Here is a 112,893-nt window from a genome sequence, read left to right on the forward strand (position 1 = left end):
GCGTTGACCGTTTCTTTCGAATGCCCATCGCAACCTCCTCATCGAGTGTTGCGACGACCAATTGAATCCACCTCCCGACCTTCCCTGCGCGATGGTCTTAACAGCTGCTTCGCGCTCTCCCTGGGGACCGGCTGTGTTGCCCCCATCGTCGGCGTGATGCGCTTCCGCACCATCATCCGGCTTGACCTCAGCATCGGGAGGCCAGGACCACGCGACTTGACTGTCCGCAACGGATCGTTCGTCGGCGCGACACCGCGCTGCGACCCGCTACGGCCACCGCATCCCTGCCTCGCGTCTCGTGACGACCGCGCGTACGCCCCTCATCGATGAGGCAGGATGGACGCAGTAGAGCATACTTTCTGGAAAAACGAAAGCGAAATTTTTGTCGGTCGTCCGGGCCGTCTAATCCGCCCGGTATCACGACCACCGTCATTCCGGGGCAAGGCCGAGAGGCCTTGCCCCGAAATGACGGAGAATGGCGACGGCCCAACCTTCTCATGATGCGGTCAAGCTCACGGAAACCTTGTGTTTCGCGTCAGCCACTTGCAATCCGGCTACGCCCCTTCCAGCTGACGAGCAGAGGCCGTATGACGGCCCGACGCAACGGAATGAGACATGAGCACAGCAATCGAATTCGGCCTGGACACGTTCGGCGACGTCACCCGCAACGCGGAGGGCGCGATGGCCGCCCATGCCCAGGTGATCCGCGACGTCGTCGAGGAGGCGGTGCTGGCCGACCAGCTCGGGCTCGATTTCATCGGGCTCGGCGAGCACCATCGCGGCGATTTCGCGATCTCGGCGCCGGAAGTGGCGTTGGCGGCGATCGCCGCGCGCACCACGAAGATCAAGCTCGGCTCGGCGGTGACGGTGCTGAGCTCGGATGACCCGATCCGCGTGTTCCAGCGGTTCTCGACGCTGGGCGCGGTGTCGAACGGCCGCGCCGAGGTCATCCTCGGCCGCGGCTCGTTCACCGAGTCCTTCCCGCTGTTCGGCTTCGATCTGAAGGACTACGAGGCGCTGTTCGAGGAGAAGCTCGATCTGTTCGTCAGCCTGCTGCCGCAGCAGCCGCTGACCTGGCAGGGCCAGTTGCGCCCGCCGCTGAGGGATCAACTGGTCTATCCGCCGGTCGAACATGGGCGGCTGAGGGCCTGGATCGGCGTCGGCGGCAGTCCCGAGTCCGTGGTGCGCGCCGCGCATTACGAGCTGCCGCTGATGCTCGCGATCATCGGCGGCGACCCGAAACGGTTCGCGCCCTATGTCGAGCTGTACCATCGCGCGCTCAAGCAGTTCGGCCGCGAGACGAAGCCGATCGGCGTGCATTCGCCGGGCTATGTCGCCGACACCGACGAAGTGGCGCGCGAGGAGCTGTGGCCGGACTACAAGACCATGCGTGACCGCATCGGCCGCGAGCGCGGCTGGCCGCCGATGGGCCGCGACGAGTTCGTCCAGGAGGCCGATCACGGCTCGCTCTATGTCGGCTCGCCGGAGACCGTGGCGCAGAAGATCGCCGCGACGATCAAGGCGCTCGGCCTGTCGCGGTTTCAGCTGAAATACTCAGCCGGTCCACTGCCGCATGCGAAACTGATGCGGAGCATCGAGCTGTATGGCAAGGTGGTGGTGCCGAGGGTGAGGGAGTTGCTGGCGGAGCAGTAGGCTGCCTACGCGGTCCGTCACCATGTCCGCAACCGCGCCTGGCTCTTGCATCACGGGACCTGGATCAGAGGCCCGACCAAAACGGCTCGTTCAGGACAATCCAAGCGAGCCGATTAATAGAGCCTTCGTGACACGCATCGTAAGCTCGACGTCGCGCGTGCCTGCTCCGATCAAGGGGGAGCAATCCGATCGGCTGCCCGGAGGCGGACGACAAGCTTGCAAGCCTGGGGACGAACTGATGTTGCTGAAGATCATCGCGGTGGTTTACGGACTCTGGTTCGTTCAGGCCGCCTTGGAGCCCGGCTTCTACGATACGCCGTCTCACATGGTGAGCTCGACGCTCGCGCTCGGCGGATTGATCGCGCTGTTCGATCACGCCTTCAGTATGGGCTGGCTCTCCGCCAACATCTGGCGGATCGTTGCGCTTGTCTACGTCGCCGACGGCCTGGTCCACGTCGTCCCGAGCGCCAAGGCTCTGATCGAGGCGCAACGTTTCGAGGTGCTGGCGGGCGCTGCGGCGATCAGCTTCGTTTTCCAACTCCCGATGCTCTTCAGCTTGTGGCGATTGTCGTTTCCGTCCACGCGCTCGGATCAGACCGGTCTCGCACGCATGGCCATGCGATAAACGTCAGGCCCTGTAAGCCTTCGACGTCGCTCACCGCCTCATACCTGCCCGGGCAACAACGGCCCGCGCTCACCTGCCGCCAGCCGCGCAAGCTCCCCGGCCGTCCGCGCCAGCACACCATCCCAAGCCATCGGCTTCTCCTGCCTGAACAGCCGCATGGTCGGATACCACGGGGTGTCGGCGCGGTCGCGCAGCCAGCGCCAGTCGAGCGCATAGGGCAAGAGCACCCAGACCGGGCGGCCGAGCGCGCCGGCGAGATGCGCCACCGACGTATCGACGGAGATGACGAGATCGAGCGCGGCAACGGCGGCCGCGGTCTCGGCGAAGTCGCTCAGCAGCGGCGCGAGATCGATGACGTCGGTGCCAAGCTCGGCGAGCGCGGGCGCATCGTCCGGCCGCGGCTCCTTCTGCAAGGAATAGAGCTGCACGCCCGGCATCACCAGCCGCGGCAGCACCGCCTGCGCGGTGAGCGAGCGCTGGCGGTCGCCCTTGTGCCTGGGATTGCCGGCCCAGACGACGCCGACTTTCAACGACGGCGCGCGCCCGAGCACGTTGCGCCACGCGGCCACGTTGATCGGATCGGCCGCAAGATAAGGCACCTCGGCCGGAATCGTCTCCAGCGTGGTGCCGAAGATGCGCGGCAGATCCATCAGCGGCGCCTGCAGGTCGAATGGCGGCAGCGGCGCACCGCGCGGCATCACCGTCACGCCCTCCAGACAGCGCAGCAGCGGCGCGATCGCCGGCTGCACCTGCAGCACGATATTGCCGCCCATCGTCTTGACGCGATCCACATAGCGCACGAATTGCAGCGCATCGCCGATGCCGTATTCGGCGAACAGCAGCAACGTGCGTCCCTCGAGCGGCTCACCCTGCCATTCCGGCGCGTCGAAGCGCGGCATGCCCGCGGAGAGGTCCGGACAGTCGCGGCCCCAGCGATGCTCGGCAAAGCCGTTCACGAGGTCGCCGCACATCAGCAGGAAATGCGCGTGATTGTAGCGCGCGAGCGCGTTGTCGGGCGCGAGCGAAATCGCGTGATGCGAGACTGCCAGCGCGGCGTCGATGTCGCCGGCATTACGCAGCGCCACCGCGAGATTGGCGTAGCCCTTGGCATAGGCCGGATCGGCGGCGACGGCGCGGCGATGCGCCGCGACGGCATCATCGATCTCGCCGCGCAGCTCATGGATGATGCCGAGGTTGGTATGCGCCGGGGCGTGATCGGGCTGCAGCGCCAGCGCGTGCTCGCAGGCGGCGATGGCGGCGTCGAGCTGGCCTGTCCCGCACAGGCAGGCGGCGAGGTTGCTGAGCACGACCACATCGGTGGGATCGAGCGCCGCGGCGCGGCGATAGGCCTCTACGGCCTCGGCCGGGCGGCCGGCCTCGTGCAGCGCGTGCCCCAGCAATCGCGCGGCATTGGCATCGCCCGGCGCAAGATCGCCGGCGCGGTGGTAATGGATCGCGGCGTCAGCGTAGGCGCGCTGCTTGTAGAGCACGTCGCCGAGGGCGAGGTGGAGGCCAGCATCGGCGGGCTGCGCCGCCAGCGCATGCAGATAGGCGGGCACGGCCTCGTCGTATCTGGCCTGGTCGGCGAGCACATGGGCCAGCGCCCGCCATGTGCCGGGAAAGGACGGATCGCGCTCGAGCAGCGCGCGATAGGCCGCTTCCGCCTCGGCAAGCCGCCCCTGCCGGTTGAAGGCGAGCGCGAGATTCCAGCGCGCGCGCAACAGCGCCGGATCGAGCGCCAGCGCGTGGCGATAGGCGGCTTCGGCCTCGGAAAAGCGGGCGAGCTCCAGCAGCGCGCTGCCGAGCTTGCTGTGGATGGCGGCATCGTGCGGCCTCAACGCTGCGGCGCGCGCAAAGGCGTCGGCAGCGCCGTCGCGCTCACCTTTCACCGCCAGCGCGTCGCCGAGCGTCACATAGGCCGGCGCATGGTTGGGATCGCGTGCGAACACGCACGCCAGCAGCTCCGCGCCGTCTGCCATGCGGCCATCGGCGAAGGCGAGGATCGCGGACAGATGCAGCGCCGGCAGATGATCCGGCACCGCCTCGAGGATGTCGCTGCACAGTGCCTTGGCCGAACCGGCACGCCCGGCATTGTAGTGATCAGCCGCCTCGATCAGCAGCCGCTCGACGGCAACAGCCCCCATGATGTCCTCAACCTCTCGCACTCGGATGCAGAGTTGAACGTGTGGCAGCGCGATTCCAGGCGAGACTCGGGGCCGAGCCGGCTCAGCCTGCCGCCACCTCCATCCGCATGGCCGCCTCGCGGGCGCGCTCGACGTCGGGCGTGCGATAGGCCGCCTCCGGAATGGCGCCCAGCCGCGACTCGTGAAGGCGCGCGCCCAGGCCATAGAACTGCTGGAAGCTCATGATCAGGGGCCGCCATTTGTCCGGGTCGATGCGGTCACGCGTGCCGTCCATCAGGATGGCCTCGTCGACATGGACCCGCTGCACCCGCACCTCGAAGCACTGGATATGCCCCCTCAGGATCGCGTCGTCGTCGGCGATGCCATGTACCGACTCGATGCGCGCTTCGAGCTGGACCGCGCATTCGGCGACGCGCGGAGCCGCAACGGTCTCCGACGCCGTTGCGGTCAGCCCGGCGGCGGCGAACTTGTCGGACACGTGGCGATAGCCCTTGCGCTGCTTCATCGCCGGCACCGGGTCCGATCCCGTGGTCTGCGCCAGGCGATCGACGGCGGCGACGAGATCGACCGACGGCAGGTTCAGCACGCACTCGCCGGTGCGGCGCATGTTCTGCGGCGTCTTCGATCCGGCGGCGAGGCCCAGCATGCAGCGCCAGCCGAGCCAGAACGCCGACGACATCGGCGCGAGATTGAAGCCGCCGTCCTCATTGACGGTGCTGATGAGGACGACCGGCGTCCCAAAATAAAGGATGCCCGGCTCGATGGTCGTGTGCATGGAAAGCTCTCCAGGGTGATGCATCTCGGCGGCGATTGCGCGCCGCACGGACGGGGCTCAGGCCGCCGTCTCACCCGGAGAAGTTCCTCGATGGCAGCGAAGCGCTCCACCCGATTCCCGAACGGGCCGGATCACGCGTGCGCCGGGTTTGATCTGGAGAGGTCTGCGCGCGCAAAGGCTGCGGCAGTTGGCGATCCCGGCATGACTCGAACATGCGACCTACGGTTTAGGAAACCGCCGCTCTATCCAGCTGAGCTACGGGACCGGAGCCTGCACCGAAGTGCACCTGCTTCGCCGCCTCCATAGCAGACCCGGCCACCGACCGGAAGCCTCTCCGGTCGTCGCCTGAACCGGACGGCCGGCCGTGGCACAACGACGCTCGGGTCCTGTGAGGGGAAGACGGTGGGAACGCGGCCGCGTGATCCCGGTTGAGGCGGGGCGCCTACCGATCACAGGCCCGTAGGGAGGGGTGGTTTGACTATCCGGAAGGCAGCCGATGGTCTAAGAGAACGGCGCCGATCCGGAACCCAGCCTTGGGATCGCCGTATTGGTCGTGCCTGAGCGCGTCACGTGGCCGGGCCAGCCGCCTGCCCATTTCAGCCGAGGGAAACAGACAAGTCGATGCTCATCCGGTCGGTCATTTCAGGCGCGCTCGCAGCTCTCCTCTCCGTCGCCGCCGCAAGCGCGCAGGATACCCGCCATCTGCTGGAGTCCAAGGAGTCGCTCTACAACAACATTTATGTCTATGAGCAGGCGCCCTACCGCAGCATGACCTTCGGTCACAACCGGCGCATCTATACGGAGAGCGTCTACAACACTCGCGACGAGCTCGATCTGCCGGTCGACTATACCCGCTTCATGACCGCGAGCGTGATGTACGCCAAGGACGTCCGCTCGATCCTGGAGATCGGCTTCGGCGGCGGCCGCACCGCCTGGTACCTGCACCGCTCCCTGCCCAAGGTGCAGGTGACCTCGGTCGAGCTCGATCCGACCGTGCTGGAGCTCGCCAAGAAATATTTCGGCATCAAGGAGGAGCCGAACTTCCACGTCGCCAACCGCGACGGACGGCTGTTCGTGCAGGAATCCAAGGAGCGCTACGACATCATCCTGATCGACGCCTATCGTGGGCCGTTCGTGCCGTTCCACCTGCTGACCAAGGAGTTCTACCAGCTCGTCAAGGACCATCTCGCCGAGGGCGGCGTGGTGGCGCAGAACGTCGAGCCATCGACGATGCTGTTCGACGCCGCGGTCAAGACCATTCACAGCGTGTTCCCGCAGGTCGACTTCTACGAGGCCGGCGGCAACATCGTCATGGTCGGCTATCTCGGCGACGAGCGGAAGCCCGAGGATCTCGCCGCCATCGCGCAGGAGCGCGACAAGGAGTTCGGCTTCCGCTACAAGCTTGCCGAGATGCTGGCGCAGCGCAAGCGCATCGACATCGACGGCGGCCAGGTGATCGATGCGAACGCCAAGGTGCTGACGGACGACTTCGCGCCGGTCGAGGCGCTGAAGAGCATCGAGCGCCACAACAGGAAGCTGCCGTGAGCGCGCCGGTGTCACGCTCGGGCCTGCTGGCGATCTATCTCTGCTCGTTCCTGGTCGGCTGCGTGCTGATGGGCTTCGAGATGCTCGGCAGCCGCTATCTCAACCCGTATTTCGGCAGCGGCATCGGCGCCTGGGCCAGCCTGATCTCGACGGTGCTGTGCGCACTCGCGATCGGCTATTTCGCCGGCAGCGCCATCGTCGACCGGCAGCCGACGACGCGCACCATCGGCACCATGATCCTGATCGCCGCCGCCTACATGGCGCTCGTGCCGGCGACGGCCGACATCGTCATGGCCGACATCCTCGACACCGTCGGCGACGGTCCGGCGGCCACGCTGATGGCATCGACCGCGCTGCTGCTGGTGCCGCTGACCCTGCTCGGCACCTTCTCCCCGATCGCCGTCAGCCTGTTGACGCGCTCGGCCGACGAGGCCGGCCGCGTCGCCGGATTGGTCTACGGCGTCTCGACCATCGGCAACGTCGTCGGCACGCTGGTCACGACCTTCGCGCTGATCCCGACCATCGGCTCGCGCGCGATCACCTATTATTTCGCGGTGGCGCTGGCTGGCTGCGCCGGCATCCTGTTCATTCCATTCGGCAAGAAGACGTCCTGATTTTCATTTTGAAGAGCTTCTCGATGACTGAGTTCTGGCCTCGCCTGACCGCTACGGTGGCAATGGCGGCATTGCTGTTTGCATCCCCCGCGGCACGCGCCGCAGAGGCGCAGATCGAGCTCTGGGACGGGCAGCGCGCGATGGCCCATATCGCGGACCTGCTGAAATTCACGCCGCGCTCGATGGGCGAGCCGGGCCATCAGAAGACCATCGACTACATCAAGGCCGCGATGGCCAAGAGCGCGGCGGACGCGGTGCTGACGCAGAGCTTCACCGCCAAGGGCGATGACGGCAAGGCGATCCCGCTGACCAACATCATCGCCCGCTTCCAGGTGCAGAACCCGCGCCGCATCATCGTCGCGACGCATTACGACAGCATCATCAAGGCCTATCGCGATCCGAAATCGCCGGACGCACCGATGCCGGGTGCCAACAACTCCGCCTCGGCGGTCGCGCTGCTGCTGGAGACCGCACGCGTGCTGTCGCTGTCGCCGAAGCCCGAGATCGGCATCGACCTGATCTTCTTCGACGGCGAGGAGGGGCCGAAATCGCTCGGCGCCGGCGATCCGACTTGGCGTCCGCTGGGCTCGCCGCATTTCGCGGCCAATCTGAAGACCTATTATCCGGCGCACAAGCCGGAGAAGGCGGTCGATTTCGACATGGTCTGCGACAAGGAGCTCAAGCTGCAGCCGGAGCCCTCGTCGCTCGGCTCGGCGCTGCCGGAGGTCAAGAAGTTCTGGAGCATCGGCAGCCGTATCGCGCCACAGGCGTTCTCGCCGGAGCCCACGGCGTATCCGATCAGCGACGACCACACGGCGCTGCAGCAGGCCGGGATTCCGAGCTTCCTCGTCATCGACTTCGACTACGAGCCGTATTTCAACACCACGCAGGACACGATCGAGCAGTGCTCGGCGCAGAGTCTCGAGACCGTCGGCCGCACCCTGCTGCGCTACCTCTATACGCCTTGATGCGCCCGAGCTGCGGCAGGCGGCGCGCTCACGCCGCCCGCGCCCGTGCCTTCAGCGGATCCGACGCGACCTCTGATGCGCGCGCCAGCAGGCCGGGCACGAGCGCTTCGGCCGCCTCAGCGCCCGAGATCACCACGGCCTCGACGCCCGCTCCGGCATTGCCGCCGCCGGCGATGACGAGGTTGCGCAACGGAGCCTTGGCGCCCTTGAGGCTTCCCGAGCGGGCCACGCCGTAGATCGCGCCGGCGCTGGCGAGATCGTAGCGCGCATAGGTCACGGGGCTGGCGTCGGTGCGATAGACGATATGCTTGGAAAGGCCGGGAATGATGGTCCCGGCGGCCGCGACCATGGCATCGCCGAGCTGCTGCTTGCGCGCCTCGTAGTCCGGCGAGCGGCGCCACGCCTTCCAATCGTCGCCGCCCTCGCCCGGAAACCAGCCCTTGGCCTGCTCGTGAGGAACGAGGGTGATGATCGTCATCGTCGCATGTCCCTCGGGCGCCGCCGACGGATCGAGCTTGGACATCACCGCGAGGCCGATCCCCATCGGCGAGTCGAGATGCGTGGCGGGCGCGATGTCGGGCACCATGTCGAGGCCGAGATGCACCGAGAAGCACGACGTCGCCGGCGCGAGGCTGCGGGCACGCTCACGAAAGACGGCGGGCAGATCGTCGGGCCTCAGCAGCTCGGTCAAGGTGCGGCCGAGATCGGCATTCGAGACCACCGCCTGCGCGCGGACCGTGCGGCCATTGCCGAGCACGACACCGACGGCGCGACCCTCCTCGACCAGGATGCGCGTGACCTTGGATTTCAGATGCACCTCGCCGCCCCGGGCAGTGACCGCCTCGGCGAGCACGTCCGCGAGGTGGCCGGAGCCGCCGACCGGATAAAAGCCGCCCTTGAAGTAGTAGCCGAAGATCGGGACCATCTGGGCGCAGCTCAGCGTCTCGCTGCCGTCGCCGAGATAGCCCGACAGCGCATTGAGATAGGCGATCAGCTCGGGATCGGAGACATGGGCGGCGACCAGCTCGTCAAACGGGCGGTTCATCCAGCGGTACGCCTGCGGATGCTTGCGCGGGAAGGCCAGCATCTCCTCCAATGTGGCCGGCATGCCGGGAATGCCGCTGCGGCCCTGCCCCGTCGCATACATGCTCTCGAAGATGGCATGGATGGTGTCGAACAGCCGGGTCAGCCCGTCCGCGCTGGCCGGAAACATCTCGCAGAGCAGTCGGACATAGGCGCGCCAGTCCTCGGGCACGTCGATGCGGCGGCCGGCGAGACGGTAGGAGTGGATGACCCGCTTCCAATGGATGCGGTCGGCGACGCCGAGCCGGCGCAGCACGCTGTCGACCGGCCCGCCGGGCCAGACACCGGAGAAATCGTGCGGCCCGGCATCGAAGCGATACAGCACCGGCTTGTTGTCGTGGTGGGCCTTGCGAAGATAAGTGTGGCAGAAGCCGCCGGGCACGACGTGGTGGTCGAACACCTTCACCTTCAGCCCGGACTCCGCGAGCAGGGCTGCCGCCGTCAGCCCGCCGATGCCCGCGCCGATCACCGCGACGTCGCACTCGGTGTCGGCCGCTTGGGTGAAGCTCGGGGCCGGCCATTGGCACTCCTCGCGCGCGGCCCGCATGCGCAGCAAGGCCTGGCGAATCGCGAAGCGCGGGCCGAAGATCGAGATCAGCGCGCCGCCGACGACGATCATCGTCGTGATCCAGGAGGCGACGCCGGCCCAGCGGCACAGGCCGAGCACGAGGAACAGGACGCCCCAGAGCCCGGTCATCATCATGTTGATCAGGTGGAACTGGGGCGTCGCGGCGCTGTCGGCATAGGCCGACCGGGAATAGTCCGCGGTCCAGGGACGGCCGACGGCGAGCGAAGCGAAGCTGATGAGGCCGAGCGCTGCGAAGGACAGCCACAGCGCATTGCCGGCCGTCCAATTCGGCGCGACGTCGTTGGCGATCGCCAGCACGACGAACAGCGCGAGGCTTCCGAGTTCCAGCAGCGCGAGCTGGCCCCGGGAGGCTCGCCACACGTTGGCGGCCAGCGCCAGGCCCAGCGCGGACCACACCGCCCATGCCGGCTGGTGCCAGGCCAGTAGCGCCCAGAACACGACGAACGGCAGCAGCGCCAGCTTGACCGTGAGGAACACTTTCATGGCAGCCTCCTCCGCGCCGGACGCGGCGCAGTTCATCTTTCCATTGTCAAGATATTCATAGGAGCGCTCGCCCGGTTCCGTCAACACTAATCTTTCCATCGTCAAGATTAGTTTCGTCAACTACGGCGGGATGAAAATGGTGGAAAGATGCTGCGTATCGTTCCGGCGCCACAGCAAGGTGCGATTCACGAGCGGCACCGCCGTCAATGCCGACCCGACTGTGGCAACCAGATCACGGAACCACGGCAAATAAAGAAGAAAGTCGCAAATTACGCAGCATTGGAGTCACACCTCGCCGCAAATTGGCGACAATCTCCCGTCATCTGAGGCGGGGAGCCGCTGAGGATTGCCGTTCGTGTACCCACCCCGCCTGCCAGTACTGATCTTTGCAGCGATCACCTGCCTGCCCGCCGTGCAACCTCCACGCGCGCACGCAGAGTGGTGGAGCCGCTCCCCGACGGATTTCGAGGAATGCGCCGACGCCGCCGAGAAGTCGGCCTCCAAGGAGGAGAAGACGGCGGCGCTGGCGCAGTGCAACGCTAAATTTGCCGGGAGACGGAAGCCGGGCGGCGGCTATGTCTATTACGACTTCATGCAGGACCGCAGCTTCGACATCGCCGGGCCCAACCCGACGGCCGAAGAGCAGAAGTTCATCGATCAGCAATATACGCAATACCTCGAGCGGCAGCGCCACGCCAACATGAGCTCGGCGATGATGTCGCGGCCGCAAACGCAGGACCTACAGCAGACCTCGCTCAGGGACATGACGGCGCGGGCCGCGATCGAGCCGCCGAAGCCGGCCATGCCGGCCCCGCCGCCGCAACGGCCGAGCAAGCCCCCGGCCTCGTCCGCGCAAGGCGGATTGCCACCGCCGACGTCGAACGTGGAGGCACGCGCCCGCATCAAGGCGGCGCAATGTGCCAAGGACGGGTGGCGCCGCGATTCGTTCTCGTGCAACTTTCCGGTCCTGTCCGAGAAGCTCGATGAACTGAAGCGGATGTTCACCGGCCCGAGCCAGACCGTGGCCGCGCCGCCCGGGGCCAAGGCGCCGAAACGGGCCGAAGCCAGGAACTGAGCCGCGCGCGACACGTTCCCCTGTGCGACCATTCTGCACGCGGCTTGTAACGCCGCGTGCATGCCCATAGGTTTTGTCGGCGTGGGCGCAGGAGGCAGGGTCATGGGTCTACTCGATATCCTCAACGGCATGCAGAACGGCCCGAACGGGCCGAGTCATCCGACCACGCAGAAGAGCGGCGGCATGTCGCCGATGACGATGGCGATCCTCGCTTTGCTGGCGTGGAAAGCGGTGAAGCATTTCTCGCAGAATGGGCAGCAGCCGAACGCGGCGCCAGCGCCGGTCCCGCCGCCCCAGCCGACCGGGAATCAAGGCGGACCGCTCGGCGGCGGATTGAGTGGCGGCCTCGGCAACATCATCGCCGGCAGCCTGGGCGGCCTGCTTGCGGGCGGCGCGGCCGGCAGCGTGCTGTCGGGCGGGCTCGGCGATCTCCTGCGCCAGTTCCAGGACAAGGGCCATGGCGACACCGCGAACTCCTGGGTCTCCCCCGGCGAGAACAAGCCGATCTCGCCCGGCGATCTCGCCAATGCGCTCGGCGCCGATCAGATCGATCAGCTCACCGCACAGAGCGGGCTGTCGCGCGACGAGCTGTTGAACGGGCTGAGCCAGTACCTGCCGAAGGTGATCGATCAGCTCACGCCGGACGGGCGGCTGCCGACCGAGCACGAGTTGGCGGGCCGGATCTGACGCTCCGCGATCGCTGACGGGAAGGACGACACTCATGCTGCACATTCTGATTGTCGGGCTGGTCGCCGGCTTCCTGGCGCGGCTTCTATCGCCGGGTCCCAACAATCCCTCCGGCTTCATCCTGACCATCGTGCTCGGAATCGTCGGCGCGTTCATCGCCACCGCCATCGGGCAAGCCATCGGCCACTACAGCCCCGACCAGGGCGCGGGCTACGTCACCGCGACCCTCGGCGCGGTCGTGGTGCTGTTCATCTGGAACAGGCTGGTCGCCAGCGGTACGATCCGCGATTTCAATCGGTAACGGCCTCACGCCACGTCATTGCGAGCGACCACAACGGCCGCTCGCCATGACGATTTCACCCCAACAGATGCATCCCCGCATCCATGCGCACGACCTCGCCGGTCATGTGGCCTGATGCCGGACTCGCCAGGAACGCCACGAGCTGCGCGATATCCTCAGCGGATGAAGCCGCGCGCAGCGGCACCCGCGCCACCACGGCATCGCGCACCTGCTTGGCGCCGGCCTCGCCGCGGCCCTTGGTGAACCAGGGCGTATCGATATAGCCGGGGCAGACGGTGTTGACGCGGATCGCAGGCGCCAGGGCGCGGGCCAGCGATAGCGTCATCGTGTTGAGCGCGCCCTTGCTGGCGGCGTAGGCGACCGACGAGCCGACGCCGCTGATGCCGGCCACCGACGAGACGTTGACGACCGCGGACGCACGCGCCGTCGCCTTGGCCGCCGCTTCCAGCAGCGGCCGGGCGGCGCGCACCATCTGGAAGGGGCCGATGGTGTTGACAGCGAAGATGCGTTGGAAATCCTCGGCCGAAAGACCGCCGAGCTGATCGTGCGGTACGTGCTTGGTGGTGCCGGCATTGTTGACGAGCGCATCCAGCCGGCCCCAGGCCGCAGCGGCGGCGACGATCTTGCGGCAATCCTCGTCGCGCGACACGTCGCCTTGGATGACGACGACCTCGGCACCTTCCTTGCGGCAGAGATCGGCGGTCTGCTCGGCCTCACTCTTGCTGTTCGAATAGTTCACGACGATGCGCATGCCGGCCTTCGCCAGCAGCAACGCGGTCGCGGCTCCGAGGCCGGACGCCGACCCCGTCACGACCGCGCACAGACCTTCAGCCATTCCGCACCTCCCTGTTTGCTTTGCTTCTTCTTAGCCAACATCGCTGCATCTGCAAAATCGGCACAATCTCCGCAGCGCGGAAATCGCTCGCCTCCATGCGGCGAGCGGACGGGGCCCTGCAGCGGGCTACGCTTGTCAGGACCGTCGCTTGCGCTCATCATGCCGGCAAAACATCGCCGGAGCGCGCAGGACATGGCGCGCCGAGACCGACGACAACGAGGGCGAGGAGCGCTGTGGCGGAAGCCGAGAACATCGTCGTTGCGACCGCGGAAAGGATCTTCGCCGATCTCGCCGACCCGCAGACGATCAATCACGACAAGGACGGCCGCTGGACGGCGCCGCTGTGGCGGGCGCTGAGCGAGGCCGGCCTGCCGCTCGCCTGGGTGGGCGAGGAGTTCGGCGGCGCCGGCACTGACCTCGCCGACGGCTTTGAGATCATCAATGCCGCCGGCCGTTTTGCGATTGCGGTGCCGCTGGCCGAGACGCTGCTCGCGGGCTGGCTGCTGCAGCAAGGCGGCATTGCCTCGCCCGACGGCCCCATGACGATCGCGCCGGCTCATCCGAGGGACCGGATCACGCTCGACACCGACGGCACATTGTCCGGCCGCGCCCGCGGCGTGCCGTTCGCCAGGACGGCGCAGCATGTTGCCGTGCTCGCCCAACGCGGAGACGGCGTGTCGATCGCGCTGGTCGAGACCGCGCGCCTGCGCATCGAGGCGGGCCTCAACCTCGCCAACGATCCCAGCGACACGGTGACGTTCGACAAGATCACGCCGCTGGCATGCCGGCCGGCACCGGCGGGCTTCGGCGCCACGACCTTGATGCTGATGGGCGGCGTCGCCCGCGGACTGCAGATCGCCGGCGCGCTGGATCGTCTGCTCACGATCAGCGTCAACTATGCGGGTGAGCGCGTCGCCTTCGAGAAGCCGATCGGCAAATTCCAGGCGGTGCAGCACAACCTGGCACGGCTGGCCGGTGAGAGCGCCGCCGCGAGCGCGGCCGCGACATCGGCGGCGGATGCGATCGCGCGGGCCGCCGCGTTTGACGAGGCGGTGTTTCTCGAAGCCGCCGCGGCCAAGATCCGCTGCGCCGAGGCCGCCGAGAAGGGCGCGGCGATCGCGCATCAGGTCCACGGAGCCATCGGCTTCACCACCGAGCACATCCTGCACCGCTTCTCGCTGCGCGCGCTCGCCTGGCGCGACGATTTCGGCTCCGAGAGTCATTGGGCCGTCGAGCTCGGCAAGCGCGTCGCTGCGCGCGGCGCCGATGAGCTGTGGCCGCTGGTCGCCTCGCGCTGACCACGTAGAGGATTGTCGCATGAGCGCACTTCGTTTCGATCCGATCCGGCTGCCGAGGGAATGCGAGGAGCTGCGCAAGGAGGTGCGCGCCTTCCTCGCTGATGAGATCGCGGCCGGCACTTTCAACCCATACCAGCCCAAGCGCGAGGATGCCGACGCGCGCGAGTTTGCAGCCCGCGTCGGCGCGCGCGGCTGGATCGGCATGACCTGGCCGAAGCAATATGGCGGCCACGAGCGCTCGTTCCTGGAGCGCTACGTCGTGACCGAGGAGATGCGGGTTGCCAATGCGCCTGTCAGGCGCTTCTTCGTCGCCGACCGGCAGAGCGGACCGATCCTGCTGCGCTACGCGCCCGAGCATATCAAGATGGACATCCTGCCGCGCATCTGCCGCGGCGAGCTGTGCTTCGCGATCGGCATGAGCGAGCCGAACTCGGGCTCGGACCTGTTCGCCGCCAAGACGCGCGCGACGAAGACCGAGGGTGGCTGGCTGATCAACGGCTCGAAGATCTGGACGACGTCGGCGCACATGGCCGACTACATGATCGCGATCTTCCGCACCTCGCCGTCGACCAAGGAGAACAGGCGTCATGGCTTGACGCAGTTCCTGGTGAACATGAAGTCGCCCGGCATCAAGGTGAATCCGATTGGCCAGATCACCGGGCAGAAGGAATTCAACGAGGTCGTCTTCGCCGACGCCTTCGTGCCGGACGATCATCAGCTCGGCGAGATCGACGGCGCCTGGAAGCAGGCCACCTCCGAGCTCGCCTATGAGCGCTCGGGGCCGGAGCGCTTCCTCGAAACCTATTACGTGCTGACCGAGCTGGTGCGCGCGATCGGTCCCGATCCGGACACGCGCAGCGCCGAGGGCATCGGCCGGCTGGTAGCGCAGCTGCATGCGATGCGGCGGATGTCGGTGTCGGTGGCCGGCATGCTGCAGGCCGGCAAGGAGCCGGTGGTCGAGGCCTCGATCGTCAAGGACGTCGGCACGGTATGGGAGCAGCAGCTGCCGCACCGCGTCCGCGACCTCGCCGCCTTCGTCGAGGAAAATGCAGGAAATCGCGAGACCTTGGAGAACCAGCTGACATTTGCGATGCAGACCGCACCGAAGCTGACGATCCAGGGCGGCACCACCGAGGTGCTGCGCGGCATCATCGCCCGCGGGCTGGGACTGAGGTGAGGCAGACAGCATTCCGGCGGTCGCGAACTGATAGCGCTGGCAATGGCGCCCGGAAAGCAGAATCGGAGACCACAACCATGACCCACTTTCCTGACATCGGCGTCGAGATCCACGGCCATGTCGGCCTGATCGAGATCCGCCGGCCGCCGCTCAACTTCTTCGACATTTCGCTGATCAACCAGATCGCCGACGCGCTCGAAGGCTTCGACCGCGACATCGAGATCCGCGCCTCGGTGCTGGCGGCCCAGGGGAAGGCGTTCTGCGCCGGCGCCAACTTCACCGATCCAGCGCGCCAGGCGCAGGAAGCGGCCGGCGCCAAAGGCGATCCGGCCGACAGCCTCGGGGCGATCAACCATCTCTACATGCAGGCCGTGCGGATTTTCCGCTGCAAGAAACCGGTCGTCGCCGCCGTGCACGGCGCCGCCATCGGTGGCGGGCTCGGCCTCGCCGTCTCGGCCGACTTCCGCGTCACCTGTCCGGAAGCGCGCTTCTCCGCCAATTTCACCAAGCTCGGCTTCCATCCCGGCTTCGGGCTGACGGTGACGCTGCCCGAGCTGATCGGCAAGAACAACGCCGAGCTGATGTTCTACACCAGCCGCCGCGTCACCGGCGAGGAAGCGCTGAAGATGGGGCTCGCCAATGAATGCGTGCCGCAGGACCAGGTGCGGACAGCCGCGATGAAGCTCGCCGCCGAGATCGCCGAATGCTCGCCACTCGGCCTGCTGTCGACCCGCGCGACGATGCGCGCCAGCCTCGCCGACCGTGTGATGGCAGCAACCGAGCACGAGCTCGCCGAACAGACCCGGCTGCGCGCGACCGAGGATTTCAAGGAAGGCGTCAAGGCAACGGAGGAGCGGCGCTTCGCGAACTTCAAGGGCCGGTGACGAGCCTCGAGCTTCGGGCATGACGAGCAACTAACTGGCGACCGCCCCCTGCAACGCGAAGGCAACGCCGCCAATCGTGAAACAACCGCCTGAAACCGCATAGCCACGGGCGCGCGCGGCGTCGGCCACACGTGCAGCATCGGCGACGCGGAACGTCAGGCCGCTCATGAGTTCGCGCTCTCCGGGTTCGATACGGATACGGGCGTTCGGTAATTTCAACCGCTGAACACCATCGCTGCCGGCAGACGGCACGACATCGAGAATGCGCCCCCAATGCGCGGCGAGTGAGGCTGGCTCGGGGCTCCGCAGCACCACCTCGGTCATCGCCGTCGTCACGTCGCTGCGGATCGCGCGCGTCCAGTCCGGTCCGGCGGGCGGATAGGGACCGAGCACATCGTCGCTGCCCTCGGTGTGATTGAGCTCGATGAAGGCGGCGCGGCAGTCACGCGGATGCAGTTGCACGCCGTGATAGGCCGGATGATCGATCACGTTGGCGGTCCGCACACCCATCTCGTTTGCACGGGCGGCGCGGCCATCGGGATCATCGCAGGAAAAGATCGCCATGTAGCCGCCGCGGCCGCCGGTCTTGTCGAGGAAGCGTCCCGCCGCGGTGTCATCGCGGGTCGGCGCAATCACCTCGAGCAGGATCGGCCCGACCGGCAGCAGCGCATTCTCCAGTCCGTATTTGGCGACATGTGGATCGCGATAGCAGACCTCCAGCCCCATGATCGCGGCGATGTCCGAGACCACCGGCTCGAGCCGGGGCGCGACCAGGCAGATCTGACGGAGGTGGAGGTAAGCCATCGCAGCCCTCTTTGAGGATTCACGTGTTCACACAAGCCCGCGGCGTCATTGCGAGCGACGCGAAGCAATCCAGAGCTCAGGCCATGACCCTGGATTGCGTCGCTTCGCTCGCAATGACGGAGAACGCGGAGCTACCGACCCTGAAACACCGGCGCGCGCTTCTCGACGAAGGCTTTCGCCGCCTCCTTGTGATCCTCTGTGTCGCTGCAGCGTGAGTGGTGCATCGCCTCGGCGTCGAAGCAGGCCTCCAGCGTCATCGTCTCGGCATTGTTGATGTTGCGCTTGATGTAGCCGAGCGTCACGCTTGGCCCCTGCGCCAGCGACATCGCCAGCGCGCGCGTGGCTGCTTCGACCTCGGCGTCGGGCACCACCTTGGTGACCATGCCCAGTGCGAGCGCCTCCTGCGCCGTCAGGACCGGCGAGGTCAGATACAGCTCCCGCGCCTTCGCGCTGCCGAGCAGTTGGGTGAGGAAATAGGTGCCGCCGAAATCGCCCGACAGCCCGACCTTGGCGAAGGCCGTCGTGATCTTGGCCGACTCGCCGGCCACCCGCAGATCGCAGGCCAGCGCGATCGACAGGCCGGCGCCGGCGGCCGCGCCGTCGATCTGCGCCACCACCGGTTTCTGCATCTGGTGCAGCAGGCGCGACACCTCCATGCGCTCGCGCAAGGTCGTCACCTTGGTCTCGAACGAGGGCGCGGTCTTGGCTTCGGCCATCGCCTTGACGTCGCCGCCGACGCAGAACGTGCCGCCGGCGCCCTTGAGCAGCACCGCACGCACCTCCGGATCATTGGCCGCGCGATGCGCCGCCTCGACCAGGCCCTTGGTCATGTCGCTGTTGAGCGCGTTGCGTCGCTCCGGACGGTTCATCGTGATCGTGAGCAGGCCGGAGTCGAGATGCTGCAGAACTGTCGTGTTGGTGGTCATGGCCGGCGCTCCTTGTTGTTTCCCGGTGTTATGTCTCCCGTCATTCCGGGGCGACACGGCGGCGTCGAACCCGGAATCCCGAGCTGATGGACTCACATCGAGGTTCCGGGTTCAACGCTGCGCGTTGCCCCGGAACGACGGATGTCGCGGCAGAGTTTGCGCCTTGCTCGGGCGCGCCCCGGAATGCCGTGGCCCCGGCCGTCACTTCTTCACAAGCGGGCAGCGCGACGCCTCGAGCGGCTGGAATGCCTCGTTGCCCGACACGGTCGCGAGCAGCTTGTAGTCGTCGGACTTCCCCTTCGATTCCGACGGCTTCTTGACCTCGAACAGGTACATGTCATGCACCATGCGTCCATCCTCGCGGATGCGGCCGCCCTTGGCGAACATGTCGTTGATCGGTGTCGCCCGCATCACCTTCATGACGGCGTCCGCATCGGTCGTCCCGGCCATCTTCACGGCTTTCAGATAGTGCGTGACGGAGGAATAGACCCCCGCCTGGGCCGAGGTCGGCACGCGCCTGGTGCGCTCCAAGAAGCGTTTGGTGAAGGCGCGGGTGTCGTCGTTGAGATCCCAATAGAACGCTTCCGCGACCAGAAGCCCCTGCGCCGTCTCGAGCCCGACGCTGTCGATGTCGGAGACGAAGGCGAGCAGCGGCGACAGCTTCTGGCCGCCTTTGCTGAGGCCGAACTCCGCCGCCTGCTTGATCGCGTTGATGGTATCGCCGCCGGCATTGGCGAGCCCGATCACCTTGGCCTTGGAGGCCTGGGCCTGCAGCAGGAAGGAGGAGAAGTCCGACGTATTGAGCGGATGACGCACGCTGCCGAGCACCTTGCCGCCCGACTTCACCACCACGGCGGTGGTGTCCTTCTCCAGATCCTGGCCGAAGGCGTAATCCGCGGTCAGGAAGAACCAGCTGTCGAGGCCGGACTTCACCGCCGCCAATCCCGTGACATTGGCCTGCGCGAAGGTGTCGAACACGTAGTGCACGGTGTACGGGCCGCAGGCCTCGTTGGACAGCCTGACAGAGCCGGGACCGTTGAAGATGATGATCTTGTTGCGCGCCTTGGCGATCTCGCCGGCGGCCAGCGCGGTGGCGGAGGCTGCGACATCCCAGATCATCTCGACGCCCTGGTTGTCGAGCATGTCGCGGGCGATGTTGGCGGCGAGATCGGCCTTGTTGAGATGGTCAGCCGCAAGCACCTCGATCTTGCGGCCCAGCACCTCGCCGCCGAAATCCTCGACGGCCATCTTCGCCGCGGTCTCGCTGCCGGGACCGGTGATGTCGGCGTAGAGGCTCGACATGTCCAGGATGCCGCCGATCTTCAGCGGCGGCTTGCTCTGCGCATGCGCCACGCCCGCAGAGAACGTCAGTGCCGACGCCAGCATGAACAGCGACGCCGCCGCGCCGCGGATGGTTCTGGTCATAGATATCCTCCCTGCCGGGCGCATCGCTACATGGCGACGGCCTCTTTGATAGTTCGCATCATGGCGTACGTAGTCGCAGGCGGCAAGCGCTCAGCAAAGGCACCGCTGCTGCTGCTTTCCGCTCAGTGGAATGGAAATTTCGTGCGATGATGCAGCATGGCGAGAGTGCGCAGAATGCAGAGCAGATGGAGGCCGATTGCGCTGGGTGCGAGCGTCGCGATCATCGTGATGATGTCGGCGAGCCACGCCTCGCCGTGCATGTTCGCCGAGCTCGGCGAAGGCCACGTCAGCGAGATCATCGATGCGCGCAGCTTCCGTCTCGACGACGGCCGCGAGGTCAGGCTCGCCGGCATCGAGGCGCCGCCGGACGAGCAGCGCGCGGCAGCGATCGATGCGCTGGGCATGCTGCTGCGCGGCCGCGACGTCGTGCTGCGCGGTGAGGACGACACTCCGGACCGCTACGGCCGGCAGCGCACCTTCGCCTTCGTGGCCGGTGCGGACCAGCCGGTGCAGAGCGAGCTGCTCCGGCAGGGCACCGTGCTGCGCGGGATCGACCTGCCGGACCGGGATTGCGCCCTCAGCCTGGGTGCGGCGGAAGCCGAGGCACGCAGCGCCGGACGCGGTCTCTGGAAGATTGGGACCGTCATAAAAAACACGGAAAGTCCAGACGATATTTTGTCTCGCGTAGGGCAATTTACGGTTGTCGAAGGGAAGGTGTTGTCCGTACGACAGACGGGGACAACAACTTATCTGAACTTCGCTCGTAGCTGGACACGGGGCTTCGCGGTGACTATTCCAAAGCGTATGATGGCGGTATTGGAAGGTGCCGGCATCGACGTCAAATCACTTGCGAATCGACAGGTTCGCGTGCGCGGTTGGATCGAAGCGCATGCGGGTCCAAGACTGGAACTGACGCAGATCGCCCAGATCGAGATTTTGAGCGGGAATTGACCGCTGAGGTACGTGAGTAGCGACGTGAGCCTGTCTGTTCGAAAGTGCATGACGGTGACGAACTGCGGTTCGTGGATCGCACCGGCGTTGCTGTGCCTGGGACTGGCGTTGTCCGGTTGCAGCGACATGGGCAAGTTGCAGCAGGCGACGGCGCCGATGCCGACGCCGCGGCCGAAGCCGGCGATGGTGCAGACGACGCCGGCGAGCGATCGCGAGCACGAACGCATTCTTGCAACTTATGGCGGCGCCTATGAGGATCCCCAGCTCGAGGGCCTGATCAGCAAGATCGTCGACCGGCTGGTGGCCGTGTCCGATCGGCCCGACCAGGGCTACAAGGTCACGATCCTGAACTCCGGTGCGGTCAACGCCTTCGCGCTGCCGACCGGCCAGCTCTACGTGACGCGCGGCCTGATTGCGCTCGCCAACGACACCTCCGAATTGTCGTCGGTGCTGAGCCACGAGATGGCGCATGTGCTGGCGCGCCATGCTGCGATTCGCGAGGACCAGGCGCGGCAGGCCGCGGTGGTGACCCGCGTCGTCTCCGACATGGGCAACGATCCGGACCTGACGGCGCTGGCGCTCGCCAAGACCAAGCTGACGATGGCGAGCTTCTCTCGCACCCAGGAGTTCGAGGCCGACGGCATCGGCGTCGGCATCTCCGCCAAGGCGAAGTTCGATCCCTACGGCGCGGCGCGCTTCCTGAGCTCGATGGAGCGCAACGCCGAGCTGAAGGCCGGCAAGGTGGCGATCGACCCGCGCGCGCAGGACTTCCTGTCGTCGCATCCGGCGACGCCGGAGCGGGTGCAGAACGCGGCCGCCATCGCCAAGCAATACGTCTCCCCCGAGGCCAGGGAGCACGACCGTGAGACCTACTTGGCTGCGGTCGACAACATCGTCTACGGCGAGGACCCGAGCGAGGGCTTCGTGCGCGGACGGCGCTTCCTGCATCCGAAGCTCGGCTTCACCTTCCAGGCGCCGGAGAACTTCACGCTCGACAACACTGCGCAGGCCGTGATCGGCGTGCGCGAAGGCGGCGCCCAGGCGATGCGCTTCGACGTGGTGCGCGTGCCGGCCCAGCAGACGCTCGGCGACTATCTGAATTCCGGCTGGATGGAGAACGTCGACAAGTCGGCGACAGAGGAGCTGACGATCAACGGCTTCCCGGCGGCCTCGACCTCGGCGAGCGGCGATCCCTGGCAGTTCAAGGTCTACGCGCTGCGCGTCGGCAGCGACGTCTACCGCTTCATCTTCGCCTCGCGCCAGAAGACCACCGAGAGCGAGCGCAATGCGCGGGAGACGGTGAACTCGTTCCGCCGGCTCAGCCTGGAGGAGATCCAGTCGGCGCGGCCGCTGCGCATCAAGGTGATCACCGTGCAGCCGGGCGACACGGTCGAGTCGCTCGCGCACCGCATGACCGGCGTCGACCGTCCGGTCGAGCGCTTCCGCGTTCTCAACGGCCTCGACGCCCGCGCCCAGGTCAAGGTCCGCGACCGCGTCAAGATCGTGGTGGAGTGACGGGGAAGCCTCCGAGGGCAACCTGCTCGCGACAGGGAGCGACGTCCGGCAGCGAGATGCGTTGCGACATCGCGCCTGACAAGTGGTGTCGTCCCGCGAACGCGGGGACCCATAGCCACCGCTCTCCACCGTTGATCGCGCTGGGCAGCGGTCCTCCGCAACCACAACGGCCTGTGATTATGGATCCCAGCTCAAGGCCGGGACAGGGCCGCAGAGCGAGGCACTGCGACAGGCCACAAGCAAAAAGCCCGACCTCGCGGCCGGGCTTTCGTAAGCAACTAATTGGAAAACGCGCTAACGGTCGATCAGGCGGCCTCGTCGGCCACGGCGGTGTCGTCGCCGTCGATATCATCGCCCTCGGCGTCGGCATCACCTTCGGCGACCGCATCGGCTTCGGTCTTGGCACCGCGGCGCGGGCTCTTGGCGAGCTGCGTCTCGATCTCCTTGACGGCCTCGGTCTCGGTCGAGTGCTGCACGACGGCGATCTCGCGCGACAGACGGTCGAGCGCCGCTTCGTAGAGCTGGCGTTCGCTGTAGGACTGCTCGGGCTGCGACTCCGAACGGTAGAGATCGCGCACGACCTCCGCGATCGCGACGATGTCGCCCGAATTGATCTTCGCTTCGTATTCCTGGGCGCGACGCGACCACATGGTGCGCTTGACGCGGGCGCGGCCCTTCAGGGTCTCCAGCGCCTTCTTCACCAGCGCCGGGTCGGACAGCTTGCGCATGCCGACATTGGCGACCTTGGCGGTCGGCACGCGCAGCGTCATCTTGTCCTTGATGAAGTTGATGACGAACAGCTCGAGCTTGGCGCCCGCGATCTCCTGCTCCTCGATGGCCAGGATCTGGCCGACGCCGTGAGCCGGATAGACGACGAATTCGTTGGTCTTGAAGCCCTGGCGCTGGGTCGGCAGCTTCTTTTCCTCGACCCGCGGCGCGGCCGCGGCGGGAGCAGCCGGCTTGGCGGCGACAGCGGGCTTGGCAACAGGGGCAGCAGCGGCAGGAACGGCGGTCTTGGTGGCAGCCTTGGGCGCAGCGGCGGCCTTGGCAGGCGCAGCCTTGGCAACAGAGTCCTTTGCAAGAGTGGTCTTCGCGGCGGATGCTTTCGCGGCAGTCTTGGCAGTCTTTTCAGGCATTGCGCTTCTTTTGTTCTTAGTGGACTTGGCAGCCGAGGCCTTCGCGGCAGCCCGAATCTCCTTTACAGGAGCCCGGGCACGGCCCTTGGAAACGCTGCGGCTGGCCGCGGCGGCTTTTTTTGTACTCTTGGAAGCACTCTTTTTACGCGTTTTCTGTGACACAGCCTGCGCGCGGAACTGCCACGCCCCTGTTTGATGTTGCGGGAACCTAAAAGGGCGGCCAAAAAAGGTTACGCATGGCCGGGTTCGGCTCTGAGAATGTGCTATATATAGCACATTTGCCGCAAAAATCAATGATTTAGAGGCCGCAGGGGCGGTATTGTGACGGATCCACGAAGTTAGGGTTAAGTGAAGCGTGCCGGAATAGAACAACTCGTGCAGCGCGTCCCGCTCGCCACAAGAGGTGTTCTAGGCCATTGTTTCCGCGTAACGATTTCGATCGGCGCGACGGTGCCCCGCAGGCCGGGGCGCGCTGGTGAACGCGCAGGTAGCGAGACGACCGTCAGTCTCCGGCGCCGGGCTTCGACGAAAAATATTTCTGGAACTTTCCATCCTCGCCGTCGTGCTCCTTGGCGTCGGCCGGCGGGTCCTTCTTCTGGGTGATGTTGGGCCAGGACTTGGCATATTCGGCGTTCACGCCCAGCCACTTCTCCAGCCCCGGCTCGGTATCCGGCTTGATCGCGTCGGCCGGACATTCCGGCTCGCACACGCCGCAATCGATGCATTCGTCCGGATGAATGACCAGCATGTTGTCACCCTCGTAGAAGCAGTCTACCGGGCAGACCTCAACGCAATCGGTGTATTTGCACTTGATACAGTTTTCGGTGACGACGTAAGTCATCCAAGGCTCCGGAACGGATCGACAATTCGGCTGGCTTGGACTAGCGCAGGACGTGTTGTGCCGCAAGTGAAGCGGGGCGAAGAACTGAACCGGAAATTGCTCTGGCGCAATCGATCTGGCGCAATCGATCAGGATCGTCCGCCATCCAGATCATCGTACAGTCCGCGCACGGAGGCGGCATCGCCGCGGCGCTCGGCAAAGCCGGTCACCTTGAGCACGCGCACGCTGCGGTCGAGCGCGATGGTCAGCACGTCACCGGTCTTCACCCCGTGGCCGGGCGAGGTCTCGCGCACGCCATTGATCCGGACATGGCCCGACGACACCAGCGCCGCGGCGCTGGTGCGCGCCTTCACCAGCCGCGCATGCCACAGCCATTTGTCGAGGCGCTGGCGCTCTGACGGGGTGTCGGACGTCGGCGTTGTCCTTCCAACCTATCTTGCCAACCGATCTTGTCGCTCAATCCTTGCGGTTGTTCGCCGCGAGCTGCTCCTTGAGCGCAGCAAGCTTGGCGAACGGCGAGTTGGGATCGACCGGGCGGTCGCGATCCCGGCCTCCGCCGCCACTCGAGGCATAGGGCCGCAGCGCCGGACCGCTGTCGCGCTTGTCGCGACCGCCCTTGCCGAAGTCGCGGCCGCCGCGTCCCTCACCACCGAACTTGCCGCCCTTGTTGCGATCGCGGTTCTGGTCGCGCCCCTTGGCGTCATGGTCGCGGCGCGGCCCACGATCCTCGCGCGCCGGCGCTGATGCACCCTCGGCTGGAGCCGCACCAGCCTCCGGCGGGCCCTTGCGGAAGTCCTTGCCGAACTCCTTCATCCGGTCGCGTCGGCCCTGGCCGCGATGATGGCGCTCGCGCGCCTCGCCGCCCTCGGCCGGGGCCGTCCCAGCAGCCGCCTGGCCGCCACCGGCAGCCTGCCCGCGCTCATGCTGCGGACGGTTGGGCCGGCCGCGATGATGATGGTCGTGGCGCGGCCTGCGCTCCTCCGAGCGCCCGCCCGGCCGCCAGACCTCGACCAGGACGGGCTCGGCGGCAGCGGCGGCCTCGGCCGGAGAAGCCGCGGTCGCGGTAGATCCCGCAGCAGCTTCAGCCGCGGCAGCTTCAGCCGAAGCATCGCCGATGCTTGCTGCCTCGTGCGCGACGGCCTCAGCGGCTTCTGGCTGCGGCGCATCCGCAGCAACGGCGGTTTCCGCCTCGGCGACGACGCTTTCGGCAACCGTTTCGGCCACGGACGCGTCGTCCGCCGCATCGGGCGTGACGAAATCGACGGTCGGCAGCGATGCCAGGGCCGACACCGACGCGGTTTCCGCCTGCTCCTCGCCGACCGCCGCGGGCACGGCGACAGTCTGCTCGGTCACCGGAGCGACGGCGGCCTCCGCGACGGTGGGAACTTGCTCGTCGGCCGGCTCGCCGGCGATAAGTGCGAGGTCCTCGCCCGGCACGGCCTGCGCTTCTGCCGGCTCAGCCGGAGCGGTCTCCACAGCAGCGGCCTCGGCAGCAGCAGCCTCGACGGGCTTCTCAGCCGGCTTGGGTGGCAGGGGCGGACGCTTCTCCATGCGATAGCCGAGCGCACGCAGGATCGAGGCGAAGTCCTCGCCGGCCGAACCGGTGAGCGAGGTCATCGCCTGCGTCACTACGAAGCCGCGGCCGTCGAAGGCGCCGGCTGGCTTTTCGCCCGGTGCATTGTCGCGCCAGGCCAGGGCGGGACGAATCAGGTCGGCCAGCCGCTCCAGGATGTCGACGCGCACCGCGCGCTCGCCCGCCTGCTTGTAGCCGAGCACGCGATAGGCATCGCGCGGCAGCGCCTTGTCGACCGGGAACGAGGTACGGCCCGAGCTCGCCAGATGCTGCGCGCCGGTCAGCGCGGACATGTCGACATTGCCCTGCTTCTCGGCCCACAGCAGCGCAGCGAGCGCGCGCGCCGCCGGCTTGAGCAGCGCCGGGACGTAGATGTGATAGGCGCCGAAGCGCACGCCATATTTGCGCAGCGTGGCGCGCGACGGCTGGTCGAGATCCTTCATCTCGGCCGCGATCTTGGCGCGCTCGATGACGCCGAGCGCCTCCACCAATTGGAACGCGATGCCGCGGCCGATACCGGTGATGTCCTCGGCCTTGGACAATTCGAACAGCGGGCCGAGCAGCTTCTCGATATGCGTCTTCAGCCAGAGATCGAGCCGCGCCTGCACCTTGTCGCGCGCAGCACCCGTCAGCCGCTCGTCGGCGATGATGCGCAGGCGCGGATGCAGCGCGTCGTCGGCCGCGACCAGCTTGGCGACCGCGTCGCCGGTCCAGCGCACCGTGCCGTCGGCGGTGAGCACGATGTGCTCGTCGGGCGCGCTGGACAGCTTCTCGGCGCGCGCCTCGATCTCGCCGGCCAGCGCCTTCTGGGCAGCAGCCTGCAAGGCCTTGGCCTCCGAGCCGGCTTCGGCGGCGTCGGGCGCGAAGGTGAATCCATCCAGGCGGCCGATCGCGTGCCCTTCAACGATCACTTCGCCGGTCTTGCCGATTTCCGTATTCAAAACACTGTTCTCCCGCAGGCGCCGCATCAATACACTGGTACGACGATCAACGAAACGCTCCGTGAGCCGTTCATGAAGGGCGTCTGACAATTTATTTTCGAGCTCGCGGGTAATCCCCTGCCAATAATCAGGGTCGCGCAGCCAGTCTGGCCGGTTGGCCACGAAGGTCCAGGTACGAATCTGTGCAATCCGCCCCGACAGCGTGTCGATGTCGCCATCGACGCGGTCGGCCTGATCGACCTGTGCGGCGTACCAGGCGTCCGGAATACGCCCCTTCTGCATCAGGAAGCCGAACACGGTGGTCACCAGCTCCGCATGGGCGGCCGGCGACAGCCTGCGATAATCGGGGATCTGGCAGGTTTCCCAGAGACGCTCGACCGCGGCCGCGCCATGCGCCATGTCGCGCACCTCGGCGTCGCGCGCGGCATGATCGAGCACGCGCAGATCCTCCGCGATCGGCGCGCGCGTCAGCGCCTCATGCCCCGGCGCGATCGCCAATGAGACCTGAAGCGCGCTCAAGGACGCGAAATCAAGCCTGGAGTTCCGCCATTGCAGCACCTTCACGGTATCGAAGGTGTGGTTCTGGAGCGCATTGACCAGCTCGGGCTCGAACGGCGCACAACGCCCGGTGGTGCCGAACGTGCCGTTGCGCGTTGCCCGCCCGGCACGGCCCGCGATCTGGGCAAACTCCGACGGCGTGAGCCGGCGGAACTGATAGCCGTCATACTTGCGGTCGGACGCGAAGGCGACGTGGTCGACGTCGAGGTTGAGCCCCATGCCGATCGCGTCGGTGGCGACGAGATAGTCGACGTCGCCGTTCTGGAACATCGCCACCTGCGCGTTGCGGGTTCGCGGCGACAGCGATCCCAGGACCACAGCGGCGCCGCCATGCTGGCGGCGGATCAGCTCGGCGATGGCGTAGACCTCGTCGGCCGAGAAGGCCACGATGGCAGTCCGGCGCGGCTGCCGCGTAATCTTGCGGTCGCCGGCGAATTCGAGCTGCGACAGCCGCGGCCGCGTCACGGTCGATACGCCCGGCAGCAGCCGCTCGATGATGGGGCGCATCGTCGCAGCCCCGAGCAGCAGCGTCTCGTCGCGGCCCCGCCGGTTGAGGATGCGGTCGGTGAAGACGTGGCCGCGCTCGAGATCGGCGGCGATCTGGATCTCGTCGACCGCGAGGAACGACGCGTCGAGATCCCTGGGCATCGCCTCGACGGTCGACACCCAGTAGCGCGGGTTCTTCGGCTTGATCTTCTCCTCGCCGGTGATCAGCGCGACGGCCTCGCTGCCGACGCGATCGGCGATCTTGTTGTAGACCTCGCGCGCGAGCAGCCGCAGCGGCAGTCCGATGATGCCGGAGGAATGCGCGAGCATGCGCTCGATCGCCAGATGCGTCTTGCCGGTGTTGGTGGGGCCGAGCACGGCGGTGACGCCGCTTCCGGGAGCACGGTCGGACGCGCGCTCGAAAGGCGAGGCTGCCGAAGAAGACGAAAAAGCCATTCGTTAAATTGGGTCTCGAGGCCGGCGTTGCAGGCGCGCGGGTCAGGCGCGATGGATGCTGGAATTATCGTCGTTCTGGAAGGCTGCGATCCTCACACCTGTGTCACATTGCTACGCATATAGGGACGCAGCTTAAGCTTCGGAACGCCTTGAGAACGAATCACGCCCGAATCGCTGACTCCGGCGCCTTTCCGGCTTCGTTCACCGCAACATCTCGCGCCGAGCGATCAAGGCAGCACTAGATCAAGTTTTCATGGTCTCGACAAGCAACGCTTTCGCGAGGGAACTGGCGCTGTTTTCGAGCAGACCCGAGTCGAATCAGAATCGGCGAAGAGTCAAACGGATTCACGCGAGCCGTCGTTCAGGCCGCGCGCCGGATCACACATGCTGGCTTTCCGGGCGGCCTCGCAATGACGGCGCCGGCCGGACAACGAGGATTCCGCCGCGCGCTACTGCGTTTTCGCGACGTGCGGCGAGGCCTGGGTGATGAAGGAGGTGGCCTCGAGCATCGCCTTGCCGAAAGAGGTCGGAATCACGACCCGGAACGGCACCAGGATGCGCGTGCCCGCGAGCGGCACGAAGAATATCTCCATGTTGCGGGCCTGGGCGAGATATTTGATCACCGGCCGGTCCGGGATGTAACCCGCGACCGGCGTGAAGTAGACCGCACAGACCAGCGCCGGGCCACGATAGCCTTTGTCCGCCTTGACGTTCTCCATGCGCTTGTAGTCGAGCTTGAGCTCGTAGCGCATGCGGCCGTCGAACACGGGCGCAGCGCCGCGGCACGAGTCCGGCGACAGCAGCTCGCCATTGCCCGGCACCCGCACCAGCGAGGCCGTCATCGGATCGAGCACGCCGCGCTTGTGGGCATCCGTTACCGGAATGCGGTCGGGATCGACCGGCGGCGTCGGCTCGATGGCGAAATCCTTCACGGTGCCGTTCTGCAGATTGATGCGGATCTGCTCGGACTTCTTTCCCGTGGTGGTCGAGGCCTGGTAGCTCTGCCCGACCAGGGCGCCGTTGACGACGCGTCCCTGCACCGACCCGGTGCCCGATCCTTGGGAGAAGCTCTTGAGCAGGCCCGCGGTGCCGCCCTGAGCTGCGGCGCCATACTGATCATCCCCGATTTCGACCGCCCAGGTGCCCTTGCCGACGGGGATGCCAGCCAGCGAAGCCTCATATTGGGCGTCCAGCCGGGCCTGTGCTCGGGCGCCGTGGGGGGCCAGCAGCAGGAGCGCCGCGATGGAGCCGGCCACCGCCAGGCGCCGGAAACGGAAGAAGGCCGTGCTGTTGGTCACGTCGAAATGGTCCTGCCGATCCGCTTGTCGGGCCCCGGCCCCTGTGCCGCGCCACTGCTGTTACTTACGCCAAAACCGCTCCTGAACAACGCGAACCGGTCACATCCTGGCCGATTGTCCAGCGCTTTACGTCCGGCTCCGCTTCCGGCGAAGCCGCATCGGGCGGCCCAACTCCCCGTGAGCCCCTGCAATCAGCCGGGGCTCGACGGGCCGGTTTGACGCGCCATCGCGCGAACGTCCACTCATCACGCCCGAATACGCCCTTTATGTGGTCTCCGGCGATCGGCTATGATGTTGATTGTACGACGTCTTTCGGAGAAAAACGGCCATGCGGACGCCTATGGCCGAACGCCGTGCCGCGGGCGCAAATACCGCCGCCGTGAAGCGAGGCATCCCTGCGATTCGGCGCGTGGCTAAGGTGCTACCGGCCCCATCCCTCAAAACCTTGACGAAAAGCCGCATCCCCCCTATAGGACCGCATCTCCCAGAGACGAGCTGGACGAGTTTTGGACCCCCGCGGCCCGCCGACACAGGCGGACGAAGGGTGCGGGGATGAGAGAGGATTTACTGCCATGTCGCGGCGCTGTGAACTGACGGCCAAGGGCCCCCAGGTTGGCCACAAGGTCAGCCATTCCAACATCAAGACCAAGCGGCGCTTCCTGCCGAACCTGTGCAACGTGACCTTCATCTCGGATGTACTCGGCCGCAACGTGCGCCTGCGCGTCTCGACCAACGCGCTCAAGAGCGTCGACCACAATGGCGGCCTCGACGCCTATCTGCTCAAGGCCAACGCCGCGGCGCTGTCGCCGCGCGCGCTGGAGCTGAAGCGCGCCATCGAGAAGAAAGCGGCGGACGCTGCCCCGGTCGCCAAGGCGAGCTGAGAGAGCAAGCCGAAATTCAAGATTGATGCAGAAGCCGGACGCATCACGGGCGGGGCTTCGAGCAGAATGAGATGTCGAAACGGCCGGGTCGAGAGATCCGGCCGTTTCGCATGCGGATGCCGTGACCAACGGACAACTCTGGACACGGCAGCCGGCTGCGGGGCGGCAGGACACGTCGAGTGACCATCCGTTCGTACAGTGGGCCATTCGGTCACTTCGTGATGTCCGTCGCGCGGCGCGCAACAGCGACCCAGACGAAGTGCCATAGGAACCGACCTCCCCAACACCAGCCGGATGCTCTACACTCGTTGTGGTAGCATTATCGCGGACATTCCTTTGCCATGAAGAATATTGTCATCTGCTGCGACGGCACCGGCAACGAGATCAGCGAAAACATCTCGAACGTACTCAAGCTCTATCGCTGCCTGCGCAAGACCGACAAGACCACGCCGCATCAATCCGTGTTCTACGATCCCGGCGTCGGCACCTTGACCCAGCCCGACAGCTGGCACCGCTTCAAGGCCAATTTCAACATGGTGCTGGGGCTCGCGACCGGCTACGGCCTCGACGACAACGTCATCAACGCCTACTCCTTCCTGGCCACGCATTACCAGGACGGCGACCGCATCTTCCTGTTCGGCTTCTCGCGCGGCGCCTACGCCGTGCGCGTGCTGGCCGGGCTGATCCATAAGGTCGGGCTGATCTCGCCCGGCCAGATCAACCTCGCCGGCCCTGGCGTGATCGCCTACAAGAAGTATTCCTCCGACAATCCGAAGGCCGGACGCGGCATCACCACCGAGGTCGAGAGCACCGAGGAGGACGGGCCGGTCCCGGAGAGCCGCGACGACCAGGCCGCTCAGTTCGCGCGCATCACCTCGGCACGCTGGCCGACGATCCATTTCGTCGGCGTGTGGGACACGGTCGCGAGCGTGATCGTGCCGCGCACCGACCGGCTGTTCGCGCTGCCGAGCCTCGAGGAGCTCGCCTTCACGATCGAGAACCCGAGCGTGAAGATCTTCCGCCAGGCTGCGGCGATCGACGAGCGCCGCTGCATGTTCCGGCTGAAGCAGTGGGGTATGCCGCAGACCTTCACGCCGAACCGCTTCAACAGGGCGCAGGCGCGACCGCAGGACGCCAAACAGGTGTGGTTCGCCGGCGTGCATTCCGACGTCGGCGGCGGTTATCCCGAAGTGCAGTCGGCGGCTTCGAAATATCCGCTGCTGTGGATGATCGACGAGGCGGTCGAGGCCGGGCTGACGGTCAATCCGCGCACGGTGAATCAGCTCGCCTGGGGCGTGCAGCGCAAGAACAGCCCGTTCTCCTATGTGGCGCCGAGCGTCCAGGGCCACCTGCACGATTCGATGACGCCGGCCTGGCGGCTGCTCGAATGGCTGCCGAAGAGCGCGACGTACAAGGAATGGCCGGAGGGCAAGGCCCATTTCGGATTCTACATTCCGAATTGCGAGCCGCGCTTTATTCCCGAGGGCGCGTTCATCCACGAGAGCGTGCTGATGCGGATCGCGGAATCGCAGGACTACCGGCCCGTCAATCTGCCCGCGTCCTATGAGCGCGTACCGCTTCCGGTCAAACAGAAGGCGGAGTAGCAGCAACAGCGCGTTGCGGGTCGAGCAGCGTCTTCGGAGGCTCGCGCGTGGCGGATCGCCTCAGATCATGCGCAGATGGATGACGCCGTCGGTCACCTCGCCACGGGCGAACTGCTCGCGCGCCATCTGCTCGAACGCCGTGCGGTTTCGCTGCAGATAAGCGAACGCCTGATTGCGTGTGCCGAAGCAGGTCTCGAGATGACAGACCTGCCGCGTAGCGCCGATTGCAAGCGCAAATGCGATCGTCTGGCCTCCACGCTGCGTCTCGTCCTTTGCAATGCGAACGTCTGTAGCTGTCAACTTGGCCACGTCAGCCTCCTCGGTACGAAGGTCGGATCTGTACGCGGGACGCGGTTGAGGCGTAATGATCAGGCATGGATCGCCCGTCTGTTCGAGCACCAGCAACGGATCTGAAGTTCCGCTAGTTCCACCGGCGCAGCCGACATCGGAAGGCGAGATGAAGCAGCCCTAGCGAGCGACCTTCTTCCGCCGCTTCGGCGCAGGCGCAGCAACAGGACCCGCTTGCGCAGCTTCCGCTTCCTTGGCGAGCCGCAACACGCGCAGCCGCTCCATGTTCTTGCGGACCGCCATCGCGCGCTGGTCCCATTCGGCGCGCGCCTTTGCTCCGTCCTCGGCGGCGACGCGCTGGCGCTCTGACCGCGCAATGCTTTCGGGGGAGCGTTCTGACATCCTCTTGGTGGCCATCGACTGATCCTTCCGGAGATGCGGGTTACCGTCGAGACGCAGAAAGCCCGCTCAATACAGGATCGAGCGGGCAAACCAGCCATTTCAGTACATCCGTGAAATGGCCCAAGACGTCAGATCAGTACGATCAGACCAGCGCGAGATTTTCTGCGCTGGTTTTACCGCGCATCTTGTCCGTCTTGACCTCAAAACTGACTTTCTGGCCTTCAGCCAGGCCAGCGAGACCAGCGCGTTCAACCGCGCTGATGTGAACGAACACGTCGTTCCCGCCATCCTCCGGCTGAATGAAACCAAAGCCCTTCTGGCCGTTGAACCACTTGACGGTACCCTGCATGTCTATCTCCAAATCATTAATCGCGCGACCATCACGCGATCCTCATTCAACTGAGCAATGACTTTTGGAAATAGCCCACGGGCACATTCAGAAAGGCACAGCGGCTAATCGAACTACCTCAAAGTAGAGATTTTCTGGGGGATTACAAGGCCGCGCGGCAAATATAGTTTGCCGAGGGCTGGGAACGTGAGTCGGCTCACGCTGGCAATATCAGCAAATTGCCCTTATCTTCACTGGACCATCGGTAACGGCCTGGCCATCGATGGCTGAGAGACGCTCGTGCTCCCGCCTTCCGACGAAGGGGATCATCGTGTCTCGCACGTATCGTGGCTCATCACATTGTGAGCAACACGTTTCATTGACGCCGCTCTGCTGAGCGCGCCGCTCGCCCGCCGCAGCGCCGATCGGCTTCGCCAACCCAATTTCATCGATAGAGATGAAGACAAGGAGGACACTTTTGCAGGTTCTTGTTCGTGACAACGACGTCGAGAAGGCGTTGCGCATCCTGAAGCGGAAGATGCAGCGCGAAGGCGTATTCCGCGAGATGAAGCGCCGCAGATCCTACGAGAAGCCATCGGAACGCAAGACGCGCGAGAAATCCGATGCGATCAGGCGCCAACGCAAAGTCGCGCGCAAGCTGGCCATCCGCGAAGGCTTGCTGCCTGCGCCCGTCAAGAAGGTACCTGCGTCGCGGCCGGGCGTGCTGCCCTCCACGACCTCGACGCGCCCCGATCGTGATCGGCCGCGGGATCCACTCACCTCTGCAACACCGCGCAGCTGAGCGAACGACGGCATGTCCGCCGAAAACGACGGACCCGACGGGAAGAGGCTGGCGTTCACGCCAGCTTTTTCGGTTGTTTACCGGCGTTGTCGGCCGCTTCGCGCGCCAGGCGCTCAGCCTTCAGTCGCTCGCGGTTCTGATCGAACGCGGTCTGAGCCTTTTCATAGTCGCTCCTCGGCGGCTCGGCCGGCTTGAAGGCCTTGTGAGCCTCGCGCACGGCAGCCGTTGGCTTGCGCTCCGACATGATGAGAGTCCTCGTTGGGATGGTGAACGCCGCTGCGACATCCTGTCGAGACTGGCATAGCATGGGCACGGTTCAATGACGGCCTCGGGTAGACGGAGCCCGCTGTCTTGGCGCGGACCGGCTTGGACGACCACCCTGCGGCCTCATCGGGGGCCCTTCCTATTATAATCCAAATACGCCGAAGATGTTGCAAGGAATTGAACCCGACCCGGTGCCCCATCGTTCCGACCGGCCGACGGCTTACGCACAATCACGCCATCCCGTGCTTGCGGCCGGGCACGGCAGCGAGCAGCTCGCGCGTATAGGCGTGTTCGGGATTGGCGAACAGCGCCGCGGTCGGCTTCAGCTCGACGATCTCGCCCTTCTGCATGACGGCGATCCGATCGCAGATCTGCGCGGCCACCCGCAGGTCATGCGTGATGAACAGCATCGACAGACCAAGGCGCGCCTTCAAATCTTCCAGGAGCCGCAACACCTGCGCCTGGACGGACACGTCGAGCGCCGACACCGCTTCATCCGCGACGATGATCTCCGGATCGAGCGCGAGCGCGCGCGCAATGCCGATGCGCTGACGCTGGCCGCCGGAGAATTCATGCGGGTAGCGGCCGATGGCGCCGGCGTCGAGCCCGACCATGCCGAGCAGTTCCTGCGCGCGTTTCAGCGCTGCGTCGAGCGCGGTGCCGCGGGCGACCATGCCGTCGGCGATGATGCGGCCGACCTTGCGGCGCGGGTTGAGCGAGGCGAACGGATCCTGGAAGATCATCTGGATGCGATGACGCTGCGCGCGCAATGCGCGGCCGTCCAGCGCCGTGAGATCGACATCGCCGATCCGCACCGTGCCGCGATCGGCCTCGATCAGCCGCATCACCAGACGCGCAACGGATGACTTCCCCGAGCCGGACTCGCCGACGAGTCCGAGCGTCTCGCCCTGGTGGATTGCGAAATTGACCGCATGCGCCGCGCGCGTCTCGCGCTTCGGACGGAACCAGCCGGTCGGCGTCACATATGTCTTGTCGAGGCCGATCACCTCCACCGCCCGAGGCGCATCCTCGCGTGATTGCCGTGGCGGCGGATCGAACGACGGCACGGCGGCGAGCAGCGCCTTGGTGTAGTCATGCTGCGGATGGCCGAGCACGGCGGCGGCCGTGCCCTCCTCCACCACCCTGCCATGACGCAGCACCACGACCTGGTCGGCGATATCGGCGACGACGCCGAAATCATGGGTGATGAACATCACCGCCATGTTGTGGCTGGCCTGCAGGTTGCGGATCAGCTTGAGGATCTGCGCCTGGGTCGTGACGTCGAGCGCGGTGGTCGGCTCGTCCGCGACGAGCACGGCCGGCTCGAGCGCGAGTGCCATCGCGATCATCGCCCGCTGGCGCTGGCCGCCGGAGAGCTGATGCGGATAGGCGCGGATGATGCGCTCGGGATCAGGCAGCCCGACCTCGCGCGCCAGCGCCAGCGCCTTGGCGCGGCGCTCCCGGGGGCTCAGCAGATCATGCGCTTCGAACACCTCCATCAGTTGCTCGCCGATCCGCATCAGCGGATTGAGCGCGGTCATCGGCTCCTGGAACACCATGGCGATGCGGCGGCCGCGCAGATCGCGCCAGCCTTCGGCGTCGACGGCAAGCAGGTCGCGTCCCTCGAAGCGGATCTCGCCGCTTTCGACTCTGACAGTATCCGGCAGCAGGCCGAGCAGCGCATGCGCGCACATCGACTTGCCCGAGCCGGATTCGCCGACCACGCAGACGATTTTGCCGGCGGTGAGATCGAACGAGACGCCGTCGACCGCATGGGCGCGCTCTGCGCCCGTCGGCAAGGCAATGCGGAGGTTCCTGATGGCAACGACGGGTTCGGCCATCTTCTCACCTGCCCTCGCGCGACAGGCGCGGGTTGAGCGCATCGTTCAGCCCCTCGCCGATCAGATTGAGGCCGAGCACCGACAGCAGGATCGCGACGCCAGGAAACACCGTGATCCACCACGCCTGACGAATGACGGTGCGACCGGCGCCGACCATGTAGCCCCAGGAGATCAGGTTGGGATCGCCGAGGCCGAGGAACGACAGCGAGGATTCCAGGAGGATCGCGGTCGCGACCATCAGCGAGGCCAGCACGATCACCGGCGACAGCGCGTTGGGCAGAATCTCGCGCCAGATGATCCAGGCATTGCTCTGGCCGGTGACGACGGCGGCCTGGACATATTCGCGGGTCCGCAAGGACAGCACCTCGCCACGCACCAGCCGCGCCACCGGCGGCCAGCTGACGAGGCCGATGGCGGCGACAATCGAATAGATCGACGGCTGCAGGATCGCGACCAGCACGATGGCGAGCGCGAAGCTCGGGATGGTCTGGAAGAACTCGGTGAAGCGCATCAGCGCATCATCGACGCGGCCGCCGAAATAGCCGGCGATGGCGCCGAGCGGCACGCCGACGATTAGCGCAACGAGTGTCGAGACGAGACCGACCAGCAACGAGACGCGGGCGCCGAAGATCAGGCCGGCGAGCACGTCGCGTCCGAGCGCATCGGTGCCGAGCGGGACCTTCGACAGCGTGAACGGCGGGACGAACGGCCGCTGCACCATGCGCCACGGCGAGTTGGGAAAGCACAACGGCCCGGCCACCGCGATCACGATCGCCAGAGCGAGAATGATCAGCCCGATGATGCCGCTCGGGCTGCGCAGCATGGTGCGCCAGAACTGCCTCATGAGGCGTACTCGATGCGCGGATCGACCAGTCGGTAGACGAGATCGGTGACGAGATTGAAGATCAGCACCATGGCCGAGGAGACCACGAACACGCCAAGCAGCAGGTTGTAGTCGCGCTGGATCAGCGCGTCGTACATCAGCCGTCCGATGCCCGGCCAGGCGAAGACCGTCTCGGTCAGCACCGCGCCGCCAACCAGGGTGCCGGCGTGAACGCCGGCGAGGGTCACCACCGGCAGCAGCGCGTTGCGCAGCACGTGGCGGCGCAGGATGACGCCATCGCGCAGGCCCTTGGCGCGCGCGGTCTTGACGAAGTCGAGCCGCTTGACTTCGAGCATCGAAGCGCGGGTCATGCGGGTGTAGGTCGCCATGAAGAACAGGCCGAGCGTGGCAGCCGGCATGGCGAGATGTGCGGCGACGTCGAGCGCATGGCGGACTCCCGTATAGCCGGCACCGACCGTTTCATAGCCGAAGCTCGGCAACCAATCGACCCAGACCGAGAACAGCAGGATCGCGATCAGGGCGATCCAGAACAGCGGCGTCGCGTAGAAGATCAGCGCGAGCACAGTAATTGCAGTATCGAGGATCGTGCCGGCGAAGCGCGCGGCGAGCGCGCCGAACAGGATGCCGAGACCGAGCGAGATCGCGAACGCGGTGAGCGTCAGCAGCAGGGTCGCCGGCAGCCGCTCGGCGATCAGCCTGGCGACCGGCGCCTGCTGGCGGAACGAGAAGCCGAGGTCGAGGCTGGCGATGCCCTTGACGTAGATGAGGAGCTGTTCCGGCAGCGGACGGTCGAGGCCGAATTTTTCGCGCAGCTGCGCCACGAAGAGCTGGTCGGAGGCGCCGGCTTCGCCGGCCATCACCACGGCCGGATCGCCCGGCGCCAGCCGGATCAGGAAGAAATTCAGCACGATGATGGCGAGAAGGACGATGACGCCCTTCACGACGCGCTGGGCGATGAAGGAGAGCATGAAAGCCCCGTGGAAGTCAGCTCGACGGAACAGCGAAACACCGGAGCGCGGGGATCATCGCCCGCGCCCCGGAACGCTCCGCTATTTGTCGAGCCAGGCATCGCGAAAGCCGTCGTTGACGCCGATGCCGGTGGTGATGAGGTTCTTCACCTTGCACTTGGTGATGGTCGGGAACTGCAGCTCGAGCAGCCAGGCCACGGGCACGTCCTCAGCCAGGATCGTCTGCACCTTGTCATAGGCCTCCTTGCGCTTGGCGTCGGTCGGCGCCGTGGCGCCCTCCGCGAACAGCTTGTCGACCTCCGGGTTGGAGTAGCCCTCGACGTTATTGAACAGCTGGCCCTTGGCGATCGCCGAGGTGATGTAGTTGCGGGAGACGCCGAGCGCGGGATCGCCGTACTGATAGAGATAGGTGAAGGCGATGTCGTAGTCCCACTCCATGATCTTCTGGTTGCCGCCCGGGACGTCGGTCGCGATCGTCTCGATGTTCATGCCGACATCCTGCAGGTTCTGCTTCACCGCCTCGCCCCAGCGCTGCCAGGTCTCGCCATAGGCCAGCGGCAGCATGCGGATCTTCTCGCCCTTGTAGCCGGCCTCCTTGAGCAGCGCCTTCGCCTTGGCCGGGTCATATGGATATTTCGGCACGTCGTCGCTGTAGAACTTGATGGTCGACGCCGACGGGCCGGTGGCCACCTTGCCGAGGCCGTTCCAGATCACGTCCTTGGCGAAGTCGCGGTCGATGGCGTACATGATCGCCTGACGCACCTTCTTGTTGGCCAGGATCGAATGGCGGTTGTTGAGCCACATCCAGGCCAGCGGCGAGAAGAACTCCCAGCCGGCGCCGGTGACGCAGGCGCCGGGCAGCTTGGAGACGCGCGGCACGTCGAAATTCTCGATCGAGCCGCCCGGCAGCACGTCCACCTTGCCGGTCTCGAAGGCGACCGCGCGCGCGGCAGCGTCGGGAATGATCTGCCAGTAGACCTCGTCGAGATAAGGCTTGCCCTTCTCATGGTAGTTCGGATTTTTCACCATCCGGATGAAGGAGCCCTTCTGCCATTCCTTGAACATGAAGGGGCCGGTGCCGACAGGCGCGTTGTTGTTCGGATTGGTCTTGTAGTCGGTGCCCTCATACAGGTGCTTCGGCACCATCGGCATCGAGCCGACCTCGAAGATGCCGATGAAGGGACCGAACGGCTCCTTCAGCGTGAACACCACCGTGAGATCATCCGGCGCCTCGACTTTCTCGACCATCACGAGGTTGTTGCGGGCGCGCGCATGGGTCTGCTTCAGCATCTCGATCGAGAACAGCACGTCGGCCGAGGTGAACGGCTTGCCGTCGTGCCAGGTCACGCCCTTCTTGAGCTTGAAGGTGTAGACCTTGGCGTCCGGGCTGAGGGTCCAGCTCTCGGCGAGGCCGGGCAGCGGTTCGAGCTTGGGGCTGTAGCGCAGCAGGCCTTCGAAGATGTTGCCGGACACCATCTGCGTCGGGCCGTTCTGGACCATCGCGAGCATCAGGCCGGGCGGCTCGGGCTGGATCACCGCATTGACCACACCGCCGACCTTCGGCTCCTCCGCTTGCGCCGCGGACAGTCCGCAGCCAATGACTACACCCAGCAGCACCCGTTTCAACATGATGAACTTCCCAAATGTCATTGCCGGCCGCGATGCATCAAGCGCGCCAACGTGCGCGATATCGCCATGCGGCTTCTGATGTGATGCCTGCTCTGGGCGCATGGACTGTTGGATCGTCCGCGCGCAGCGCCGTAGAACGGGCTCCAATACGACCGCGGGCAACGCTTTGGAAACGTCGCCAGGACCTGTGTCAGTCGCGCAATGCGCCCCCGGACGACGCGGCTCACAGGTCGAGCCCCTTGATGCAAAGGCTCACACGATCGCAATCGCGGCCGCAAGATGAAACTCGCGACAGCGTTAGCCCAAAAATTGAACAGGGAAAATCAGCGCCGCAGACGCGCGATCGCGCCGGAAACGATCTGCATGATCACGCCGATGATCCAGCCGACCATGATCAGCGACGTCCAGACGATGTGCGGATCTTCGCGCAGGATGATGATGGCGACGGCGAAGAACGCCGTCAGGGTCGCAAGAAAGGTCCCGACGGCGCTCAGGAATTCGGCTGTATCAATCTTCGTCTCCGCAGGTGAGTCCTCGTCATGCGGATGAAAAGGGAGTTGCGGCGTGTCGATGCCGAGATAGAAGCCCAGTGCCCCAGATAGCATCATCACGATCAGGAAGCCCTGCGTGGTCAGCAACGGAACGCTGGAGCCGACATGCGCCCCGACGAAGACGCCGCAGGCGGCCCCCGCCAGAGCCAAACCCGAGCGTTCGAGGATATGGGCAAACTTCCTGACGCGAAACCGCATGACCTGCCCCCAAATGTCAGACCCGCCACGCGCATGCAGCGGATTCGACGCCTGGATCCGTCCTAACGGCAAGACCGTCACCCAAACGTCAAATCTGAAGCTGCACTCGCGCGAAAATTTTAGCTACATTTCTTTTGACGCCAGCACTGCCCGAAAGGGAGGGCGAATGCTGGCGCCAATATACTAGGCGGCCCTGGTCAGGTCGGCATTGAGGTGGCTCAACCTCGGCATGACCTCCTGCTTCAAGAGGCGCAGCGAGTTGTGCCAGGCTTCCGGCCTGTGCTTGTAGTCGAAGCCGAACACGCACAGCGTGCCGAAGCCGCCGACCTCATGCCAGATCTTCTCGATCTTCTCGGTCACTGTGGCCGGCGAGCCGACGATCCAGTTGCGCTTGGCGCAATAATCCACCGTCACGTCGGAATCGGGCACATCGGGTGAGTGCTTCAGATAGTCCTTGAAGCCGAAATGACCGAGCAGGGGCAGGAAGTATTCGCCCATCATCCGTCCCATCATGTCGCCGGAGGACAAGCGCCAGGCTTCCTCGTCCGTATCGGCGACGAATACCTCGCGCACCAGCCGCCAATCGCTGCGGCTGGGCTTGCGACCGGACTTGGCGGCGCCGGCCTCGACCGAGTCCCAGTGCGACGACACATAGGCGGGGTTGAGGTTGAGGCTCATCGGGATGAAGCCGCGCTCGCCGGCAAGCTTCAGCGTGTCGGAGTTCTTCGACAGGCCGGCGACGCCGATCGGCGGATGCGGCGTCTGGATCGGCTTGATGTGCGGCTTGAGGAAGTCGAACATCACATCGGGCTTGGTCACCGTCCAGTACTTGCCCTTGTACGTCCATGGCGCGTCCTCGGACCACATCTTCAGGATGATCTCCAGCGCCTCGCGCGTCATCTCGCGGTTCTGGCCGCTCATGCCGTCGACGTTGAACATCGCCCAGTCGCTCGGCAGGCCGGATGCGGCAATGCCGAAATTGAGGCGGCCGTCGGAGAGGTGATCGAGCATCGCGACGCGATTGGCGAGCTCGGCCGGGTGATGATAGGGCAGCAGGAAGCCGCCGGGCCCGAGCCGGATGTTCTTGGTTTCGCGGAAGGCCTGCGCCAGAATCAGGTCGGGCGCCGGATGCGGCTCCCAGGGCGCGGTGTGGTGCTCGCCGATCCAGGCTTCCTGATAGCCGAGCTCGTCGAGCCACCGCAGGACCTGCAGGTCCCACTCCTGCCCCTCCTTCAATCCGCACTCCGGCGGATGCGAGGGCATCGTGAAATATCCGATTTCCATGGCGCTTTCCTCTCGCGTTTATATTGCGGCGCATCTTTGCGATGCGCTCATCGTCACGCGAGACGAAACACGACCAGACGAGTCGGCATCGCCGCACGTGGTCTGCGAAGTCTAGCACTTCATCCGACAGCGACAATCGTCAGCCGTGTCGCGGGCGGAATGATGACCGCAGAATTTTGCAACGCTGATGCGCAACATTGCGGTCATCAATTGCACGTCAGCGTGCGCCGAACGTCGTCCTGCCGAACAGCTCCTTCTGCGTCGACGGCTGCGAGCGCCAATATTGCGGAGGTGCGGCGACTTGTCCGCCGAGCTCCGCTGCGGCATGCCAGCCCCAGCGCGGGTCATAGAGCATGCCGCGGGCCAGTGCGACCATGTCGGCCTTGCCCGAGGCCACGATCTCCTCGGCTTGCTGCGCCTGCGTGATGAGACCGACCGCAATGGTGGGAAGCGCCGTCGCCTGTTTCACGGCCGCGGCGAACGGCACCTGATAGCCGGGTCCGAGCGTGATCTTCTGCAACGGCGACACGCCGCCCGAGGAGACGTCGATCCAATCGGCGCCGCGGCGCTTCAGCTCTTGCGCAAACGTGATGGTCTGATCGAGATCCCAGCCGCCGTCGACCCAATCGGTCGCCGAGACGCGCACGCCGACCGGTCTGTCCGCCGGAAATACCGCACGCACCGCATCGAATACGTCGAGCGGAAACCGCATGCGGTTTTCGAGCGAGCCGCCATAGGCGTCGCTGCGCTGGTTGGCGATCGGCGACAGAAACTGATGCAGCAGATAGCCATGCGCGCCGTGGAGCTCGATCGCGTCGATGCCGAGGCGCGCGGCTCGTTGGGCTGCGGAAACGAACGCATCGCACACCCGCTTCAGTCCGGCTGCATCGAGCTCCTGCGGCGCGAGTTCGCCATCCTTGTGCGGCAGGGCCGAGGGCGCGACCGTCTGCCATCCGCCGTCCGCAAGCGGAATCTGCTGTCCGCCATCCCACGGCTTGTGGCTGGAGCCCTTGCGTCCGGCATGAGCGAGCTGCATCGCGACCGCAGCCTTCGCATGTTTGCGAACCGAGGTCAGGATGGGCTTCAGCGCAGCTTCCGTCGCATCGTCCCACAGCCCGAGGCAGCCGGGGGTGATGCGCCCGATCGGCTCGACATGCGTCGCCTCGATGCAGAACATCGCCGCACCCGACAGCGCCAGCGTGTTGATGTGGGTGAAGTGCCAGTCATTGGCCGCGCCATTCTCGGCCGAGTACTGGCACATCGGCGACACCATGATGCGGTTGGCGAGTTCGAGACTGCGCAGCTTGATCGGAGTGAACAGGGCGCTCATGCTGAGTTCCAGGCTGTAACGGTGGACACGATGATCTGATGGCGGCAAGTGTCGATCATGGACGAGGCGCGGTCAACGCGAGGCGCCGCAGCGGCGCCGCGGCTCACTCCACCAGCGTGAACTGCAGCAGCAGCGTGCGCTGGATCATCGAGAAATTGTCGTCGGACACCAGCGTCAGCACGGTCTCGCCCTCCGGCGTGACATGCGCATCGATGCCCTCGAGATTGTCGATCTCCTGCCCGAGATCGGCGGAGAAGATCGCCGGACCATCGACCAGCGCGCCCGGCGCGATCTGCGCAAGCATCAGCCGGCGGATTCGAATGCCGACCCCGTTGAACAGCGAGAACTTGCGTTCGAGCATCAGCAGATCGCCCGACGGCAGCAGCACGGCATCGCTGACGTCGAACTCGTTGCTGCGGACGATGCTGAACTGTCCCGCCGCGGGTCCGCCGATCAGGAAGGCGAGCAGATTGCCGTTCGGGTCCAGACCGCGCTCGGAGAGCGCGATCAGGGCGCCGGCGAGCGGCAGGCCCTTCGGCACGACTACCAACGCTTCCAGTCCTTTGTTGTGGGGCAGCCGCTTGGCGGCCGGCGGCAGCGGCACGATCTCGCCGCGCGAGCCGGTTCCGCCCTTGGCGAAATCGTAGCGCAGGAGCTGGTTGACGCGCTCGAGGCCGACATAGACGATGTCGCCATCGCGAGCGAGCGACTCGGAATCATACCAGCCGCGATCGGTGATGGGCCGTCCGTCCGGACCGAGCAGCGGCGCCGCTTCGACATCGGCGAGCCCCGCGATTTCGCGGCCGGAATAGGCAATGCGGCCGGTGAACCAGCCGCCCTTGTCGCTGACCGCGAGGAAGCGTTCACCCTTGGCATCGAGCCGGATGCCGGACAGGCCGCCGAAGCCGGGATAGGACGAGGTCAGCGCCACGCCGCTGCGATACTGCAGCATCCCGAAGCGCAGATGGGTCCTATCGCGGAGGTCGAACGCAGGCAGCGGCCGCGCATTGACCTCGATCTTCACCGGCGACGTGACGGAGTGCTCGTCGGAAGCTGCGCGTCTGCGGACAGACGTCGGCGCGAGTTGCGCACGAGCCGTCGTGGACCATGCGAATGCCGACACTCCGCCGATGGTCAGCGCGAGAAAGCGCCTGCGGTCGGCAATCGCCTGCAGCGACATCGTCAGCGGAGCCCCCTCCCCCACCTCCTCCCAGACGGAGGAGGGACGCAGCCGGCCGACGGCCGCTTACGAATGCAGCCTGCGCTTTTGCCCCGGCGCAGGCTGCGGCGCAGCGTGGGTCTCCGTAAACAATTCGGCAAGCTTCTCGGTGATGGCGCCACCGAGCTCCTCGGCGTCGACGATGGTCACCGCGCGACGGTAGTAGCGCGTGACGTCGTGGCCGATGCCGATCGCGATCAGCTCGACCGGCGAGCGAGTCTCGATCTCCTCGATGATGTGGCGCAGATGCCGCTCCAGATAGTTGCCCGGATTGACCGACAGCGTGGAGTCATCGACCGGCGCACCGTCCGAGATCATCATCAGGATCTTGCGCTGCTCGGTACGCCCGAGCAGGCGCTTGTGCGCCCAGTCGAGCGCCTCGCCGTCGATGTTCTCCTTCAGCAGCCCCTCGCGCATCATCAGGCCGAGATTCTTGCGCGCCCGCCGCCACGGCGCATCGGCCGACTTGTAGATGATGTGGCGGAGATCGTTGAGGCGGCCAGGATTGGCCGGCTTGCCGGCGGCGAGCCACGCCTCGCGCGACTGCCCGCCCTTCCAGGCCCGCGTCGTGAAGCCGAGGATCTCGACCTTGACGCCGCAGCGCTCGAGCGTGCGGGCGAGAATGTCGGCGCAGGTCGCGGCCACCGTGATCGGGCGTCCGCGCATCGAGCCGGAATTGTCGAGCAGCAGCGTGACGACCGTATCGCGGAAGGTCGCCTCCTTCTCGCGCATGAACGACAGCGGCTGATAGGGATCGATGACCACGCGCGACAGCCGCGCCGGATCGAGGACGCCTTCCTCGAGATCGAACTCCCAGGCGCGGTTCTGCTGCGCCATCAGCCGGCGCTGCAGCCGGTTGGCGAGCCGCGCCACGATGCCTTGCAGGTGCGCAAGCTGCTTGTCGAGATAGGAGCGCAGGCGCTCCAGCTCGTCGTGGTCGCACAGGTCCTCCGCCGCGATGATCTCATCGAACTTCGGCGCGAAGGCGTGATATTCGGGGCCGCGCGGCTCGTTCGCACCGCCTCGGTTCGGACGCGTCGCCTCACCCGGCGTCTCGTCGTCGCCGAGTTCGCCGTCATCGAGCGTGTCGGACGCCGAGGCCTGGGCCGCCTCCATGGCGCTCTCCGACATCTCGTCCGACGTCGTCTGCGCCTGGTCTGCGCTCATCTCCTGCGCTGCGTCGGATTCGGGCGAGCCCTCGGCGCCTGACTGCTCATTGTCGCCGTCGCGGTTGTCGTCGTTGTCCTCGTCCTCTTCCGAATCGGCGTTGCGCTCATCGCCGAGATCGAGCGCCGACAAGAGATCGTGGACGAGGTCGCCGAACTTGGCCTGATCCTCGGTGAAGCGGCCGAGCTCATCGAGACGCTGGCCGATCCTGTCCTCCAGGAACGGACGCCAGAGATCGACCACCTTGCGCGCCGCATTCGGCGGCGCCATGCCGGTGAGGCGCTCGCGCACCATCATGGCCAGCGCATCCGACAGCGGCGCGTCGGCGCGGTCGGTGATCTCGTCATATTTGCCGCGATGGAAGTGATCATCGAGCATCGCCGTGAGATTCCTGGCGACGCCGGCCATGCGTTTTGCACCGATCGCCTCGACGCGGGCCTGCTCGACCGCCTCGAACACGCCGCGCGCCTGCGGATTGCCCGGGATCAGCTTGCGATGGATTTTCGGATCATGACAGGCGAGCTTCAGCGCGATCGAGTCGGCATGGCCGCGCACCACGGCGGCGTCGCGCTTGGTCATCTTGCGCGCCGGCTCCGGCAGCCGGGCCTTGCCCGGCGCAAGGCCGGGACGCTCGGCCGCGAAGGAGACTTCGAGCTCGGGCGCCCTGGCGATCGCGCGCAGGCACCCCGTCACCGACCTCTTGAAAGGTTCGGTCGGTGCTTCCTTGACGCCAGGACGGGGCTTGTTGCTCGGTGTGGTCATCTGATTCCTGCGGCTATCGTCCCGGCGAACGCCAGGCCCGATAACCACCGGCGTTCGTTTGTTCGCACTCGCTCTCCCGCATCACTCGACGAGAGAGGCCGCGGCGTATGGGTCCCGGCCCGAGGCCAGGACGACGCCGGTGTGTCAGCTCAGCGCCACGTTGATGGAGGATTCCGGCAACTCCGCATTGAAGCAGCGCTGATAGAATTCCGCGACCAGCGGACGCTCGAGCTCGTCGCACTTGTTGAGGAACGTCACACGGAAGGCGAAGCCGATGTCGCCGAAGATCTCGGAGTTCTCGGCCCAGGTGATCACCGTGCGCGGGCTCATCACCGTCGACAGATCGCCATTGGCGAAGGCGTTGCGCGTGAGGTCGGCGAGCCGCACCATCTTGTTGACGGTGTCGCGGCCCTGTGCGTTCTGATAGTGCTTGGCCTTGGCCAGCACGATCTCGACCTCCTCGTCATGGGCGAGGTAGTTGAGCGTGGTGACGATCGACCAGCGGTCCATCTGGCCCTGGTTGATCTGCTGGGTGCCGTGATAGAGGCCCGAAGTGTCGCCGAGCCCGATGGTGTTGGCGGTCGCGAACAGACGGAACGCCGGGTGCGGCTTGATCACCTTGTTCTGGTCGAGCAGGGTCAGCCGGCCCGACACTTCGAGCACGCGCTGGATCACGAACATCACGTCCGGACGGCCGGCATCATATTCGTCGAACACCAGCGCGACGTTGTGCTGCAGCGCCCAGGGCAGGATGCCATCCCGAAACTCGGTGACCTGCTTGCCGTCTCTGACCACGATCGCGTCCTTGCCGACGAGGTCGATACGGCTGATGTGGCTGTCGAGGTTGACACGCACGCAGGGCCAGTTGAGTCGCGCCGCGACCTGCTCGATATGGGTCGACTTGCCGGTGCCGTGGTATCCGGTCACCATCACGCGGCGGTTCTTGGCGAAGCCGGCCAGGATCGCCAGCGTCGTGGCGCGGTCGAAGCGGTAGTCGGCGTCGACCTCGGGGACATGCGGGTCGCTTGCGGAAAAAGCCGGCACCTCAAGGTCGCTGTCGATCCCGAACACCTGCCGCACCGACACCTTCATGTCGGGCACACCGGTCATCTCCTGCGCATTGGTCGTAGCGGCGGTCGTCATTCATCCTCCGAGGTCCCGGGCATTCCCGAAACCAGATTTCATGTTTGGCTGCGGTTGAAGGGCTTCGACGCCAGCCTAGCAGAGAGCACGCGCGGGCAGAAGCCTAAGCCTTGATCAAAGTTCCGTCGTTATATCATCGAGATAGGCATGAGTGGCCGTTTTCGAAAGGCTGCCCTGCGAATCCCGCCACCTTTTCGCCCACCGGCTCTTCCCAGGATCTCGACGTGGCACCCGGGGCCGGGGTTCCTACTTATCGAGGAGCTCCCCGCCCACCCTCTCCACCAACAGGAACCGCGTGGCCCATCTGCTCGATCCCCTCATTGCCTTCGTCTCAGCGCATGCGGGACTGGCCTATCTCACCCTGTTTCTGGCCGCCCTGCTGGAGGCGATTCCGATCGTTGGCTCGGTGGTTCCAGGCACGACCATCATCCTGGCGCTGAGCGCGTTGATTCCGGGCGGCGAGCTGACCCTGCAATGGGTGCTGGCGGCGGCCATCCTGGGCGCGGTGCTGGGGGACGGCGGGGCGTTCTGGGTCGGCCATCGCAGGCAGCGCGAGATCCTGACGAGCTGGCCGTTCTCGAACTATCCGCGCCTGGTGGCGCAGAGCGAGGCCTTCTTCCACCGTTTCGGCACCCTGGCGATCTTCTTCGCCCGCTTTGTCGCGCCGATCCGCGCCGTCGTGCCGATCACGGCCGGCGCGCTCGACATCCCTCCGCCGCGCTTCTACGCCGTGAACATCCCTGCCATCGTGCTGTGGGCCTGCGCCCATGTCCTGCCCGGAGTATTCGCCGTGCAGCTGTTGCACCGCTATGGCGGCATTCCGCATCATAGCCATATCGCCAAGTCGACCTGGATCATCGCGGCTGTCGCGGGCACGATCGTGGTCTGGCTGGTCCTCAGATTGACGCGGAAGCGGCGCGAGACGCAGCTGGCGGCCGGCGCCGCGGATTAGAACGGCTACAGCGAATCCAACATGGCGCCGCGGCCGGGTGCGGGTCCGATATAGCGGGCGCGCGGGCGGATCAGGCGGCCATGCTGCAGCTGCTCGCAGGCATGGGCGAGCCAGCCGACGCAGCGGGCCATCGCGAACAGCGCCAGCTCGCTGCCGGCGGGCAGACGCAGACTATGCACCAGCACCGCAAGCGCGTAGTCGATGTTCACGAACTCGCCGGTCGCCTCTGCGATCCGCTCCGGCACCTCGCGGGTGAATTTGCGCGGCGCGCCAGCGCGCGTCAGCGCCTCCAGCAGCGAGATCGCGCGCGGGTCACCGCGCTTGTAGACGCCGTGGCCGAATCCGGCGAAGCGCTCGCCCAGCGCCACCCGCTCGCGGATCAGCGGCGCGACGTCGCGATCGATCAAGGTCTTCACCAATTGCGACGCCAGCACGCCGGCACCGCCGTGCTGCGGCCCTTTGAGCGCCGCAAGACCCGCGATGACGGCATCGTAGAGGCTGAGGCCCGTCGACGCCGCACAGCGGACGGTGAAGGTCGACGCGTTCAGCTCATGATCGGCCAGCAGCACCAGGGTGCGGCGGATCAGGTCCGGCGCATGTTCATGTCCGGGCGCCCAACTCCGCGCGACCTGAACATGGAGCGGGTCGGCTGACGCTGGCTGGTTCAGCATGGTTGCGACCACAAGCCGAACGATGCGGGCGCCGACCAGCGCCCGACCGTCGGGTGCGCGGTTGAAGGCCGCGGGATCAGCATGTGTCGCCAGCGCCAGCACCGCGATGGCGCGGTCGATCGGCGCCGCGCGCCGCGCGGCATCGGCGATGAGACCCATCTCCTCCGACGCGGCCGGAAGGTTGTCCGGCGCAAACGGATCGAGCGCTGTGACGTCCCACAACAGTGTCGCGGCATGCTCCAGCGTGTCGCGCTCGGCCAGGTCGACGCAATTGACGCCGCGATAGATCGGACCGGCTTCGGTGATCGTCGACACGGCGGAATCGAACACGGGGAGATCCGCATCGAAGCTGCGGAAAGCGCGCGGCTCGGGGGCCGGCGCACGACGCTCCTTCAGGGCGCGGATGTCCTCGGCGCGATAGCGGCTGCTGCGCGAGTTCGGCGACGGCTCGGAGCGGACCAGGCCGCGGCTGACATAGGCGTAAAGGGTGGCCGGCGAGATCGCGAGTTCGGCCGAAGCTTCACGGGCAGATAGGTAAAGACCACTGTCTTTTTTCATATTGATCAGCTTAATCAAGATTGATCAATCTGTCGACAGGGCGGATCTTGCCCGCGTGACCATTCGTGAAGGAGACCCGCCATGACCATCCACCTCGGCAAGACCCCGATCGGCCTCGACGGCATCGCCGCCGCCGAGACCGTGCTCAGCCACGTCGACGGCCAGCAGGGAGAGCTCATCATCGCCGGCGCCCGTGTGGCCGATCTCGCCGCCGCCAGCGGCTTCGAGGGCGTGACCGCCCGGCTATGGAGCGCGGCCACGAAGCGCACCGTCGGCGAGGCCGAGGTCCGCGCCAGCCTTGGTCGTGCCCGCGAGCGTGCCTTTGCCCGGCTGCCCGAGCTGCTCGCCGCGACCTCCGGCCTGTCGATCATCGACGGCTTCCGCGCCGCGGTCGCGGCGCTGCGCCACGAACCCGGGCTCGACGACGAAGCCACGATCGTCGGCGCCTGCCCGGTGATCGCCGGCGCCCTGGTCCAGCGCGCGCAGGAAGCGCAGCCGATTGCCCCCGACCCTGATGCCAGCCACGCCGCCGATACGTTGCGGATGGTGCGTGGCGATAGGCCCGAGAGCGGGGAGGTGGCGGCCTTGGACACCTATCTCGTCACCGTCAGCGATCACGGCATGAACGCCTCGACCTTCGCCGCGCGGGTCGTTGCGTCGACCCAGGCCGACCTGTTCGCGTCGGTGACCGCCGGCTATTGCGCGCTCACCGGCCCCCTGCATGGCGGGGCGCCGGAGCCGGTGCTGGAGATGCTGGACGCGATCGGGACGCGCGACAACATCAAGCCGTGGGTCGACGCGGCGCTCGGCCGCGGCGAGCGGCTGATGGGCTTCGGGCATCGGATCTATCGCGTGCGCGATCCGCGCGCCGACGTGCTCAAGGGCGCGATCGAGCGGCTGGCGGGCAGCGGGGCTGATCTGCCGTTTGCGAGCGAGGTAGAGGCTTACATCCGCCAAGCGCTGCGGCAGAAGAATCCGGAGCGCGTGCTCGACACCAATGTCGAATTCTTCACCGCCATCCTGCTCGATGCGCTGAAGATTCCGCGCCAGGCGTTCACGCCGATCTTCGCCGTGGCGCGTGCGGCAGGCTGGACGGCGCATGCCCGCGAGCAGCAGCGGACGGGGCGGCTGATCCGGCCCAGCTCGGCCTATATCGGGCCGAAGCCCTGAACCGTCGAGCGCGACGCGCGGCAGCCTCGAGCGCTGTCGCGCATCAGCCCTTCACCACCGTCTTCAGATAGTTGTAGGCCTTGATGATCTCGATCAGGCGATCCTCTGTGGAGCGGTCGCCGCCATTGGCGTCGGGATGGTGCTGCTTCACCAGCGCCTTGTACTTGACCTTGACGTCTTCGAGCGTCGCATCGGGACCAAGGCCCATCACCTGCAGCGCCTTGCGCTCGGCGTTGAAGACCTTGCGCGTCTCTGCCTTGGGGGCCGACTGGGGATCCGGACGCCAGCTGCCGCGGCCGTTGATCTCGGCGAAGACGCTGAACGGATCGGCGGCATCGCCGAGATCGCCCTCGGCGCTGCCGGTGCCGCGCTTGGCCGACGTGTTGGCACCCATCTTCCAGGTCGGGCGATGTCCGGTCAGCGCATCCTTCTGATAGCGCGCGACCGCCTCGGCGTTCATCCCCGAGAAGAAATTATAGGACTGGTTGTACTCGCGCACGTGGTCGAGGCAGAAGTGCCAATACTCGCGCACGTTCTCGCGTCCCTTGGGCGCGCGGTGCGAGCCCTTGTTCTTGCAGTCCGGCCACTGACAGGGCTGGGCCTCCTCGCGCACCACCGGCTGCCGCGCAGCCTGCTTCTTGGGCTTGATGCGGATGGAGTCGAAGAATTTGTTTGAATCGATCGCCATGGCGGACTTTGACTACGCAACGCCGAAAGCTTCAAGTCTTGACATTGCGAATACCTCTGGCGGGGACCGCCGATTGACGAAAAATAATTTGATGCGTATTTCCAGAGACCATGCGGACCCGAGATGCTATCATCAAAAAGTTGCGCGAAGCTTTCTCGCCGGAAAGCCTCGATGTTCAGGACGAATCACATCTGCATGAAGGCCATATGGGCCATCAGCCGAGCGGTGAGACCCATTTCCGCGTGTATATTGTGTCGCAGGCCTTCGCCGGCAAGAGCCGTGTCGATCGCCACCGCCTGATCAACGCCGCATTGGCAGCGGAACTTGCCGGCTCGGTGCACGCGCTCGCGCTGCATGCGAAGGCGCCGGGCGAGGCTTGATCCCCAATTAGAACGCCGTGCCTGCACGGCGCGGCCGCGTCTCCTCGGTTTCGCCGCGCGGCACCGGTACGATGCGCAGCGCGGTGATGCGATTGCGCTCCCGGCGCAGCACGCGAAAGCGGAAGCCGTAGAACGTGAAGCTCTGGCCGCGCTCGGGGATCGAGCGCGCCTCGTGAATCACGAGACCTGCGACAGTGGTCGCCTCCTCGTCCGGCAGCGTCCAGTCCATCGCGCGATTGAGATCACGGATCGGCACCGATCCATCGACGACGACGGATCCGTCCGGCTGCACGCGCACGCCGGCGACCTGCACGTCCTGCTCGTCGGAGATGTCGCCGACGATTTCTTCCAGGATGTCCTCGAGCGTGACGATGCCTTCGACCTCGCCATACTCGTCGACCACGAGCGCGAAATGCGTCTTGCGGCGGCGGAACGCTTTCAGCTGTTCCGACACCGAACGCATCTCCGGCACGAACCAGGGCGGCAGCGCCAGCGAGGCGACGTCGATGTGCGACACATCGCCCTCGGCGGCGCGGATCGCACGCAGCAGGTCCTTCGCATGCAGCACGCCGATGATGTTCTCCGGCGTCCCGCGCCATAGCGGGATGCGGGTATACTCGGTGGCGAGCACCTCGCGCACCAGTTCCTCCTGCGGCAGGTCCGCATTCACCATCACCATCTCGGTGCGGTGGACCATCACGTCGGACACCTGCAATTCGCGCAAGTCGAGCAGGCCGCCGAGCATGTCGCGGTCCTGCTTCTCGACCTTGCCTTCATGATGCAGGAGATCGACGGCGCCGCGCAGGCGTTCGGTCGGCGACAGGATCGGCTGATTGGCCCCGACCTTGAAGCCGATCAGCCGCATCAGCCCACGCACGATCGCCTCGATCACGGCGAGCACCGGACCAAGCACGATCACCGTCGCCCGCATTGGTCTGGCAACCGCGAGCGAGACGCGATCCGGCCCATTGATCGCGATCGTCTTCGGCAGCACCTCGGCAAAGATCACGACCAGCGCGGTCATCACGCCGGTCGCGTAGAGCACGCCGACCTCGCCGAACCAGGCGGTGAAGATGCCGGTCGCCAATGCGGAAGCGCCGATATTGGCGATGTTGTTGCCGAGCAGCAGCGCGCCGATCAACCGCTCGCGCATGTCGAACAGGCTCGACACCACATCGGCGTCGCGATTGCCCTGCTTCGACAGCCGCAGCATCGAGGCGCGGGAGGCACCGGTCAGCGCGGTCTCGCTCAGCGCAAAGAAGGCGGAGGCGGCGAGGAGGATGATGACGACGGAGAGTGTGATCCAGTCCATGGCGCCGATGTCGCTCTGTAGGGAGGCCGCCGATGATCCGTTGGCACTGCTCAACACGGCGTAAAGCCCGGGATCAGCTTCTGCTGCGCAATTTGGCCTGCAGGAAGTCGCGAACGCGCGCCGGATCGACGTCCTTCGCGATGACGGCGCGGCCGATGGCTTCCATCAGGATGAAGGTGAGCTTGCCGCGCTTGACCTTCTTGTCCTGCGCCATCAAGGCCAAAAGCCGGTCGGCGTCGCCGATCCCCTCCTGGGCGAAGCCGGCGATATCCTGCAGATGGGTCGGCAGACCGACCGCGGCAAGGTGACGCTCGATCCTGACGACGTCGTCGGGCGGCAGCATGCCGAGCTCGGCCGAGAACTGCGCCGCCAGCACCATGCCGACCGCGACGCCCTCGCCGTGGAACAGCCGGTCGGAGAAGCCGGTCACGGCCTCCAGCGCATGGCCGAACGTGTGGCCGAGATTGAGCAGCGCCCGATCACCGGTCTCGCGCTCGTCGCGGGCGACGATCGCCGCCTTGGCGCGGCAGGAGGTCGCGACCGCGTGCTCGCGGGCCGCTCCGCCCTTGACGATGTCGGCATGGTTGGCTTCCAGCCAGGCGAAGAAGCTGGCATCGCCGAGCAGGCCGTACTTGGCGACCTCGGCATAGCCGGCGCGGAACTGGCGCGGCGACAGCGTGTCGAGCACCGCGGTGTCGGCGATCACCAGCACCGGCTGGTGGAAGGCGCCGAGCAGGTTCTTGCCCTGCGGCGAGTTGATGCCGGTCTTGCCGCCGACCGAGGAATCGACCTGCGCCAGCAGCGAGGTCGGCACCTGCACGAAATCGACCCCGCGGCGCAGGATGGCGGCCGCAAAGCCGGCGAGATCGCCGACCACGCCACCGCCGAGCGCTATGACCAGATCGTTGCGCTCGATCCTGGCCGCGATCAGCGCCTCGCTGACCTTCTCGAGGCCGGAATAGCTCTTGGAGCCCTCGCCCTCCTCGACCACGATCGTGGACGACGGGATTCCCGCCTCCGCCAGGATCGCCTCGGTCGGCTTCAGCCAGTGCGCGGCCACGGTGCGGTCGGTGACGATGGCGGTGCGGACGCCCGGACGCAGCGCCGCGATGCGCTGGCCAAGCGAGGCGAGCACGCCGCGGCCGATGACGATGTCATAGGCGCGTTCGCCGAGCGCGACGTCGACGATGATCGGATCGGAATGCTTCAGTGGTGCCGTCATCGGAGCGCGCCCATCGCCTGCGGAGGATCGGATTGAACTGGATCGGGTTGTGGTCCGGTGGGCCTCGCCGCGGTCTCCGGTGGAGAGAAGAACGCCTGCAGCGCCTCCAGGCAGTCCTCGACGACCCGGTCGTGCGGCACGTCGCGCGAGAAGATCGTGAGGTCGGCGAGCTGGTAGACCGGCTCACGCTCGGTCAGGAGCCGCGCGACCGTGCCTTCGGGATCAGCCGTCTGCAGCAGCGGGCGGTCGGCCCGCCGCCGGACGCGGCGCATGATCACGTCGGCATCGGCCTTCAGCCACACCGAGACCGCCTTCTCCTGGATGCGGCGCCGCGTCTCCTCGCGCATAAAGGCGCCGCCACCGGTTGCCAGCACCGCCGGACCATTTTCGAGCAGGCGGGCGATCACCCTCGCCTCGCCGTTGCGGAAATAGTCCTCGCCGCGCGACTCGAAGATTTCCGGTATGGTCATGCCGGCCGCGGTCTCGATCTCGGTATCCGCATCGACGAACGGCAGCCGGAGCCGCGCCGCGAGCCGCCGGCCCACGGTCGACTTGCCGACCCCCATCATGCCGACCAGCACGATCAGCCGCTTGCCGAGGCCTGCGAGAATCGCGGCCTCCTGGGCGACAGGTCCAGATGCTGGTTGCGTCGGTTCGGTCATTTCTCCGCTTCTAACCCAGCCCCTGCTGCTTTCAAAGGCATCCTGTTCCGCTCCCCGAGCCAAGGCGGGCTGCCCGGTCTGCCCGACGGGCTTGCAAGGCCGATGCGAACATGTTGGATGAAACCGTTCCCTTTCTGGTGGCCTGCGCGACCGACATGCCCAGCCTGTTCCGCTTCCTGACCGTCATCGCCATCATCGTCGGCGTGGTCTATGGCGCGATCTACGCGCTGGCGAATTTCGTCAACCCGAAGCCGCGCGAGATGACGGTGACGATCCCGCCGGACAGGTTCCAGAAGAGATGATCGGCACCGCTGCGGCGAACCGAAAAGCCACAGGGCATTGATTAAGAATTTTACGATTGTCTGAGGCGGCCGGGCGCCGCGATATCGGCCAGATTTGCAGTCACCGCTCGACGTGCCGGCACGAATACCTCGTAGTGATTCGATCGCCTCGGACGCAGCGGATTTCACGACATGAAGGTCAAGGCCTCCGACGCCAGGCTGATGAGCCTGTTCCTCGACATGATGGCCGCCGAGCAGGGCGCCGGTCAGAACACGCTGGACGCCTATCGCCGCGACCTCACCGATCTCTCCGACTTTCTCGGCGGCAAGGCCAACGGCTTCGCCACGGCCGACACCCAGGCATTGCGCGACTATCTCGCCGATCTCGACACCAGGGGTTTCAAATCCTCCAGCGTGGCGCGGCGGCTGTCGGCGATGCGGCACCTGTTTCGCTTCCTGCTGAGCGAGCGCATCCGCAGCGACGATCCCGCCGCCATCCTGTCGGGCCCGAAACGCGGCCGGCCGCTGCCCAAGGTGCTGTCGATCGGCGATGTCGACCGGATGCTGACCCGCGCCAAGGAGCTGAGCGAGGGCACGGACGCTTCGCCGGCGCAGCGGCTGCGCGCGCTGCGGCTGTATTGCCTGCTCGAGGTGCTCTACGCGACCGGCTTGCGCGTCTCCGAGCTGGTGGCGCTGCCGCGGACGGCCGCCCGCAACGATGCCCGCATGATCGTAGTGCGCGGCAAGGGCAACAAGGAGCGGCTGGTACCGCTGAACCAGGCCTCGCGCCAGGCGATGGCCGACTATCTCGCCGCCCTGGATGCGTTGAAGCCCGAGAAGAAGGCCAGCGCGACGTTCGGCAAATGGCTGTTTCCCTCGTTCGGCGAGAGCGGCCACCTCACCCGCCAGCACTTCGCCCGCGACCTCAAGGAGCTGGCGGTGGCGAGCGGCCTGCCGGCCCGGCTGGTGTCGCCGCACGTGCTGCGCCATGCCTTCGCCAGCCATCTGCTGCACAACGGCGCCGACCTGCGCATCGTCCAGACCCTGCTCGGCCACACCGACATCTCGACCACCCAGATCTACACACATGTGGTCGAGGAACGGCTCAAGAGCCTGGTGCGCGACCTGCACCCGCTGGCCGAGACCTGACCTCGCTTCACACCTTCCCGAAACCAAATCCGCCGGCGTGACGCCCGGCCGGCTTGACTTCGCGCCCGTCTGCCCCGAAAGAGCGCCATCCTGCCCGCGATCCCGGCGCGATGCCGGGAGGCTGGGCACCGATCGTACCCTAAGCTCCTGAAGTCCTTCGGCTTCAGGTCCGAAGGCCGAACCGATTTCGTCTCCCAGCGCTCTTCCTTCAGCTCTTCCATGCCGGATCCCATGCGCAGCTACCTCGATTTCGAAAAGCCTGTTGCCGAGCTCGATTCCAAGGTCGACGAACTCCGCGCGATGGCCGCCTCCGGCACCGATATCGGCGAGGAGGTCAGCCGGATCGAGGAGAAGGCCGGCCAGGCGCTGGCCGAGCTCTACGCCACGCTCACGCCGTGGCAGAAGACCATGGTGGCCCGCCATCCGCAGCGGCCGCACTTCACGGACTTCGTGGGCGGGCTGATCACCGAGTTCACCCCGCTCGCCGGCGACCGCAAGTTCGGCGAAGACGCCGCTTTGCTCGGCGGCTTCGGCCGCTTCCGCGGCGAGCCGATCTGCGTCATGGGTCAGGAAAAGGGCGCCACCACCGAATCCCGCCTCAAGCACAATTTCGGCATGGCCCGACCCGAAGGCTACCGCAAGGCGGTCCGCCTGATGGAAATGGCCGAGCGGTTCGGCATCCCCGTGCTGTCGCTGGTGGATTCCGCCGGCGCCTATCCCGGCATCGGCGCCGAGGAGCGCGGCCAGGCCGAGGCCATCGCGCGCTCGACCGATGCCTGCCTGGCACTCGGCGTGCCCAACGTTGCGATCATCACCGGCGAGGGCATGTCGGGCGGCGCCATCGCGCTGACCACCGCCAATCGCGTGCTGATGCTGGAGCATGCGATCTACAGCGTGATCTCGCCGGAAGCCGCCTCCTCGATCCTCTGGCGCGACGGCACCAAGGCGCAGGAAGCCGCCAACAGCATGAAGATCACCGCCCAGGACATGCTCCGCTTCGGCGTGGTCGACACCATCCTGAAGGAGCCGGTCGGCGGCGCCCACCGCGATCCTGCGGCGATGATCGCGGCCACCGGCGAGGCGATCGCCCAGGCGCTTGACGAGCTGAAGGGCCTCGACGCCGACGCCATCCGCAAGCAGCGCCGGCAGAAGTTCATCGAGATCGGCCGCAAGCTCGGCTGAGCGGGCGGGAGCCGAGCGCTCGGCGCTCGCGGTTTTGTGAGTCTTTCCAGCCGTTTGGCCGCATTTCGGCCCCGCCGGCGGGCTCTGCTGTTTAGAAGTTGTTGACCAAAGCGGCCAGGGCCTCGCGGCTCCACCGGAGCGCGGGTTGCGGGTCGTGGGGTCAAAGGCTACAATTTTAATCAATGGTTTGACGGCATGACGCAGGGTCGACCCGTGATTTATCCAGCTTTCGGGCCGATCGGGCGAGATGAGACTGGGGTGTTGCGGCATGCCGGGTTTGCGGGGAGCATTGTCTTGATCAACCGCGCTTTCGTCCGGGTTCTGATGACCTCGGCGGTGTTGGCCGCCGGTGCGCTGCTGACGGGTTGCAACAGCGATCAGGTCGCGCTCGCCACCAACGCCAAGGCCAACCAGCCGGTGCCGCCGAAGCTCGTCGCGACCATGGGCGAGAAGGACATGGATCTGCAGTCGCCGATCCTGGTTCGCGTGTTCAAGCAGGAGGCCGAGCTCGAGGTCTGGAAGCAGGACCGCTCCGGCAAGTTCGCGCTGCTCAAGACCTATCCGATCTGCCGCTGGTCCGGCGACCTCGGACCCAAGGTGCGCGAGGGCGACCGCCAGGCGCCGGAGGGCTTCTACTCGATCAATCCGAGCCAGATGAATCCGCAGTCGGCCTACTACCTGTCCTTCAACACCGGCTATCCGAACGCCTTCGACAAGGCGCTGGGCCGCAGCGGCTCGCAGCTGATGGTGCATGGCGACTGCTCCTCGCGCGGCTGCTTCGCGATGACCGACGAGCAGATCGCCGAGATCTATGCGCTTGGGCGCGAGTCGTTCTTCGGCGGCCAGCGGGCCTTCCAGTTCCAGGCCTATCCGTTCCGGATGACGCCGGTGAACATGGCCAGGCACCGCAACAATCCGAACATGCCGTTCTGGCGCATGATCAAGGAAGGCTACGACCATTTCGAAGTCACCCGGCAGGAGCCGAAGGTCGACTTCTGCGAGAAGAAGTACGTCTTCGACGCCCAGAAGCCGCCGGGCGCGACGCATGATCCGGTGTTCGACGCCGCCGCCAAGTGCCCGGCCTATGTCGTTCCCGACGAGATCACCGCCGCCGTGCGCGACAAGCAGCAGGCGGACGAGGTGGAATACGCCAAGCTCGTCGCCAAGGGCACGCCGGTCGCCAAGCTCAACACCGGTATCGATGGCGGCATGAATCCGATCTTCGCCAGCCGCGTGCCGGGCGCCTCCACCGGCCTGTCCGATGCCGGCGAAGCGCCGGGACTGTCGCTCGCCAACTTCTCGCCGGCGCCAGGCACGATCCCCGGTCATGTCAACCCGCCGCGCGCGCCCGGCGCCGACGAGGTCGCCGCGATGCCGGCCAGTGCGGCTCCGGCTCCCGCAGCGGCGCCCTCCACTCGCGTGGCAGCCGTCAGTGCGCCGGAGAAGCCGAGCTTCATGTCGAGCCTCGCCCGCAAGGTTGGGATTGGCGGCAATGCGGCGGCCGATACCAAGGCTGCGACGGCGAAGCCCGAGACCAGGACCGCGGAGGCCAGGCCCTCGGAGATCAAGCCCGCCGAGATCAAACCTGCGCCCAAGCCGGTCGCGGCCAAGCCGGCCGAGACCAGGCAGGCTGCCGCGCGGTCGCCGTTCAAGCCCGCCGCCGGCGACGCGCCCGCCACCACGGCCTCGGCCCCCGCCCAGACCCAGACCGCACTGGTCTCCGGCGCCGTCCCGGTGCTGCAGTCGAACTCGTTCGACAGCCGGTTCGCAGGATTCAAATAGTAAGCCGTCCATCGAGCGCCGCTTTTTTGCGAGACACCGAGGGCCGCCGGACACGCGCAAGCTAGCCGCGTGCTCGGTGCCACCCTCCCCTGGAGGGGGAGGGTGGCACCGCATTTGTGGGGCCGTCGTGGTCAGCAATCTCAAACTGCATTTGGGGATGCGCGTCATTGTTCTCGCGGCGCCCTTGGCGTCCGAGTGATCCATCGATCTCACCCTCTCGAAGCGAGGGTGCAGGGAAGGCCGGACCTCGACTGAGGCCCGTGGCCCGCCTGCGAAAAAATGCAGGCGGCAGGTACCACAGGTCCAGCCGGACGACCCGGCCCTCCCTGCGCGACGGTTTGAACGGCTGCTTCGCGATCTCCCTGGGGACCGGGCTGTCTTGCCCCCATCACCGGCGAGATGCGCGGGGCATCATCAGCCGGCTTGACCTCAGCATCGGGAGGTCAGGACCACGCGACTTGACCGTGCGAGCCGATGTTGTTCGTCCGCGCGAATGATCACGCTGCAAACCGGCCCGCCCATCACATCCCGCACTCCACGCTTCGTGACGACCGCGCAGCGCCCCTCGTCGATGAGGCGGGACGGACGGAATAAATCACGATATTCCGAAATTTGGAAGCGGCATATTTTTGCTGATGGGACTGGACAGCCCAAATCAGCTTGAACGCGCGGGCAAATTCAGTTTTTCCGCGCAGCGCGTTTCTCATCGCTGCGAGGCATGGACCCGCCCGCCGCACGCGGGATGCAGGACCGAATCGCCCGACGGGCAGAGGCGCCAGCGTCGTCGCCCAAGCCTTCATGGCCGGGCCGGCCGGTTGACGGCTGGAATATCATGCCATATTAAAAGTTACATGAGACCCAACAGCCAGTTGTCCGGCATCCTGCACGTCCTGCTCCACATGGCGGAGCACGAGGGTCCGGTCACGTCCGAGGCGCTCGCAGCGATGATGCAGACCAATCCGGTCGTGATCCGCAGGATCATGGCCGGCCTCCGGGACAGCGGCTATGTGCGCTCCGAGAAAGGCCATGGCGGCGGCTGGACGCTCGCCTGCGATCTGGCGACCGTCACCCTGCGCGACGTCTACGATTCACTCGGGCGTCCATCGCTGTTCGCCATCGGCCATCGGAGCGAGACTCCCGACTGCCTCGTCGAGCAGGCGGTCAATGCGGCGCTCGACACCTCCATCCGGGCCGCCGAGGCCCTGCTGCTGGCCCGTCTCGGCGCCATCACGCTGGCGTCGCTGAGCGCTGATTTCCACGACCGCCTCGAACGACGGAAGCGACCCCGCAAAGGAGACATTTGTCATGCCGGCTGACATCGCCGACGGCGCCCAGCAGTTCATCCGCGCGTTTTCCGATCCCGAGTTCGTCGCGCGCTACACGGATGGTCCGCGGCGCTTCGTGCCCGGTCTCGACGGGCTGCACCGGATGACGGCGGTCCTGCTGGCCGAGCGGGCGCCCGAACATGCGAGGGTGCTCGTGCTGGGCGCGGGCGGCGGGCTCGAGCTCAATGCGTTGGCGGAAGCGCAACCATCATGGACCTTCGTCGGCGTCGATCCGGCGCCGCAGATGCTGCGACTCGCCGAACGCACGCTCGGCGCGCGGACGAGCCGGGTCGAACTGATCGAGGGCACCATCGACGATGCGCCGGCCGGCCCGTTTGACGCGGCGACATGCCTGCTGACGCTGCATTTTCTGGCAGCATCGGAACGTTTGCGGACAGTCCGCGCCGTGCACGACCGGCTCCACCCTGGGGCGCCTTTCGTGGTGGCCCATAGCTGCCTGCCCAACGAGCCAGTCGAGAGGTCGCTGTGGCTGGATCGGTACGCGGCCTATGCCGTTGCGTCCGGCACGGACCCCGAGAGGGCCAGGACGATGCGCGCGACCGTCGATGCCAGCGTCAACATGCTGAGCCCAGGGGAGGATGAAGCCATCCTGCGTGACGGCGGCTTTCGCGATGTTCGTCCATTCTTCACAGCGCTGACCTGGCATGGCTGGATCGGTCACGCCTGAACCGCCGCCGAGCATTACACCGATGCTCCCTGAACGATCGCGATCAGGGCCTGCTAATTAGTTGCCCGGCCTGCGCCGGCATCCACGCATGTCCCTCCCTGCGGCCCCCGAAGAGGTGGATGACGCGGCTTACGGACAGGCTTCGCGCCGGAGCCCTGCCACGTCTCAGCTTGCGTGATGTCGCGCACGGAGCGCGGGGACGCGATCTGCGACAAACGGCGCGTCACCCGAGGCGAGGTGACGCAACCGAGAGGAGCAGGTCATGAGCTTTTGGGATGATATCGGAGATGCCGTCAGTTCCGCCGTGGACGACGTGAAGGACGTCGCGAAGGATGTGGCGGGTGCGGTCGGCGGTGCGGCGGGCGCCGTGGTCCATACGGTCGAGCACGTCGCCGGCGATGCGGCCCATGCCGTGGGCAGCGTGGTGCATGGCATCGGCGCGCTCGGCGGCGAGGCCATTCATACCGTGGGCGGCGTGCTCGGCGCGATCGGGCACGGCGCCGAGGCGATCGGCGGCGGCCTGCTTCACACCGTAGGCGACGTGGCCTCGACCGTGGTCCATGTCGGCGGCGACGTCCTCCATACCGGGATCAACGTCGCCGGCGACGTGGCGTCCGGGGTCGGCCATCTGGTGCATGGTGACATCGACGGCGTCATCAATGACGTGAAGCATATCGGCGGCGACATCGTCGATGGCGGACTCAAGGTCGGTGGCGACGTGGCGCATGGCGCCCTCGACGTCGCCGGTGACCTCGCACACACCGCGGTCGGCCTCGGCGAGGCCGGGTTGGAGGCGGCCGGCGCGGTCGGTCACGGCGCGCTCGGCATGGCCGGCACCATCGTCGGAACGGCCGGCGAGGTCGGAATGGACGCACTGGACGCCGCAGGCGCGGTGGTGAAGGGCGGCTTCGACGCCGGCGTGGCGGTTGCCGACGGCGCCATCGGCGTGGTCACGGACACGGCGTCGGCGGCGGGCCACCTGATCGGCGGACCGATCGGCGAGGCGATCTCCGGCATCGCCCACGGCGCCGATGCGGTCGGCACCGGCATCGTCGACGGCGTCGGCCACTTCGTCGGCGAAGGCCTCAACGGGCTGGCGCAGACCGCCGGCGAGCTGAGCCACTCGCTGGGTCAGCAGCTCGACGCGATCGGCCACGACCTGGGCTCGCTGGTCAACGACCTCAGCCATGGCGATCTCGGCGCTGCGATCGGCGATATCTTCAAGCTGGCGCAGGACGGCTTGCGTGGCGACGGCATTGCGGTGGCCCACGGCGCGCCCGACGGCGGCAGCCATGGCGGGTTCTGGGACTCGATCGCGCAGGCGATCCACCAGTCCGGCGACAACGTCCAGGGCGGCCAGGGCCCCGGCCCCGGCCTCCCCGGCCCGTTGCATGGCGAGGGCTCGTCGCACAACCCGATCGTCGTCGACAATTTCGGCGACCATGGCCATGCCGGCAACACCGGCATCGTGCCGCCGAACTTCGACCACGCCCCGGCGGCCGTGCACGACGCGCCGCACGCCGACTACAGCCACATCGTCCAGATGGACGACGCGCATCACTTCGCGATGCATGGCTGAGACACCGGCGCTCAGCCGGCAGGCATCCCGCCGTGACCGTCACGGCGGGATGTCGCGTCAGGACCGATCGGCGTCGTGCTGGACGATGGCCGGCGGCGCGCCGATCGCCTGCGCGCGATCATGCGGCTGATCGTTCATCGCCGAGAGCGCACACAGCGCCAGCGAGCCCCAGACAGCGGCGCTGAAATACAGCGACATCCAGGCGATCTCTTCCTTCCAGTGCTCGAACTCGTGGGTGACGGTCCAGCGCGTCGCGGAGTCGCGCAGGCCGACGAGCGGGTGCAACAGCGGCGTGCCGGCGGCGCGCTCGATGCGCCAGCGCTTCACATACATCGGGACATCGATCACGACCAGGAAGGCGAGATAGCAGGCGATGCCGACGAGGCCCCCGATCAGAAGCCCGCGAACCATGCCGTCGAACTCCGGCAGCAGCCGGCCGAGGCCGATGCCGACGAACAGGAAGGCCACCGCCCACAGCGAGTTCTCGATCGCGTTGTAGAGGAAATTCCTGGTGACGACCGCATACCAGGAACAGATCTCGGCAACGACGATCAGCGGCACGATGATGCGGGCCATGTTGACCGCGGTCTCGGCATCCGCGATCGCCCCGAGCTGCGCCAGGATGATGGCCCATTGCGCCGCGAAGGCGATCTCGGCGATGGTCGCCACGGTGCGGCCGACGAACACGCTCGACAGCCAGCTGTCGACCAGACAGATGCGCTGCACGTCGGCGCGCGGCAGCACCGAGCGGAAGGCGCAGCCGAACACATAGGCCGCCGATAGCGCCAGCATCGAACCGGTCTGGGAAGCCTGGCCCAGGGTATTGCTGCCGCCGTTGAGCTGGCGGTACAGGATGAACCAGAACACGATGTTGGCGAGGCTGACGAGCGTCAGCATCGCCCACCACAGACCGACCGGGTTCGACAGGGCTCGCGACTGCGCACGCATCCGGGCACTCCAACTTTCATGTGACTGACATCCGATCGTATTAATTCCGTCACGGAGCGGCAACCCGTTCCGGCCACCGGGGGCGCAAAAGGCCGTGTGCCGGCGAGCCCTGCGGCCGGCGTTGGGAGTTGCCCGAGTTCCTTGCAGGAACCCGAAGGCGATCGGCGTCACCGTGGCGATGGACGATTTCGGCACCGGCTACTCGTCGCTGCAGGTGTTTCCATTCGACAAGATCAAGGTCGACAAGAGCTCGTCCAGTCGGTGGAGATCAGCGTGCACGCCGCGGCAATCATCAAGGCCACCCTGCTGCTCGGGCGCAGCCTCAACATTCCCGTGCTGGCCGAGGGCGTCGAGACCGAGCAGCACCTCGCCTTCCTGCGCGAGGAAGGCTGCAGCAGAGTACAGGGCTTCCTGTTCGGCAAGCCGATGCCGCAGGAGGCCATCAGCAGGATGATTCGTTTGGTCGGGGGTACGCCGGCGGCTGCCGTCGACGTGCAGGCCAAGAAGGCTGCGGCCGCGTGACGGCAGATCTTGTCATCGTGATTGCCTTGCGGCTGAACTGAACAGGCGGCCGCGAATGTGATGGCTCACCCTCCCCTGGAGGGGGAGGGTCGATCGCACGCGAAGCGGGCGAGCGGGGTGGGGTGATGTCTCCACGCGCGCCGGCTCCAGAGGAGAGATCACCCCACCCCGCCTCACGCGCCGCTTCGCACCCCGTGAGGCGACCCTCCCCCTCCAGGGGAGGGTGACCGCGGCACGCAGCCCGGCCAAGCTCGGCGCAGCGTTACTCAGAACGTGCGGATGATCTTGAAATCGAGTCCGTCGGCCGCGGCGAGATGCATCGCCATGCCGGCCCGGCCCTGGCGGATCGTCACCTCGCCGCGCGCGCCGGAATAGACGATGTTGCGGCCGGCGGCGGCGAGCGGTCGCAGGGACAGCGAGCCGGCGCGCTCGGCGGCCGCCTTCAGGAAGCGCAGGCCCTCGTAGTTCGACTGACCGACCGATCCGACCGGCGGCGCATCGGCGCCGAACATCGCGGTGTAGCGGCTCATGAACGCGTCATTGGCCTTGGAGCCGATGCAACTGAAATAGCCGGAGGCCGAATACAGGTTCTCGGTGTTGTCGGCGCCGATGCCGAGCAGCACCGTTTCGTCGACCGCGCCGGCGAGACGCAGGGTGGTCGCGGCGAGGCCGGACTCGCCGAAAGCGCGATTGAAGGTAATGCTGTCGGTGCCGATCAGCGAGATCAGCACGACATCAGGCCTGGCGGCGCGGATGCGCGCCAGATGCGCCTCGTGATCATCCTCGCCGACCGGCACGAACTCCTCGCCGACCACCTGGCCGCCGGCCTCGGTGATGTAGGTCTTGGTCTGAAGGTGGGACTGCCAGGGCCAGACGTAGTCGCTGCCGATCAGATACCAGCGCCGGGCGCGCTTGTTCTCCGCCAGCCAGTGGATCGCGGGGCGGGCCTGGCTGTGCGGCGTCTCGCCGATCGCCATCACGCCGGGCGTGCGCTCGCCGCCTTCATAGACCGGCGTATACACATAAGGGGTGCGGGCGCGGGTCAGCCGTCGCAGCGCCAGCCTGACCGCGCTGATATGCGAGCCCATGACGACGTCGATGTCGTCGAATTCGAGCGCATACCTGGCGCGCTCGGTCACCTCTTCGACCGGCCCGCCGGAATCGTAGAACGACAACTCGATCTCGCGACCGAGGATACCGCCGTGGCGGTTGATCTCGGACACCGCGAGCAGCGCGCTGTTGGTCGCGGCCGGCCCCCAGATGCCGGGCGACCCGGAGAAGGTAAGGAAATTGCCGATGCGCAGCCTGTTCTGGGAGCCGCGCCGCTGGATACGGTCAGGATCGAACGGGGCGAGTGCGGGAAGGCCGGCCCGCCGGGGCGGGCTCCTGAACAGCAGGGATGGCGGCAGACTGAGACGCCCGGCCGTGACAGATCCTGTCGAGAGCACACCCACTCCTTGGCCGCAACCGTGTCTGGCCCATTGTGGACCGGCGGTCATACGCCGTCAAAATCAGCACGTATTCGGCAAATATCCTATTCGAAAATGTTGAATGTTCAAGAATTGGGATGCATATAGATCGGGCAGCAACTGCCGGACATTCATTCAAGTCGGGACCGCAAGCGAAATTCACCGTGGCCAAACCGCCCCATCCCAACACCCCCCTCACCGAACATCTCGCCTACCTGCTCGCGCAAGCCAACCGGGAGATCAACCGGCAGTTGGAGTCGCGCCTGAGCACCGAGGGCGTGCCCGTCGAGCAGTGGCGCATCCTCAAGGTGCTCTCCGACGGCGAGGGGCACTCGATGGGCGATCTCGCCGACGCGGTGCTGCTGAACCACCCGACCCTGACCAAAATGATCGACCGCATGGTGTCGGACTCGCTGGTCTACCGGCGCCAGGACGCCCATGACCGCCGCAAGGTGCTGATGTTCATCAGCGATCATGGCAAGGCGCTGTGCAAGCGGCTGAACTCGCTCGCCGCCAGCCAGGAGGCGCACATCCTGGAGAATTACGGCGACAAGGCCACCGGCGAGCTGAAGCGGCTGCTGGAGAATCTGATCGACGCGGCGAGCTGAGCGGTAAGCTGCCGTAGGGTGGGCAAAGGCGCGATCGCGGTGCTTCCACACGGGATTCGACCAACGCGCCGTGCCCACCATCTGCTGCGTCGGTCTGGGACGGTGGGCACGGCGCGCCTATACACCGCAATGCGGCGCAGCTGTTTCGCAGGCGCGCCTTTGCCCACCCTACAGATCCCGCCCTGCGGCAAATGTATCGGCTGCCCCGGCAAGCTCGGGATAGACGCAAGACGAATCCTCCATCATCTTGCTAGCTGACGATCGCGACGAACGGGCCGCCAACAGAGCCCGCGCGCGATCCCCGGCCATGCCGGACGAGGACACGACACAGGGAGGACAGGCCATGGGCATTCATTTGCTCGATCGCGCCATCGGCAGCGATTATCCGACATTCGCCAGCACGTCTGACATCCGCGCCTTCGAGCAGACACCGTACAGCGAGCGGATCGCCGCGCAGAGCACCTACGAGGCGCTCAAATGCGGCGCATCGGCCAACCCCGACGCGCCGGCGATCCAGTTTCTGCAGAATGCCGATCCGGCCGATACGCCGGTCGTGATCTCCTATCGCGACTTCATCGCCAGGGTCACCCAGGCCGCCAACATGTTTCATGCGCTCGGCGTCGGCCCCGACGACGTCGTCAGCTTCATGCTGCCCTTGGTGCCCGACGCCTTCGTCACGCTGTTCGGCGCCGAGGCCGCCGGCATCGCCAACCCGGTCAATCCGCTGCTCGAGCCGCACCAGATCGCCGAGATCCTCGACGCCGCCAAGACCAAGGTGCTGGTGGCGCTCGGGCCCCTGCCCGGCACCGACATCTGGCAGAAGGTCGAGAAGGTCCGCGGCAGCCTCAAGCACCTCAAGGCGATCGTGCAGGTGCATGGCGGCGGTGGTGACCCCGCCAACGGCATTCACGCCTTCAACGACCTGATCAAGCCGCAGCCGGGCGATCACCTGGTCAGCGGCCGGCAGATCAAGGCCAGCGACACCGCCGCCTATTTCCACACCGGCGGCACGACCGGCACGCCCAAGCTGGTGCGTCACAGCCATGGCAACCAAGTCTATCAGGCCTGGGGTATCAACCTGATCCTCAAGGCCAAGCCGGGCGGCACGCTGCTGTTCGGCATGCCGCTGTTTCACGTCGGCGGATCGCTGACCCAGGCGCTGCAGACGCTGTCGGCGGGCGGGTCCCTCGTCGTGCTCTCCGGCGCCGGCTGGCGCAATCCGAATGCGGTGCGCAACATCTGGGGCCTGGTCGAGCGCTACAAGCCGGAGACGCTCTCGAGCGTGCCTACAGTGCTGGCGGCGACGCTGGCGGTGCCGCAAGGCGCGGCCGACATCTCCAGCCTGCGCTATGCCGCCGGCGGCGGCTCGGCGATTCCGGTCGCCGTGGGGCAGGCGATCATGGACAAGCTCAAGCTGCCGGTCGTCGAGGTCTACGGCATGACCGAGACCGCGAGCGTGCACACCATGGCCTATCCGGACCAGCCGATCCGGCTCGGCTCGGTCGGCCTGCCGCTGCCCTACGCCAAGGTGCGGATCGTCAAGCTCGATGCCGACGGCCGTTATGAGCGCGATTGCGCGGCGGATGAGATCGGCGTCGTCATCATGGCCGGGCCCGGCGTGTTCTCAGGCTATCTCGACGACGCCCACAACAAGGGCGCGTTCATCGACGGCCATTGGGTGAACTCCGGCGATCTCGGCCGGCTCGATGCCGACGGCTTCCTCTGGATCACCGGCCGCGCCAAGGACCTCGTGATCCGCGGCGGCCACAACATCGATCCGGCGCCGATCGAGGAGATCCTGTTCCAGCATCCGGCGGTCGGCTTCGCCGCAGTGGTCGGCCAGCCCGACGCCTACGCCGGCGAGCTGCCGATCGGCTATGTCCAGCTCAAGCCGGGCGCGAGCGTGCAACCGGGCGAGCTGGAAGACTGGGTGCGCGCCCGCACGCCCGAGCGCGCCGCGGTGCCGGTGCAGATCATCCCGATCGACCCGATGCCGGTGACGGGCGTCGGCAAGGTGTTCAAGCCGCAACTGCGCTGGGACGCCGCGACGCGCGCGTTCACCAAGGTGCTGTCGCAACTCACCGATCGCGGCATCGATTGCAGCGTCAAGGTCGGCGCCCATGGCAGCCACGGCAGCCTCGCCACGGTGACCCTGTGCAACGTGCCGGCCGAGCAACGCGAGCCGGTCGCGAATGAGGTGCATACGCTGCTCGCGCCGTTCGTGATCCGGCACGAGGTGGTGCAGGAGTGAAGCCTGCTCGGCATTTGATCGCGATGGTGGTGTTCTGGCATCATGGCAGCGGGATTTGCTCCGCCGGGCTGGTTGCAGATGGACGAGACCGACATCACCATCGCGGTCGAAGATGCCAGGCAGGCTGACGTGGGGGGCCTCATCGCGGAGGCCAACGCCTATCTGCGCACGCTATACCCTGCGCAAAGCAATCACCCCGTCGACGCCGACGCGCTGTCTGCGCCAGGAGTCGTCTTTCTTGCCGCCCGTCGCAAGGGACTGCTGCTCGGCTCGATCTCGCTTCGGCCACTTGACCCAGATCACGCAGAGATCAAGCGATTGTTCGTGCGCGAAGCTGCCCGCGGCTGTGGTCTTGGACGCAAGCTCCTCATGACACTGGAAAGCGAGGCCAGGGCGCGCGGCATCGACCGCGTCAGCCTTGAAACGGGTATCCGTCAGCCGCAGGCGATCCAGCTCTATCGCAGCTCCGGCTATCAGGACTGCGGGCCATTCGGCACCTACCGCCTCGATCCGCTCAGCCTGTTCATGACCAAACGACTGGCGTCTTGATCAGGTTGCGCGATCTGCCTGCGGAAATAGGTCGAGGCGCAACTATTTCTCCGGAACGCCTGGCCCCAGCCGTTGAATGTGCAGCTTTCCCATGGGCTTCGCAAGCCCCTTGTCGGCCGCAGCCTTGCGCAACAGATCCGGCCGATCGGAGATGATGCCGTCGACGCCGACGTCGATCAGCTGCGCCATGTCCTCCGGCTTGTTGACAGTCCAGACCACGACCTGAAGGCCGAGCGCATGGGCCTCGCCGATCAGCTCCGGCGTGACTTCGGTGAAATACGGCGACCACACCTTGCCGCCGGCCGCGTGGATCGTGCGCGGCAGTGAGCCGCCGTGATCGGCCGGGTTGAAGCCGGCGGTCCAGCGCGTCGCTTCCGTCAGCGACACCGTCGGCGTCTTGCCGCCCTGCCGTGACAGATAGACGGTGGGGATTTTTGGCGCGCGCTGCTGCACCAGCCGTAGGGTGCGCCAGTCGAACGACTGGATCATGACGCGGTCGGTGAAATGCTCGGCCTCCAGCAAGCCGAGCAGCAGCGTCACGAAGCGCTGCGGATCGGGCGCCTCATCGGGACGATCCGGATCGAGCTTGGTCTCGACGTTGAGACGGACATGATCGTCTCCTGAGCGCCGCACAAGGTCGATGACCTCCTTCAACAACGGAATGCGCGGCGGCGCGGCGCCGGGACCGCGCAACGCGCGCTGCTCCGGAAACTGCCTGGCGTAGTCGCTGCCCGGACGGATCTGACCGACGTCGTAGGCTTGCACCTCTGCGAGCGGCAGCTCGATCAAGAGCGGTCCAGGCGGCGCGACGTAGTTGCCGGCGGCGTCACGGGCGAGGTCGGGGTTGAGCCGCCGCTCATGCGAGACCACGAGCACGCCGTCACGCGTGACGCCGACGTCCAGCTCGAGCGTGTCGACATGGAGGTCCAGCGCGGCAGCAAAAGCCTGCAGCGTGTTCTCCGGATGCAATGCGCGACCACCGCGGTGGGCCTCGATATCGAACGCCATGACGGGACTCGCAAGGGGCAAGACCAGGACGAAGCTGAGGACGAAAGACGAGCGCCGCATGACGCCAGACTATCATACCCCGCAGTCCATTTCGCTTGTCTCCGCAATTCTTCTGAACTAGGCCTTTCGGGAGCGGCCGGGCGGATACCGGCCGGTGAGGCCATGGGAGGACAGGTTGCGGAGCCAGAACCGGCGCACGGCGGCTGCCGTCGCCGCCTCTCCCCATCGCTCCCTTCCTGCGTGCAACGGATCAAGCGTATGACCGATCTTCCCGTAATCATCGCCGGCGGCGGCATCGGCGGCCTCGCGACGGCGCTGACCCTGCAGCAGATCGGGGTGCCCTGCGTCGTCCATGAGAGCGTGCGCGAGATGCGGCCGCTCGGGGTCGGCATCAACCTGCAGCCCAACGCGGTGCGCGAGCTGTATGATCTGGGCATTGGCGCTGACGATCTCGATCAGGTCGGCGTGCCCGCGAAGGAATGGGCGCTGGTCGGGCTAAACGGCAACGACATCTATTCCGAGCCGCGCGGCCTGCTCGCAGGCTACAACTGGCCGCAATATGCGGTTCACCGTGGCAAGCTGCATATGCTGCTGTACAGCCGGCTGGTGGAGCGCGCGGGAGCTCAAACCGTGCGGCTCGGCAGCCGCGTGACCGGCTACGAGAAGAATGCCGACGGCTCGGTCACGGCCCGCATCGAGCAGGCCAACGGCTCGACCTCGGAGGCCCGCGGGCGGCTCTTGATCGGCGCCGACGGCATCCATTCGGCGGTACGCGCGCAGATGCACCCCACACAGCCGCCGATCCATTGGGGCGGCGCGGTGATGTGGCGCGGCGTCACCTGGGCGAAGCCGATGCGCACCGGATCGTCCTTCGTCGGGCTCGGCACCCATCGCCATCGCGTCGTGGTCTATCCAATCTCGCACCCCGATCCGAAGACGGGGCTCGCACTGATCAACTGGATCGCGGAAGTCACGATGGACAACACCGAGGGCTGGAAGCAGACCGGCTGGTTCCGCCAGGTTCCGGTGAGCGAGTTTGCTCACCACTTCGCCGGCTGGACCTATGACTGGCTCGACGTGCCCGCGCTGATCGCCGGCGCCGACGGCGCCTATGAGAACCCGATGATCGACCGCGATCCGGTGCCGACCTGGGTCGACGGCCCGGTGGCGCTGCTGGGCGACGCCGCGCATGCGATGTATCCGACCGGCTCCAATGGCGCCAGCCAGGCCATCGTCGACGCCCGCGTGCTCGGCACCTGCCTGCTCGCGCACGGCGTCACGCCGGCTGCGCTCGCCGCGTATGACGAGAGACTGTGCGGCCCGATCTCACAAGTCATTCTGCGCAACCGTGGCGCCGGTCCGTTCGGCCTGCTCAATCTGGTCGACGAGCGCTGCGGCGGGAAGTTCACCGATATCGACGACGTCATCCCACCCGCCGAGCGCGACGCCTTCATGGCCGGCTACAAGAAGGCCGCGGGCTTCGCGATCGAGCAGCTCAACGCCGCGCCGCGGACGATCGCGGAGGGGGCGAGAATCTAGTTGGCCGCCGCGCTCGGAGCGCCAGCCGCAACCATCCCTTGACCCCCTCGACGATCAAGCCGTGCTGCGAAACCCGATCCACCGACTCGTCTTCTCCGCAGCCGTGATGGCGCTTGCCGCCGCCTCGGCTCATGCGCGCCCGGCATTCGTTTCCGACTTCGCATTTGTGATGCCCGACATCTGGTTCGTGCTGCCGGGGACAGCCCGCAACGACGACACGCTATTGTTCCGACGCTACAGCGTCGCGATGCACAGGGCCGCGTTTGACGCCACACGGTCAGGCAAGGCAGACAAGATCGACATCATCGGTCCACCCGGCACGTTCTACAATTCGATGATCTACACCTGCCGGAAGATCCCGGACAAGCCGGACTATCTGACGTTCCATCTGCCGCCGACGGTCATCCCGGCCTCGTTCAAATATGACGATCACAAGCCACAGCTCACGATCGACATCCTCGCCGATAAGGAATCGAGCCGAAACGTCGGCGAGTACAACAAGGGTGATCTGTTCCTGGATGCGACCGACGCGGAGGCAGGTAACCTCCGTCGTCTGATGCGGGCGTCGGACATCTCGGTACAATTCGGCGCCCGTAAGGACCGGCTCAAGCTCGCCGTCACCAATCACCTCAGCCGTCTGGAGCTGGCCAAGATGGTCAAGGAAATGCTGCCGCTTCTGCTCAAGGTCGACCCAGCCACCTTGCGCTCGTTCACCAGCACGGAGCTGCGCGAGCATTGCCTCGCCTATCGCGGCGCGATCTGAGAGAGCACCGACGCGCGGCGGCGGCCTGCAGAAGCCCCACGACGTTGCAGATCCGCTGATTTCACGTAGATTGCCGCCGCTGACGCCGACCACGCCGAGACTGCCATCTGGATGTTCACCAGGCCAGCCGCACCCCGACGACTTGCTCGCTTCCTGCTCATGGCCGCATGTCTGATCCTGTCGGATCATCACGCCATGGCCATGGATTGCCGGAATGAAGCGGCGACCTCGCGACTCGTCGGCTCGATGATCATTGCCGGCTTCTTCGGCACGAAACCATCCGATCCCGGATTTCAGCAGATCCTCGCAGACCTCGAAGGCGGCCTCATCGGCGGAATCATCATACTGGGGCGCAATGTCGGCGCGCGGCAAGACCTCGAGGAGATGATCAAGCGGATCAGCGAATGCAAATGCGCAACAATTCCCTTCATCGCGATCGATGATGAGGGCGGCAGCGTCGAGCGCATTGGGAAAAACATCGGATTCGACGAGACGCCCTCTGCAGCGGCCGTCGCCGGAGGCTCCATTCGATCGGCTCGCAACACATACGGTCTGCTTGCCCGGAAGCTTTCCTCGCTGCACTTCAATACAAATCTTGCACCCGTGGTCGACCTCAACAGCAACCCCTCGAATCCCATCATCGGGCAGCGGCAGCGCAGTTATGGGAATGACGCGGACACGGTCGTCAAATATGCCACGGCCTTCATCGTCGAGCATCGCAGGAAGGGGATCCTCACGGTCCTGAAACACTTCCCCGGTCACGGCTCATCGACGACGGACAGCCATGCTGGCATTGCCGACGTCACATCCACCTGGTCGCCGGCGGAATTGAAGCCGTTCAAGCGGCTGATCGCAGCGGGGCTGGCCGACGCGATCATGGTCGGACATCTCGCGAATTCCAACCGCTGGGGAAATATCGCTACCCAGAATGGAGCGCATGCGATCGATCGCCTGCTCAGGCGGGAGCTGCGCTACGACGGCGTGATCATGACGGACGACCTGGCCATGAAGGCGACTCTCGACGCCAAGCAGCCGTCAGCCGCTGCGGTCGCCGCTGTCAAGGCCGGGGCCGACCTCATCATCTTCACCCGGTTGAGCGACGAGGATCAAACCTCCGATGTCGGACGCGAGATCAACCGGGCGCTGACCGCAGCAGCCTGCTCGCAGGAGATACGGGCGAACGCACTGCAACGATCGGCTGCCCGCGTTCGCGAGCTGAAGTCGCGCTGGACTCAACACCACCGCGAACGCCATCATTGAATTGCGCACGCCGCCTCAGGCGTATCATCGCCGATCGATTGACATCGGGACCGCGCGGCACACTGCGCCGACCGCTCCCACCTTTGTCTCCCGCGGACGGCTCCGGCAATCCCGACACGACGTATCGTAAGCCGCTACCTAAAAATCAAAGCGCGATTGCTCGAGCTTCAATCGTTCGCGCATGATCTCTCCGGAAAGCCACTTCGCATCTTTCCGGATCATGTTTTACGCGTACCTGCCGTGGCAGTGCTTGTACTTCTTCCCCGAGCCGCAGGGACAGTCCTCGTTGCGGCCGATCTTGCCCCAGGTGGCGGGGTCGTTCGGGTTGCGCGCTTCGGCCGGGACCGGAGCGACGCCGGAGGACGGCACCAGTGAGACGTTGGCGAAGGCCAGTTCGTCTTCGCCAGTGTTCGGATCGACGTGATGCGCCTGCATCGGCGGCAGCACCGGCTGCTGCTCCTCCGGCGGCACGATCTCGACCCGCATCAGCTGCGCAGTGACCGCCTCGCGCAGATGCGCGATCATGGCCTCGAACAGCGTGAAGGCTTCCGACTTGTACTCCTGCAGCGGATCGCGCTGGCCATAGCCGCGCAGGCCGATGACCTGGCGCAAATGGTCGAGCATCACCAAGTGCTCGCGCCAGAGGTGGTCGAGCGTCTGCAGCAGGATGGTCTTCTCGACGTAGCGCATCACGTCGGGGCCCCATTGCGCGACCTTGGCGGCCATGCGCTCGTCGGCATGGGTCTCGATGCGCTTGAGCAGTTCCTCGTCGGCGATGCCCTCTTCCTTGGCCCATTCGTCGACCGGCAGGTCGATGTCGAGCACACGCTTCAGCTCCTCCTTGAGGCCGGCGACGTCCCACTGCTCGGCATAGGCATGCTCGGGCACGTGCTTGGCGACGAGGTCGTCGATGAAGGCGTGACGCATGTCGGTGATCGTCTCGACCACGCTCTCGTCCTGCATCAGCTCGACGCGCTGGTCGAAGATCACCTTGCGCTGGTCGTTCTGGACGTTGTCGAACTTCAGGAGGTTCTTGCGGATGTCGAAGTTTCGCGCCTCGACCTTCTGCTGCGCCTTCTCCAGCGCCTTGTTGATCCAGGGGTGGATGATGGCCTCGCCTTCCTTGAGGCCGAGCCGGGTCAGCATGCTGTCGAGCCGGTCGGAGCCGAAGATGCGCATCAGATCGTCTTCCAGCGACAGGAAGAACTTCGAGCGGCCGGGATCGCCCTGACGGCCGGAACGACCGCGCAGCTGGTTGTCGATGCGGCGCGATTCATGCCGCTCGGAGCCGATGATGTAGAGGCCGCCGGGCTTGGTCACGGTCTTGGCCGGCTTGGAGCCCTTGGCGGGCTCGATCTCGACCGTCTCCTCGGCCTTCAGCACGATCTCGCGGAAGCGGGCGATGTCGGCCTTGATCTGCTCGATCTTGGCGGCCTTCTCGGCCTCGTCGGTGATCCCGGCGGTCTCCTGCTGCAGGCGCATCTCGAGCGAGCCGCCGAGCTTGATGTCGGTGCCGCGGCCGGCCATGTTGGTCGCGATCGTGATCGCGCCGGGCACGCCGGCTTCGGCCACGATATAGGCTTCCTGCTCGTGGAAGCGCGCGTTCAGCACCGCGAACAGCTTTGCCGGCTTGCCGGCGCGGGCCGCCGCATAGAGCTTGTCGAGCGCCCGCTCGCTGCCGAAGTCGATCTGCTTATAGCCATGCTGCTTGAGATAGGCGGCCAGCACTTCCGACTTCTCGATCGAGGCGGTGCCGACCAGCACCGGCTGCAACCGGGAGTTCGCCCGCTCGATCTCGGCCAGGATCGCGGCGTATTTCTCCTGCTGGGTGCGGTAGACCTCGTCGTCCTCGTCGAGACGTGCGACCGGCAGGTTGGTCGGGATCTCCAGCACCTCGAGCTTGTAGATGTCGAACAGCTCGTCGGCCTCGGTGGCGGCCGTGCCGGTCATGCCGGCGAGCTTGGCATACATGCGGAAGTAGTTCTGGAACGTGATCGAGGCCAGCGTCTGGTTCTCGGGCTGCACCGGCTGGTGCTCCTTGGCCTCGAGCGCCTGGTGCAGGCCTTCGGAATAGCGCCGGCCCGGCATCATGCGGCCGGTGAACTCGTCGATGATCACGACCTCGCCGTCGCGGACGATGTAGTCCTTGTCGCGGGTGAACAGCGTGTGCGCGCGCAGCGCCTGGTTGATGTGGTGGACGACGGAGACGTTCTCGACGTCGTAGAGCGACTCGCCCTTGAGCTGGCCGGCATCGCGCAGCAGGGTCTCGATCTTCTCCATGCCGGCTTCGGTGAGCGTCACCGTGCGCTGCTTCTCGTCGACCTCGTAGTCGGTCTTGTCGAGCTTCGGCACGAAGGTGTCGATGGTGTTGTAGAACTCCGAGCGGTCGTCGAGCGGGCCGGAGATGATCAGCGGCGTGCGCGCTTCATCGATCAGGATGGAGTCGACCTCGTCGACGATCGCAAAGAAGTGTCCGCGCTGGACCATGTCCTCCAGGCGGTACTTCATGTTGTCGCGCAGATAGTCGAAGCCGTATTCGTTGTTGGTGCCGTAGGTGATGTCGCAGGCATAGGCCGCCTTGCGCTCGGCATCGTCGAGGCCGTGCACGATCACACCTGTGGTCAGGCCGAGGAAGCCGTAGATCTGGCTCATCCAGCCGGCGTCGCGGCGGGCAAGGTAGTCGTTCACCGTCACGACGTGGACGCCCTTGCCGGCCAGCGCGTTCAGGTAGACCGCGAGCGTCGCCACCAGCGTCTTGCCTTCGCCGGTCTTCATCTCCGCGATATCGCCTTCGTGAAGCACCATGCCGCCGATCAGCTGGACGTCGAAATGACGCTGGCCGAGGGTGCGCTTGGAGGCCTCGCGGACGGTGGCGAACGCGGGCACCAGGATGTCGTCGAGCGTCTTGCCCTCGGCGAGCTGCGTCTTGAACTCCTCGGTGCGCGCCTTGAGCTGCTCGTCGGTCAGGTTTGCGAGCTCCGACTCCAGCGCATTGATGGCGTTGACACGGGACTGGTAGCCCTTGACGCGACGGTCGTTGGCGGAGCCGAATAGCTTACGGGCGAGCGCGCCGATCATTGCTGAAATCCTGCCTCTATGGGTCTGCGTTGCAGCCGTAACTCATGGTTTGGGTTTGCTGTTCCCGACGTGATGCACCGCAGCACCCGCGCCAGCCTCGACCTTCGGCGCCGGGCGGCGTCCGCCAGATGAGTGGGAGACAGGCAAACCAGGGTTCAACGGCCAAAAACGCAGCAAAATAAGGGCTATCGCCCTTGAAGCGACCGGGGAGAGATATGGCTGGGGGGGAACGTTGTCAACGGCGCCCGACAGCCGGTCCGTCGCCGTCCACCTGTCGCCGATTTCACGAAATTGACAGACTTTTCGCGTTGCCAAGGCACGGCGATTGGGCGAGTGTCCCGGCCGCCCTGAGGCCTCCCCCCTCGAGCCCCCTCTTCTCAACAAGGATTTTCCATGACCACGTCGTTCCCGGTTACGAAAACCGGCCTGCGCCTCGGCCTTGCCACCGCTCTCGCCGGAAGTCTCGCGTTGTCCCTGCTTGCCGCGCCCGCACGCGCCGCCGACGATGCCAACCCGGTGCTGGCCAAGGTGAACGGCGCCGAGATCCGCAAGAGCGACGTGACGCTCGCCGAAGAGGAGCTCGGACAGAGCCTCGCGCAGATGGATCCGGCGACCAAGGACGAGAACGTGCTGTCGTTCCTGATCGACATGAAGCTCGTCGCCAAGGCGGCCGAGGACAAGAAGGTCGCCGACAGCGAGGAGTTCAAGAAGCGCCTCGCCTTCACCCGCAACCGGCTGCTGATGGACAGCCTGCTTGCCAGCGAGGGCAAGGCCGCGACCACGCCGGACGCGATGAAGAAGGTCTACGAGGAGGCCGCCAAGCAGATCGGCGGCGAGCAGGAGGTGCACGCCCGCCACATCCTGGTCGAGACCGAGGACGAGGCCAAGGCCGTCAAGGCCGAGCTCGCCAAGGGTGCCGATTTTGCCGAGCTCGCCAAGAAGAAGTCCAAGGACCCCGGCGCCTCGGACGGCGGCGACCTCGGCTTCTTCACCAAGGAGCAGATGGTGCCGGAGTTCGCCAACATCGCCTTCTCGCTCGAGCCGGGCAAGATCTCCGATCCGGTGAAGACCCAGTTCGGCTGGCACATCATCAAGGTCGAGGAAAAACGCAGCCGCAAGCCGCCGGAGTTCGACCAGGTCAAGGGCCAGATCGAGACCTACGTCACCCGCAAGGCCCAGGCCGACTACGTCGGCAAGCTGCGCGAATCCGCCAAGATCGAGCGCCTGGACAAGCCGGCCGCCGATGCTGCCAAGCCGGCGGATGCGAAGCCAGCCGAGCCGGCGAAGAAGTAAGCGGCTCGGCTACTTGGCTTGAGGCGCGACATGGTCGCGTCATAAATGGTGTCGTCCCGGCGAAAGCCGGGACCCATACCGCGTGATGTTTGAAACAGGCACGCGGCCGATACCGGGGCTCCCAACTGGACCCTGTGGTTATGGATCCCGGCGTTCGCCGGGATGACAGCAGTGGGTGCAGTGACATCCACTCCCACAACGACGACCGAGATGATACAGAGCGCTTCCCGCTCATTCCTGCCGGAAGCCTCTCCGATGTCCTCAGCCGTCTCCCCGCTCGCCCCCACCGATGTCCCCGACATGCCCGCCGTTGCGGGCGTCAAGCTCGCGACCGCGGCGGCCGGCATCCGCTACAAGAACCGCACCGACGTGCTGCTGGCGCTGCTCGATCCCGGCACCACCGTGGCCGGCGTGTTCACGCTGTCGAAATGCCCGTCGGCGCCGGTCGAATGGTGCCGGGCCAAGCTGAAGGGCGGCAAGGCGCGCGCCCTGGTGGTCAACTCCGGCAACGCCAACGCCTTCACCGGCAAGACAGGCAAGCAGTCGACGGCGCTGACGGCGGCGATCGCCGCCAAGGCGGTCGGCTGCAAGCAGGACGAGATCTTCCTCGCCTCGACCGGCGTGATCGGCGAGCCGCTGGATGCGACCAAGTTCGACGGCGTGCTCGAAGGGTTGGCCGGCACCGCGGCGCCTGAAGACTGGATGGGCGCGGCGCGCGCCATCATGACGACCGACACGTTCCCGAAGGTCGCCACCGCCACCGTCAAGCTCGGCAAGGCCAAGGTGACGATCAACGGCATGGCCAAGGGCGCCGGCATGATCGCGCCCGACATGGCGACGATGCTGTCCTTCATCTTCACCGATGCGCCGATTTCGGCACCCGCGCTGCAGGCCCTGCTCAAGGCCGGCGTCGAGGACACCTTCAACGCGGTGACGATCGACGGCGACACCTCGACCTCCGACACGCTGCTCGCCTTTGCCACCGGCGCCGCCGCGGCCCAAGGCGCACCGAAGATCAGCCGCGCCAGCGACCCGCGCGCGAAAGCGTTCGTGAAGGCGTTCAATGCCGTGCTGGCCGACCTCGCCGAGCAGGTCGCGCGCGACGGCGAGGGGGCACGCAAGCTGGTCGAGATCATCGTCGAGGGCGCCAAGAGCAAGCCGTCCGCCCGCAAGATCGCGATGTCGATCGCCAACTCGCCGCTGGTGAAGACCGCCATCGCCGGCGAGGACGCCAATTGGGGCCGCGTCGTGATGGCGGTCGGCAAGGCCGGCGAGCCGGCCGACCGCGACAAGCTCTCGATCTCGTTCAACGGCATCCGCGTCGCCTCCAAGGGCGCGCGCGATCCGTCCTATGACGAGACGGAAGTCTCCGAGGCGATGAAGGCGCAGAAGGTGCAGATCAAGGTGGCGCTCGGCCTCGGCAAGGGCCGCGACCGCGTGCTGACCTGCGACCTGACCAAGGAGTATGTCGCGATCAACGGCGACTACAGGTCCTGATTCCGCAACCGACCGCGGCAAGGAAGCGCGCAAATGCCGGCGCGCTTCCGGGGGCCGAGTCGATCAGCTCGCGATCCGTGCGTCGGCGACCGCCTTCTGGAACAGCGCCTTCATCGCCTCCGCGATGCCCTGCGTCGGCGACACCTCGAAATAGAACCCGTCCGAGGCGCAGGCCTGCATCTTCTGGGCGATCTCGCTGTTCGGCGACGGGCCGAACGGCCCCTTGTTGAAAGGATCGATCCAGCTCATGTACCAGCTGTTGGTCGGCAGCTGCAGATAGGTGGTGTAGAGCACCGCGATCTTGATGCCGCGGTTCTTGAGCGTCGTGCAGAGCGCCGGATTGATCGGCGACTGGCAGCGGTTGCCGCTGGCCTTTGGCTTCAGGCAGGCGGCGTTGCTCTCGTCCGCGACGCCATCGGAGACGAAGAACAGGTATTTCAACGGCGAGCCGGTGGTGCCGTCGCCCGGCGTCGAGATCTCGTTGTTGATGGCGGGGAACACCGTGGTGAACGGCGTATCCTTGTCGGCCGTGTAGGAGTCGTTGTTGCCGTAGACGCCCATCAGGTCGATGTTGCCTGCGGCGCTCTTGGCGCTGGACAGGCTCGACGACAGCGAAAACAGCGCCCGCAATCCGATCGTCTTCGACGCCGCGCCGAAATCGTAGATCGCCATGCGGAACTGGTTCGTATAGGTCTGCGTCTGCTGCGCCGTGTCCATGAGCTGCTGGGTGGCGCTGCGCAGCACGTCGATCCGGGTGGTCACGTTGAGCGTCTTGGCGAGATTGTAGTAGTTGTTGGAGTCGTTGTAGTCGTGGCATGCGAAGGCGCATTTGTCCGAGGTCGCATTGACCATCTTGGTCACGTCCGCCGGCGTCGCCGCCACACCCATCGACGGCGAATTGTCGAGCAGCAGGTAGAAATCGATGTATCGCGGCATCGAGGCCTTCGCCGTCGACGAGCCGTTCAGGGTCATGGTCTTGAACCCGACGATGTTCATGAACATCATGGGCACGGTGGCCGAGAACGACACGGTGGCGCTCAGCACCGAGCCGGCCTTCTTTACCTCCGGCGTCAGGCTGGTCAGCGTATAGCCCGATGTGCCGGACATGTTGCCGTTGAAGATCTTGGCCGCGTCGTCATTGCCGGCGGCGATCACCCCGTCCGAGGTCATCGCGCCCGCGGCAATGAAGGCCGGCGCCGTCCGGGACACCGCGCCGACCGATGCGGCGTCGACCGCCGCCTGCAGCTTGGCGCGCATCTGGTTGGCGCGGCTGTAGTCGACACCGCAGCCGACCGCCGTGATCAGCGGAACGCAGACGATGGCGAACGTCACCGCGACGTTGCCGCTGACGTCGCGGCGAAGGCGGGCAAGCAGGCTGGATACAATTCGCATGAATGATGCCTAACGAACCATGAGGGGGTCACGGCGTTCACCCGTGAAAATATGCGGGCGGCAATTAAGGTTGGCTTATTTCAACCGTGGAAACGGGGCTCAAAACGGCCTAGGTTAAAACTCCCTCAACAGGCGCGCCTGGTTCTCGGACCGGCCCATCCCTCTCGAAACCCGATCGGACCATGCCCGACCTGAAACTCACGCTCGTGGTCGCCTGCGCGCTCGTCGACGCCGACAATCGCGTACTGCTGGCGCAGCGGCCGCCCGGCAAGGCGCTCGCGGGCCTCTGGGAATTTCCCGGCGGCAAGCTCGAGCCCGGCGAGCGCCCGGAAGCCAGCCTGATCCGCGAGCTCGACGAGGAGCTCGGCATCACCGTGCGCGAAGCTTGCCTCGCGCCGTTGACCTTTGCGAGCCACGCCTATGAGACGTTCCATCTGTTGATGCCGCTCTACATCTGCCGGCGCTGGGAAGGCCTGGTGACCGCGCGCGAGGGCCAGCAACTAGCCTGGGTGCGGCCCAACAAGCTGCGCGACTACCCGATGCCGCCCGCGGACATCCCGCTGCTGCCGCATCTGATCGACTTGTTGATGTGAGCCGCGGCGATAGCCTCACGCTCACGCGTCATGCGCGGGCCTGACCCGCGCATCCATCTACATTTCGGACTCTTCAAGAGGGATGGATCGCCGGGTCAAGCCCGGCGATGACGAGAGTGGCTATTCATCCGCTCCCGCGCGAGGGCTCCGCTTCACTGCCGCCTCTAGGCTCGCCGTCGCCGAACCCGGCTTCAGCGGCTTCTGCTGGCTCTCATGCGGGGCCCAGCCTGACAACCAGATGATGTCGAAGGTGGCGCGGATGCGGCCGTCGGGATCGGCGAAGCGCTCGGCATAGATCCCGGCCATGCGCAGCAAGGTCGCGCGGCGCGTCGGCGTGCGACGGCGCTCGACCAGGCTGTTGGCCGCGCCCATGCGGCGGAGATCCTGCATCAGGCCGAACGCGCTGGCATAGCGGACCACGACCCGGTCGACGTCGGTGACGGGCAGCGCGAAGCCTGCACGCTGCAGCAGGCCGCCAACGTCGCGCAGATCGGCGAACGGCGCGACGCGCGGTGATACGCCGCCCTCGCACTCTGCCTCGGCGGCGGCGAAGGATTGCCGGAGCTCGGTCAGCGTATCGCCGCCGATCATGGCCGCCAGCAGCAGACCATCGGGGCGCAAGGCCCGGCGAATCTGCACCAGCAGTCCGGGCAGATCGTTGACGAATTGAAACGCCAGCGCCGACAGCGCGAGATCGAGCGATTGCGCGGCCAGCGGCAGCCGCTCATCCGCCGTTTCGGGCGCAGCGATATGTGCGAGCTGCGAGAGGCGTCCCGAAAGATACGGCTTCAAGCCCGCGGCCGGCGTCCAGACGTCGGCAGCCGCGGTGAAGGACCGGTTCACTGCCGCAAGCCGATCCTCGATGTCCTCCGCAACGCGCTCCAACAGGAAGGTCTCCGGCGCTGCCGCAGCCCGCCGCTGCCTGAGCGCGAGCAAGCTGCGATCGAACAGAACGGGAGTGGTGACGGACTGGACCATTGGGGCTGGTTACGCCGATCCTCGCGGCCGGGCAATGCACCGCTTGAGCAGCGTGGGTTGCGGCGCTAGCCTCAATACATGGGTGTGACGTTTGCTCCAATCAGCGTCGGACGACTTCGTGCAGCCGTGGGCGCGCTGCACGGCGGTCTCGCGCATGTCGCGAAGTTCGCGCTCGACGTCGCGCTGCCGACGCTGTGCATCGCCTGCCGCGAGCCGGTCGACGGCGAGGGCGTCTGCGCGGCCTGCTGGGGCAAATTGTCGTTCATCGAGCGGCCGTATTGCCCGAAGCTCGGCATCCCCTTCGTCTACGATCCCGGCCCCGAGCTGCTGTCGATGGAGGCGATCGCGGCGCCGCCGGCCTATGCCCGGGCGCGCGCCGCCGTGCGCTATGACGAGGTCGCGCGCACCCTGGTGCATCAGCTGAAATATCAGGACCGCACCGATCTGGCGCCGATCATGGGCCGCTGGATGGCTCGCGCCGGCCGCGAGCTGCTGGCCGAGGCCGACCTCGTGGTGCCCGTGCCGCTGCACTGGCGGCGCGGCTTCAGCCGGCGTTACAACCAGTCCGGCGCGCTGGCGCGGGTGATCGCCCGGTCCAGCGGCGTCCGAATGCAGGGCGATGCGCTGCGCCGCGTGCGGGCGACCGAGCAGCAGGTCGGGCTGTCGCGCGCCCAGCGCGCCAGCAATGTGCAGGGCGCATTCCAGGTATCTTCAGACCGCCTGCATGACGTGCAGGGGCGCCGCATCGTCATCGTCGACGACGTGCTGACCACGGGCGCGACGGTGGATGCCTGCGCCCGCGCTCTGCTGCGCGCCAAGGCGGCCGAGGTCAGCGTGCTGGTTTTCGCCCGGGTTGTCGATGCCCCCCGCGCTCCCATATAATCTGTCGTTCCGTAACAGCTGAGCGCGACATGACCGCTGCGATCGAAATCTATACCCGTCCGGGGTGCGGCTACTGCACGGCCGCCAAATCGCTTCTGACCCGCAAGAACGTTCCCTTCACCGAGCATGACGCGGGCAAGGATCCGACGATCCGGCAGAAGATGTATGATCGTGTCGGCCCGGGCTCGACCTTTCCGCAGATCTTCATCGGCCACACCCATGTCGGCGGCTGCGACGATCTCTATGCGCTCGATCGCGAGGGCAGACTCGACGCCATGCTGGCGGGAGACAAGGCGACATCATGAGCAACGACCGCAGCTTTACCGCCGCCATGGTGCAGATGCGCACCTCGCTCCTGCCCGAGCCGAGCCTCGAGCAGGGCACCAGGCTGATCCGGGAAGCGGTCGCGCAGGGCGCGGAGTACGTCCAGACGCCGGAAGTGAGCAACATGATGCAGCTCAACCGGACGGCGCTGTTCGAGCAGCTCAAGAGCGAGGCGGACGATCCCTCTCTCAAAGCCTATCAGGCGCTCGCCAAGGAGCTGAGCATCCATCTGCACATCGGATCGCTGGCGCTGCGCTTCTCGGCAGACAAGGCCGTGAACCGCTCGTTCCTGATCGGACCCGAGGGCAACGTGCTGGCGAGCTACGACAAGATCCACATGTTCGATATCGACCTGCCGGGCGGTGAGAGCTATCGCGAGTCGGCCAACTATCAGCCGGGCGAGACGGCGGTGATCTCGGATCTGCCCTGGGGTCGTCTGGGGCTGACGATCTGCTACGACGTGCGCTTCCCGGCGCTGTATCGTGCGCTGGCCGAGAGCGGCGCCTCGTTCATCAGCGTGCCCTCCGCCTTCACGCGCAAGACCGGCGAGGCGCACTGGCACACGCTGCTGCGCGCCCGCGCCATCGAGACCGGCTGCTTCGTGTTCGCCGCCGCCCAATGCGGCCTGCACGAGAACAAGCGCGAGACCTTCGGCCACTCGCTGATCATCGATCCATGGGGCGAGATTCTCGCCGAGGGCGGCGTCGAGCCCGGCGTGATCGTGGCGCGCATCGATCCGTCGCGGGTCGAGAGCGTGCGCCAGACCATTCCTTCGCTGCAGCACGGCCGCCGGTTCGGCATCGCCGACCCCAACGCGGGTCCGGACTATCTGCACCTAGTGCGGGGCTCGGCATGATCCGCTATGCGCTGCGCTGCGAGCGTGACCACACGTTCGAAAGCTGGTTCCAGAGCTCCTCGACCTACGATTCGCAGGTGAAGCGCAAGCTGGTGGAATGCCCGACCTGCGGCTCGACCAAGGTCGAGAAGGCGATCATGGCGCCGCGCATCGTCAGCAAGAAGGGCCGCGAGGCCGTTCCAGTGCCAGTGCCGGCCTCACCGACGCCAGCGCAGGAAGTGATTCCGCCGGGATCGACCGCGCTGATGATGGCGCAGGAGCGCGAGCTGCGCGCCAAGCTCAAGGAGCTGCGCGACCACATCGTCAAGAACGCCGACGATGTCGGCGAGCGTTTCCCGACGGAAGCGCGCAAGATGCATTACGGCGAGACCGAGCACCGGCCGATCTATGGCGAGGCCTCGCTCGACGAGGCCCGCGAACTGATCGAGGAAGGCATCGAGGTCGCCCCGATCCCGGTGCTGCCGGACGATAGGAATTGAGCAATCGAGAAGGCCTTTTCGTCATTGCGAGCGAAGCGAAGCAATCCAGGAGCCGAGGACAGATTCTGGATTGCTTCGCTTCGCTCGCAATGACGGGGGAGAGATCTCGGCCTGCACTCTCTCTTTCGCCGGTGTGACGACATGTCCCCCCTCTCCTCGTCCTGGCAGCTCTGGGCCCTTCTCTCCGCGCTGTTTGCGGCCCTGACCGCCATCTTCGCCAAGGTCGGCGTCGAAGGTCTCAACTCGGATCTCGCCACGCTGATCCGCACCGCGATCGTGCTGGTGACGCTGGCGCTGATCCTGTTCGCGACGGGCCAACCGACGAGCCCCGGCCCGATCTCGATGAAGAGCTGGATCTTCCTGACGCTGTCGGCGCTCGGCACCGGCGCCTCGTGGTTGTGCTATTTCCGTGCCCTGAAGCTCGGCCCCGCGACGCTGGTCGCTCCGATCGACAAGCTCAGCGTCGTGCTGGTCGCCTTGTTCGGCGTCGTGTTTCTCGGCGAACGACCGAGCCTGCAGGGCTGGATCGGCATCGCGCTGATCGCGGCCGGCGCCGTGCTGATCGCGATCAAGGGCTGACTACACTGCGATCAGCAGCGCTACCCCGGCAACGATCAGCACGATGCCACAGATCTCGCGCAGCGAAACCGGCTGCTTGAACGAGTAGTACGACACGCCCTGCGCGAACAGCACCTCGATCAGCGCGAGCGTGCGGACGTTGGCGGCCGCCGTCAGCGCGAAAGCCAGGAACCAGAATTGTGACGCGAAGGCGCCGACGAAGCCGGCCATCATCGACGGCCGCCACAGCGACAGGATTCCGCGCAGGATGTCCGGCGCGCGCGACAGCAGGTAGACGGTCAGGATCGCGGTTTGCACGAACAGGCCCCAGACCAGCGTGTACGATGCGGCGGTCACGAAGGAGACGCCGTCGACGGCGATGATGGCGCCGCGGAAGCCGACCGCCGACAGGGCGAACGCCGCCGCCGCAACGAGGCCGGTCACGGTCGGCTTCAACTCCGCAAAGCTCTTGTCGCCACCGGGCCGAAGCGCCGTGACGACGACGCCGATGGTGGCGATCAGGATCGCGATTACCTTCGGCACCGAGAGCGGATCGCCGAGGAAGATGAAGCCGAAGATCGCGGTCTGGATTGCTTCGGTCTTCAGATAGGCCGTGGTGACGACGAAGGAGCGGTCGGTCATCGCCAGCAGCATCAGTCCGGTGGCGACGATCTGGCTGAGCGCGCCGAGCAGCAGCCACGGCCAGAACACAGAAGGCGGCCACGGCAGGTGGTCGCCGGTGGCCAGCAGCACCGCGGTCAGGAACACCAGCGAGAACGGGAAGCCGAACAGGAAGCGGATGTTGGTCGCGCCCCAGGTGCCGAGCTTCGCCGTCAGCGACCGCTGCATCGCATTGCGTGCGACCTGACCGGCCGCAGCCACCAGCGTGAAGAGAATCCAGAGCGAGGCGATGGAGAGCATGCGGGCACGGAGCGGCTGTGAAGGCCGGCCACCGTGACCAGCGCGAGGCGTCGGGTCAACAGGACAGGCGGCAATTCAGTCGCATGTCAGGATTGCAGATCGCGGCGGGATGACAAACCACTATCTACAGTTTGTGGTAAGCTCGCGTCACAAAGACGGTGTCGTCCCTGCGAACGCAGGGACCCATAACCACCAGCTTCAGTTAGGTTGGACACGCCGAAGAAGCAATCACCCGCGAAAAGCAACTCAAGCGCTGGAAACGCGACTGGAAGATCGAGCTGATCGAACGCGACAACCTCGAATGGCGCGATCTCAGCAACCTGATCTTCTAGCGTGCCTCAAACCACTCCCTGGGGTTATGGGTCCCTGCGTTCGCAGGGACGACACCTTTGGTCGAGCGGCATCTGGCTGGACCGACGACAACCGAGAATGAAGCTGGCGAGGGGGAGCAAAGCTGTCGTCCCGGGCAAGCCCGATGACGCGACGCGTCAGCGGGCGTAGACCCGGGACCATACCGCGTGATCTGTCTTGGGGCAGGCTGCACGTTGAACCTGTCGCGCCACGGAAAGCCCGCCAGCGACCTGATCTCCTAGCGTGCCCCGAACCACTCCCTGGGGTTATGGGTCCCTGCGTTCGCAGGGACGACACCGGTTGTGGAGCAGCATCCCGGCCGAACCGAAGCGCGACGCCGTGCTACACCATCTGCTCGGCGACCATCATGTAGTTCACGTCCATGTCGGTCGACAGACTCCAGCGGTCGGCGAAGGGGCTATAGACGACGCCGCTCTGCTCGGTGATGACCAGACGATTGTCGAGCAGGTATTTCGTCAGCTCGTCCGGCGTGACGAACTTGCTCCACTCATGCGTGCCGCGCGGCAGCCAGCGCAGCACATATTCGGCACCGACGATGGCGAGCGCGAAGCTCTTCCAGTTGCGGTTCAGCGTCGAGACCACCATCATGCCGCCCGGCTTCAGCACGGCGGCACAGCGGCCGAGGAAGGCACCGACATCGGTGACGTGCTCGACGACCTCCATCGCCAGCACGATGTCGAAGCGCTCGCGCGGATCCATCTCCTCGATCGTGGTGCAGCGATAGTCGATCGACAGATGGCCCTTTTCCGCATGCAGCCTGGCAGCGGCAATGTTGCTGGCCGAGGGATCGACGCCGACGACCTGCGCGCCCAGCCGCGTGAACGGCTCGCACAGCAATCCCGCGCCGCAGCCGATGTCGAGCATGCGCAGTCCCGAGAGGCAGTTCAGGCTCTTGGCGTTGCGCTCGAATTTCCGGCAGGCGGCATCGCGGATGTAGGTCAGGCGCAGCGGGTTGATCTTGTGCAGGGGCGCCATCTTGCCCTTGGGGTCCCACCAGGTCTCGGACAGTTTCGAGAACTTCGCGATCTCGGCCGGATCGACGGTCGAGCCGGAGGGAACAGAAGTGCTGCGGGAATCCTGAGGCATTGTCATCGCTGAATACTCAATGATCGAAGCTGCGGCGCCGTACCGGGCTAACGCGCCGTGATGGCGTTCCGGAACGCCAGCGGCTCCGCGATGGTCGAAATGGTTTCCTTGCCCTCGCCCACCCCCAAGATGGTGACGTCGCCGTAATTGAGAACCCGTCCCATGATGGTCTGGTTGACGTCGACGCTCTCGACCTTGTCGAGGGCCATCTCGAAGGTACGGCGCTTGATGAAACCGGTTTTATGGACGACGCGACGATTGGTGACGTCCGTCTCCGTGGTGAGGCGATGGAACCAGGCCCGGACCGTCCAATACAGGGCGACAATGGCGATGACGGCGGCGGTGGCCAGGCACAGCATGACCAAACTGTCGTTCACGGTCATGCGGGAGAGGACGAGCAATCCAAACACGACGATCCAGGCCCCGATCGCGGGCAGGTAGAACATCCAATGCGCATTGGTCGAATACAGCACCTTCTCGCCGGGTTGCAGGATTTCGTCGATGTAACGCGCCATTCCAAGCCTCTCACCTGACCCTGTCACCAACCTGACCCTATCACCACAAGGAACCGTCTTGCCCCCAGCCGCGGCGCTATGTATACGCGCGTTTCGGCTGGCGCGCCTCCGGTTTCGCGCTCAGCCGGTCAACTTATCCTCCTGATGGGAATGAGCGCGTCGTCATGGGTCGCCTCGTGCTGAAATTCGGCGGCACATCCGTCGCCAACATCGACCGCATCCGCAACGTCGCGCGCCACGTCAAGCGCGAGGTCGATGCCGGTCATGAGGTTGCCGTGGTCGTCTCGGCGATGTCGGGCAAGACCAACGAGCTGGTCGCCTGGTGCACCGAGGCGTCGCCGATGCATGATGCGCGCGAATACGACGCCGTGGTGGCCTCGGGCGAGCAGGTCACATCCGGCCTGCTGGCGATCGTGCTGCAGAGCATGGGCATCCAGGCCCGCTCGTGGCAGGGCTGGCAGATCCCGATCAAGACCAGCGACGCCCATGCCTCGGCGCGAATCGTCGATATCGACGGCGCCGAGCTGATCCAGCGCTTCCGCGACCGCAAGGAAGTTGCGGTCATCGCTGGCTTCCAGGGCATCAACGCCGAAACCGGGCGAATCACCACGCTCGGCCGCGGCGGCTCGGACACTTCGGCGGTGGCGATCGCGACCGCCATCAAGGCCGACCGCTGCGACATCTATACCGACGTCGACGGCGTCTACACCACCGACCCGCGGGTGGTGCCGAAGGCCAAGCGGCTCGACAAGATCGCCTTCGAGGACATGCTGGAGCTGGCGTCCCAGGGCGCCAAGGTGCTGCAGGTCCGCTCGGTGGAACTGGGCATGGTGCACAACATGCCGATCTTCGTCCGCTCCTCATTTGACAAGCCCGAGGATATCGACCCGCACGCCAACCAGCCGCCGGGGACGCTGATCTGCAGCGAGGAACAAATCATGGAAAATCACGTCGTGACCGGCATCGCCTTCTCCAAGGACGAGGCCCAGATCTCGGTGCGCCAGATCGAGGACAAGCCGGGCGTTGCCGCGTCGATCTTCGGACCGCTGGCTGATGCCAACATCAATGTCGACATGATCGTCCAGAACGTCTCCGAAGATGGCAAGACCACCGATCTGACATTTACGGTGCCGGCGACCGACTACAACCGGGCGCGCGAGACCATCACCGCGGCCAAGGACAAGATCGGCTACCAGCGCTTGGATACCGCAACCGACGTCGCCAAGGTCTCGGTGATCGGCTCGGGCATGCGCAGCCATGCCGGCGTCGCCGCCAAGGGATTTGCCGCGCTCGCCGCCCGCAACATCAACATTCGCGCGATCACGACCTCCGAGATCAAGTTCTCGGTGCTGATCGACGCCGCCTATACCGAGCTCGCCGTCCGCACGCTGCACACGCTCTACGGACTGGACCAGGCCTAGAAAATCCTCCTCCGCAACCACACCTGTCCCGTTATGTGACAGCGGGACGGGCCGGAGATCGTTCGAAAGCCGTTGACGCCGCCCGCGGTGGCAGGCGTTTTGCTTGGCAAAACAAGCCCTAATTCGCTATACGCCATCGCAGGATGGCAGCCGCAAACTGTGCTCCAGTGATGGTTGTTCTGGTTCGGGCCGGCACTCTGAGCGTGCGATAGTGCCGAATCGAGAAAGCTGTTCGATGCCGCGAGTTTAGCGCCAGATCCGGCCGCGTGCCGGGCTGGCCCCAGGAAGGGGGATTGTGCCACATGCGAAGCGCGTCGGGAGGCCCCCGCGTCCTGCTCAGACGGCTTCGCGAGACCATGGCGGAGCAGGTCTCGGCACAGGAGCGACTCGACAAGATCGTGGTGCTGATCGCGGCCAACATGGTCGCGGAGGTGTGCTCGGTCTATGTGCTTCGCGTCGACAACACGCTCGAGCTCTACGCCACCGAAGGTCTGAACCGCGACGCCGTGCACATGACCGTGCTGAGCGCGCATGAGGGACTCGTCGGCCTCGTCGCCAGCGAGGCGACGCCGCTCAATCTGAACGACGCGCAGAGCCACCCCGCCTTCTCGTACCGGCCGGAAACCGGCGAAGAGATCTACCACTCCTTCCTTGGCGTGCCGATCCTGCGCGCCGGCAACACGCTCGGCGTGCTGGTGGTGCAGAACCGCGCCAAGCGCACCTATGTCGAGGAAGAGGTCGAGGCGCTGCAGACCACCGCGATGGTGCTCGCCGAGATGATCGCCTCCGGCGAGCTCGCAGCGCTCGCCCAGCCCGGCGCCGAGCCGGCGGCGCGGCACTCGATCCACAAGACCGGCACCGTGCTGTCCGACGGCATCGCGCTCGGCCACGTCGTGCTGCACGAGCCGCGCGTCGTCATCAACAACTACATCGCCGAGGATCTGCCGAAGGAGATCAAGCGGCTCGACGCCGCGCTGCTCAAGCTGCGCGCCGACCTCGACCGCATGCTGGAGCGCGGTGACGTCGCCGATGGCGGCGAGCACCGCGAGGTGCTCGAAGCCTATCGCATGTTCGCCAACGACCAGGGCTGGTCGCACAAGCTGCACGAGGCGGTCGCGACCGGCCTCACGGCGGAAGCCGCCGTCGAGCGCGTGCAGTCCGACACCCGCGCCCGTATGCTGCGCTCCACCGATCCGTATTTGCGCGAGCGGCTGCACGATCTCGAGGATCTCGGCTACCGGCTGCTGCGCCAGCTCGTCGGCCAGGACCACGCGCCCCGGCGCGAGCACTTGCCCGACAATGCCATCCTGATCGCGCGCGCAATGGGCCCGGCGGCGCTGCTCGACTACGACCGCAAGCGGCTGCGCGGCCTCGTGCTCGAGGAAGGCACTGCCAACTCGCATGTCGCGATCGTGGCGCGAGCGCTCGGCATTCCCGCCGTCGGCGAGGTGCCGAACGCGCCGGGTATCGCCGATCCCGGCGACGCCATCATCGTCGATGGCACGTCGGGCTCGATCTACGTTCGGCCGTCGTCCGAGATCGAGTCCGCCTATGCCGAGCGGGTGCGCTTCCGCGCTCGCCGCCAGGCGCAATATGGCGAGCTGCGCAACAAGCCCTGCGTGACCAAGGACGGCCAGCCGATCGAGCTGATGATCAATGCAGGCCTGGTCATCGACCTGCCGCATATCGAGGACACCGGCAGCGCCGGCATCGGCCTGTTCCGCACCGAGCTGCAATTCATGGTGTCCGCCAGCCTGCCGCGCTCCAGCGACCAGCTGGCGCTGTATCGCACGGTTCTCGACGCCGCCGGCCACAAGCCGGTCACGTTCCGCACTTTGGACATCGGCGGCGACAAGGCGCTGCCCTACATGGAGACCGTGATCGAGGAGAATCCGGCGCTCGGCTGGCGCGCGATCCGCCTCGGCCTCGACCGCCCGGGCCTGCTGCGCGGCCAGATCCGGGCGCTGCTGCGCGCCGGCGGCGGCCGCTCGCTGCGCATCATGTTCCCGATGATCTCGGAAGTCGCCGAGTTCGACACGGCCAAGGCGATCGTCGAGCGCGAGCTGACTTACTTGCGCCAGCACGGCCACACGCTGCCGGAGCGCGTCGACGTCGGCACCATGCTCGAGGTCCCGGCGCTGCTGTATCAGCTCGACGAGCTGCTTTCGAAGGTCGATTTCATCTCGGTCGGCTCGAACGACCTGTTCCAGTTCCTGTTCGCGGTCGATCGCGGCAATGCCAAGGTCTCCGAGCGCTTCGACACGCTGTCGACGCCGATCCTGCGGGCGTTGCAGCAGATCGTGCACAAGGCCAAGGCGGCCAAGCGGTCGGTGTCGCTGTGCGGCGAGATGGCCTCCAAGCCGATCGGCGCGCTGGCGCTGATCTCGCTCGGCTACCGCTCGCTGTCGCTGTCGGCCACCGCGCACGGCCCCGTGAAGGCGATGATCCTCGAACTCGACGCCGGCAAGGCGGCGACGAAGATGGCCGAATGGCTGGCCGCACCGGCCGGCAGCTTCTCGATGCGGCAGAAGCTGACCGAGTTCGCCGAGAGCGAAGGCCTCGCGCTGTAGCGGGCCCGTCGCGCCAAGCGTCTTCCGTTCGTATCGTTTGCTCCTAGATCAGATTGCATCATGTCGTCGCTTCCCCAAGCCAAACTGGATGTCCTGCTCGCGCATCACGCCTCGCTCGAGGCGGAGCTGCTCGGCCAGGTCAATTCCGACCGCTACGTGCAGATCACCCGTGAGCTCGCCGAGCTCAATCCGCTGATCGACGCGGTGAAGGCGTATCGCGCCGGCGTCAAGGAGCTCGCCGAGACGGAGGCGCTCATCGCCGATCCCACCACCGACGCCGAGATGCGCGCGATGGCCGAGGCCGAGCGCGACGAGCTGATCGCGCGCCGCGGCGCGCTGGAGCAGCAGATCCGCGTCGCCCTGCTGCCGAAGGATGCGATGGACGACCGCAACGTCGTGCTCGAAATCCGCGCCGGCACCGGCGGCGACGAGGCCTCTTTGTTCGCCGGCGACCTGTTCCGGATGTATGAGCGCTTCGCCGCCCTGCAGGGCTGGAAGGTCGAGGTGATCTCGGCCTCCGAAGGCACCGTCGGCGGCTACAAGGAAATCATCGCCGAGGTGCAGGGCCGCGGCGCCTTCGCCAAGCTGAAATTCGAATCCGGGGTGCACCGCGTGCAGCGCGTGCCCGATACCGAGACCCAGGGGCGCATCCACACCTCGGCCGCCACGGTTGCCGTGCTGCCGGAGGTCGAGGAGGTCGATGTCGACATCAAGCAAGACGACCTGCGCATCGAGACCATGCGCGCCCAAGGCGCCGGCGGCCAGCACGTCAACAAGACGGAATCGGCGATCCGCATCACCCACATCCCGACCGGAATCGTCGTGATGATGCAGGACAGCCGCTCGCAGCACAAGAACCGCGCCTCCGCGATGAACATCCTGCGCTCGCGCATCTACGACGCCGAGCGGCAGAAGGTCGACGCGGCGCGCTCGGCAGAGCGCAAGGAGAAGGTCGGCTCCGGCGACCGCTCCGAGCGCATCCGTACCTATAATTTCCCGCAAGGGCGTGTCACCGACCACCGCATCAACCTGACGCTCTACAAGCTGCCGCAGGTGATCGCGGGCGAAGCGCTGGGCGAACTGATCGACGCGCTGACGACCGAGCACCAGGCAGCCCAGCTCGCCGCGCAAGGTGCGGCGGCGTGATGCGCACCGGCGCATTGCAGGAGGCGATGCGACGCTGCCCCGACACAAACGGTGTCGTCCCGGCGAACGCCGGGACCCATAGCCACCGGCCTTCGTGGCTGTCACAGAAGGCAACTCCGACCGCCCGTCCCGCAACGGCACGGCGTATGGATCCCCGCGTTCGCGGGGATGACGCGTGGAGGGAGCTTGCGCGATGACCGGCCTCATCGCCGGCGTGACGATCGATGCCGCCCGCCGTGCCCTGGCCGCGCGCTTTGCAGATGCGGGCCTCGACTCGCCCGAGCTCGATGCGCGGCTGCTGGTCGGCCATGCGCTGCAGCTCGACCTCACCGGGCTCGTGATGCACGGGAGACGACAGCTCTCCCATGACGACGCGCAGCGCCTGGAAACGCTGATGCAGCGCCGGCTGGCCGGCGAACCGGTCGCCCGCATCCTCGGCACCAAAGAGTTCTGGGGCCTGGACCTGCGATTGTCGGCCGATACGCTGGTGCCGCGGCCGGACACCGAGACCGTGGTCGAGCTGGCACTGGAACATCTCGCGGCCGGCGGCGACCTGAAGCGTCGCTTGCGCATCGCCGATCTCGGCACGGGCTCCGGCGCGATCCTGCTGGCGCTGCTGTCCGAGCTGCCGCGGGCCTTTGGACTGGGCACCGACATCAGCTTGGCCGCGCTGACGACCGCGCGGGACAATGCGCGCGCGCTCGGATTGGCCGACCGCGCCGGCTTCGTCGCCTGCTCCTACGCCGCAGCGCTGGCTGTGGGTTTCGACCTGATCGTGTCGAACCCGCCCTACATCCCGTCGTCCGAGATCGGCGCGCTCGACGCCGAGGTGCGCACTCATGATCCGCTACGCGCACTGGACGGGGGCAAGGACGGGCTCGACGCCTACCGCGCGCTGATCCCGCAGGCAGCGGCCCTGCTTCAGCCCGGCGGCGCTGTCATCGTGGAGGTCGGGCTTGGCCAGAGTGACGACGTCGCTGCATTGATGGTGAGGGCTGGCCTGACGGCCGATTCCTCGACGATCCGGGCCGATCTGGCCGGTATTCCCCGAACCGTCATGGGCTTAAAAAAGCTCCGGTAAAGGTCGGGGGATAGAGAAAAAGCTCTTGGAATATCCCCCGGGAGCGACTACGTTCCACCCATAGCACCGGTGCAGGCCACGACGAGCGGTATTCACGGAACACCGCAGCAGTCAGATGCCAGAGAGCCGCGCCGGGCGATAGGTTCCAGAACGCAGATCTGCTGAGCGCGAGAGCCGGATGGCTGCGCAGCCCGCGACTGCAAAGCGAACGAAAGCCTGACTTTGCACTTGAGGTCTTACGCTAAGCAAACTGGGTCGGTCGTGGCGCATCTCGCCCTGGCTGGCTGAATGACGTGGTTCGCCGGTCCCAGGGGGCTGGCGGGTGGGGAACGCGTTTTGAACGCGCTTTTGTCGAGAGAATCGGCTGTCGATCACATCGGCATGGGTCGAACCGGCATGTCGGAACCGGCATGGGTCGGATGGGCCATTTGGACCGCGCACGAGGCGTCCGAGCCCGGCGAAGGTATTTCAATACGCTTTCGGTATTCCGATAACAATCAGTGCTCACTATCAGTGCTCAGCAATCGGTGCTCCTAACGCAGGGTTGGAATAAAGGCAGGACATGAGAAACGGTCAGAACAACAAGCGGATGCGCAACCGGAACAGCGGCGGTAACAACAACAATAACCGGCGCGGCCAGAATCCGCTGACCAGGGTGTTCGAGTCCAATGGACCGGACATCAAGATCCGCGGTACCGCCTCTCATGTCGCCGAGAAATATGTCCAGCTTGCCCGCGACGCCCGCTCCTCGGGTGATCCCGTTGCCGCCGAGAACTACTACCAGCACGCCGAGCACTATTTCCGCCTGATTGCCGCCGCGCAGGAGCAGTTCCGCCAGAACCAGCCGCAGCAGCCGCGCAACACCGAGGACCTGACCGTCGACGACCTCGATGATGAAGGCGAGAGCTTCTCGCATTTCGGCCAGGAGCCCGGCTTCGTTCCGGCCCAGCCGCAGCCTCAACCCCAACCCTTCATGCGCGATCGCGAAGGCGGCCAGCGCGAGCGCGGCGACAACCAGCCCTATCAGCGCGAGCAGCAGCCGCGCGAGCATCGCGAAGCGCGTGAGCATCGCGAGCCGCGCGAACACCGCGAGCCGCGGGAGCACCGTGAACCGCGTGAGCATCGCGAGCGGGAGCCGCGCGAGCACCGCGAGCGTCCGCAGCCCGTCCAGTACCAGCCCCAGCCGCAACCCCAGCCCGTCATCGCCGACAGCGGGGTCGATCGGTTGCCGTCCTTCATCACCGGCCCGCAGCCGCAGATCGCCAATGCCCCGGCCGCCTTCGAGGGCGCTGCCGAGCGCTATCCGCGCCGCCGCCGGCGTCCGCATGGTCCGCGCGGTGAAGCAGCCGCTGCTGCGCCGGCGCCGAGCGAGGACCTCAATCCGGGCGAATAGCGATTTCGCTCCGTCATGACGAAACGGGTGGGCCTGAGCCCACCCGTTTTTCTTTGCGCTGAGAGGCACGCAGGGAGCGACCCGGTGTCATCCGTCGCGCGACGGCAGACCGACCTCGCGGCGGCCGGAGCCACAGGATCCTGGGGCCGACGGTGACGGCGCCAGCACGGGTTCGAGTCGTGGGATCAGCCGGATGCGCTCGCGGCGCGCCGGGATCACCCGGTAGACCTGCTTGGTCGCCTCGACGATGTGGACACCGGCAAACGGCAGCGACAGCGCCGCGCCGACGCGCTCCCAGGCCATCGCCGATTTCAGGAACCAGCCGCCGACCGGGGGCATGAACAGCGCCTCGCCCCAGCCGGTCGGCGTGAACCAGGTCTGCCGCAGCAACTGCGTGATCTGCGAGCGGGAATAGGGCCGGCCATGGCCGAATGGCGTGTTGTCGGTCCGCGTCCAAACGCCGCGCCGGTTCGGGATCACGATGATCATGCGTCCCGCCGGCGCCAGCACCCGCCATATCTCCCGCAGCAGCCCGGCCGGGTCGTCCGACATCTCCAGCGCATGCACGATCAGGATGCGGTCGACCGCCGCATCAGGCAGCGGCAGCGAGAACTCGTCCACCAGCGAGGCCAGCGTCGGCCGCGCCGTCGGCCATTTCAGCACCCCCTGCGCCGCCGGCATGAAGGCGATGCAGCGTTCGGAATCCTCGCGGAACAAGCCGAGATAGGGCGTGGGATAGCCGATGCCGAGCACCCGCTGCCCGGCCGCGTTCGGCCAGCGCGCGCGGATGCCGCGGTTGATCAAGAGCCGCGCGACGATCCCGAGGCGACCCGAATAGAAATTTCGCAGATCGATCACGTCCATGACGTCAATGTATCATGCGGGCGCACGCTGCCGCGCGCCGAATATTGCGTTGCGCCTCCAGCGTTAACGCCATATCTCTGCCCGGGACATCGGAGGCCGCCCCGCAGCGCTGCGCCCGGGCTCCGCTTCCACGACCTTCTGGCATCGCGAGCGCTACCATCGTGCCTCGCCCGGTCCCGCCGACGGAGACATCATGGCCGCCGACATCCGCGTCTTCACCTGCCTGTCCGACAATTTCGGCTATCTGATCCATGACCCCGCGACCGGCGCGACTGCCTCGATCGACGCCCCCGAAGCCGGACCGATCGTCCGGCAATTGGACGCCGAAGGCTGGACGCTCACCGACATCCTGATCACGCATCACCATCACGACCACGTCGGCGGCGTCGCCGAGCTCAAGCAGAAATATGGCTGCCGGGTGGTCGCGCCGCACGACAAGACGACGGCGATCGCCAACGTCGACCTGCGCGTCGCCCATGGCGATGTCGTGAAGATCGGCGAGCTGCTCGCGCGCGTGCTGGAAACGCCCGGCCATACGCTCGACCACGTCTCCTACGTGTTCGACGCCGACAAGGCGTTGTTTGCGGCCGACACGCTGTTCTCGGTCGGCTGCGGCCGCGTGTTCGAAGGCACCTATCCGATGATGTGGGACTCGCTTCTCAAGCTGCGCGCGCTGCCGGACGACTTCCGGCTCTATTGCGGTCACGAATACACAGCCTCGAACGTCAAATTCGCGCTCACCGTCGACGGAGACAACGAGGCGCTGAAGGCTCGCGCCGAGGAAGTCACGCGGCTGCGTGCCGCCAACCGGCCGACCATTCCGTCGCTTCTCGGCGACGAGAAGACCGCCAACGTGTTCCTGCGCGCCGACGATCCGGCCGTCGCGTTGCGGCTGCGCATGAAGGGCGCCAGCGCCGAGCAGGTGTTCGGCGAACTGCGTGAGCGCAAGAACAAGTCGTAAGGCTAAGGACGACGATGACCACGCTCTCGGCTGCCGACATCATCGCGCGCCTTGGTCTGCAGCCGCATCCGGAGGGCGGACATTTTCGCGAGACGTTTCGCGATCCGGCCGTGGACGCCTCCGGCCGCGCCGCATCGACCTTGATCTATTTCCTGCTCGCCCGCGGCGAGCGTTCGCATTGGCACCGGGTCGACGCGGTCGAGACCTGGCACTTCTATGCCGGGGCAGCGCTGACCTTGCGGATCGCCGCCGAAGGCCAGGCGCCGCAAACGACGACGCTGGGGATCGACCTCGCAGCCGGCCAGCAACCGCAGGCGATCGTCCCTGCCCATGCCTGGCAAGCCGCCGAGAGCACCGGCGATTGGACGCTGGTCGGCTGCACGGTGGCGCCGGGCTTCATGTTCGAAGGATTCGAACTCGCGCCACCCGGCTGGGAGCCGGAGGTCTGAGTCAGGCGCTCGCGCCCGCGACCTTCGCGGCGGGCTCGGCAAAGCGCTGGCGCTCCTGGGCGAGGAAGCCGGAAATCGCGTCGGCCGGCATCGGCTTCGCGAAGTAGTAGCCTTGGATGTAGTCCGCGCCCAAACGCCGGAGGCTGTCGAGCTGCTCCTTGGTCTCGACACCTTCGACCACACACGAGATTTCCATGTCGGCGCAGAGGCCGGTCAGCGACTTGATGATCTTGTGGCTGATTGGGTTGGCATTGACGTCGCTCACGAAACTGCGGTCGACCTTGAGCTTGTCGAGCGGCAGCCGGTGAACGTGGCTGAGCGACGAGTAGCCGGTGCCGAAATCGTCCAGCGAGATGCCGCAGCCGATAGCCTTCAGCGCCGCGATCGACTGCTCGGCGCGGGCGAAATCAAAGGTGACGGCGGTCTCCGTGATCTCGAACTCAATTCGGCGCGGCGGAACGCCGCTGGCATGAATCACCGCCAGCAGCGGAAGAACACCGTCCGGCGAACAGATGTCGTGCGCGGAGAGATTGAACGACACGCGAATGTCGTCCGGCCAGGTCCGCGCCGCGGCGAGCGCCTTGACCAGCAGACAGCGCGTCAGGCTGCGGATGACGCCGATCCGCTCGGCCGCCGGGATGAAGCTTGCGGGCGACACCGTGCCCAGCTTGGGGCTGTGCCAACGCGCCAGCACCTCGAATCCGGTGGTGCGCGAATTCGTCGCGTCCATGATCGGCTGAAACGCCAGATCCATCTCGGCTTCGAAATCGGCCGTGCGCAACAGGTGCTCGATCACGCTCCGGCTGCGGATCTCCGCCTCGAGCTCGGTCGAGAAGATGATGGCCTGGCCGCGGGCGCGGCGCTTGGCGTGGTAGAGCGCATAGTCGGCGCATTCGTACAGCGCATCCGCGGCCATGGCCGAGCGCGGATATAGCGCAAAGCCGGTCGAGCACGACAGGCCGGTATGCGTCGTGTCGAACTGATAGGGCAGCTTGATCAGCTCGGTGATCTGCCGTCCGAGGTTGAGCAGATCGTCGTCCGTGGGGTTGCCGGCGACCACCAGTCCGAACTCGTCGCCGCCGAGCCGGGCGAGATGGACCTGGCCGCCATGGCCGGCACAGGCGTCGCGGACGCGGCGCGCGGCCTCCATCAGCACGCGGTCGCCGACCGTATGTCCATAGGTGTCGTTGATCGGCTTGAAGCCATCGAGATCGATGATGCCGACGGCGAGCCGCGTGCCGTCCCGCTCGGCCTCGGCGAATGCCTGCGTGAGCTCCGAGAAGAAGCGGCGGCGATTGGGCAGATCGGTCAGCGCGTCCAGATTGGCGAGGCGGAAGTTTTCATCCGACAGCGCTTGCGTCGCGGCCTGCTCCGCGAGCAGCGATTTGCGGCTGGCGACGAGCGCGGCGAAATCCCGATAGTAGATGAACAGCACCGTGACCATGGCGCCGGACACGAGCAACTGATTGACCGCGATCGCACGCAGCGCGTGAACGCCGGTGGACATGAAGAAGATGACGTAGGGGACGATGACCACGAGGGTCACGATCAGCGCCGCGGAGCGCAAATGCATCAGGCAGAAGATGATGCCGATGACCGTGACTGCCATGTAGAACGCGACCTGCCCCTTGGCGAACGGATCGCCATAGGGAAACAACGCGAATGACCAGACGACGAACAGCGCCCCGATCGGGCCGGCGATCCGGTTGGTGACGCGCAGGTTGCGCAGCACCTCGGCGTCGCTGCTGGCGGCCTCGCCCTGCCGCAGCCACCACAGCATCCGCGCGCCGGTAATCGTCGATAGCAGGGCCGGCACCGAAATCGTGAGCCACGTCGGCGCCAGCGGCAGGAAGGTGTAGGCGAGCGCCAGGCTGTTGGTGATGAGAATGAAATAGAGCAGCGGCACCTGCTTCGAGAACGCCTGGAACTGCGCGCGCGTCAGCTCGGGATTGTCGGCGGGGACGCGAAACAACTCCCCCGCGCGGGCCATGTAACGTCTCACGTCCGGCATCGCCGCCCCGTTGTCAGCACCATTTCCCGCGAATTATCGCGCGGGACGGGTAAAGGGCGGGTTAGGTGCAGACCGCGCCAAACCGTAATCGGCGGTTGTGAGCTACCGGCCGGCGCGCTGGTTTTGCGCACGGTTAAGTGCGCATCAAGGATAACCGGCGGATTCGGGCCGCCGTACCGAAGTCCGCATGCGAGCGGGCACCGCCTGACTTTCGCTCAACCTGACGCGGTCAGCGCTTGCGCAGAAGGAACATGTCCTTGGCCGCGACCAGACCGCCGCCGGCGATCAGCAGCGCCGCCACGGCGATGGTCGCGCTCAGCCGCGCGTAGCCGGCAACGATCAGGAACGCCGTCGACAGCAGCGGCGTCGCATAGGACGCCGCACCGAGCACCCGAATGTCGCCCCGCTTCATGCCGATGTCCCAGGCGTAGAACGCAGCACCCACCGGGCCGATGCCGAGACCGGCAACAGCGAGCCACTGCGTCGGGCTGTCGGGCCAGACCGTTCGCTCGACCGCAACGTGGACCAGGGCCGCCAGCGCGGACGTCGCCAGGCAGAAGCCCGCGACCGCATCGGTCGGCACCGCCTTCAGACGACGCGAGAGCACCGAATAGATCGCCCACACGAACGCCGCGACGAAGGCGGCCGCAAGCCCCGGCAACTGGCTCGCAGCGAAGCTCGCACCGTTGCCGAGCAACAGCAGCGCCGTTCCGACGAGACCGATCGCGGCGCCGATGACGTGATGGACCGCCAGGCGCTCGCCAGGCAGGAAGGCCGAGAACATCACGATCAGCAGCGGCCAGAGATAGTTCAGCAGCCCGGCTTCCGCCGGCGGCGCGAAGCGCAGCGCCAGGAAATACAGCGCGTGATAGCCGAACAGGCCGCCGACGCCCACGGCCCACGCCCTCGCCGGCTGCCGCAACACCTGCAGCCCATCCGGTCGACGCAACACACTGAGCAGGCCGACCGCGCCGCCGACAGCAAAGGTCATTGCCGCAAGCTGGAAGGCGGGGATCGTACCCGTCGCCACCGTCAACAAGGCGAGCAGCGACCACATCAGGATCGCGGTCAGACCGATCAGGGTCGCAGTGCGCTGGGACATCAGGCGGCAGGCTCCGTCACGGCCGGCTCATGCCGGCCACCCACGCCTGCGTCCGTGCGGGGAGCGTCCAAGACGTGAATGCCCGCGGCGAGCGCGGGCATCAGGTTTTCCTTAACCGCAGATGGTGGCCGGAGGCAACGCCGCCGGCGCGGATCACACCATGTACTGGCCGCCATTGACCGACAGCGTCGAGCCGGTGATGGCTCCGGCCTCATCAGCGGCGAGGAACACCACGGCGCGCGCGATCTCCTCGGGCTCGCCGAGGCGCCCCACCGGAATCAGCGGCAGGATGGCTTTCTCGAGCACGTCCTTCGGCACCGCCTGCACCATTTCGGTGTTGATGTAGCCTGGGCAGATCACGTTGACGGTGATGCCGGCCTTGGCCGTCTCCAGCGCGAGCGCCTTGGTGAAGCCGATGTCGCCGGCCTTCGCCGCGGAGTAGTTGACCTGCCCGAACTGGCCCTTCTGGCCGTTGATCGAGGAGATGTTGACGATGCGGCCGAACTTGCGCGCGCGCATGCCCTCGATGACCGGGCGGGTCATGTTGAACAGCGAGCCGAGATTGGTGTTGATGACGGCGCTCCACTGCTCGAGCGTCATCTTGTGGAAGGCCGTGTCACGGGTGATGCCGGCATTGTTGATCAGCACGTCGATGGGACCGAGATCGGCTTCGACCTTCTTGATGCCTTCGCCGCAGGCCTCGAACGAGCTGACGTCCCATTTGTAGACGGGGATCTCCGTCTCGCTCTTGAACTTCTCCGCAGCGGCATCGTTGCCGCCGTAATTCGCCGCGACCTTGTATCCCGCCGCCTTCAGCGCCTTGCTGATCGCCGCTCCGATACCGCGCGTCCCCCCGGTCACCAACGCCACACGTGCCATGTCGAATCCTTCCCTCGATGACTGATCGCACAGGACAACCTCTGGCTGCCACCGTGCATACCGTTGTTATTGGATCATGAAACGTCGTGCGACGATCAACTTGCCGCATGACCATCGATGCTCGCTCAACTCCATTTTTTTAGTGGTCGATTATGCGACGTGTTTGACGGACATCAAGAACAAAACGCCCGGCGAGATCGCCGGGCGTTGATCTTTAGTTGAGCTGGACGCGATTGCGAAGACTGAACGGTTCGCAGTCAGTGCCGGCTTTTTAGTCGCGTGCGACGCACAGCGCGATGCCCATACCGCCGCCGATGCACAGCGTCGCGAGGCCCTTCTTGGCGTCGCGCTTCTGCATCTCATGCAGCAGGGTCACGAGCACGCGCGCGCCGGATGCACCGATTGGATGGCCGATCGCGATCGCACCGCCGTTGACGTTGACCTTGGCCGGATCCCAGCCGAGGTCCTTGTTCACGGCACAGGCCTGCGCGGCAAACGCCTCGTTGGCTTCGATCAGGTCGAGGTCGGCGATATTCCAGCCGGCCTTCTTCAGCGCCGTGCGCGACGCCGGGATCGGACCGGTGCCCATGATCTTCGGGTCGACGCCGGCCTGTCCCCAGGACACGATCCGGGCGAGCGGGGTCTTGCCTTCCTTGGCGGCCTGCTTGGCGGTCATCAGCACCACGGCCGCTGCGCCGTCATTGATGCCCGACGCGTTGCCGGCGGTGACCGTGCCGTCCTTCTCGAAGGCCGCACGCAGCTTGGCCATGGCCTCGACCGTCGCGCCATGACGCGGGTATTCGTCGGTGTCGACCACAATGTCGCCCTTGCGGCTCTTGACCGTCACGGGCGCGATCTCGTCCTTGAACCTGCCGGCCTTCTGAGCGGCCTCGGCCTTGTTCTGCGATGCAACGGCGAACTCGTCCTGCTGCGCGCGGGTGATCTGATATTGCTTCGCAACGTTCTCGGCGGTGTTGCCCATGTGATAGCCGTTGAAGGCATCCCACAGACCGTCCTTGATCATCGTGTCGACCAGATCGAGCGAGCCCATCTTCACGCCGGCGCGCAGGTATTGCGCATGCGCCGCCATGCTCATCGACTCCTGGCCGCCGGCGACGACGATGTCGGAGTCGCCATTGACGAGCGCCTGGTAGCCCAGCGCGACGGAGCGCAGGCCCGAGCCGCACAGCTGGTTGATGCCCCAGGCCGGGCTTTCCACCGGAATGCCGGCGGCGATCGAGGCCTGACGGGCCGGGTTCTGGCCCTGAGCTGCGGTCAGGATCTGCCCCAGAATGACTTCGGACACGCGGCCCGGCTCGATGCCGGCGCGTTCCAGTGCGGCCTTGATGGCGACAGCGCCCAGCTCATGGGCCGGAACGCTGGCAAAGGCACCGTTGAAGCTTCCAACCGGGGTACGGGCGGCACTGACGATGACGACATCGTCTGACATGGGCATCTCCTGGGGTTCTTGATCTTGGACGTGAAAGCGAGGGCTTGAGAGCTTGAGGGTATTTGAAATGAAAATGATCTTTTCAGTTCACGGTCGTGCCGGCCGTCCGCAAGCCCCGGATTGGCGAGTGCGCAACCTTCGGGCTTCATCCTGTTAACGTCGTTGCGACATGTCAATTGGCGGCATCAGCAATTCCTGTTGCGGCGCATTCAAAATGGGATGCTTGGCGGTTTCGTGAGCAAGATTTCTGCTGCGGGATTAACCGTTCCGCACAAAACCGTAGCCGAACTCGCCCGAAAGTGATTACGTTATTGCATTGCGTAGCTCTTCGCCCTGCGGCGACGCCGCCGGGTTTCCCTGTTCTCGGTTTGCATGTGTGAGCTCATGGCGAAATCTGACCAACCCACCACAATCAAGAAATACGCGAACCGGCGGCTCTACAATACCGGGACGAGTACCTACGTGACCCTCGAAGATCTGGCCTCCATGGTTAAGAACGGCGAGGATTTCCTAGTCTACGACGCCAAGACAGGCGACGACATCACCCGCTCCGTGCTCGCCCAGATCATCTTCGAGCAGGAGAACAAGGCGGGCCAGAACCTGCTGCCGACCACGTTCCTGCGCCAGCTGATCCGCTTCTATGGCGACAGCATGCAGATGGTGGTTCCGAAATACCTCGAGCAGTCAATCGATACGCTGACCCGCGAGCAGGAGAAGTTTCGCAAGCAGATGGCCGACACTTTCAGCGGGACGCCGTTCGCGCCGCTCGAAGAGCATGTGCGCCGCAACATGGAGCTGTTCCAGCAGACCTTCTCGATGTTCAAGCCGTTCGCACCGCCGGCCCGCGGGGAGGAAAAGGCGGCCGAGCCGACCCCGGCCGCCGACGACAACATCGACGAGCTGCGTCGTCAGATGAAGGAAATGCAGGACCGGCTCGACCGCATGTCCGAGCCGAAGAAGGACGAGCAGCAAGGCTGACGCCGAAGGCCGGCGGCCGATCAGCTCGCCGCCGGCAACTCGACCGTGCCGTTACCGATCCACGGCCGATCGACCGAGGCGAGGCCGATCACGCGGCCCTGGATGTAGTCGCAGCCCCAATCGCGCAGCAGCGCGACCGATGCCTCGTCCTGCACCCATTCCGCCACCGTCTTGATCTGCAGCCGCCGCGCCAGCTCGACCAGCGTCTGCACGAAGGCGCGATCATCGGCCGAGCGAACGAGGTTCTGCACGAAGGCGCCGTCGATCTTGACGATGTCGACGCCGAGCTTGCGCAGATTGCGGAACGAGGTGTGTCCGGCGCCGAAATCATCGATGGCAATTCGGCTGCCGAGATCTTTCAGCCGCGTCACGAAGCCGCGGAGATCGTCGACGTCCTGGATCTCGACCGTCTCGGTGATCTCGACGATCAGCCGTTCGGCGACCCCCGGATGGGCGCGCATCATGGACTCGATCGAGGCCCACCAGTCCGGATCCATGGTGGTCTCAGGCGAGATGTTGAGGCTCAGGGTGACGTCGGGCGTGCTCGCAAGCTCCGTCACCACCAGCTCCAGAATGCGGTGATCGACCAAGCGGATCAGGCCGAGACGTTCGGCGACCGGCACCACGTCCGGCGCCAGGAGGGCCCGACCGTCATCCTGGCGCATCCGCACCAGGCATTCATAGAAGGCGGGCGCAAGCGTGTTGGCATTCACCACCGGCTCGAACGCCGTGACGATGCGCCGCTCATTGAGCGCGGTCACGATCTCGTCGGTGACGCGGATGTTGACCTTGCGCTGCGCGTCGCACTCCACGTTCGGCCGCCAGGTCGAGAACGATCCGATGCGGCGGCGCTTGGCGGCGTCGAGCGTCTCATGGGCGCGGTTGACCGCCTCCTCGACCGAGCGGGCGTGACGGGGAACGCTGACTGCGCCGATCGTCGCGGTGACGGCGACCGGACCAGACTTGGTCGGCACCACCTCGTCGCGCACCGTCGCGAGGAAGCGTTCGGCGGCGGTGTTCATATCGTCCATCGTACAGTTCTTCAGGATCAACCCGAACTTGTTGCCCGAGAACCGCCCGAGCGTGTCGCCACCGCGGAGCCGGCCCCGGATGCGCTGGGCGATCTCCAGCACGACGCCGTCGGCGACGTCGAAGCCGAAGGCGTCGTTGATGCGCGCGAGATGATCGATGCCGACCAGCATGAAGGCGCAGGAGAAGCGGAAGCGGTGCGACTCCTCGATCACCTCGGCAAGCGTCGCCATCAGATGCGTCCGGTTCAGCTCGCCGGTCAGCGGATCGTGGCGTGACAGCTTGAGCAGTTGCTCCTCGCGGGCGTGGCGCTCGTTGTTGATCCGCACGATGCCCTGGGCACGCGATGGCCGCCCATCGGGGCCGGCGAACCAGCAGCCGGTCTCCTCGACCCAGATCAGCGGCGCACCGGCGTGGGTGCGCACGCCATATTCGATCCGGTACGGCGTGCCGGCGGCACCATGCAGCGGCGCCGCCTGGTGCATGATCTCGGAGCGGATGCTGCGGTCCGGCTCGATCAGCTTGCTGAATTCGGCGCCGTTGCAGAGTTGCGGCAGCGGAACGTCGGCAAACACCGCCCCGACGTGATCGCTCCAGACGATCACGTCGCTCGTCAGATCCCAGACGAAGGCAGCTTGGCCCAGGGACGCCAGGATCATCGCGGTCTGTGGCAATTCGGATGTCAAGATCGCCTCGTTTCGGCACAGGCCGGCAAGACCGGCGCTGATTTGGGAACGGCCGACGCATATCTGCGCGAGCGGCGGCGGCCGACTTCGCGAATCAGACTACGCATCTCTGGTTAACGGAGAGCATGCCGAGGCGACGAGCGCGTGTCCGAGACGCGTCAACCATCTTTGGAACGCACAGCGCCCGACGCGCTTGGAACGGCATTGGCTTTGCGAATTGGAATGGCGAAAGGCTCCGGCGTCCCATAACGTGACACGCGCGCCGGTAATGGTTGGGCAATGTTAACGATTGATCAGGACGAGGGCCGCCTGGACCGAACGGAGGAGACGTCGCGCTCGGTCGTGCTGCTGCCGGCCGGCACCAGCGACGAGCATCGCGCGCGCATGGTCCGCGCCTCCCGCCCCGACGCCAGCTTCGTCACCCATCTGATCGCGACCGCCGAGCAGCTGCCACAGACCCGCACGCTGAGGCGTGCCGCGCCGGCAGACGTGCACAACGCCTATGCGGCGAGGCTTCAGCCGGTGACGCGGGCCGTCGGCCGGACCCGGCAGGTGATCTGAGCGCGGCTCGCCTGCGCGTCAGGCCTTTGGCGTGTCGGTTTTTGGCGGCTCTTGCGGCCCCCCCGGGCCGATCACCTCAGCCTGCAACTCCGGGGCAGCGCCTTTCGGCTCCGCAGCAGCCGGCCGGGGCACCGAGCGATCGAGCAGCACCGATTCGGCGACCGAGGCCGCTGCCGGCACGGCATCGGTGGACTCCTCGCCGGGTGCGGGAGGGGCAGCGGCATCCGCCTGCTGAAGCTCCGCCCTGGCCGGTTCTTTGGCCGGTTCTTCGATCAGCTCGGGCTCGGGATCAGAGACGGGCACGTCGGCAGGAACCGGCGCGGGAGCAGGCGCTGCTACGACGGCGCGGGCGGCGCGCTTGGTGCGCAGCGAGATGCCGCCGAAGAAATCGACCATCGCCAGCAGGGTCAGCAGCAGAAAGGTCGAATTCCCGAACTTCTGCCACATCACGAATTCCGCCGCGGCGCCGCCGAAGACCAGCAGCGACAGCAGATGATCGGTCAGATATTTTCCGTTCGGCTTCGCCGCCTTGATGATTTCGAGCAACAGCAGCAGCACGCCCAGGGCCAGCAGCATGTCGCCGAGCGAGATCGTCCAGACCTCGCCGGACGGAAGCTGAAGGCGCAGCAGCGTCTCGCTGAAGGCGACCCCCGGCATCAGGAAGACGATCATGTTGTAGATCGCCAGCGGGATCAGCAGCAGCGGGAAACCGACCATGGACATCGGTTGAAGCCTTGGATGGCGCGGGCGGCGACCCGGCGCAAAATCAATCGGTGCGAAGATGATGACAGCGAGACGGGATCACGCGGCACAGATACGCAACGGTCCCGGCGAATCACGTCGCACGGGACCGCTTTCAACCCCATCGATGGCCGAATTCGGGCAGCTTGGAAAGCGGCCCGCGCGGACAATCAGGCGTCTTTCTTCTTCAGAACCTGGCGGCCCTTGTACATGCCGGTCTTCAGGTCCAGGTGGTGCGGACGACGCAGCTCGCCGGAATCCTTGTCCTCGACATAGGTCGGCTTCTTGATGGCGTCAGCCGAGCGGCGCATGCCGCGGCGCGACGGCGAAGTTTTTCTTCTGGGGACGGCCATATCGGTATCCTCTAGGGGTATTTCGGAAGGCATCGTCCGCAAAGGGACGGCTGCAGCCATGAAGCTGGCGAGCCCGGATGCCGATCAAGGCCGCGCTTATAGAGGAAGGGGTGCGGCATGGCTAGGGCTCTCCGAGGCATTTTTGGCCAAAATTGCGCCCGCTCAGGTCTCAACGCCGCTCCCCCCAGCAGGTCTGCAGGCTGGAGGCCTGGGCCCGCACCATGTAGGTCGCCGACAGCCGCCGCACGCCCGGCCCTGGAGCCCGGGCACTGCGCCGGACGGGGTTCGGCAGAATCGAGGCCATCAGGGCCGCCTCGCGCGGGCCGAGCCCCGCGGCGGAGCGATTGAAGGCGTAATTTGCGCCCGCCTCGACGCCGAACTGGCCGGATGGGCCAAGCTCGGCGATGTTGAGATAGATCTCGAGAATGCGCCGCTTGCTGAGCACGAGATCGATCCATAGCGCCAGCGGCAGTTCCAGCGCCTTGCGGACATAGCTGCGGCCCTGCCAGAGGAACAGGTTCTTGGCAACCTGCTGGGTGATGGTCGAGCCGCCGCGGCTGACCTCGCCATCCTCGGCGTCGTCCATGACCTCCCGCAGCGCCCCCCAGTCGATGCCGTGATGGCCGCAGAATTTGGCATCCTCCGCGGCCACCACCGAGCGGGGCAAATACGGCGACATCGCCGGGAGGTCGATCCAGTGCCGCGTTACCGGCTGCCCCGTCACCGACCGCCACAGCATCAGGGTCGAGACGGGGTGACCCACGGCATAGAACGGCGTCAGCGCGTAGGGCACGAGCAGCACCAGCACGACGATCAGGAGGATGGTTCTGACGGTACGCAAGGGCAGGCGTCGCTCGGGTTGGACCGCCGCGGCGGCGGACAATTGGCCGGGATTATCCGACATCTCCATGAGGTTTCCTGCTTTTTTCCGCCGTTGCGGCCGAAAGCCGCCACCGCCCCGGCAATTGACGAAGTCGCCGCCATCAACGATTGTCCGGCGAAATTTGCCCCTGGAGCTCTTGTTAAATGACTGCGACGGCCCTCACCGACTTCACCCAACGCCTGGACAAGACCGCGGAAGAGACCGAAGCCCTGCTCGGCGAGCTCCTCGGCGACGCGCCGCTGGCGGACGAGATCATCAGGCCGAAGCGGCTGATCGAGTCGATGCGCTATTCGAGCCTCAACGGCGGCAAGCGGCTGCGCCCGTTCCTGGTGGTCGAGAGCGCCGCCGTGTTCGGCGTGCCCCGGCGCGGCGCGTTGATGGCGGGCGCGGCGCTCGAATGCATCCACTGCTATTCCCTGATCCATGACGATCTGCCGGCGATGGACAATTCCGACCTGCGCCGGGGACGTCCGACCCTGCACAAGGCCTATGACGACGCCACCGCGATCCTGGCCGGCGACGCGCTGCTGACCATCGCCTTCGACATCATCACCCGCGACGAGATCCATGCCGACGCCGGCGTCCGGCTGGCGCTGACCCGGGCGCTGGCCCGCTGCGCCGGGGTCGGCGGCATGGCCGGCGGCCAGATCCTCGACCTTGCCGGCGAGGGCCGGTTCGGCGACCGCGACCCGGTCGACGTCGCCCGCGTGCAACAGATGAAGACCGGCGCCCTGCTCCGCTTCGGCTGCATCGCCGGCGCCCTGCTCGGCCAGGCGTCGGCAGCCGAGTACCAGGCGCTCGACGACTACGGCCGCGCGCTCGGCGAAGCCTTCCAGATTGCCGACGACCTGCTCGACGTCGAGGGCGATGCCGCGACGCTCGGCAAGCCCGCCGGCGCCGACGCCGAGCTCGGCAAGACCACTTTCGTCACCCAGCTCGGCGTCGAGGGCGCCAGGCAGCGCGTCCGCGACCTCCTCGCCCGCGGCGATGCCGCGCTGTCGATCTTCGGCGCCAAGGGCGACGTGCTGCGCGCCGCCGCCCACTTCGTCGCCGAGCGCAAGAGCTGAGGCGAGGCGTTGGCCGGAGTCCATCCCGACGATCCGGACCTCGCCCGCTTCGCAAGCATGCCGGCTGCGTTGCGCGTCATCTATGCGCGGCCGCGCACCTTCGTTTCGCTGGGCATCGCGATCATCGCGTTCTTCTTGCTGCCGCAGGCGCTCCGCCTGATCACGCGGCTGCTGCTCGCCTGGGACATCTTCACCGCGCTCTACCTCGTGCTGGTCGCGGCGATGATGCTGCGCAGCGAGCATCATCACATCCGCCGCAAGGCGATCATGCAGGACGACGGCCGTTTCGTGATCCTGCTGGTCACGGCACTCGGCGCCTTTGCCAGCATCGCGGCGATCGTGCTCGAGCTCGGCGCCTCCAAGCGCGACGCCCCGGCGCTGACGCTGGCGCTGCTCACCGTCTCGCTGTCCTGGGCCGCGGTGCATGCGACCTTCGCCCTGCACTACGCTCATGACTACTACCGCGGCGCCAAGCCCGGCGGCCTGCAATTCCCCAGCGGCGACACCGACGAGCACGCCGACTACTGGGACTTCGTCTACTTCTCCTTCGTCATCGGCATGACCGCCCAGGTCTCCGACGTCGGCATCACCGACAAGATCATCCGCCGCACCGCGACCGTACACGGCATCATCTCGTTCATCTACAACACCGCGCTGGTCGCCCTGATGGTCAACATCGCCGCCAGCGTAATCTCGTCCTGATCAGTTGCACACCTCGACGCTGGCGTTGTTGGCCGGACCACCGCCGCCACGATATTCGAGACGGCAGCCGGGCCTGACGGCGCGGCACAGATAGGCATCGCAATAGATCTGGCCGGTGGACCTCGGCGGCCGGGCGGCCTGGGTCTGCGGCCTGGCGTAGCCCGGGGCCGACCCGATGCCGACGCCGGCATTGGGAAGCGGCAGGCCGGGCTCGGGAGCAGCACGGGCGCGACGGCGCGACGGCACGTCCCCGTCGTCCTGCCCGCGCCTGGCAACCGGCTTCTTCTCGCGCCGCTTCTCGCATTCATTGTCGTCGTTGACGAACGAGCCCTCGGCGCAAACGACGCGCGTGCAGCGGTCGCCGTCCGACTTGTAACCATGCTGGCAGACCAGCGGGCAGACGCGGGCCTGCTTGAGCTTGATCGCCTGGAGCGCATCGGCCGAGGCCGCCTGGGTGTCGAGCTTGGTGCCCGCATAGCGGTTGAACTGCGACAGCGAGCGGCGCGAGGCCGAGCCCCAGTCGCCATCGGCGTCCTCGGTGAGGCAGCCGACGCGGCGCAGCTCGAGTTGAACAGATTTGGCGAGATCAGCCGGCTGCGATGGGGGAGTCAGCGAGGCGACCTCCGGCCCCTGCTGCAGGGCTGCGGCCGCCGGCGCGCCCGGCGATGTCGCCGCGCGCGGATTGTCGGCCGCCGCGAGCTGCTGCTCCTGCCGCTTCTTCTCGGCGTCGGCCGCCTGCTGCTGCGCCAGCTGATTGGCCTTCTCGGCAGCAATGCGCGCCTGCTCGGCCGCCTTGGCCTCGGCCTCCGCCTTGGCGAGGGTATCCTTGCGGGCGCCCTCCGCGACGAGTCGCGCGCGCTCGGCCTCGGTGGCGCGGGCCTTCTCGGAAGCGGCGGCGCGATTCTCCTCGGCGGTGAGCTTTTCGAGCTGCAACTTGGCAAGGCTGGCGTAGAAGCCGTCCGGATATTGCGCCAGGAACGCGTTCAGCGCGCCCTTGTTGCCGACCTGCATGGCGAGCTCGTAGTCGCGCCGGATGTCGGCCTGCGGATTTGCGGGCGGCGCCACCGGCATCTGCGTGACGACGCGCGGCACGCCAGGAACCAGCGGCACGTCCTCACCGCCAAGCGAGCCATACACGAACGGCTCCTGGCGGTTGCCGGTCGACTTCAGCACCTCGTCGCGCACGAAGCCGAACGCCTTGCGGACGTCGAGGCCGGGGGTCGCGATGTGCCGAGATAGCGCCAAGGTGAACGGGCTGTTCTTGCCGTCGCCGTCCTGCGCCGTGGAGCCGGCCTTGGCGGAGTAGGCCACCAGCGTGTTGGGGCTGGTCGGCTCGACCTTGGCGAGACCGCGGCCGAGGCTGCGGGTCGCCACCGTCCGCTGCATGTTGCGGGTGAACGGATTGTCGCGGCAGGCATCGAGAATGACCAGCCGCAGCTTCTTGGCCGGCTCGACGGCAACCAGGATGCGGTCGAGCGACAGCGTCTCGTCATAGACGTCGGTATCACGCTCGAGCCGGGCATCGATCGGGATCAGGTAGTTGGCCCCTTCGACTTCCATGCCGTGGCCCGCATAGTAGACCACGGCGATGTCGGCATCGCGCGCGGCGTCGGCAAAATCGCGCAGCGCCCGCCGGGTCTCACGGGCGGTGAGATCGCGCCTGTAATCGACGACGTCGAAGCCGGCGCTCTTGAAGGTCGCGGTCATCACCGCGCCGTCATTGGCGGGGTTCGTGAGCTGCGGCACGTTCTGATAGGCGGAGTTGCCGATGACGAGCGCCACCCGCTTCTCGGCGAGCGCGGGGTGGCCGATCAGCAGCAGCGCTGCCGTCAGGATGTAACCGCCCAATCGAAGTGACCAAGACATCGTACCTACCCCATACCGCTGGGAGACCTGCTGGGACCTGCCTATCAGAGTGCAGCCCATCCGGCTTGTGACCGGGATCACGCAGATTTATTCCCGATCGACCTGGCCTCGGCCATTATAGTCTGTCGCTGGCGCAATGACGCCAGTTCATGCCTTGCCAAGCGCCGCTTTGCATCGAAAATGCGATCCTTGTTTGTCCAGGTTCCC

At 66.2% G+C, this 112,893-nt stretch carries 100 protein-coding genes, 1 tRNA gene and 3 pseudogenes; 53 read left to right on the forward strand and 51 right to left on the reverse strand.

From position 1 onward, the window contains the following. The first annotated feature begins 615 nt into the window (after positions 1–615). Together QW881_RS09910 and QW881_RS09915 are read left to right on the forward strand one after the other, a co-directional pair. A complete protein-coding gene (locus QW881_RS09910; RefSeq protein ID WP_315756941.1) occupies positions 616–1,653 on the forward strand; it encodes an LLM class flavin-dependent oxidoreductase in 1,038 nt (345 codons plus the stop codon). 157 nt (positions 1,654–1,810) lie between these two features. After that, entirely contained in the window at positions 1,811–2,278 is a 468-nt protein-coding gene (locus tag QW881_RS09915) for a hypothetical protein (RefSeq protein WP_315756940.1), read from the forward strand. Between the two features lie 38 nt (positions 2,279–2,316). Here the strand turns inward: QW881_RS09915 and QW881_RS09920 are convergent, their stop codons facing one another. From QW881_RS09920 to QW881_RS09930, 3 genes are all read right to left on the reverse strand, one after another. After that, positions 2,317–4,422, reverse strand: coding sequence for a tetratricopeptide repeat protein (locus QW881_RS09920; RefSeq protein WP_315756939.1), 2,106 nt, complete (start codon positions 4,420–4,422; stop codon positions 2,317–2,319). Positions 4,423–4,504: 82 nt separating this feature from the next. Further along, on the reverse strand, positions 4,505–5,197 hold the full coding sequence (locus tag QW881_RS09925; protein ID WP_315756938.1) for a flavin reductase family protein: 693 nt from the start codon (positions 5,195–5,197) through the stop codon (positions 4,505–4,507). A gap of 188 nt (positions 5,198–5,385) precedes the next feature. Next, positions 5,386–5,462: transfer RNA gene (locus QW881_RS09930), tRNA-Arg, on the reverse strand. A gap of 356 nt (positions 5,463–5,818) precedes the next feature. Between QW881_RS09930 and QW881_RS09935 the strand changes: the two genes are divergently transcribed. Genes QW881_RS09935 through QW881_RS09945 form a run of 3 tightly spaced genes read left to right on the forward strand, consistent with a single transcriptional unit; the run spans position 5,819 to position 8,324 of the window. After that, positions 5,819–6,742, forward strand: a complete 924-nt coding sequence (locus tag QW881_RS09935; RefSeq protein WP_315756937.1) for a fused MFS/spermidine synthase — start codon at positions 5,819–5,821, stop codon at positions 6,740–6,742. After that, positions 6,739–7,356, forward strand: coding sequence for a fused MFS/spermidine synthase (locus QW881_RS09940; RefSeq protein ID WP_315756936.1), 618 nt, complete (start codon positions 6,739–6,741; stop codon positions 7,354–7,356). Before QW881_RS09935 ends, QW881_RS09940 begins: the two co-directional genes overlap by 4 nt. A 23-nt stretch (positions 7,357–7,379) precedes the next feature. After that, complete coding sequence (locus QW881_RS09945; RefSeq protein ID WP_315756935.1) at positions 7,380–8,324, forward strand: M28 family peptidase; 945 nt, start codon at positions 7,380–7,382, stop codon at positions 8,322–8,324. Between the two features lie 28 nt (positions 8,325–8,352). Here the strand turns inward: QW881_RS09945 and QW881_RS09950 are convergent, their stop codons facing one another. Next, positions 8,353–10,479: an FAD-dependent oxidoreductase gene (locus tag QW881_RS09950; RefSeq protein ID WP_315756934.1), complete on the reverse strand. Its 2,127-nt coding sequence runs from the start codon at positions 10,477–10,479 to the stop codon at positions 8,353–8,355. Between the two features lie 346 nt (positions 10,480–10,825). Here QW881_RS09950 and QW881_RS09955 point away from each other — a divergent pair, with 346 nt between their 5' ends. From QW881_RS09955 to QW881_RS09965, 3 genes are all read left to right on the forward strand, one after another. Beyond that, the gene (locus QW881_RS09955) at positions 10,826–11,554 is read left to right on the forward strand and encodes a hypothetical protein (RefSeq protein WP_409998994.1); all 729 of its coding nucleotides are present in this window, start codon (positions 10,826–10,828) and stop codon (positions 11,552–11,554) included. 102 nt (positions 11,555–11,656) lie between these two features. After that, positions 11,657–12,241 (forward strand): YidB family protein, encoded by a 585-nt coding sequence (locus QW881_RS09960; protein ID WP_315756932.1) that lies wholly within the window; start codon positions 11,657–11,659, stop codon positions 12,239–12,241. A gap of 34 nt (positions 12,242–12,275) precedes the next feature. After that, positions 12,276–12,542, forward strand: a complete 267-nt coding sequence (locus QW881_RS09965; RefSeq protein ID WP_315756931.1) for a GlsB/YeaQ/YmgE family stress response membrane protein — start codon at positions 12,276–12,278, stop codon at positions 12,540–12,542. Positions 12,543–12,597: 55 nt separating this feature from the next. On the opposite strand, the gene QW881_RS09970 is transcribed toward QW881_RS09965, so the two are convergent. Continuing rightward, entirely contained in the window at positions 12,598–13,377 is a 780-nt protein-coding gene (locus QW881_RS09970; RefSeq protein WP_315756930.1) for an SDR family oxidoreductase, read from the reverse strand. A gap of 233 nt (positions 13,378–13,610) precedes the next feature. Here QW881_RS09970 and QW881_RS09975 point away from each other — a divergent pair, with 233 nt between their 5' ends. The 3 genes from QW881_RS09975 (at position 13,611) to QW881_RS09985 (ending at position 16,736) form a co-directional block, all read left to right on the forward strand. Continuing rightward, on the forward strand, positions 13,611–14,675 hold the full coding sequence (locus QW881_RS09975; RefSeq protein ID WP_315756929.1) for an acyl-CoA dehydrogenase family protein: 1,065 nt from the start codon (positions 13,611–13,613) through the stop codon (positions 14,673–14,675). 19 nt (positions 14,676–14,694) lie between these two features. Then, positions 14,695–15,852 (forward strand): acyl-CoA dehydrogenase family protein, encoded by a 1,158-nt coding sequence (locus QW881_RS09980; RefSeq protein ID WP_315756928.1) that lies wholly within the window; start codon positions 14,695–14,697, stop codon positions 15,850–15,852. Between the two features lie 77 nt (positions 15,853–15,929). Then, positions 15,930–16,736 (forward strand): enoyl-CoA hydratase/isomerase family protein, encoded by an 807-nt coding sequence (locus QW881_RS09985; protein WP_315735138.1) that lies wholly within the window; start codon positions 15,930–15,932, stop codon positions 16,734–16,736. A gap of 30 nt (positions 16,737–16,766) precedes the next feature. Here QW881_RS09985 and QW881_RS09990 read toward each other — a convergent pair whose 3' ends face one another. The 3 genes from QW881_RS09990 to QW881_RS10000 all read right to left on the reverse strand — a co-directional run bounded on the left by QW881_RS09990 (position 16,767) and on the right by QW881_RS10000 (position 19,852). Next, positions 16,767–17,540 carry a VOC family protein gene (locus QW881_RS09990; RefSeq protein WP_316159099.1) on the reverse strand — a complete coding sequence of 258 codons (774 nt, stop codon included), beginning with the start codon at positions 17,538–17,540 and terminating at the stop codon, positions 16,767–16,769. A 131-nt stretch (positions 17,541–17,671) separates the two neighbouring features. Beyond that, the gene (locus QW881_RS09995; protein WP_315756926.1) at positions 17,672–18,466 is read right to left on the reverse strand and encodes an enoyl-CoA hydratase; all 795 of its coding nucleotides are present in this window, start codon (positions 18,464–18,466) and stop codon (positions 17,672–17,674) included. 201 nt (positions 18,467–18,667) lie between these two features. Then, the gene (locus QW881_RS10000) at positions 18,668–19,852 is read right to left on the reverse strand and encodes an ABC transporter substrate-binding protein (RefSeq protein ID WP_315756951.1); all 1,185 of its coding nucleotides are present in this window, start codon (positions 19,850–19,852) and stop codon (positions 18,668–18,670) included. A 213-nt stretch (positions 19,853–20,065) separates the two neighbouring features. Between QW881_RS10000 and QW881_RS10005 the strand changes: the two genes are divergently transcribed. Together QW881_RS10005 and QW881_RS10010 are read left to right on the forward strand one after the other, a co-directional pair. Then, positions 20,066–20,842, forward strand: coding sequence for a thermonuclease family protein (locus tag QW881_RS10005; protein ID WP_409998993.1), 777 nt, complete (start codon positions 20,066–20,068; stop codon positions 20,840–20,842). Positions 20,843–20,890: 48 nt separating this feature from the next. Next, positions 20,891–22,357, forward strand: coding sequence for a M48 family metalloprotease (locus tag QW881_RS10010; protein WP_315756925.1), 1,467 nt, complete (start codon positions 20,891–20,893; stop codon positions 22,355–22,357). A 305-nt stretch (positions 22,358–22,662) separates the two neighbouring features. Here the strand turns inward: QW881_RS10010 and QW881_RS10015 are convergent, their stop codons facing one another. The 5 genes and pseudogenes from QW881_RS10015 to QW881_RS10035 all read right to left on the reverse strand — a co-directional run bounded on the left by QW881_RS10015 (position 22,663) and on the right by QW881_RS10035 (position 29,577). Then, positions 22,663–23,493: a CarD family transcriptional regulator gene (locus QW881_RS10015; RefSeq protein WP_315715249.1), complete on the reverse strand. Its 831-nt coding sequence runs from the start codon at positions 23,491–23,493 to the stop codon at positions 22,663–22,665. Positions 23,494–23,995: 502 nt separating this feature from the next. Continuing rightward, entirely contained in the window at positions 23,996–24,334 is a 339-nt protein-coding gene (gene fdxA / locus QW881_RS10020; protein ID WP_315715248.1) for a ferredoxin FdxA, read from the reverse strand. A 128-nt stretch (positions 24,335–24,462) separates the two neighbouring features. After that, positions 24,463–24,729, reverse strand: a pseudogene (locus QW881_RS10025) (RNA-binding S4 domain-containing protein); the annotation flags it as partial. A 61-nt stretch (positions 24,730–24,790) separates the two neighbouring features. Further along, positions 24,791–28,348: a helicase-related protein gene (locus QW881_RS10030; RefSeq protein ID WP_315756924.1), complete on the reverse strand. Its 3,558-nt coding sequence runs from the start codon at positions 28,346–28,348 to the stop codon at positions 24,791–24,793. 449 nt (positions 28,349–28,797) lie between these two features. Continuing rightward, positions 28,798–29,577 carry a DUF3108 domain-containing protein gene (locus tag QW881_RS10035; protein WP_315756949.1) on the reverse strand — a complete coding sequence of 260 codons (780 nt, stop codon included), beginning with the start codon at positions 29,575–29,577 and terminating at the stop codon, positions 28,798–28,800. A 641-nt stretch (positions 29,578–30,218) separates the two neighbouring features. On the opposite strand from QW881_RS10035, the gene rpmB reads away from it, so the two are divergent. Together rpmB and QW881_RS10045 are read left to right on the forward strand one after the other, a co-directional pair. Further along, a complete protein-coding gene (rpmB, locus tag QW881_RS10040; RefSeq protein ID WP_315735146.1) occupies positions 30,219–30,527 on the forward strand; it encodes a 50S ribosomal protein L28 in 309 nt (102 codons plus the stop codon). A 341-nt stretch (positions 30,528–30,868) separates the two neighbouring features. After that, positions 30,869–32,131, forward strand: coding sequence for a DUF2235 domain-containing protein (locus QW881_RS10045; RefSeq protein ID WP_315756923.1), 1,263 nt, complete (start codon positions 30,869–30,871; stop codon positions 32,129–32,131). A 60-nt stretch (positions 32,132–32,191) separates the two neighbouring features. On the opposite strand, the gene QW881_RS10050 is transcribed toward QW881_RS10045, so the two are convergent. From QW881_RS10050 to QW881_RS10060, 3 genes are all read right to left on the reverse strand, one after another. Continuing rightward, complete coding sequence (locus QW881_RS10050) at positions 32,192–32,536, reverse strand: hypothetical protein (RefSeq protein ID WP_315756922.1); 345 nt, start codon at positions 32,534–32,536, stop codon at positions 32,192–32,194. A gap of 63 nt (positions 32,537–32,599) precedes the next feature. After that, a complete protein-coding gene (locus QW881_RS10055) occupies positions 32,600–32,836 on the reverse strand; it encodes a transcriptional regulator (RefSeq protein WP_315735151.1) in 237 nt (78 codons plus the stop codon). Positions 32,837–32,963: 127 nt separating this feature from the next. Then, positions 32,964–33,170 (reverse strand): cold-shock protein, encoded by a 207-nt coding sequence (locus QW881_RS10060; RefSeq protein WP_315735153.1) that lies wholly within the window; start codon positions 33,168–33,170, stop codon positions 32,964–32,966. 457 nt (positions 33,171–33,627) lie between these two features. Here QW881_RS10060 and rpsU point away from each other — a divergent pair, with 457 nt between their 5' ends. Continuing rightward, positions 33,628–33,951 carry a 30S ribosomal protein S21 gene (rpsU, locus tag QW881_RS10065; RefSeq protein ID WP_315756921.1) on the forward strand — a complete coding sequence of 108 codons (324 nt, stop codon included), beginning with the start codon at positions 33,628–33,630 and terminating at the stop codon, positions 33,949–33,951. A 55-nt stretch (positions 33,952–34,006) separates the two neighbouring features. On the opposite strand, the gene QW881_RS10070 is transcribed toward rpsU, so the two are convergent. The 11 genes from QW881_RS10070 to cobS all read right to left on the reverse strand — a co-directional run bounded on the left by QW881_RS10070 (position 34,007) and on the right by cobS (position 47,151). Next, positions 34,007–34,195 (reverse strand): hypothetical protein, encoded by a 189-nt coding sequence (locus QW881_RS10070; protein ID WP_315735157.1) that lies wholly within the window; start codon positions 34,193–34,195, stop codon positions 34,007–34,009. A 250-nt stretch (positions 34,196–34,445) separates the two neighbouring features. Next, entirely contained in the window at positions 34,446–36,056 is a 1,611-nt protein-coding gene (locus QW881_RS10075; protein ID WP_315756920.1) for an ABC transporter ATP-binding protein, read from the reverse strand. A 4-nt stretch (positions 36,057–36,060) separates the two neighbouring features. Continuing rightward, the gene (locus tag QW881_RS10080; protein ID WP_315756919.1) at positions 36,061–36,900 is read right to left on the reverse strand and encodes an ABC transporter permease; all 840 of its coding nucleotides are present in this window, start codon (positions 36,898–36,900) and stop codon (positions 36,061–36,063) included. After that, complete coding sequence (locus QW881_RS10085) at positions 36,897–37,868, reverse strand: ABC transporter permease (protein WP_315756918.1); 972 nt, start codon at positions 37,866–37,868, stop codon at positions 36,897–36,899. Before QW881_RS10085 ends, QW881_RS10080 begins: the two co-directional genes overlap by 4 nt. Before the next feature lie 81 nt (positions 37,869–37,949). After that, on the reverse strand, positions 37,950–39,497 hold the full coding sequence (locus QW881_RS10090; protein WP_315756917.1) for an ABC transporter substrate-binding protein: 1,548 nt from the start codon (positions 39,495–39,497) through the stop codon (positions 37,950–37,952). A 323-nt stretch (positions 39,498–39,820) separates the two neighbouring features. Next, positions 39,821–40,246, reverse strand: a complete 426-nt coding sequence (locus QW881_RS10095; RefSeq protein WP_315735167.1) for a hypothetical protein — start codon at positions 40,244–40,246, stop codon at positions 39,821–39,823. 183 nt (positions 40,247–40,429) lie between these two features. Continuing rightward, positions 40,430–41,530, reverse strand: a complete 1,101-nt coding sequence (locus QW881_RS10100; protein WP_315735169.1) for an LLM class flavin-dependent oxidoreductase — start codon at positions 41,528–41,530, stop codon at positions 40,430–40,432. Positions 41,531–41,747: 217 nt separating this feature from the next. After that, on the reverse strand, positions 41,748–42,860 hold the full coding sequence (locus QW881_RS10105; protein WP_315756916.1) for an NADH:flavin oxidoreductase/NADH oxidase: 1,113 nt from the start codon (positions 42,858–42,860) through the stop codon (positions 41,748–41,750). 103 nt (positions 42,861–42,963) lie between these two features. Then, positions 42,964–44,040 (reverse strand): esterase-like activity of phytase family protein, encoded by a 1,077-nt coding sequence (locus QW881_RS10110; RefSeq protein WP_315756948.1) that lies wholly within the window; start codon positions 44,038–44,040, stop codon positions 42,964–42,966. Between the two features lie 66 nt (positions 44,041–44,106). Beyond that, positions 44,107–46,008: a cobaltochelatase subunit CobT gene (gene cobT / locus QW881_RS10115; protein WP_315735175.1), complete on the reverse strand. Its 1,902-nt coding sequence runs from the start codon at positions 46,006–46,008 to the stop codon at positions 44,107–44,109. A 144-nt stretch (positions 46,009–46,152) separates the two neighbouring features. Continuing rightward, entirely contained in the window at positions 46,153–47,151 is a 999-nt protein-coding gene (cobS, locus tag QW881_RS10120; RefSeq protein ID WP_315735178.1) for a cobaltochelatase subunit CobS, read from the reverse strand. Between the two features lie 295 nt (positions 47,152–47,446). On the opposite strand from cobS, the gene QW881_RS10125 reads away from it, so the two are divergent. After that, positions 47,447–48,103 (forward strand): DedA family protein, encoded by a 657-nt coding sequence (locus QW881_RS10125; RefSeq protein WP_315756915.1) that lies wholly within the window; start codon positions 47,447–47,449, stop codon positions 48,101–48,103. 5 nt (positions 48,104–48,108) lie between these two features. On the opposite strand, the gene QW881_RS10130 is transcribed toward QW881_RS10125, so the two are convergent. Continuing rightward, complete coding sequence (locus tag QW881_RS10130; RefSeq protein WP_315756914.1) at positions 48,109–49,332, reverse strand: citrate synthase family protein; 1,224 nt, start codon at positions 49,330–49,332, stop codon at positions 48,109–48,111. Positions 49,333–49,413: 81 nt separating this feature from the next. Between QW881_RS10130 and QW881_RS10135 the strand changes: the two genes are divergently transcribed. Further along, entirely contained in the window at positions 49,414–50,502 is a 1,089-nt protein-coding gene (locus tag QW881_RS10135) for a citrate synthase/methylcitrate synthase (RefSeq protein ID WP_315756913.1), read from the forward strand. Between the two features lie 43 nt (positions 50,503–50,545). Here the strand turns inward: QW881_RS10135 and QW881_RS10140 are convergent, their stop codons facing one another. Beyond that, entirely contained in the window at positions 50,546–51,190 is a 645-nt protein-coding gene (locus tag QW881_RS10140) for a J domain-containing protein (RefSeq protein ID WP_315756912.1), read from the reverse strand. A gap of 110 nt (positions 51,191–51,300) precedes the next feature. Between QW881_RS10140 and QW881_RS10145 the strand changes: the two genes are divergently transcribed. Then, entirely contained in the window at positions 51,301–51,570 is a 270-nt protein-coding gene (locus QW881_RS10145; RefSeq protein ID WP_315752308.1) for a BolA family protein, read from the forward strand. Positions 51,571–51,577: 7 nt separating this feature from the next. Here the strand turns inward: QW881_RS10145 and QW881_RS10150 are convergent, their stop codons facing one another. The 3 genes from QW881_RS10150 to QW881_RS10160 all read right to left on the reverse strand — a co-directional run bounded on the left by QW881_RS10150 (position 51,578) and on the right by QW881_RS10160 (position 54,766). Then, positions 51,578–52,882: an HlyC/CorC family transporter gene (locus tag QW881_RS10150; RefSeq protein ID WP_315756911.1), complete on the reverse strand. Its 1,305-nt coding sequence runs from the start codon at positions 52,880–52,882 to the stop codon at positions 51,578–51,580. Between the two features lie 73 nt (positions 52,883–52,955). Continuing rightward, positions 52,956–54,104 carry a 3-dehydroquinate synthase gene (gene aroB / locus QW881_RS10155; protein ID WP_316159098.1) on the reverse strand — a complete coding sequence of 383 codons (1,149 nt, stop codon included), beginning with the start codon at positions 54,102–54,104 and terminating at the stop codon, positions 52,956–52,958. Then, entirely contained in the window at positions 54,101–54,766 is a 666-nt protein-coding gene (locus tag QW881_RS10160) for a shikimate kinase (protein ID WP_315775687.1), read from the reverse strand. The genes aroB and QW881_RS10160 overlap by 4 nt, the downstream gene beginning before the upstream one ends. 155 nt (positions 54,767–54,921) lie before the next feature. Between QW881_RS10160 and QW881_RS10165 the strand changes: the two genes are divergently transcribed. The 7 genes from QW881_RS10165 to QW881_RS10195 all read left to right on the forward strand — a co-directional run bounded on the left by QW881_RS10165 (position 54,922) and on the right by QW881_RS10195 (position 62,752). Continuing rightward, a complete protein-coding gene (locus QW881_RS10165) occupies positions 54,922–55,068 on the forward strand; it encodes a histidine kinase (RefSeq protein WP_315735738.1) in 147 nt (48 codons plus the stop codon). A 171-nt stretch (positions 55,069–55,239) separates the two neighbouring features. Beyond that, positions 55,240–56,196 (forward strand): site-specific tyrosine recombinase XerD, encoded by a 957-nt coding sequence (xerD, locus tag QW881_RS10170; protein ID WP_315735196.1) that lies wholly within the window; start codon positions 55,240–55,242, stop codon positions 56,194–56,196. Between the two features lie 219 nt (positions 56,197–56,415). After that, positions 56,416–57,378 carry an acetyl-CoA carboxylase carboxyltransferase subunit alpha gene (locus tag QW881_RS10175; RefSeq protein ID WP_315756907.1) on the forward strand — a complete coding sequence of 321 codons (963 nt, stop codon included), beginning with the start codon at positions 56,416–56,418 and terminating at the stop codon, positions 57,376–57,378. 294 nt (positions 57,379–57,672) lie between these two features. After that, on the forward strand, positions 57,673–59,160 hold the full coding sequence (locus QW881_RS10180) for a L,D-transpeptidase family protein (RefSeq protein WP_316159097.1): 1,488 nt from the start codon (positions 57,673–57,675) through the stop codon (positions 59,158–59,160). A gap of 851 nt (positions 59,161–60,011) precedes the next feature. Beyond that, positions 60,012–60,476: an Rrf2 family transcriptional regulator gene (locus QW881_RS10185; RefSeq protein ID WP_316159096.1), complete on the forward strand. Its 465-nt coding sequence runs from the start codon at positions 60,012–60,014 to the stop codon at positions 60,474–60,476. Next, a complete protein-coding gene (locus QW881_RS10190; protein ID WP_316159095.1) occupies positions 60,466–61,173 on the forward strand; it encodes a class I SAM-dependent methyltransferase in 708 nt (235 codons plus the stop codon). Before QW881_RS10185 ends, QW881_RS10190 begins: the two co-directional genes overlap by 11 nt. A 262-nt stretch (positions 61,174–61,435) precedes the next feature. Continuing rightward, positions 61,436–62,752, forward strand: a complete 1,317-nt coding sequence (locus QW881_RS10195) for a hypothetical protein (RefSeq protein WP_316159094.1) — start codon at positions 61,436–61,438, stop codon at positions 62,750–62,752. A gap of 57 nt (positions 62,753–62,809) precedes the next feature. Here the strand turns inward: QW881_RS10195 and QW881_RS10200 are convergent, their stop codons facing one another. Then, complete coding sequence (locus QW881_RS10200; RefSeq protein ID WP_315756903.1) at positions 62,810–63,700, reverse strand: hypothetical protein; 891 nt, start codon at positions 63,698–63,700, stop codon at positions 62,810–62,812. Between the two features lie 154 nt (positions 63,701–63,854). Here QW881_RS10200 and QW881_RS10205 point away from each other — a divergent pair. After that, a pseudogene (locus QW881_RS10205) lies at positions 63,855–64,222 on the forward strand (EAL domain-containing protein); the annotation flags it as partial. Positions 64,223–64,488: 266 nt separating this feature from the next. Here the strand turns inward: QW881_RS10205 and QW881_RS10210 are convergent. After that, complete coding sequence (locus QW881_RS10210) at positions 64,489–65,670, reverse strand: substrate-binding domain-containing protein (RefSeq protein ID WP_316159093.1); 1,182 nt, start codon at positions 65,668–65,670, stop codon at positions 64,489–64,491. 185 nt (positions 65,671–65,855) lie between these two features. Here QW881_RS10210 and QW881_RS10215 point away from each other — a divergent pair, with 185 nt between their 5' ends. From QW881_RS10215 to QW881_RS10225, 3 genes are all read left to right on the forward strand, one after another. Further along, the gene (locus QW881_RS10215) at positions 65,856–66,299 is read left to right on the forward strand and encodes a MarR family winged helix-turn-helix transcriptional regulator (RefSeq protein WP_315735215.1); all 444 of its coding nucleotides are present in this window, start codon (positions 65,856–65,858) and stop codon (positions 66,297–66,299) included. Positions 66,300–66,642: 343 nt separating this feature from the next. Continuing rightward, complete coding sequence (locus QW881_RS10220) at positions 66,643–68,550, forward strand: acyl-CoA synthetase (RefSeq protein WP_315756901.1); 1,908 nt, start codon at positions 66,643–66,645, stop codon at positions 68,548–68,550. 78 nt (positions 68,551–68,628) lie between these two features. Further along, complete coding sequence (locus QW881_RS10225) at positions 68,629–69,099, forward strand: GNAT family N-acetyltransferase (RefSeq protein ID WP_315756900.1); 471 nt, start codon at positions 68,629–68,631, stop codon at positions 69,097–69,099. A gap of 42 nt (positions 69,100–69,141) precedes the next feature. Here QW881_RS10225 and QW881_RS10230 read toward each other — a convergent pair whose 3' ends face one another. Next, positions 69,142–70,107 (reverse strand): glycerophosphodiester phosphodiesterase, encoded by a 966-nt coding sequence (locus QW881_RS10230; protein ID WP_315756899.1) that lies wholly within the window; start codon positions 70,105–70,107, stop codon positions 69,142–69,144. 258 nt (positions 70,108–70,365) lie between these two features. Between QW881_RS10230 and QW881_RS10235 the strand changes: the two genes are divergently transcribed. From QW881_RS10235 to QW881_RS10245, 3 genes are all read left to right on the forward strand, one after another. After that, positions 70,366–71,646, forward strand: a complete 1,281-nt coding sequence (locus tag QW881_RS10235) for a flavin-dependent oxidoreductase (RefSeq protein ID WP_315756898.1) — start codon at positions 70,366–70,368, stop codon at positions 71,644–71,646. A gap of 61 nt (positions 71,647–71,707) precedes the next feature. Continuing rightward, the gene (locus QW881_RS10240) at positions 71,708–72,409 is read left to right on the forward strand and encodes a hypothetical protein (protein WP_315756897.1); all 702 of its coding nucleotides are present in this window, start codon (positions 71,708–71,710) and stop codon (positions 72,407–72,409) included. Between the two features lie 195 nt (positions 72,410–72,604). Beyond that, complete coding sequence (locus QW881_RS10245) at positions 72,605–73,669, forward strand: glycoside hydrolase family 3 N-terminal domain-containing protein (protein ID WP_315756896.1); 1,065 nt, start codon at positions 72,605–72,607, stop codon at positions 73,667–73,669. Between the two features lie 225 nt (positions 73,670–73,894). Here the strand turns inward: QW881_RS10245 and secA are convergent, their stop codons facing one another. Next, a complete protein-coding gene (gene secA / locus QW881_RS10250) occupies positions 73,895–76,747 on the reverse strand; it encodes a preprotein translocase subunit SecA (RefSeq protein ID WP_315756895.1) in 2,853 nt (950 codons plus the stop codon). Between the two features lie 393 nt (positions 76,748–77,140). Here secA and QW881_RS10255 point away from each other — a divergent pair, with 393 nt between their 5' ends. Both QW881_RS10255 and argJ read left to right on the forward strand, forming a co-directional pair. Then, entirely contained in the window at positions 77,141–78,040 is a 900-nt protein-coding gene (locus QW881_RS10255; protein ID WP_315756894.1) for a peptidylprolyl isomerase, read from the forward strand. 255 nt (positions 78,041–78,295) lie between these two features. Next, on the forward strand, positions 78,296–79,537 hold the full coding sequence (gene argJ / locus QW881_RS10260) for a bifunctional glutamate N-acetyltransferase/amino-acid acetyltransferase ArgJ (protein ID WP_315756893.1): 1,242 nt from the start codon (positions 78,296–78,298) through the stop codon (positions 79,535–79,537). Between the two features lie 63 nt (positions 79,538–79,600). On the opposite strand, the gene QW881_RS10265 is transcribed toward argJ, so the two are convergent. Next, positions 79,601–80,929 (reverse strand): TadE/TadG family type IV pilus assembly protein, encoded by a 1,329-nt coding sequence (locus QW881_RS10265; protein WP_315735230.1) that lies wholly within the window; start codon positions 80,927–80,929, stop codon positions 79,601–79,603. Between the two features lie 182 nt (positions 80,930–81,111). Between QW881_RS10265 and QW881_RS10270 the strand changes: the two genes are divergently transcribed. Further along, on the forward strand, positions 81,112–81,522 hold the full coding sequence (locus QW881_RS10270; protein WP_315735232.1) for a (deoxy)nucleoside triphosphate pyrophosphohydrolase: 411 nt from the start codon (positions 81,112–81,114) through the stop codon (positions 81,520–81,522). A gap of 120 nt (positions 81,523–81,642) precedes the next feature. On the opposite strand, the gene QW881_RS10275 is transcribed toward QW881_RS10270, so the two are convergent. Further along, positions 81,643–82,500: a methyltransferase domain-containing protein gene (locus QW881_RS10275; protein WP_315756892.1), complete on the reverse strand. Its 858-nt coding sequence runs from the start codon at positions 82,498–82,500 to the stop codon at positions 81,643–81,645. Positions 82,501–82,578: 78 nt separating this feature from the next. Between QW881_RS10275 and QW881_RS10280 the strand changes: the two genes are divergently transcribed. The 5 genes from QW881_RS10280 (at position 82,579) to QW881_RS10300 (ending at position 85,620) form a co-directional block, all read left to right on the forward strand. Then, the gene (locus QW881_RS10280; protein ID WP_315756891.1) at positions 82,579–83,382 is read left to right on the forward strand and encodes a ComF family protein; all 804 of its coding nucleotides are present in this window, start codon (positions 82,579–82,581) and stop codon (positions 83,380–83,382) included. A 29-nt stretch (positions 83,383–83,411) separates the two neighbouring features. After that, positions 83,412–83,687: a glutaredoxin 3 gene (gene grxC / locus QW881_RS10285; RefSeq protein ID WP_315735238.1), complete on the forward strand. Its 276-nt coding sequence runs from the start codon at positions 83,412–83,414 to the stop codon at positions 83,685–83,687. Next, positions 83,684–84,562, forward strand: a complete 879-nt coding sequence (locus QW881_RS10290; RefSeq protein ID WP_315735240.1) for a carbon-nitrogen hydrolase family protein — start codon at positions 83,684–83,686, stop codon at positions 84,560–84,562. The genes grxC and QW881_RS10290 overlap by 4 nt, the downstream gene beginning before the upstream one ends. Beyond that, the gene (locus QW881_RS10295) at positions 84,559–85,041 is read left to right on the forward strand and encodes a DUF1178 family protein (RefSeq protein ID WP_315735242.1); all 483 of its coding nucleotides are present in this window, start codon (positions 84,559–84,561) and stop codon (positions 85,039–85,041) included. The genes QW881_RS10290 and QW881_RS10295 overlap by 4 nt, the downstream gene beginning before the upstream one ends. Positions 85,042–85,182: 141 nt before the next feature. Continuing rightward, positions 85,183–85,620 (forward strand): EamA family transporter, encoded by a 438-nt coding sequence (locus QW881_RS10300; protein ID WP_316159092.1) that lies wholly within the window; start codon positions 85,183–85,185, stop codon positions 85,618–85,620. On the opposite strand, the gene QW881_RS10305 is transcribed toward QW881_RS10300, so the two are convergent. Further along, positions 85,621–86,520, reverse strand: a complete 900-nt coding sequence (locus tag QW881_RS10305; protein ID WP_315756889.1) for an EamA family transporter — start codon at positions 86,518–86,520, stop codon at positions 85,621–85,623. Between the two features lie 215 nt (positions 86,521–86,735). Here QW881_RS10305 and QW881_RS10310 point away from each other — a divergent pair. Next, a pseudogene (locus QW881_RS10310) lies at positions 86,736–86,852 on the forward strand (GIY-YIG nuclease family protein); the annotation flags it as partial. A gap of 361 nt (positions 86,853–87,213) precedes the next feature. Here the strand turns inward: QW881_RS10310 and ubiG are convergent. Both ubiG and QW881_RS10320 read right to left on the reverse strand, forming a co-directional pair. Continuing rightward, positions 87,214–87,978, reverse strand: a complete 765-nt coding sequence (ubiG, locus tag QW881_RS10315; RefSeq protein ID WP_409997692.1) for a bifunctional 2-polyprenyl-6-hydroxyphenol methylase/3-demethylubiquinol 3-O-methyltransferase UbiG — start codon at positions 87,976–87,978, stop codon at positions 87,214–87,216. Between the two features lie 47 nt (positions 87,979–88,025). Further along, complete coding sequence (locus QW881_RS10320) at positions 88,026–88,493, reverse strand: PH domain-containing protein (protein ID WP_315735252.1); 468 nt, start codon at positions 88,491–88,493, stop codon at positions 88,026–88,028. 164 nt (positions 88,494–88,657) lie between these two features. Here QW881_RS10320 and QW881_RS10325 point away from each other — a divergent pair, with 164 nt between their 5' ends. The 5 genes from QW881_RS10325 (at position 88,658) to QW881_RS10345 (ending at position 96,104) form a co-directional block, all read left to right on the forward strand. Next, positions 88,658–89,914: an aspartate kinase gene (locus tag QW881_RS10325; RefSeq protein WP_315756887.1), complete on the forward strand. Its 1,257-nt coding sequence runs from the start codon at positions 88,658–88,660 to the stop codon at positions 89,912–89,914. Positions 89,915–90,216: 302 nt separating this feature from the next. Then, positions 90,217–92,484 (forward strand): phosphoenolpyruvate--protein phosphotransferase, encoded by a 2,268-nt coding sequence (ptsP, locus tag QW881_RS10330; protein WP_315735256.1) that lies wholly within the window; start codon positions 90,217–90,219, stop codon positions 92,482–92,484. 60 nt (positions 92,485–92,544) lie between these two features. Continuing rightward, the gene (gene prfA, locus QW881_RS10335; protein ID WP_315756886.1) at positions 92,545–93,630 is read left to right on the forward strand and encodes a peptide chain release factor 1; all 1,086 of its coding nucleotides are present in this window, start codon (positions 92,545–92,547) and stop codon (positions 93,628–93,630) included. Between the two features lie 193 nt (positions 93,631–93,823). After that, positions 93,824–94,711 (forward strand): peptide chain release factor N(5)-glutamine methyltransferase, encoded by an 888-nt coding sequence (gene prmC / locus QW881_RS10340; RefSeq protein WP_315756885.1) that lies wholly within the window; start codon positions 93,824–93,826, stop codon positions 94,709–94,711. 562 nt (positions 94,712–95,273) lie between these two features. After that, positions 95,274–96,104, forward strand: a complete 831-nt coding sequence (locus tag QW881_RS10345) for a DUF4167 domain-containing protein (RefSeq protein WP_315756884.1) — start codon at positions 95,274–95,276, stop codon at positions 96,102–96,104. A gap of 87 nt (positions 96,105–96,191) precedes the next feature. On the opposite strand, the gene QW881_RS10350 is transcribed toward QW881_RS10345, so the two are convergent. Beyond that, complete coding sequence (locus QW881_RS10350; RefSeq protein ID WP_316159091.1) at positions 96,192–96,968, reverse strand: class I SAM-dependent methyltransferase; 777 nt, start codon at positions 96,966–96,968, stop codon at positions 96,192–96,194. A gap of 193 nt (positions 96,969–97,161) precedes the next feature. Between QW881_RS10350 and gloB the strand changes: the two genes are divergently transcribed. Further along, positions 97,162–97,929, forward strand: coding sequence for a hydroxyacylglutathione hydrolase (gene gloB, locus QW881_RS10355; protein WP_315756882.1), 768 nt, complete (start codon positions 97,162–97,164; stop codon positions 97,927–97,929). Positions 97,930–97,943: 14 nt separating this feature from the next. Further along, the gene (locus tag QW881_RS10360; RefSeq protein ID WP_315756881.1) at positions 97,944–98,378 is read left to right on the forward strand and encodes a cupin domain-containing protein; all 435 of its coding nucleotides are present in this window, start codon (positions 97,944–97,946) and stop codon (positions 98,376–98,378) included. Between the two features lies 1 nt (position 98,379). On the opposite strand, the gene QW881_RS10365 is transcribed toward QW881_RS10360, so the two are convergent. The 4 genes from QW881_RS10365 to QW881_RS10380 all read right to left on the reverse strand — a co-directional run bounded on the left by QW881_RS10365 (position 98,380) and on the right by QW881_RS10380 (position 103,820). After that, the gene (locus tag QW881_RS10365) at positions 98,380–100,389 is read right to left on the reverse strand and encodes a putative bifunctional diguanylate cyclase/phosphodiesterase (RefSeq protein ID WP_315756880.1); all 2,010 of its coding nucleotides are present in this window, start codon (positions 100,387–100,389) and stop codon (positions 98,380–98,382) included. A gap of 229 nt (positions 100,390–100,618) precedes the next feature. Then, complete coding sequence (locus QW881_RS10370; protein WP_315756879.1) at positions 100,619–101,491, reverse strand: DMT family transporter; 873 nt, start codon at positions 101,489–101,491, stop codon at positions 100,619–100,621. A 153-nt stretch (positions 101,492–101,644) separates the two neighbouring features. Further along, complete coding sequence (locus tag QW881_RS10375; RefSeq protein ID WP_315756878.1) at positions 101,645–102,370, reverse strand: beta-ketoacyl-ACP reductase; 726 nt, start codon at positions 102,368–102,370, stop codon at positions 101,645–101,647. A 271-nt stretch (positions 102,371–102,641) separates the two neighbouring features. Then, positions 102,642–103,820, reverse strand: coding sequence for an acetyl-CoA C-acetyltransferase (locus tag QW881_RS10380; protein ID WP_315756877.1), 1,179 nt, complete (start codon positions 103,818–103,820; stop codon positions 102,642–102,644). Between the two features lie 384 nt (positions 103,821–104,204). Here QW881_RS10380 and phaR point away from each other — a divergent pair, with 384 nt between their 5' ends. Then, a complete protein-coding gene (phaR, locus tag QW881_RS10385; protein WP_315756876.1) occupies positions 104,205–104,798 on the forward strand; it encodes a polyhydroxyalkanoate synthesis repressor PhaR in 594 nt (197 codons plus the stop codon). A 20-nt stretch (positions 104,799–104,818) separates the two neighbouring features. Here the strand turns inward: phaR and QW881_RS10390 are convergent, their stop codons facing one another. Beyond that, positions 104,819–106,486 carry a bifunctional diguanylate cyclase/phosphodiesterase gene (locus tag QW881_RS10390; protein WP_316159100.1) on the reverse strand — a complete coding sequence of 556 codons (1,668 nt, stop codon included), beginning with the start codon at positions 106,484–106,486 and terminating at the stop codon, positions 104,819–104,821. A 306-nt stretch (positions 106,487–106,792) separates the two neighbouring features. Here QW881_RS10390 and QW881_RS10395 point away from each other — a divergent pair, with 306 nt between their 5' ends. Then, a complete protein-coding gene (locus tag QW881_RS10395) occupies positions 106,793–107,074 on the forward strand; it encodes a hypothetical protein (protein WP_315756875.1) in 282 nt (93 codons plus the stop codon). 18 nt (positions 107,075–107,092) lie between these two features. On the opposite strand, the gene QW881_RS10400 is transcribed toward QW881_RS10395, so the two are convergent. From QW881_RS10400 to QW881_RS10410, 3 genes are all read right to left on the reverse strand, one after another. After that, on the reverse strand, positions 107,093–107,797 hold the full coding sequence (locus tag QW881_RS10400; RefSeq protein WP_315756874.1) for a hypothetical protein: 705 nt from the start codon (positions 107,795–107,797) through the stop codon (positions 107,093–107,095). Between the two features lie 188 nt (positions 107,798–107,985). After that, positions 107,986–108,168 carry a 50S ribosomal protein L32 gene (rpmF, locus tag QW881_RS10405; protein WP_006610266.1) on the reverse strand — a complete coding sequence of 61 codons (183 nt, stop codon included), beginning with the start codon at positions 108,166–108,168 and terminating at the stop codon, positions 107,986–107,988. A 169-nt stretch (positions 108,169–108,337) separates the two neighbouring features. Then, positions 108,338–109,009 (reverse strand): transglycosylase domain-containing protein, encoded by a 672-nt coding sequence (locus QW881_RS10410; RefSeq protein ID WP_315756946.1) that lies wholly within the window; start codon positions 109,007–109,009, stop codon positions 108,338–108,340. 185 nt (positions 109,010–109,194) lie between these two features. Here QW881_RS10410 and QW881_RS10415 point away from each other — a divergent pair, with 185 nt between their 5' ends. Then, entirely contained in the window at positions 109,195–110,118 is a 924-nt protein-coding gene (locus QW881_RS10415) for a farnesyl diphosphate synthase (protein WP_315756873.1), read from the forward strand. A gap of 9 nt (positions 110,119–110,127) precedes the next feature. Then, positions 110,128–110,820, forward strand: a complete 693-nt coding sequence (locus QW881_RS10420; protein ID WP_315735282.1) for a DUF1345 domain-containing protein — start codon at positions 110,128–110,130, stop codon at positions 110,818–110,820. Here the strand turns inward: QW881_RS10420 and QW881_RS10425 are convergent, their stop codons facing one another. Continuing rightward, positions 110,821–112,686, reverse strand: coding sequence for a caspase domain-containing protein (locus QW881_RS10425; protein WP_315756872.1), 1,866 nt, complete (start codon positions 112,684–112,686; stop codon positions 110,821–110,823). It lies immediately after the preceding gene. Between the last annotated feature and the right edge of the window lie 207 nt (positions 112,687–112,893).

Source organism: Bradyrhizobium sp. SZCCHNS3016, from assembly GCF_032484535.1.
In the GTDB taxonomy this organism is placed as follows: Bacteria; Pseudomonadota; Alphaproteobacteria; order Rhizobiales; family Xanthobacteraceae; genus Bradyrhizobium.

What these genes read in the sequence shown, in the direction of transcription:
- QW881_RS09910 (WP_315756941.1), top strand. Translation starts at nt 616, where the DNA reads ATGAGCACAGCAATCGAATTCGGCCTGGACACGTTCGGCGACGTCACC.
- QW881_RS09920 (WP_315756939.1), bottom strand. Translation starts at nt 4,422, where the DNA reads ATGGGGGCTGTTGCCGTCGAGCGGCTGCTGATCGAGGCGGCTGATCAC.
- QW881_RS09925 (WP_315756938.1), bottom strand. Translation starts at nt 5,197, where the DNA reads ATGCACACGACCATCGAGCCGGGCATCCTTTATTTTGGGACGCCGGTC.
- QW881_RS09935 (WP_315756937.1), top strand. Translation starts at nt 5,819, where the DNA reads ATGCTCATCCGGTCGGTCATTTCAGGCGCGCTCGCAGCTCTCCTCTCC.
- QW881_RS09945 (WP_315756935.1), top strand. Translation starts at nt 7,380, where the DNA reads ATGACTGAGTTCTGGCCTCGCCTGACCGCTACGGTGGCAATGGCGGCA.
- QW881_RS09950 (WP_315756934.1), bottom strand. Translation starts at nt 10,479, where the DNA reads ATGAAAGTGTTCCTCACGGTCAAGCTGGCGCTGCTGCCGTTCGTCGTG.
- QW881_RS09960 (WP_315756932.1), top strand. Translation starts at nt 11,657, where the DNA reads ATGGGTCTACTCGATATCCTCAACGGCATGCAGAACGGCCCGAACGGG.
- QW881_RS09965 (WP_315756931.1), top strand. Translation starts at nt 12,276, where the DNA reads ATGCTGCACATTCTGATTGTCGGGCTGGTCGCCGGCTTCCTGGCGCGG.
- QW881_RS09970 (WP_315756930.1), bottom strand. Translation starts at nt 13,377, where the DNA reads ATGGCTGAAGGTCTGTGCGCGGTCGTGACGGGGTCGGCGTCCGGCCTC.
- QW881_RS09980 (WP_315756928.1), top strand. Translation starts at nt 14,695, where the DNA reads ATGAGCGCACTTCGTTTCGATCCGATCCGGCTGCCGAGGGAATGCGAG.
- QW881_RS09985 (WP_315735138.1), top strand. Translation starts at nt 15,930, where the DNA reads ATGACCCACTTTCCTGACATCGGCGTCGAGATCCACGGCCATGTCGGC.
- QW881_RS09990 (WP_316159099.1), bottom strand. Translation starts at nt 17,540, where the DNA reads ATGGCTTACCTCCACCTCCGTCAGATCTGCCTGGTCGCGCCCCGGCTC.
- QW881_RS09995 (WP_315756926.1), bottom strand. Translation starts at nt 18,466, where the DNA reads ATGACCACCAACACGACAGTTCTGCAGCATCTCGACTCCGGCCTGCTC.
- QW881_RS10000 (WP_315756951.1), bottom strand. Translation starts at nt 19,852, where the DNA reads ATGCTGGCGTCGGCACTGACGTTCTCTGCGGGCGTGGCGCATGCGCAG.
- QW881_RS10005 (WP_409998993.1), top strand. Translation starts at nt 20,066, where the DNA reads ATGCAGAGCAGATGGAGGCCGATTGCGCTGGGTGCGAGCGTCGCGATC.
- QW881_RS10010 (WP_315756925.1), top strand. Translation starts at nt 20,891, where the DNA reads ATGACGGTGACGAACTGCGGTTCGTGGATCGCACCGGCGTTGCTGTGC.
- QW881_RS10015 (WP_315715249.1), bottom strand. Translation starts at nt 23,493, where the DNA reads ATGCCTGAAAAGACTGCCAAGACTGCCGCGAAAGCATCCGCCGCGAAG.
- fdxA (WP_315715248.1), bottom strand. Translation starts at nt 24,334, where the DNA reads ATGACTTACGTCGTCACCGAAAACTGTATCAAGTGCAAATACACCGAT.
- QW881_RS10030 (WP_315756924.1), bottom strand. Translation starts at nt 28,348, where the DNA reads ATGGCTTTTTCGTCTTCTTCGGCAGCCTCGCCTTTCGAGCGCGCGTCC.
- rpmB (WP_315735146.1), top strand. Translation starts at nt 30,219, where the DNA reads ATGTCGCGGCGCTGTGAACTGACGGCCAAGGGCCCCCAGGTTGGCCAC.
- QW881_RS10045 (WP_315756923.1), top strand. Translation starts at nt 30,869, where the DNA reads ATGAAGAATATTGTCATCTGCTGCGACGGCACCGGCAACGAGATCAGC.
- QW881_RS10055 (WP_315735151.1), bottom strand. Translation starts at nt 32,836, where the DNA reads ATGGCCACCAAGAGGATGTCAGAACGCTCCCCCGAAAGCATTGCGCGG.
- QW881_RS10060 (WP_315735153.1), bottom strand. Translation starts at nt 33,170, where the DNA reads ATGCAGGGTACCGTCAAGTGGTTCAACGGCCAGAAGGGCTTTGGTTTC.
- QW881_RS10070 (WP_315735157.1), bottom strand. Translation starts at nt 34,195, where the DNA reads ATGTCGGAGCGCAAGCCAACGGCTGCCGTGCGCGAGGCTCACAAGGCC.
- QW881_RS10075 (WP_315756920.1), bottom strand. Translation starts at nt 36,056, where the DNA reads ATGGCCGAACCCGTCGTTGCCATCAGGAACCTCCGCATTGCCTTGCCG.
- QW881_RS10080 (WP_315756919.1), bottom strand. Translation starts at nt 36,900, where the DNA reads ATGAGGCAGTTCTGGCGCACCATGCTGCGCAGCCCGAGCGGCATCATC.
- QW881_RS10085 (WP_315756918.1), bottom strand. Translation starts at nt 37,868, where the DNA reads ATGCTCTCCTTCATCGCCCAGCGCGTCGTGAAGGGCGTCATCGTCCTT.
- QW881_RS10090 (WP_315756917.1), bottom strand. Translation starts at nt 39,497, where the DNA reads ATGTTGAAACGGGTGCTGCTGGGTGTAGTCATTGGCTGCGGACTGTCC.
- QW881_RS10095 (WP_315735167.1), bottom strand. Translation starts at nt 40,246, where the DNA reads ATGCGGTTTCGCGTCAGGAAGTTTGCCCATATCCTCGAACGCTCGGGT.
- QW881_RS10100 (WP_315735169.1), bottom strand. Translation starts at nt 41,530, where the DNA reads ATGGAAATCGGATATTTCACGATGCCCTCGCATCCGCCGGAGTGCGGA.
- QW881_RS10105 (WP_315756916.1), bottom strand. Translation starts at nt 42,860, where the DNA reads ATGAGCGCCCTGTTCACTCCGATCAAGCTGCGCAGTCTCGAACTCGCC.
- QW881_RS10110 (WP_315756948.1), bottom strand. Translation starts at nt 44,040, where the DNA reads ATGTCGCTGCAGGCGATTGCCGACCGCAGGCGCTTTCTCGCGCTGACC.
- cobT (WP_315735175.1), bottom strand. Translation starts at nt 46,008, where the DNA reads ATGACCACACCGAGCAACAAGCCCCGTCCTGGCGTCAAGGAAGCACCG.
- cobS (WP_315735178.1), bottom strand. Translation starts at nt 47,151, where the DNA reads ATGACGACCGCCGCTACGACCAATGCGCAGGAGATGACCGGTGTGCCC.
- QW881_RS10130 (WP_315756914.1), bottom strand. Translation starts at nt 49,332, where the DNA reads ATGAAAAAAGACAGTGGTCTTTACCTATCTGCCCGTGAAGCTTCGGCC.
- QW881_RS10135 (WP_315756913.1), top strand. Translation starts at nt 49,414, where the DNA reads ATGACCATCCACCTCGGCAAGACCCCGATCGGCCTCGACGGCATCGCC.
- QW881_RS10140 (WP_315756912.1), bottom strand. Translation starts at nt 51,190, where the DNA reads ATGGCGATCGATTCAAACAAATTCTTCGACTCCATCCGCATCAAGCCC.
- QW881_RS10145 (WP_315752308.1), top strand. Translation starts at nt 51,301, where the DNA reads ATGCGGACCCGAGATGCTATCATCAAAAAGTTGCGCGAAGCTTTCTCG.
- QW881_RS10150 (WP_315756911.1), bottom strand. Translation starts at nt 52,882, where the DNA reads ATGGACTGGATCACACTCTCCGTCGTCATCATCCTCCTCGCCGCCTCC.
- aroB (WP_316159098.1), bottom strand. Translation starts at nt 54,104, where the DNA reads ATGACGGCACCACTGAAGCATTCCGATCCGATCATCGTCGACGTCGCG.
- QW881_RS10160 (WP_315775687.1), bottom strand. Translation starts at nt 54,766, where the DNA reads ATGACCGAACCGACGCAACCAGCATCTGGACCTGTCGCCCAGGAGGCC.
- QW881_RS10165 (WP_315735738.1), top strand. Translation starts at nt 54,922, where the DNA reads ATGCCCAGCCTGTTCCGCTTCCTGACCGTCATCGCCATCATCGTCGGC.
- xerD (WP_315735196.1), top strand. Translation starts at nt 55,240, where the DNA reads ATGAAGGTCAAGGCCTCCGACGCCAGGCTGATGAGCCTGTTCCTCGAC.
- QW881_RS10175 (WP_315756907.1), top strand. Translation starts at nt 56,416, where the DNA reads ATGCCGGATCCCATGCGCAGCTACCTCGATTTCGAAAAGCCTGTTGCC.
- QW881_RS10185 (WP_316159096.1), top strand. Translation starts at nt 60,012, where the DNA reads ATGAGACCCAACAGCCAGTTGTCCGGCATCCTGCACGTCCTGCTCCAC.
- QW881_RS10190 (WP_316159095.1), top strand. Translation starts at nt 60,466, where the DNA reads ATGCCGGCTGACATCGCCGACGGCGCCCAGCAGTTCATCCGCGCGTTT.
- QW881_RS10195 (WP_316159094.1), top strand. Translation starts at nt 61,436, where the DNA reads ATGAGCTTTTGGGATGATATCGGAGATGCCGTCAGTTCCGCCGTGGAC.
- QW881_RS10200 (WP_315756903.1), bottom strand. Translation starts at nt 63,700, where the DNA reads ATGCGTGCGCAGTCGCGAGCCCTGTCGAACCCGGTCGGTCTGTGGTGG.
- QW881_RS10220 (WP_315756901.1), top strand. Translation starts at nt 66,643, where the DNA reads ATGGGCATTCATTTGCTCGATCGCGCCATCGGCAGCGATTATCCGACA.
- QW881_RS10225 (WP_315756900.1), top strand. Translation starts at nt 68,629, where the DNA reads ATGGACGAGACCGACATCACCATCGCGGTCGAAGATGCCAGGCAGGCT.
- QW881_RS10230 (WP_315756899.1), bottom strand. Translation starts at nt 70,107, where the DNA reads ATGGCGTTCGATATCGAGGCCCACCGCGGTGGTCGCGCATTGCATCCG.
- QW881_RS10235 (WP_315756898.1), top strand. Translation starts at nt 70,366, where the DNA reads ATGACCGATCTTCCCGTAATCATCGCCGGCGGCGGCATCGGCGGCCTC.
- QW881_RS10245 (WP_315756896.1), top strand. Translation starts at nt 72,605, where the DNA reads ATGGCCATGGATTGCCGGAATGAAGCGGCGACCTCGCGACTCGTCGGC.
- secA (WP_315756895.1), bottom strand. Translation starts at nt 76,747, where the DNA reads ATGATCGGCGCGCTCGCCCGTAAGCTATTCGGCTCCGCCAACGACCGT.
- QW881_RS10255 (WP_315756894.1), top strand. Translation starts at nt 77,141, where the DNA reads ATGACCACGTCGTTCCCGGTTACGAAAACCGGCCTGCGCCTCGGCCTT.
- argJ (WP_315756893.1), top strand. Translation starts at nt 78,296, where the DNA reads ATGTCCTCAGCCGTCTCCCCGCTCGCCCCCACCGATGTCCCCGACATG.
- QW881_RS10265 (WP_315735230.1), bottom strand. Translation starts at nt 80,929, where the DNA reads ATGCGAATTGTATCCAGCCTGCTTGCCCGCCTTCGCCGCGACGTCAGC.
- QW881_RS10270 (WP_315735232.1), top strand. Translation starts at nt 81,112, where the DNA reads ATGCCCGACCTGAAACTCACGCTCGTGGTCGCCTGCGCGCTCGTCGAC.
- QW881_RS10275 (WP_315756892.1), bottom strand. Translation starts at nt 82,500, where the DNA reads ATGGTCCAGTCCGTCACCACTCCCGTTCTGTTCGATCGCAGCTTGCTC.
- QW881_RS10280 (WP_315756891.1), top strand. Translation starts at nt 82,579, where the DNA reads ATGGGTGTGACGTTTGCTCCAATCAGCGTCGGACGACTTCGTGCAGCC.
- grxC (WP_315735238.1), top strand. Translation starts at nt 83,412, where the DNA reads ATGACCGCTGCGATCGAAATCTATACCCGTCCGGGGTGCGGCTACTGC.
- QW881_RS10290 (WP_315735240.1), top strand. Translation starts at nt 83,684, where the DNA reads ATGAGCAACGACCGCAGCTTTACCGCCGCCATGGTGCAGATGCGCACC.
- QW881_RS10295 (WP_315735242.1), top strand. Translation starts at nt 84,559, where the DNA reads ATGATCCGCTATGCGCTGCGCTGCGAGCGTGACCACACGTTCGAAAGC.
- QW881_RS10300 (WP_316159092.1), top strand. Translation starts at nt 85,183, where the DNA reads ATGTCCCCCCTCTCCTCGTCCTGGCAGCTCTGGGCCCTTCTCTCCGCG.
- QW881_RS10305 (WP_315756889.1), bottom strand. Translation starts at nt 86,520, where the DNA reads ATGCTCTCCATCGCCTCGCTCTGGATTCTCTTCACGCTGGTGGCTGCG.
- ubiG (WP_409997692.1), bottom strand. Translation starts at nt 87,978, where the DNA reads ATGCCTCAGGATTCCCGCAGCACTTCTGTTCCCTCCGGCTCGACCGTC.
- QW881_RS10320 (WP_315735252.1), bottom strand. Translation starts at nt 88,493, where the DNA reads ATGGCGCGTTACATCGACGAAATCCTGCAACCCGGCGAGAAGGTGCTG.
- QW881_RS10325 (WP_315756887.1), top strand. Translation starts at nt 88,658, where the DNA reads ATGGGTCGCCTCGTGCTGAAATTCGGCGGCACATCCGTCGCCAACATC.
- ptsP (WP_315735256.1), top strand. Translation starts at nt 90,217, where the DNA reads ATGCGAAGCGCGTCGGGAGGCCCCCGCGTCCTGCTCAGACGGCTTCGC.
- prfA (WP_315756886.1), top strand. Translation starts at nt 92,545, where the DNA reads ATGTCGTCGCTTCCCCAAGCCAAACTGGATGTCCTGCTCGCGCATCAC.
- prmC (WP_315756885.1), top strand. Translation starts at nt 93,824, where the DNA reads ATGACCGGCCTCATCGCCGGCGTGACGATCGATGCCGCCCGCCGTGCC.
- QW881_RS10345 (WP_315756884.1), top strand. Translation starts at nt 95,274, where the DNA reads ATGAGAAACGGTCAGAACAACAAGCGGATGCGCAACCGGAACAGCGGC.
- QW881_RS10350 (WP_316159091.1), bottom strand. Translation starts at nt 96,968, where the DNA reads ATGGACGTGATCGATCTGCGAAATTTCTATTCGGGTCGCCTCGGGATC.
- gloB (WP_315756882.1), top strand. Translation starts at nt 97,162, where the DNA reads ATGGCCGCCGACATCCGCGTCTTCACCTGCCTGTCCGACAATTTCGGC.
- QW881_RS10360 (WP_315756881.1), top strand. Translation starts at nt 97,944, where the DNA reads ATGACCACGCTCTCGGCTGCCGACATCATCGCGCGCCTTGGTCTGCAG.
- QW881_RS10365 (WP_315756880.1), bottom strand. Translation starts at nt 100,389, where the DNA reads ATGCCGGACGTGAGACGTTACATGGCCCGCGCGGGGGAGTTGTTTCGC.
- QW881_RS10370 (WP_315756879.1), bottom strand. Translation starts at nt 101,491, where the DNA reads ATGTCCCAGCGCACTGCGACCCTGATCGGTCTGACCGCGATCCTGATG.
- QW881_RS10375 (WP_315756878.1), bottom strand. Translation starts at nt 102,370, where the DNA reads ATGGCACGTGTGGCGTTGGTGACCGGGGGGACGCGCGGTATCGGAGCG.
- QW881_RS10380 (WP_315756877.1), bottom strand. Translation starts at nt 103,820, where the DNA reads ATGTCAGACGATGTCGTCATCGTCAGTGCCGCCCGTACCCCGGTTGGA.
- phaR (WP_315756876.1), top strand. Translation starts at nt 104,205, where the DNA reads ATGGCGAAATCTGACCAACCCACCACAATCAAGAAATACGCGAACCGG.
- QW881_RS10390 (WP_316159100.1), bottom strand. Translation starts at nt 106,486, where the DNA reads ATGATCCTGGCGTCCCTGGGCCAAGCTGCCTTCGTCTGGGATCTGACG.
- QW881_RS10395 (WP_315756875.1), top strand. Translation starts at nt 106,793, where the DNA reads ATGTTAACGATTGATCAGGACGAGGGCCGCCTGGACCGAACGGAGGAG.
- QW881_RS10400 (WP_315756874.1), bottom strand. Translation starts at nt 107,797, where the DNA reads ATGTCCATGGTCGGTTTCCCGCTGCTGCTGATCCCGCTGGCGATCTAC.
- rpmF (WP_006610266.1), bottom strand. Translation starts at nt 108,168, where the DNA reads ATGGCCGTCCCCAGAAGAAAAACTTCGCCGTCGCGCCGCGGCATGCGC.
- QW881_RS10415 (WP_315756873.1), top strand. Translation starts at nt 109,195, where the DNA reads ATGACTGCGACGGCCCTCACCGACTTCACCCAACGCCTGGACAAGACC.
- QW881_RS10425 (WP_315756872.1), bottom strand. Translation starts at nt 112,686, where the DNA reads ATGTCTTGGTCACTTCGATTGGGCGGTTACATCCTGACGGCAGCGCTG.